Source organism: Lysobacter sp. Soil_N_51 (assembly GCF_057655755.1).
Genome location: NZ_JBDGLR010000005.1, coordinates 1 through 112,781 on the forward strand (window position 1 = coordinate 1; position 112,781 = coordinate 112,781).

The 112,781-nt window shown below is 66.6% G+C and carries 103 protein-coding genes and 2 pseudogenes (1 of these 105 running past the window's edge); 66 read left to right on the top strand and 39 right to left on the bottom strand.

Annotated features, from left to right (window positions below):
• Positions 1-557 precede the first annotated feature (557 nt).
• A complete protein-coding gene (locus AC3A4T_RS09650; protein ID WP_487675197.1) occupies positions 558-1,004 on the bottom strand; it encodes a carboxymuconolactone decarboxylase family protein in 447 nt (148 codons plus the stop codon).
• Positions 1,005-1,101: 97 nt separating this feature from the next.
• Between AC3A4T_RS09650 and AC3A4T_RS09655 the strand changes: the two genes are divergently transcribed.
• Positions 1,102-2,004, top strand: coding sequence for a LysR family transcriptional regulator (locus AC3A4T_RS09655; protein ID WP_487675198.1), 903 nt, complete (start codon positions 1,102-1,104; stop codon positions 2,002-2,004).
• A gap of 275 nt (positions 2,005-2,279) precedes the next feature.
• Positions 2,280-2,495, top strand: a complete 216-nt coding sequence (locus tag AC3A4T_RS09660) for a hypothetical protein (protein ID WP_056106550.1) — start codon at positions 2,280-2,282, stop codon at positions 2,493-2,495.
• A 527-nt stretch (positions 2,496-3,022) separates the two neighbouring features.
• On the opposite strand, the gene AC3A4T_RS09665 is transcribed toward AC3A4T_RS09660, so the two are convergent.
• Complete coding sequence (locus AC3A4T_RS09665) at positions 3,023-3,658, bottom strand: nucleotidyltransferase family protein (protein WP_487675199.1); 636 nt, start codon at positions 3,656-3,658, stop codon at positions 3,023-3,025.
• Positions 3,655-4,677 (bottom strand): XdhC family protein, encoded by a 1,023-nt coding sequence (locus AC3A4T_RS09670; protein WP_487675200.1) that lies wholly within the window; start codon positions 4,675-4,677, stop codon positions 3,655-3,657. Before AC3A4T_RS09670 ends, AC3A4T_RS09665 begins: the two co-directional genes overlap by 4 nt.
• A 342-nt stretch (positions 4,678-5,019) precedes the next feature.
• Between AC3A4T_RS09670 and AC3A4T_RS09675 the strand changes: the two genes are divergently transcribed.
• From AC3A4T_RS09675 to AC3A4T_RS09685, 3 genes are all read left to right on the top strand, one after another.
• Entirely contained in the window at positions 5,020-5,475 is a 456-nt protein-coding gene (locus tag AC3A4T_RS09675; RefSeq protein WP_036114861.1) for a (2Fe-2S)-binding protein, read from the top strand.
• Positions 5,476-5,687: 212 nt separating this feature from the next.
• Positions 5,688-7,874 (top strand): xanthine dehydrogenase family protein molybdopterin-binding subunit, encoded by a 2,187-nt coding sequence (locus tag AC3A4T_RS09680; protein ID WP_487675201.1) that lies wholly within the window; start codon positions 5,688-5,690, stop codon positions 7,872-7,874.
• 19 nt (positions 7,875-7,893) lie between these two features.
• Positions 7,894-8,466, top strand: coding sequence for a hypothetical protein (locus AC3A4T_RS09685; protein ID WP_487675202.1), 573 nt, complete (start codon positions 7,894-7,896; stop codon positions 8,464-8,466).
• 382 nt (positions 8,467-8,848) lie between these two features.
• Here AC3A4T_RS09685 and AC3A4T_RS09690 read toward each other — a convergent pair whose 3' ends face one another.
• From AC3A4T_RS09690 to AC3A4T_RS09710, 5 genes are all read right to left on the bottom strand, one after another.
• Complete coding sequence (locus AC3A4T_RS09690; RefSeq protein WP_487675203.1) at positions 8,849-9,745, bottom strand: cation diffusion facilitator family transporter; 897 nt, start codon at positions 9,743-9,745, stop codon at positions 8,849-8,851.
• Between the two features lie 125 nt (positions 9,746-9,870).
• Positions 9,871-13,095: an efflux RND transporter permease subunit gene (locus AC3A4T_RS09695; RefSeq protein ID WP_487675204.1), complete on the bottom strand. Its 3,225-nt coding sequence runs from the start codon at positions 13,093-13,095 to the stop codon at positions 9,871-9,873.
• Positions 13,096-13,147: 52 nt separating this feature from the next.
• Positions 13,148-14,161 (bottom strand): efflux RND transporter periplasmic adaptor subunit, encoded by a 1,014-nt coding sequence (locus AC3A4T_RS09700; protein WP_487675205.1) that lies wholly within the window; start codon positions 14,159-14,161, stop codon positions 13,148-13,150.
• On the bottom strand, positions 14,158-15,567 hold the full coding sequence (locus AC3A4T_RS09705) for a TolC family protein (protein ID WP_487675206.1): 1,410 nt from the start codon (positions 15,565-15,567) through the stop codon (positions 14,158-14,160). The genes AC3A4T_RS09700 and AC3A4T_RS09705 overlap by 4 nt, the downstream gene beginning before the upstream one ends.
• Before the next feature lie 48 nt (positions 15,568-15,615).
• A complete protein-coding gene (locus AC3A4T_RS09710; RefSeq protein WP_487675207.1) occupies positions 15,616-16,017 on the bottom strand; it encodes a hypothetical protein in 402 nt (133 codons plus the stop codon).
• A gap of 288 nt (positions 16,018-16,305) precedes the next feature.
• Between AC3A4T_RS09710 and AC3A4T_RS09715 the strand changes: the two genes are divergently transcribed.
• The 5 genes from AC3A4T_RS09715 (at position 16,306) to hemC (ending at position 21,323) form a co-directional block, all read left to right on the top strand.
• The gene (locus tag AC3A4T_RS09715) at positions 16,306-17,352 is read left to right on the top strand and encodes a TonB family protein (protein ID WP_487675208.1); all 1,047 of its coding nucleotides are present in this window, start codon (positions 16,306-16,308) and stop codon (positions 17,350-17,352) included.
• 248 nt (positions 17,353-17,600) lie between these two features.
• Positions 17,601-18,302, top strand: coding sequence for an alpha/beta hydrolase (locus tag AC3A4T_RS09720; RefSeq protein ID WP_487675209.1), 702 nt, complete (start codon positions 17,601-17,603; stop codon positions 18,300-18,302).
• A gap of 33 nt (positions 18,303-18,335) precedes the next feature.
• Positions 18,336-19,385 carry a sensor histidine kinase gene (locus AC3A4T_RS09725; RefSeq protein ID WP_411920898.1) on the top strand — a complete coding sequence of 350 codons (1,050 nt, stop codon included), beginning with the start codon at positions 18,336-18,338 and terminating at the stop codon, positions 19,383-19,385.
• A gap of 20 nt (positions 19,386-19,405) precedes the next feature.
• Entirely contained in the window at positions 19,406-20,140 is a 735-nt protein-coding gene (locus AC3A4T_RS09730) for a LytR/AlgR family response regulator transcription factor (RefSeq protein WP_056106522.1), read from the top strand.
• Between the two features lie 244 nt (positions 20,141-20,384).
• Positions 20,385-21,323 carry a hydroxymethylbilane synthase gene (gene hemC / locus AC3A4T_RS09735; RefSeq protein ID WP_487675210.1) on the top strand — a complete coding sequence of 313 codons (939 nt, stop codon included), beginning with the start codon at positions 20,385-20,387 and terminating at the stop codon, positions 21,321-21,323.
• Positions 21,324-21,523: 200 nt separating this feature from the next.
• Here hemC and AC3A4T_RS09740 read toward each other — a convergent pair whose 3' ends face one another.
• The 5 genes from AC3A4T_RS09740 to AC3A4T_RS09760 all read right to left on the bottom strand — a co-directional run bounded on the left by AC3A4T_RS09740 (position 21,524) and on the right by AC3A4T_RS09760 (position 27,601).
• Positions 21,524-22,198 carry a DUF481 domain-containing protein gene (locus tag AC3A4T_RS09740; RefSeq protein WP_487675211.1) on the bottom strand — a complete coding sequence of 225 codons (675 nt, stop codon included), beginning with the start codon at positions 22,196-22,198 and terminating at the stop codon, positions 21,524-21,526.
• Between the two features lie 189 nt (positions 22,199-22,387).
• A complete protein-coding gene (locus AC3A4T_RS09745; protein WP_487675212.1) occupies positions 22,388-23,335 on the bottom strand; it encodes a dimethyl sulfoxide reductase anchor subunit family protein in 948 nt (315 codons plus the stop codon).
• A 108-nt stretch (positions 23,336-23,443) separates the two neighbouring features.
• On the bottom strand, positions 23,444-24,256 hold the full coding sequence (locus AC3A4T_RS09750; protein WP_487675213.1) for a 4Fe-4S dicluster domain-containing protein: 813 nt from the start codon (positions 24,254-24,256) through the stop codon (positions 23,444-23,446).
• The gene (locus AC3A4T_RS09755; RefSeq protein ID WP_487675214.1) at positions 24,253-24,474 is read right to left on the bottom strand and encodes a hypothetical protein; all 222 of its coding nucleotides are present in this window, start codon (positions 24,472-24,474) and stop codon (positions 24,253-24,255) included. Before AC3A4T_RS09755 ends, AC3A4T_RS09750 begins: the two co-directional genes overlap by 4 nt.
• Positions 24,475-24,571: 97 nt before the next feature.
• Positions 24,572-27,601, bottom strand: a complete 3,030-nt coding sequence (locus AC3A4T_RS09760) for a molybdopterin oxidoreductase family protein (protein ID WP_487675215.1) — start codon at positions 27,599-27,601, stop codon at positions 24,572-24,574.
• Positions 27,602-27,718: 117 nt separating this feature from the next.
• On the opposite strand from AC3A4T_RS09760, the gene AC3A4T_RS09765 reads away from it, so the two are divergent.
• Positions 27,719-27,922, top strand: coding sequence for a hypothetical protein (locus tag AC3A4T_RS09765; protein ID WP_487675216.1), 204 nt, complete (start codon positions 27,719-27,721; stop codon positions 27,920-27,922).
• Between the two features lie 54 nt (positions 27,923-27,976).
• On the opposite strand, the gene AC3A4T_RS09770 is transcribed toward AC3A4T_RS09765, so the two are convergent.
• A complete protein-coding gene (locus AC3A4T_RS09770) occupies positions 27,977-28,561 on the bottom strand; it encodes a hypothetical protein (protein ID WP_487675217.1) in 585 nt (194 codons plus the stop codon).
• Positions 28,562-28,650: 89 nt separating this feature from the next.
• Between AC3A4T_RS09770 and AC3A4T_RS09775 the strand changes: the two genes are divergently transcribed.
• The 14 genes from AC3A4T_RS09775 (at position 28,651) to AC3A4T_RS09840 (ending at position 44,647) form a co-directional block, all read left to right on the top strand.
• Positions 28,651-29,619 carry a helix-turn-helix transcriptional regulator gene (locus AC3A4T_RS09775; RefSeq protein ID WP_036114817.1) on the top strand — a complete coding sequence of 323 codons (969 nt, stop codon included), beginning with the start codon at positions 28,651-28,653 and terminating at the stop codon, positions 29,617-29,619.
• Positions 29,619-30,557, top strand: a complete 939-nt coding sequence (locus AC3A4T_RS09780; RefSeq protein ID WP_487675218.1) for a patatin-like phospholipase family protein — start codon at positions 29,619-29,621, stop codon at positions 30,555-30,557. The genes AC3A4T_RS09775 and AC3A4T_RS09780 overlap by 1 nt, the downstream gene beginning before the upstream one ends.
• A 374-nt stretch (positions 30,558-30,931) precedes the next feature.
• Positions 30,932-31,285: a hypothetical protein gene (locus AC3A4T_RS09785; protein ID WP_487675219.1), complete on the top strand. Its 354-nt coding sequence runs from the start codon at positions 30,932-30,934 to the stop codon at positions 31,283-31,285.
• 349 nt (positions 31,286-31,634) lie between these two features.
• On the top strand, positions 31,635-33,758 hold the full coding sequence (locus AC3A4T_RS09790) for a prolyl oligopeptidase family serine peptidase (protein ID WP_487675220.1): 2,124 nt from the start codon (positions 31,635-31,637) through the stop codon (positions 33,756-33,758).
• 164 nt (positions 33,759-33,922) lie between these two features.
• Positions 33,923-36,073, top strand: a complete 2,151-nt coding sequence (locus tag AC3A4T_RS09795; RefSeq protein WP_487675221.1) for a S9 family peptidase — start codon at positions 33,923-33,925, stop codon at positions 36,071-36,073.
• 763 nt (positions 36,074-36,836) lie between these two features.
• Positions 36,837-37,334 (top strand): YbaN family protein, encoded by a 498-nt coding sequence (locus AC3A4T_RS09800; protein ID WP_487675222.1) that lies wholly within the window; start codon positions 36,837-36,839, stop codon positions 37,332-37,334.
• 202 nt (positions 37,335-37,536) lie between these two features.
• Positions 37,537-37,869 carry an LPS translocon maturation chaperone LptM gene (gene lptM, locus AC3A4T_RS09805; RefSeq protein WP_487675223.1) on the top strand — a complete coding sequence of 111 codons (333 nt, stop codon included), beginning with the start codon at positions 37,537-37,539 and terminating at the stop codon, positions 37,867-37,869.
• A gap of 4 nt (positions 37,870-37,873) precedes the next feature.
• Positions 37,874-38,776 (top strand): diaminopimelate epimerase, encoded by a 903-nt coding sequence (dapF, locus tag AC3A4T_RS09810; RefSeq protein ID WP_487675224.1) that lies wholly within the window; start codon positions 37,874-37,876, stop codon positions 38,774-38,776.
• Complete coding sequence (locus AC3A4T_RS09815) at positions 38,773-39,459, top strand: DUF484 family protein (protein ID WP_036101645.1); 687 nt, start codon at positions 38,773-38,775, stop codon at positions 39,457-39,459. Before dapF ends, AC3A4T_RS09815 begins: the two co-directional genes overlap by 4 nt.
• Before the next feature lie 73 nt (positions 39,460-39,532).
• Positions 39,533-40,417 carry a tyrosine recombinase XerC gene (gene xerC, locus AC3A4T_RS09820; RefSeq protein WP_487675225.1) on the top strand — a complete coding sequence of 295 codons (885 nt, stop codon included), beginning with the start codon at positions 39,533-39,535 and terminating at the stop codon, positions 40,415-40,417.
• A gap of 141 nt (positions 40,418-40,558) precedes the next feature.
• Entirely contained in the window at positions 40,559-41,110 is a 552-nt protein-coding gene (hslV, locus tag AC3A4T_RS09825) for an ATP-dependent protease subunit HslV (RefSeq protein ID WP_487675226.1), read from the top strand.
• Between the two features lie 111 nt (positions 41,111-41,221).
• Positions 41,222-42,595: an ATP-dependent protease ATPase subunit HslU gene (gene hslU / locus AC3A4T_RS09830; RefSeq protein ID WP_487675227.1), complete on the top strand. Its 1,374-nt coding sequence runs from the start codon at positions 41,222-41,224 to the stop codon at positions 42,593-42,595.
• A 266-nt stretch (positions 42,596-42,861) separates the two neighbouring features.
• On the top strand, positions 42,862-44,178 hold the full coding sequence (locus AC3A4T_RS09835; protein ID WP_487675228.1) for an SDR family oxidoreductase: 1,317 nt from the start codon (positions 42,862-42,864) through the stop codon (positions 44,176-44,178).
• A gap of 4 nt (positions 44,179-44,182) precedes the next feature.
• Positions 44,183-44,647 (top strand): DUF2269 family protein, encoded by a 465-nt coding sequence (locus AC3A4T_RS09840; RefSeq protein WP_487675229.1) that lies wholly within the window; start codon positions 44,183-44,185, stop codon positions 44,645-44,647.
• Between the two features lie 36 nt (positions 44,648-44,683).
• Here AC3A4T_RS09840 and AC3A4T_RS09845 read toward each other — a convergent pair whose 3' ends face one another.
• The 3 genes from AC3A4T_RS09845 to AC3A4T_RS09855 all read right to left on the bottom strand — a co-directional run bounded on the left by AC3A4T_RS09845 (position 44,684) and on the right by AC3A4T_RS09855 (position 46,604).
• Positions 44,684-45,151: an N-acetyltransferase family protein gene (locus AC3A4T_RS09845; protein WP_487675230.1), complete on the bottom strand. Its 468-nt coding sequence runs from the start codon at positions 45,149-45,151 to the stop codon at positions 44,684-44,686.
• Positions 45,152-45,254: 103 nt separating this feature from the next.
• Entirely contained in the window at positions 45,255-45,710 is a 456-nt protein-coding gene (locus AC3A4T_RS09850; RefSeq protein WP_036101637.1) for a nucleoside deaminase, read from the bottom strand.
• A 411-nt stretch (positions 45,711-46,121) separates the two neighbouring features.
• Positions 46,122-46,604 carry a GNAT family N-acetyltransferase gene (locus AC3A4T_RS09855; protein WP_487675231.1) on the bottom strand — a complete coding sequence of 161 codons (483 nt, stop codon included), beginning with the start codon at positions 46,602-46,604 and terminating at the stop codon, positions 46,122-46,124.
• A 226-nt stretch (positions 46,605-46,830) separates the two neighbouring features.
• Between AC3A4T_RS09855 and ubiE the strand changes: the two genes are divergently transcribed.
• Positions 46,831-47,592 (top strand): bifunctional demethylmenaquinone methyltransferase/2-methoxy-6-polyprenyl-1,4-benzoquinol methylase UbiE, encoded by a 762-nt coding sequence (gene ubiE / locus AC3A4T_RS09860; protein ID WP_046658025.1) that lies wholly within the window; start codon positions 46,831-46,833, stop codon positions 47,590-47,592.
• Between the two features lie 498 nt (positions 47,593-48,090).
• Here ubiE and AC3A4T_RS09865 read toward each other — a convergent pair whose 3' ends face one another.
• Positions 48,091-48,834: an SDR family NAD(P)-dependent oxidoreductase gene (locus AC3A4T_RS09865; RefSeq protein WP_487675232.1), complete on the bottom strand. Its 744-nt coding sequence runs from the start codon at positions 48,832-48,834 to the stop codon at positions 48,091-48,093.
• Positions 48,835-49,262: 428 nt separating this feature from the next.
• On the opposite strand from AC3A4T_RS09865, the gene AC3A4T_RS09870 reads away from it, so the two are divergent.
• From AC3A4T_RS09870 to AC3A4T_RS09895, 6 genes are all read left to right on the top strand, one after another.
• On the top strand, positions 49,263-51,230 hold the full coding sequence (locus AC3A4T_RS09870; protein WP_487675233.1) for a M1 family metallopeptidase: 1,968 nt from the start codon (positions 49,263-49,265) through the stop codon (positions 51,228-51,230).
• A 22-nt stretch (positions 51,231-51,252) separates the two neighbouring features.
• Positions 51,253-52,230 carry an alpha/beta fold hydrolase gene (locus AC3A4T_RS09875; RefSeq protein WP_487675234.1) on the top strand — a complete coding sequence of 326 codons (978 nt, stop codon included), beginning with the start codon at positions 51,253-51,255 and terminating at the stop codon, positions 52,228-52,230.
• A complete protein-coding gene (locus AC3A4T_RS09880; protein ID WP_487675235.1) occupies positions 52,227-52,958 on the top strand; it encodes a hypothetical protein in 732 nt (243 codons plus the stop codon). Before AC3A4T_RS09875 ends, AC3A4T_RS09880 begins: the two co-directional genes overlap by 4 nt.
• Positions 52,949-53,671: a hypothetical protein gene (locus tag AC3A4T_RS09885; RefSeq protein WP_487675236.1), complete on the top strand. Its 723-nt coding sequence runs from the start codon at positions 52,949-52,951 to the stop codon at positions 53,669-53,671. Before AC3A4T_RS09880 ends, AC3A4T_RS09885 begins: the two co-directional genes overlap by 10 nt.
• Positions 53,672-53,759: 88 nt before the next feature.
• Positions 53,760-54,518, top strand: a complete 759-nt coding sequence (locus tag AC3A4T_RS09890) for a GH25 family lysozyme (protein WP_487675237.1) — start codon at positions 53,760-53,762, stop codon at positions 54,516-54,518.
• A 100-nt stretch (positions 54,519-54,618) separates the two neighbouring features.
• Positions 54,619-55,098 (top strand): GNAT family N-acetyltransferase, encoded by a 480-nt coding sequence (locus AC3A4T_RS09895; RefSeq protein ID WP_487675238.1) that lies wholly within the window; start codon positions 54,619-54,621, stop codon positions 55,096-55,098.
• A 426-nt stretch (positions 55,099-55,524) separates the two neighbouring features.
• On the opposite strand, the gene AC3A4T_RS09900 is transcribed toward AC3A4T_RS09895, so the two are convergent.
• The gene (locus tag AC3A4T_RS09900) at positions 55,525-56,457 is read right to left on the bottom strand and encodes a carbohydrate kinase family protein (RefSeq protein WP_036101619.1); all 933 of its coding nucleotides are present in this window, start codon (positions 56,455-56,457) and stop codon (positions 55,525-55,527) included.
• A 363-nt stretch (positions 56,458-56,820) separates the two neighbouring features.
• Between AC3A4T_RS09900 and AC3A4T_RS09905 the strand changes: the two genes are divergently transcribed.
• From AC3A4T_RS09905 to AC3A4T_RS09940, 8 genes are all read left to right on the top strand, one after another.
• The gene (locus tag AC3A4T_RS09905; RefSeq protein ID WP_046658019.1) at positions 56,821-57,867 is read left to right on the top strand and encodes a rod shape-determining protein; all 1,047 of its coding nucleotides are present in this window, start codon (positions 56,821-56,823) and stop codon (positions 57,865-57,867) included.
• A 177-nt stretch (positions 57,868-58,044) separates the two neighbouring features.
• Entirely contained in the window at positions 58,045-59,325 is a 1,281-nt protein-coding gene (mreC, locus tag AC3A4T_RS09910; RefSeq protein WP_487675239.1) for a rod shape-determining protein MreC, read from the top strand.
• Positions 59,322-59,807, top strand: a complete 486-nt coding sequence (mreD, locus tag AC3A4T_RS09915; RefSeq protein WP_487675240.1) for a rod shape-determining protein MreD — start codon at positions 59,322-59,324, stop codon at positions 59,805-59,807. The genes mreC and mreD overlap by 4 nt, the downstream gene beginning before the upstream one ends.
• A 1-nt stretch (position 59,808) precedes the next feature.
• Positions 59,809-62,079 (top strand): penicillin-binding protein 2, encoded by a 2,271-nt coding sequence (gene mrdA, locus AC3A4T_RS09920; RefSeq protein WP_487675241.1) that lies wholly within the window; start codon positions 59,809-59,811, stop codon positions 62,077-62,079.
• Positions 62,076-63,191: a rod shape-determining protein RodA gene (rodA, locus tag AC3A4T_RS09925; protein WP_487675242.1), complete on the top strand. Its 1,116-nt coding sequence runs from the start codon at positions 62,076-62,078 to the stop codon at positions 63,189-63,191. The genes mrdA and rodA overlap by 4 nt, the downstream gene beginning before the upstream one ends.
• A gap of 134 nt (positions 63,192-63,325) precedes the next feature.
• Entirely contained in the window at positions 63,326-63,760 is a 435-nt protein-coding gene (locus AC3A4T_RS09930; protein WP_487675243.1) for a hypothetical protein, read from the top strand.
• Positions 63,761-63,882: 122 nt separating this feature from the next.
• A complete protein-coding gene (locus AC3A4T_RS09935; RefSeq protein WP_487675244.1) occupies positions 63,883-64,314 on the top strand; it encodes a hypothetical protein in 432 nt (143 codons plus the stop codon).
• 168 nt (positions 64,315-64,482) lie between these two features.
• Positions 64,483-64,905 (top strand): hypothetical protein, encoded by a 423-nt coding sequence (locus tag AC3A4T_RS09940; RefSeq protein ID WP_487675245.1) that lies wholly within the window; start codon positions 64,483-64,485, stop codon positions 64,903-64,905.
• A 59-nt stretch (positions 64,906-64,964) separates the two neighbouring features.
• Here the strand turns inward: AC3A4T_RS09940 and AC3A4T_RS09945 are convergent, their stop codons facing one another.
• Positions 64,965-65,393: a hypothetical protein gene (locus AC3A4T_RS09945; protein WP_487675246.1), complete on the bottom strand. Its 429-nt coding sequence runs from the start codon at positions 65,391-65,393 to the stop codon at positions 64,965-64,967.
• 110 nt (positions 65,394-65,503) lie between these two features.
• Here AC3A4T_RS09945 and AC3A4T_RS09950 point away from each other — a divergent pair, with 110 nt between their 5' ends.
• The 5 genes from AC3A4T_RS09950 to AC3A4T_RS09970 all read left to right on the top strand — a co-directional run bounded on the left by AC3A4T_RS09950 (position 65,504) and on the right by AC3A4T_RS09970 (position 70,489).
• On the top strand, positions 65,504-66,784 hold the full coding sequence (locus AC3A4T_RS09950) for a hypothetical protein (RefSeq protein WP_487675247.1): 1,281 nt from the start codon (positions 65,504-65,506) through the stop codon (positions 66,782-66,784).
• A gap of 183 nt (positions 66,785-66,967) precedes the next feature.
• Entirely contained in the window at positions 66,968-67,468 is a 501-nt protein-coding gene (locus AC3A4T_RS09955; protein ID WP_487675248.1) for a hypothetical protein, read from the top strand.
• The gene (locus AC3A4T_RS09960) at positions 67,465-67,869 is read left to right on the top strand and encodes a hypothetical protein (protein ID WP_487675249.1); all 405 of its coding nucleotides are present in this window, start codon (positions 67,465-67,467) and stop codon (positions 67,867-67,869) included. The genes AC3A4T_RS09955 and AC3A4T_RS09960 overlap by 4 nt, the downstream gene beginning before the upstream one ends.
• Before the next feature lie 588 nt (positions 67,870-68,457).
• Positions 68,458-68,985 (top strand): hypothetical protein, encoded by a 528-nt coding sequence (locus AC3A4T_RS09965; protein WP_487675250.1) that lies wholly within the window; start codon positions 68,458-68,460, stop codon positions 68,983-68,985.
• Between the two features lie 28 nt (positions 68,986-69,013).
• Positions 69,014-70,489, top strand: a complete 1,476-nt coding sequence (locus AC3A4T_RS09970) for an XVIPCD domain-containing protein (RefSeq protein WP_487675251.1) — start codon at positions 69,014-69,016, stop codon at positions 70,487-70,489.
• A gap of 393 nt (positions 70,490-70,882) precedes the next feature.
• Here the strand turns inward: AC3A4T_RS09970 and AC3A4T_RS09975 are convergent, their stop codons facing one another.
• Positions 70,883-72,679, bottom strand: a complete 1,797-nt coding sequence (locus AC3A4T_RS09975) for an Ig-like domain-containing protein (protein WP_487675252.1) — start codon at positions 72,677-72,679, stop codon at positions 70,883-70,885.
• Positions 72,680-73,106: 427 nt separating this feature from the next.
• Between AC3A4T_RS09975 and AC3A4T_RS09980 the strand changes: the two genes are divergently transcribed.
• The 5 genes from AC3A4T_RS09980 to AC3A4T_RS10000 all read left to right on the top strand — a co-directional run bounded on the left by AC3A4T_RS09980 (position 73,107) and on the right by AC3A4T_RS10000 (position 75,598).
• Positions 73,107-73,430, top strand: a complete 324-nt coding sequence (locus AC3A4T_RS09980; protein WP_487675253.1) for a hypothetical protein — start codon at positions 73,107-73,109, stop codon at positions 73,428-73,430.
• A gap of 321 nt (positions 73,431-73,751) precedes the next feature.
• Positions 73,752-74,060 carry a hypothetical protein gene (locus AC3A4T_RS09985; RefSeq protein ID WP_487675254.1) on the top strand — a complete coding sequence of 103 codons (309 nt, stop codon included), beginning with the start codon at positions 73,752-73,754 and terminating at the stop codon, positions 74,058-74,060.
• 25 nt (positions 74,061-74,085) lie between these two features.
• Positions 74,086-74,238, top strand: a complete 153-nt coding sequence (locus AC3A4T_RS09990; protein WP_487675255.1) for a VOC family protein — start codon at positions 74,086-74,088, stop codon at positions 74,236-74,238.
• A gap of 207 nt (positions 74,239-74,445) precedes the next feature.
• Complete coding sequence (locus AC3A4T_RS09995; RefSeq protein WP_487675256.1) at positions 74,446-74,817, top strand: VOC family protein; 372 nt, start codon at positions 74,446-74,448, stop codon at positions 74,815-74,817.
• Between the two features lie 85 nt (positions 74,818-74,902).
• Positions 74,903-75,598, top strand: a complete 696-nt coding sequence (locus AC3A4T_RS10000) for an ankyrin repeat domain-containing protein (RefSeq protein WP_487675257.1) — start codon at positions 74,903-74,905, stop codon at positions 75,596-75,598.
• 157 nt (positions 75,599-75,755) lie between these two features.
• Here the strand turns inward: AC3A4T_RS10000 and AC3A4T_RS10005 are convergent, their stop codons facing one another.
• Both AC3A4T_RS10005 and AC3A4T_RS10010 read right to left on the bottom strand, forming a co-directional pair.
• Positions 75,756-76,661, bottom strand: a complete 906-nt coding sequence (locus AC3A4T_RS10005) for a LysR family transcriptional regulator (RefSeq protein WP_487675258.1) — start codon at positions 76,659-76,661, stop codon at positions 75,756-75,758.
• Between the two features lie 61 nt (positions 76,662-76,722).
• Positions 76,723-77,427 carry a cysteine hydrolase family protein gene (locus tag AC3A4T_RS10010; protein ID WP_487675259.1) on the bottom strand — a complete coding sequence of 235 codons (705 nt, stop codon included), beginning with the start codon at positions 77,425-77,427 and terminating at the stop codon, positions 76,723-76,725.
• 284 nt (positions 77,428-77,711) lie between these two features.
• Here AC3A4T_RS10010 and AC3A4T_RS10015 point away from each other — a divergent pair, with 284 nt between their 5' ends.
• The 8 genes and pseudogenes from AC3A4T_RS10015 (at position 77,712) to AC3A4T_RS10050 (ending at position 84,551) form a co-directional block, all read left to right on the top strand.
• On the top strand, positions 77,712-77,972 hold the full coding sequence (locus AC3A4T_RS10015; protein WP_487675260.1) for a CPCC family cysteine-rich protein: 261 nt from the start codon (positions 77,712-77,714) through the stop codon (positions 77,970-77,972).
• 33 nt (positions 77,973-78,005) lie between these two features.
• A complete protein-coding gene (locus AC3A4T_RS10020; protein WP_487675261.1) occupies positions 78,006-78,650 on the top strand; it encodes a HEAT repeat domain-containing protein in 645 nt (214 codons plus the stop codon).
• Positions 78,651-78,822: 172 nt separating this feature from the next.
• Entirely contained in the window at positions 78,823-79,275 is a 453-nt protein-coding gene (locus AC3A4T_RS10025) for a hypothetical protein (RefSeq protein ID WP_487675262.1), read from the top strand.
• A 60-nt stretch (positions 79,276-79,335) separates the two neighbouring features.
• Positions 79,336-79,554: a DUF4287 domain-containing protein gene (locus AC3A4T_RS10030; protein WP_487675263.1), complete on the top strand. Its 219-nt coding sequence runs from the start codon at positions 79,336-79,338 to the stop codon at positions 79,552-79,554.
• Between the two features lie 88 nt (positions 79,555-79,642).
• Complete coding sequence (locus AC3A4T_RS10035; RefSeq protein ID WP_487675264.1) at positions 79,643-80,041, top strand: type II toxin-antitoxin system PemK/MazF family toxin; 399 nt, start codon at positions 79,643-79,645, stop codon at positions 80,039-80,041.
• A 226-nt stretch (positions 80,042-80,267) separates the two neighbouring features.
• A pseudogene (gene mltB, locus AC3A4T_RS10040) lies at positions 80,268-81,416 on the top strand (lytic murein transglycosylase B); the annotation flags it as partial.
• A gap of 68 nt (positions 81,417-81,484) precedes the next feature.
• Entirely contained in the window at positions 81,485-83,104 is a 1,620-nt protein-coding gene (locus AC3A4T_RS10045; RefSeq protein WP_487675265.1) for a septal ring lytic transglycosylase RlpA family protein, read from the top strand.
• Between the two features lie 187 nt (positions 83,105-83,291).
• A complete protein-coding gene (locus tag AC3A4T_RS10050) occupies positions 83,292-84,551 on the top strand; it encodes a D-alanyl-D-alanine carboxypeptidase family protein (protein WP_487675266.1) in 1,260 nt (419 codons plus the stop codon).
• A gap of 85 nt (positions 84,552-84,636) precedes the next feature.
• Here the strand turns inward: AC3A4T_RS10050 and AC3A4T_RS10055 are convergent, their stop codons facing one another.
• The 3 genes from AC3A4T_RS10055 to AC3A4T_RS10065 form a co-directional block, all read right to left on the bottom strand.
• The gene (locus tag AC3A4T_RS10055) at positions 84,637-85,095 is read right to left on the bottom strand and encodes a hypothetical protein (protein WP_487675267.1); all 459 of its coding nucleotides are present in this window, start codon (positions 85,093-85,095) and stop codon (positions 84,637-84,639) included.
• Between the two features lie 444 nt (positions 85,096-85,539).
• Entirely contained in the window at positions 85,540-86,469 is a 930-nt protein-coding gene (locus tag AC3A4T_RS10060) for a hypothetical protein (RefSeq protein WP_487675268.1), read from the bottom strand.
• A 233-nt stretch (positions 86,470-86,702) separates the two neighbouring features.
• Entirely contained in the window at positions 86,703-87,299 is a 597-nt protein-coding gene (locus AC3A4T_RS10065) for an NIF family HAD-type phosphatase (RefSeq protein WP_487675269.1), read from the bottom strand.
• Between the two features lie 310 nt (positions 87,300-87,609).
• On the opposite strand from AC3A4T_RS10065, the gene AC3A4T_RS10070 reads away from it, so the two are divergent.
• The 5 genes from AC3A4T_RS10070 (at position 87,610) to AC3A4T_RS10090 (ending at position 93,994) form a co-directional block, all read left to right on the top strand.
• Complete coding sequence (locus tag AC3A4T_RS10070) at positions 87,610-87,888, top strand: DUF493 family protein (protein ID WP_036106308.1); 279 nt, start codon at positions 87,610-87,612, stop codon at positions 87,886-87,888.
• Positions 87,888-88,568 carry a lipoyl(octanoyl) transferase LipB gene (lipB, locus tag AC3A4T_RS10075; protein WP_056107059.1) on the top strand — a complete coding sequence of 227 codons (681 nt, stop codon included), beginning with the start codon at positions 87,888-87,890 and terminating at the stop codon, positions 88,566-88,568. The genes AC3A4T_RS10070 and lipB overlap by 1 nt, the downstream gene beginning before the upstream one ends.
• Before the next feature lie 260 nt (positions 88,569-88,828).
• Positions 88,829-89,869 carry a lipoyl synthase gene (gene lipA / locus AC3A4T_RS10080; RefSeq protein WP_487675270.1) on the top strand — a complete coding sequence of 347 codons (1,041 nt, stop codon included), beginning with the start codon at positions 88,829-88,831 and terminating at the stop codon, positions 89,867-89,869.
• A gap of 529 nt (positions 89,870-90,398) precedes the next feature.
• The gene (locus tag AC3A4T_RS10085) at positions 90,399-92,600 is read left to right on the top strand and encodes a carboxy terminal-processing peptidase (RefSeq protein ID WP_487675271.1); all 2,202 of its coding nucleotides are present in this window, start codon (positions 90,399-90,401) and stop codon (positions 92,598-92,600) included.
• A 509-nt stretch (positions 92,601-93,109) separates the two neighbouring features.
• Entirely contained in the window at positions 93,110-93,994 is an 885-nt protein-coding gene (locus AC3A4T_RS10090; RefSeq protein ID WP_487675272.1) for a methylated-DNA--[protein]-cysteine S-methyltransferase, read from the top strand.
• 188 nt (positions 93,995-94,182) lie between these two features.
• Here AC3A4T_RS10090 and AC3A4T_RS10095 read toward each other — a convergent pair whose 3' ends face one another.
• Both AC3A4T_RS10095 and AC3A4T_RS10100 read right to left on the bottom strand, forming a co-directional pair.
• The gene (locus AC3A4T_RS10095; RefSeq protein WP_487675273.1) at positions 94,183-94,425 is read right to left on the bottom strand and encodes a hypothetical protein; all 243 of its coding nucleotides are present in this window, start codon (positions 94,423-94,425) and stop codon (positions 94,183-94,185) included.
• Between the two features lie 240 nt (positions 94,426-94,665).
• Positions 94,666-95,169, bottom strand: a complete 504-nt coding sequence (locus tag AC3A4T_RS10100) for an Lrp/AsnC family transcriptional regulator (RefSeq protein WP_487675274.1) — start codon at positions 95,167-95,169, stop codon at positions 94,666-94,668.
• Positions 95,170-95,320: 151 nt separating this feature from the next.
• Here AC3A4T_RS10100 and AC3A4T_RS10105 point away from each other — a divergent pair, with 151 nt between their 5' ends.
• The 3 genes and pseudogenes from AC3A4T_RS10105 (at position 95,321) to rarD (ending at position 98,158) form a co-directional block, all read left to right on the top strand.
• Positions 95,321-95,821 carry an N-acetyltransferase family protein gene (locus tag AC3A4T_RS10105; protein ID WP_487675275.1) on the top strand — a complete coding sequence of 167 codons (501 nt, stop codon included), beginning with the start codon at positions 95,321-95,323 and terminating at the stop codon, positions 95,819-95,821.
• A 415-nt stretch (positions 95,822-96,236) separates the two neighbouring features.
• Positions 96,237-97,127 (top strand): annotated as a pseudogene (yedA, locus tag AC3A4T_RS10110) (drug/metabolite exporter YedA); the annotation flags it as partial.
• 122 nt (positions 97,128-97,249) lie between these two features.
• Entirely contained in the window at positions 97,250-98,158 is a 909-nt protein-coding gene (gene rarD, locus AC3A4T_RS10115; protein ID WP_487675276.1) for an EamA family transporter RarD, read from the top strand.
• A gap of 3 nt (positions 98,159-98,161) precedes the next feature.
• Here rarD and AC3A4T_RS10120 read toward each other — a convergent pair whose 3' ends face one another.
• The 11 genes from AC3A4T_RS10120 to AC3A4T_RS10170 form a co-directional block, all read right to left on the bottom strand.
• Positions 98,162-99,208: a hypothetical protein gene (locus AC3A4T_RS10120; RefSeq protein WP_487675277.1), complete on the bottom strand. Its 1,047-nt coding sequence runs from the start codon at positions 99,206-99,208 to the stop codon at positions 98,162-98,164.
• 102 nt (positions 99,209-99,310) lie between these two features.
• Positions 99,311-100,636 (bottom strand): ABC transporter permease, encoded by a 1,326-nt coding sequence (locus AC3A4T_RS10125; protein WP_487675278.1) that lies wholly within the window; start codon positions 100,634-100,636, stop codon positions 99,311-99,313.
• A gap of 12 nt (positions 100,637-100,648) precedes the next feature.
• Positions 100,649-101,815 carry an ABC transporter permease gene (locus tag AC3A4T_RS10130; protein ID WP_487675279.1) on the bottom strand — a complete coding sequence of 389 codons (1,167 nt, stop codon included), beginning with the start codon at positions 101,813-101,815 and terminating at the stop codon, positions 100,649-100,651.
• Between the two features lie 16 nt (positions 101,816-101,831).
• The gene (locus AC3A4T_RS10135; protein ID WP_036106336.1) at positions 101,832-102,524 is read right to left on the bottom strand and encodes an ABC transporter ATP-binding protein; all 693 of its coding nucleotides are present in this window, start codon (positions 102,522-102,524) and stop codon (positions 101,832-101,834) included.
• A gap of 212 nt (positions 102,525-102,736) precedes the next feature.
• Positions 102,737-103,993 carry an efflux RND transporter periplasmic adaptor subunit gene (locus AC3A4T_RS10140; protein WP_487675280.1) on the bottom strand — a complete coding sequence of 419 codons (1,257 nt, stop codon included), beginning with the start codon at positions 103,991-103,993 and terminating at the stop codon, positions 102,737-102,739.
• A 309-nt stretch (positions 103,994-104,302) separates the two neighbouring features.
• Positions 104,303-106,345: a GEVED domain-containing protein gene (locus AC3A4T_RS10145; protein ID WP_487675281.1), complete on the bottom strand. Its 2,043-nt coding sequence runs from the start codon at positions 106,343-106,345 to the stop codon at positions 104,303-104,305.
• A gap of 336 nt (positions 106,346-106,681) precedes the next feature.
• Positions 106,682-108,802 carry a DUF7933 domain-containing protein gene (locus AC3A4T_RS10150; protein ID WP_487675282.1) on the bottom strand — a complete coding sequence of 707 codons (2,121 nt, stop codon included), beginning with the start codon at positions 108,800-108,802 and terminating at the stop codon, positions 106,682-106,684.
• 405 nt (positions 108,803-109,207) lie between these two features.
• On the bottom strand, positions 109,208-109,801 hold the full coding sequence (locus tag AC3A4T_RS10155) for a nucleoside 2-deoxyribosyltransferase domain-containing protein (RefSeq protein ID WP_487675283.1): 594 nt from the start codon (positions 109,799-109,801) through the stop codon (positions 109,208-109,210).
• A 133-nt stretch (positions 109,802-109,934) separates the two neighbouring features.
• Positions 109,935-111,317: a leucyl aminopeptidase family protein gene (locus AC3A4T_RS10160; protein ID WP_487675284.1), complete on the bottom strand. Its 1,383-nt coding sequence runs from the start codon at positions 111,315-111,317 to the stop codon at positions 109,935-109,937.
• On the bottom strand, positions 111,314-112,030 hold the full coding sequence (locus tag AC3A4T_RS10165; RefSeq protein WP_056106365.1) for an HAD family hydrolase: 717 nt from the start codon (positions 112,028-112,030) through the stop codon (positions 111,314-111,316). The genes AC3A4T_RS10160 and AC3A4T_RS10165 overlap by 4 nt, the downstream gene beginning before the upstream one ends.
• A gap of 331 nt (positions 112,031-112,361) precedes the next feature.
• On the bottom strand, positions 112,362-112,781 hold the end of the coding sequence (locus AC3A4T_RS10170; protein WP_487675590.1) for an AI-2E family transporter. Its footprint extends 630 nt past the window's final position; only the last 420 of its 1,050 coding nucleotides appear in the window; the start codon falls outside the window, past its right edge; the stop codon is at positions 112,362-112,364.

Consider the following 112,781-nt stretch of genomic DNA (forward strand, 5'->3'; position numbering starts at 1 on the left):
CGCTTTTGACAAAAGAAAGTAACTCGGCCGCTTGCGGACGAAAGCTGTTGCCTTTGCATCAAAGGCTTTAAAGCTTTCAAAGCTGAAGCAGGATCAAAAGCTTCCGCCACTAAAGCGGCGGGTCACTTTCTTTCGTCTAAAGCAACAAAAGTCCGTCTGGACTCCCTTCGGTCAAAAGGTAACCAAAGAAAAATGCTTTTCTTTGAGTCAAGGGCCCGCAAGTGCGCAGCAGACGCGGGCATGCGCCACACGAGACATCCTGTCTCGGTGGCGCACGGCGCACATCCATGTGCGCCGCCCTAAGGGTGTGCTTTTGCTAACGCGAGTCAGCGACTTCACAGCGCTGGATGAACTGCGCGGCTTCGAGCAAAAGCCTCGTTGCCGCCCTGTAGGAGCGGCGCAAGCCGCGACCGCGACATTGCGACTACGCCGCAAGCTTCGTCGTGACCGTAATTCCGCGGTCGCGGCTTGCGCCGCTCCTACAGGTAGCCCATGCGGCAGCGTCGGTTATTTGCATTCGCTACGAACAACGCGGAACGCCACCCCACTCACCCCACTCACCCCATCAACGCCGGATCCGGCTTGCGAAACGCTATCCCCAACCGATTCCACGCGTTTATCGCGATCGCCGCATGCGTCAACGCCACCAGATCCGCATCGCTGAACTGCGCCCGCGCCCGCGCATACACCTCGTCCGATACCGGCGCCTGACTGACCAGGGTGATCGCATCCGCCCACGCCAGCGCCGCGCGTTCGCGCTCGCTGAACGGACCCTCCGGCCACACCCGCAGCAGATGCAGACGGCGATGGCTTTCGCCGCGTTCCACCGCTTCCTCGGTGTGCAGGCGGATGCAGTAGGCGCAACCGTTGAGCTGCGACACACGCACGTTGACCAGATCGATCAACGAGGCTTCCAGCGAACTCTTGCCGACGTGATGGCTCAGGCCGGCCAGCACGCGGGTGCCTTGCGGGTCGATGGCGTTGTAATCGAGACGGGTGGACATCGGGACTTCCTCGGCAGGGCGTCGTGCGACGCGAGGCCGGCAGGCTAGGATGTTCATCGGTGAAATACATTCCGCCACGAATGCAAGGCGAGATTGCATGAATGAACAAGTGTTGACCTGGGACGATTACCGCTTCGTACTCGCGGTCGGCCGCGCCGGATCGCTCAACGGCGCGGCCAAGCTGCTGACCGTCAGCCATCCGACCGTGTTCCGCCGGATCAACGCGGTCGAACGCAGCCTCGGCGCGCGCTTGTTCGAGCGCGCGCGCGACGGTTACGCGCCGACCCCGACCGGCGAGGAGGTCATCGCGGTCGCGGCCGAGATCGAAACCCGGATCGCCGCGACCGAACGCCGCCTGGCCGGCCTGGACGCGCGGCCGAGCGGCAAGGTCCGGCTGACCACGGTCGAGCCGCTGCTGTACGGCGTGCTGCCGCCGTTGCTGGCCCGGTTCCGCGACACCCATCCGGGCATCGTGCTGGAACTGATCACCGATAACGCGGTGCGCGACCTGAGCCGGCGCGAGGCCGACCTGGCCCTGCGCCCGGGCGGCAAGCCGCCGGAGGGCCTGATCGGGCGCAAGGTCGCGCGCCTGGCCACCGGCGTCTACCGGCCGCGCTCGCTGCGCCTGCCGCGCGGCGCCCGGCCGGACGATCTGGCCGATTACGACTGGCTGGTGCCCGACGGCAATCTGGCCCATATCGGCATGGCCCAGTGGCTGCGGCACAAGCAGTACGACCGGCGCGCGGTGTTCAGTGCCAACAGCCTGATCGCGCTGCGCGACGCGGCCGCCTGCGGCATGGGGCTGGCGGTGCTGCCGTGCTATCTGGGCGACGCCGAGCGGCGTCTAGCGCGGGTGGGCGATCCGGTGGCCGGGCTGGCCTCCGACCTGTGGTTGCTCAGCCACCCCGACCTGCGTCGCACCGAACGTATGCGGGTCTTTGCCGACGCCCTGCGCGAGGGGCTGACGGCCTTGCAGCCGATGTTCGACGGCCGCGGCTAGCGTGGCGGTGTGTACTCACGGTGGAATATTTCATCCGTGAAGCAGGTCCATATGAACAAATGCCATGCCAAGTCCACTGGCGGTTTTTGAACTTGTGACGTCACGCACATCAGATTAGGAAAATTCCTACACGCTTACAGGCGTTCCGACGACGGTTTCCTGTTCACGCAACGCGCATCTTTTAGACGCTCCGACGGCACCACCGAGTCATAGACCCGCCACGAGGCGGGCATTCCCCCAGACCGGGCCGGCTGAACTTTTACAAGGATGGATCCATGTTTCGCGTCGAACTGAAGCAGCGTGACGGCAGCGACGACAATGCGCTGGCCGTGGCGATGGCCGAAATCCAGAAGGAATACCGCAGCGCCGAAGCGGCGTTGCGCGCTGTGCTTCCGCAGGCCCGCAAATACGCCATGCATGCGCCCAAGGGCCTGTGGCTGCGGATCTACGATGCGGAATCGCAGCCCGTGTTTGGCACGCTGGTTCCCTAGGGCTGGCGTGCGGTTTGCGTCGCCCGGCTGACAGGATGTCCGGCCGGGCGGCGCGGGCCTCCAAGCACGTATTGGCACACGGCGCGCGGCTGTGCCGGCCTGATCGATTTTTCGACTTTGGTTGCGATGCGCCGCGCGTGCGTCGGTGCTGTTGCACGCAGCCTCAGAGCCCCTCTCCCGCTTGCGGGAGAGGGGGTGGGTGAGGGTTTCGAGGCCAGGTTTCCCTGCAAGCACTGCGGTATCGACTGCTGATGCCACGGCATTCGCGCCTTCGGTGCTCATTCCCTCACCCTGGCCCTCTCCCGCAAGCGGGAGAGGGAAAAGGCGGCGCAGGAAGATGCGTCGAGGCCCCCTGTAGAAACCGCGCTAGCCGCGACCCCGATACCTGAATAACCACGTAGGCCCGGCCGCAAGCCCGCCAACATGCTTGCAACATCGTGGTCGCGTGATAGGCGAGGTATCGCGGTCGCGGCTTGCGCCGCTCCTACAGGGAGGTGGCGGACATTCGGGCGGGCGGTGCGATACGTCTATAGGTGCTGTGCCGCCGCCGGGTCCGGATCGATCCAGCCACGCTCGATCGCCACTGCCACATCGGCCGGGGTGTCCAGGTCCCATTCCAGTTCCGACGCCTGCAGCCGCCAAATCGCGCCGGGGACCTGTGCCGCCAAGGTCGCGCCGAAGCCGCGGTCGCCGTGCAGGCCGGTGCTCTGTCGCCATAACGCCGGTGGAATCAACGCCGGGATGCCCAGCGCGCCGCCATGCGCGGTCGCTGCGCAGGCGCCGGGCGACCACGACGCACCCGCGATCAGCGCGCTCAGGTGAGCGCCGTCGAGGGCCGGTTGGTCGCAGCCCAACACCAGCACCGAGCCATCGAAATCCTCCAGCGCGCGCGCGGCCGCCTGCAGGCTGCTCGACAGGCCTTGTTCCCAGTCGGGGTTGAACACGCACTCCACGTCCAGCCCGGCCAGCGCCGTCTGCATCGCCTCGCGGCGCGCGCCGAGCACGACCACGGTGCGCCGCGCGCCGCTGGTCGCGGCCAGTCGCGCCGCGCGATGCAGCAAGGTTTCGCCGTCGCGGGTCAGCAGTTGCTTGGGGCGGCCCAGGCGTCGGCTGGCGCCGGCGGCCAGCACCACGGCGGCGTGCGTCGGCGCGGGCCGGGTCATGTCGAAGCCTGCGCGTGGCGGTGGCTGTGCAATTGCGCGGCGATGCTCAGCGCGATCGCTTCCGGGCCTTCGCCGCCGAGCTTGAGGCCGATAGGTGAATGCAAACGCGGCAGTAGCGAGGCGCCCGCCGAGGCCGGCAACACGCGGAACAGGTCCTCGCGCCGACGTTGCGGACCGAGCAGGCCGACGAAACCGATCGCCTGGCCGCTGATGCTTTCGGCCAGATGCTCCAGCGCTTCGCGGTCGAGTTCGAAATGATGGTGCATGACCAGGGCCGCATCGTGCGGTCGCGCGGTCGCCAGCGCCTGCGCGGGACTGCGCGCGAGCGCGTGATCGGCCAGCGCGCCCAGGCCGGACCAGCGCGGGCGGCGTTCGACCAGGGTGGTGGTCCAGCCCAGCGTGCGCAGCAACGGCAGCAGCGCCGGGGTTTCCGGGCCGGCGCCGAACACCAGCACCGACGGCGGCGTGGCGATGTCCAAGGTCCAGTGAGCGCCGCCTTCGATCGCCCACGGCAGGGAGGTGACCGGCACGGTCCAGCGCGCGCGCTCGTCGCCGACCGCGGCGGTCACCGCGCCGTTGCTGCGAATGTCCAGGCGCAGATCGCCGTGGCCGCGTCGCCATTCGTCGATCAACGCCGGCCAGCCGTCGAGCGCGGTCAGCGGCAGCAACGCCAGGCGCAGACGGCCGCGACAACCGACCGCGGACCCGGCGAACAGGTCCTCGTCGCTGCGGGTGTCGATGTCCATCCACTCGATGCCCTGCGACGCGGCGGCTTCGGCCGCGCGCAGTTCGATATCGGGTTCGATGCAGCCGCCGCTGAGCCAGCCGACCTGGCCGTCGCGCGCGCCGAACAAGGCCAGCGCGCCGGGCCGCACATAGGTCGAGCCCTCGGTTTCCAGCACCACCGCCAGGGTGGCCGGGTCGCCGCGCGTCGCCGCGGCGGCGCTGGCTTCGACCACCGCGCGCGCCGCGCCGGGCGCGGTCCGCGTCGCGGTGGGAGGTTCGGGCGAATCGGCCATCGCGGTGCGCCTCGTGGGCGGTGGATGCTTCGAGTCTAGAGCGATCGCGAAGAAAAAACGCATGCGCCGGTCGCGGCCGGCGGCGCGGCGTGGCGGTTTGGGCAAGCGCGGGCGATCGCGCGCGCGTGCGCGATCGGTTTGGACGCATAGCGAATGCGCGTCGATGTCCGGTGCGTCCGCGCGTGGCGTCGCGGTGCTCAAGACGCTCGCAGGCCTGGAGGATCGTGCAATGGCGGCCCATTCGACAGCGGTCACGCAGTGCGAAAGTCGTAATGCCACTACCTAGCCGGCGCGGCACACCAGGAGTAGGCTCGAACCACCCCAGCCGCCGCGAGGGATCCAATGAAGCTCAACGTCAACGGCACCGAACACGAGGTCGCCGCTCCGCCGGACATGCCGCTGCTATGGGTCCTGCGCGACCTCATGCAGCTGACCGGCACCAAGTTCGGCTGCGGCATCGCCCAATGCGGCGCCTGCACGGTGCATGTCGACGGCTCGCCGCGGCGCGCCTGCGTTACTCCGGTCGCCAGCGTCGAAGGCAAGCAGATCACCACCATCGAAGGCCTGTCGAAGGACGGCAGCCACCCGGTGCAGCGCGCCTGGGCCGAGATCGACGTGGTCCAGTGCGGCTACTGCCAGTCCGGCCAGATCATGTCGGCGGCGGCGCTGCTGACCAAGATTCCCGCGCCGACCGACACCGATATCGACCAAGCCCTGTCCGGCAACATCTGCCGCTGCGGCACCTACCCGCGCATCCGCGCGGCGGTGAAGCGCGCGGCCGAGATCGGCAAGGCGTGAGCGGCGTGGGTTCGATCGCGATCGCGCATTCCCGCGGCGGCGACGCCGCGTGTGGCGATGGCGCGCTCTCGATCGACATCAGCCTGTCGGCCTGCACCCACGCGCGCCGCGCGAATCCGAGCGGCACCAACGCGCGCAGCGCGCGAACGCCGCGGCCATCGACTTGAACCGGCGCCGTTGACGCGCCGTCCTTTTTTGCAACGGAGGTTCCCGTGAACGCCGTGCCATCGAATTCCCGCCGGCAATTTCTCAAGACCGGCGCGCTGATCGGCTCAGGACTCGTGGTCGGGTTCGTGCTGCCCGCGGCCAGCCGCTTCGCCCAGGCCGATCCCGCCGTCGCCGCGGCGGCCGCCGCGCAACCGTTCGCGCCGAACGCGTTCCTGCGCGTGGGCAGCGACGACAGCGTCACCGTGCTGCTGTCGCATTCGGAAATGGGCCAGGGCATCTGGACGGGCCTTGCGATGTTGATCGCCGAGGAACTCGATGCCGACTGGTCGAAGATCAAGGTCGAGCACGCACCGGCGGCGCAGGCCTACGCGCACACCGCGTTCGGCATGCAGATGACCGGTGGTTCGACCAGCACCTGGTCGGAGTTCGATCGCTACCGCCAGGCCGGCGCGACCGCGCGCGCCTTGCTGGTCGCCGCCGCGGCGCAGCGTTTCGGCGTGCCGGTCGATCAGGTGACCACCGAGAACGGCGTGGCCATCGCCGGCGACAAGCGCGCGCGCTATGGCGAACTCGCGCTCGACGCGGCCAAGCTGCCGCCGCCGAAGGCGCCGCTGCCGCTCAAGGACGCCAAGGACTGGAAGATCATCGGCAAGTCGACCAAGCGTCTGGACGGACCGGAGAAGATCACCGGCCAGGCCAAGTTCGGCATGGACGTGCAGTTCGACGGTTTGCTGACCGCGGTGGTCGCGCGCTCGCCGGTGTTCGGCGGTTCGGTCAAATCCTTCGACGCGAGCAAGGCCAAGGCGGTGGCCGGCGTGCGCGACGTGGTCCAGGTGCCCAGCGGCGTGGCGGTGATCGCCGATCACTACTGGGCCGCCAAGCAGGGCCGCGATGCCTTGGTGGTCGATTGGGATCTCGGCCCGAACGCGGGCCTGGACACGGTCAAGCTGCGCGAACAGTTCCGCGCGCTCGCCGCGACCGAAGGCGCGGTCGCCGGCCAGGCCGGCGACGTCAAGGGCGCGCTGGCGAAAGCCGCCAAGACGATCGAGGCCGAATACAACGTGCCGTATCTCGCGCATTCGCCGATGGAGCCGTTGAACTGCACGGTCAAGATCGACGCCGACGGTTGCGATGTCTGGACCGGCACCCAGTTCCAGACCGTGGACCAGAAGGTCGCCGCGGAAATCACCGGGCTCAAGCCCGAGCAGGTGCGCATCCACACCATGTTCCTCGGCGGCGGTTTCGGCCGTCGCGCGACGCCGACCTCGGACTTCGTGACCGAAGCAGTGCACGTGGCCAAGGCCGCCGGCAAACCGGTCAAGACGGTGTGGTCGCGCGAGGACGACGTGCGCGGCGGCTATTACCGGCCGATGTACCTGCAGCGCGCGCGCATCGGCATCGATGCGCAGGGCATGCCGGTCGCGTGGGAGCATGTGCTGGTCGGACAGTCGATTACCGCGGGCACGCCGTTCGAACCGATGATGGTCAAGAACGGCATCGATGCGACCTCGGTCGAGGGCGTGGCCGATTCGCCGTACATCACCGGGCTCAAGGATTTCAGGGTCGACCTGCATTCGCCGCGGACCGGCATTCCGGTGCTGTGGTGGCGTTCGGTCGGTCACAGCTACAACGCGTTCGTGATGGAGAGCCTGATCGACGAACTGGCGTACGCGGCGGGGAAAGATCCGGTCGAGTACCGACGCACGTTGTTGAAGGCGCACCCGCGCCATCTGGCGGCGCTTGATCTCGTCGCCGACAAGTCGCGCTGGGGTTCCAAGCTCGAACCCGGCCGCGGCCGCGGCGTGGCGGTGCACGAATCCTTCGGCAGCTACATCGCCCAGGTGGCCGAGGTGTCGCTGGTCGATCAGCCCGGCGGCGGCAAGGGCATTCGCGTGCACAAGTTCTTCTGCGCGATCGATTGCGGAATCGCGGTCAATCCCGATGGCGTGCATGCGCAAATGGAATCGGGGATCAACTTCGGTCTGGGCGCGGCGCTGCACAGCGCGCTGAGTTTCAAGGACGGCCGCGTGCAGGAATCGAACTACCACGACTACCGTGTGCTGCGGCTGGACGAAGCGCCGCAGATCGAAGTGCATATCGTGCCGAGCACCGAGAAGATGGGCGGCGCCGGCGAGCCCGGCACCGCGCCGGTCGCGGCGGCGGTGGCCAATGCGGTGTATGCGCTCACCCAACAGCGGCTGCGCGAACTGCCGCTGCGGCTGCCGGCCTGAGGAGACGACGATGCGAGCGATGCCTATCGTTTTTACCGTGCTGGCCGCCCTGAGCTTGAGCGCGTGCGGCGGTTCCAAGGTCACGCCCGAGCAACGCGACAAGGGCATCGCCGCGTTCGCGACGGTGCAGAAAGTGTTCCAGCATCCGCGTTGCCAGAACTGCCATATTCCCGGCGATCAACCCTTGCAGTTCGATGCCGGCATTCCGCACGCGATGGGCGTGGTGCGCGGGCCCGACGGCAAGGGCGCGGCCGGTCTGCCGTGCTCGACCTGTCACGGTGAAGCCAATCTGCCCGCGAGTTATGGCGTCAACGCACCGCCGGGCGCGCCGCATTGGGCGCTGCCGCCGCCGGATCACAAGATGGCCTGGATCGGCCTGCCGGCGCCGAAGCTGTGCGAGATGATCAAGGACAAACGCAGCAACGGCGGCCGCGATTTCGCCGCGCTGATCAAGCACGTCAGCGAAGACAAGCTGGTGCTGTGGGGCTGGGAACCCGGCGGCGAACGCAAGCCGGTGTCGGTGCCGCATCCGGAATTCGTGGCGGCGTTCAAGACCTGGGCGCAGGCGGATGGGCCGTGTCCGGCGTCGTGATGCAAACCCACTTCGGTGATGCTTTAAGTCCCTATCCCGCTTGCGGGAGAGGGGTTTGGGGTGAGGGTTTTTTGGTGGGGCGTCGTCGCAAGAACTATTGCGTTGAATGCACGCGCAACAGCATTCGCGCCTTCGGCGCTTATTCCCTCACCCTAGCCCTCTCCCGCAAGCGGAAGAGGGAACAACGCTTGGGAAGATGTGCGTCGAAGCCCCTGTAGGAGCGGCGCGAGCCGCGACCGCGACACCTCGCTTACGACGTGACTGCGATGTTGCACCCATGTTGAACGGCTCGCGGCTTGGCTTGCGTCGTTATTAAGGTGTCGCGGTCGCGGCTCGCGCCGCTCCTACAGGGGGATGGCGAACATTCGCAGCCAGCGGATGTTCAATGCGCGACATCGCAAGCTTCGCCGCAGCCCGTGGTTTCGATCTGCAAGGTGCAATGCTCGATCTCGAACCGCTCGTCCAGCATCGCGCTCAGTTCGCGCCGCAGCGCCTCGCCGTCCACGCCATCGGCGATGACCAGATGCGCGGTCATCGCCGGCGTGCTCGATCCCAGCGACCACACGTGCAGGTCATGCACGTCGACCACGCCCGGGGTCGAGGTCAGCACGCTGCGCACCGCGTCCAGGTTGATGCCCTTGGGCACGCCTTCCATCAGCACGTTGCCGGCTTCGCGCAGCAGGGTCCAGGTGCGCGGCAGCACCCACAGGCCGATCAGCACGGCCAGGATCGGGTCGATCACGGTCCAGCCGGTGAAGCGGATCACGATCGCGCCGGCGATCACCGCGACCGAGCCGAGCATGTCGCTCCACACCTCCAGATACGCGCCCTTCATGTTCAGGCTCTCGCCGCTGCCGGCCTTGAGCAGGCGCATCGCGATCAGGTTGATCGCCAGGCCGAGCGAGGCGATCACCAGCATGCCGGTGGTCGCGACCTGCGGCGGCTGGCTGAAACGGCCGACCGCTTCCCACAGGATGTAGCCGGCGACCGCGAACAGCATCAGCCCGTTGACCATCGCGCCCATCGCTTCCATGCGCACGTAGCCATAGCTGCGCTTGGCGTCGGCGGGTTTGCGGCTCAGCCGCACCGCGGTCAGCGCGATCATCAGCGCGAGCGTGTCGGTGCCCATGTGCGCGGCGTCCGACAGCAGCGCCAGGCTGTTGGTGAGGAAGGCGCCGATCACTTCGGCGATCAGGAACCCGCCGGTCAGGCCCAGCGCCCACCACAGGGGTTTTTCGTGACGGATCGCGGTCGTGCCGTGGTCGTGTCCGCTGCCCATGTCGTTTCTCCGGTTGTGAGCGCCGCCGCGAAGGCTGGCGCTCATTGAATTCCTATTGAATCGGACCGCGCGTGAGCGGCGTGGCAGTGAAGCGGACCGCCGGATGGCGGTCCGCTGTGGGTGGATCAGTGCGCTGGCGACGGTTGCGCTGTGGAGTCAAGCGACGACGGCGATTCCAACTCGCGTTCCTGCGCATCGTTGCGATGCAGCCAGCGATACAGCACCGGCAGCACCAGCAAGGTCAGCAGAGTCGAGGAGACGATGCCGCCGATCACCACGGTCGCCAGTGGTCGCTGCACTTCCGAGCCGGCGCCGACGTTGAAGGCCATCGGGATGAAGCCCAGCGAGGCCACCAGCGCGGTCATCAGCACCGGCCGCAAACGGCCGAGCGCGCCGTCGACGATCGCGTTGTCGAGTGGGTCGCCCTGTTCGCGCAGCTTGCGGATGAAGGCGATCATCACCAGGCCATTGAGCACGGCCACGCCCGACAACGCGATGAAACCCACGCCGGCCGAGATCGATAGCGGTATCCCGCGCAGCGCCAACGCGATCACCCCGCCGGTCAATGCCAACGGCACGCCGCTGAACACGATCGCCGCATCCTTGACCGAGCCGAACGCCATGAACAGCAGGGCGAAGATCAGCACCAGGGTGACCGGCACCACCACCGCCAACCGCCGGCTGGCCGAGATCAATTGCTCGAAGGTGCCGCCGTAGCCGATCCAATACCCTTCCGGCAATTTCACCTGCGCGTCGATGCGCTGCTGCAACTCGCCGACGAAGCCGCCCAGATCGCGATCGCGTACGTTCGCGGTCACCACGATCCGGCGTTTGCCGTTCTCGCGGTTGATCTGGTTCGGACCGAGCACCGAGCGGATCGTGGCGACTTCGCGCAGCGGCACGGTGCGCGGCGCGCCGGTGGTCCAGGTGGCGTCGCGGCTGGACTCGTCGCGATCGGCGCCGGCGGCCGGCAACGGAATCGGCAGGTCCTCGAGCGCCGACGGGTCCTGGCGCAAGGCCTCGGGCAGGCGCACGACCAGGTCGAAACGGCGGTCGCCTTCGAACAACTGTCCGGCGACTTCGCCGCCGACCGCGGTCGCCACCGTGTCCTGCACCGCGGCCGGGTTGAGCCCGTACACCGACAGCGCGCGGTGATCGGGTTCGATGCTCAGCATCGGCAGGCCGGTGACCTGTTCGGTCTTGACGTCGGCCGCGCCGGGCACCTGCTTGGCCACCGCTTCGATCTGCTGCGCGACCTTGAGCAACTGCTGCAGATCGTCGCCGTAGACCTTGACCGCGACGTCGGCGCGCACGCCGGAGATCAACTCGTTGGTGCGCATCTGGATCGGCTGGGTGAACTCGAAGTTGCTGCCGGGCAGGGTGCCGGCGATGGATTCGATCTCCTCGGTCAACGCGTCCTTGGTCTTGTTCGGATTGGGCCACTGCTTGCGCGGCTTGAGCATGACGAAGGTGTCGGCGACCGACGGCGGCATCGGATCGCTGGCGACTTCGGAGGTGCCGATCTTGCTGAAGACGCGTTCGACCTCGGGCATCGCCAGGAACGCCTGCTCCATGGTCTTCTGCATCGTCACCGACTGGGTCAGGCTGGTGCCGGGGATGCGCATGGCCTGCACCGCGACATCGCCTTCGTCCAGGCTCGGGACGAACTCGGTGCCCATGCGCATCGCCAGCGCGCCGCTGAAGATCACCAGCGCGGCGGTGCCGGCGACGACGATCATGCGGCTGCGCAAGGCCCACGCCAACGTCGGCTCGTAGCGGCGCTTGATCCAGGCCATCGCGCGGTTTTCCTTCTCGGCGACCTTGCCGCCTAGAAAGATCGCGACCGCCGCCGGCACGAAGGTCAGCGACAGCAGCATGGCGCCGGTCAGCGCGAGCACCACGGTGATCGCCATCGGGTGGAACATTTTTCCTTCGATGCCGCTGAGCGCGAAGATCGGCAGATACACCGCGGCGATGATGCCCAGGCCGAACAGGCTGGGACGGATCACTTCGGCGGTGGCCGAGGCGGTCAGGTCATGGCGTTCGTCGTCGGTCATCTGCCGGCCGAGCAGATGCTGCTGTTCGCCGAAGCGGCGCAGGCAGTTCTCGATGATGATCACCGCGCCGTCGACGATCAGGCCGAAGTCGAGCGCGCCCAGGCTCATCAGATTGCCCGACACGCCGCCGCGGACCATGCCGGTGATGGTGAACAGCATCGCCAGCGGAATCACCGCCGCGGTGATCAGCGCCGCGCGGAAGTTTCCGAGCAAGAGAAACAGCACCACCACCACCAGCAACGCGCCTTCGACCAGATTCTTCGAGACCGTGGCGATGGTGCGATCGACCAATGAGGTACGGTCGTACACTGCATTGGCGGTCACGCCCTTGGGCAGACTCGAGTTGGCCGCTTCGAGCTTGGCCGCCGCCGCCTGCGACACCTCGCGGCTGTTGGAACCGACCAGCATGAACACCGTGCCGAGCACGACTTCGTGGCCGTTCTGGGTGGCCGCGCCGCTGCGAAGTTCCGGACCTCCGCCGACGCTGGCGACATCGCGCACCCGGATCGGCACGCCGTCGCGGCGGTCGAGCACGATCTCGCCGATCGCTTCGAGGTTGGCGATTTGTCCGGGCACACGCACGAGGAACTGCTCGCCGTTGCGTTCGATATAACCGGCGCCGACGTTCTGATTGTTGGCCGCGAGCGCGGCGACGAGATCGCGCTGGGTCAGATTCAGCGCGCGCAGCCGCGCCGGATCAGGCGTGATGTGGATCTGCCGCGCGTAGCCGCCGATGGTGTTGACCTCGGTGACGCCGGGCGTGTTGCGCAACTGCGGGCGGATCACCCAATCCTGCAAGGTGCGCAGGTCGGTCGCGGTGTAGGCCGAGCCGTCAGGCTTGCGCGCCTTCGGATCGGCGTCGACCGTGTACATGAAGATCTCGCCCAGGCCGGTCGCGGTCGGGCCGAGTTCGGGTTCCAGGCCGTCGGGAATCTGCGACTTCACCTGCTGCAATCGCTCGGCGACTTGTTGCCGGGCGAAGTACAGGTCGGTGCCGTCCTTGAACACCACGGTGACCTGCGACAGACCGTAGCGCGACAGCGAACGGGTGTAGTCGAGCTTGGGCAGGCCGGCCAGCGCGGTTTCGATAGGGAAGGTGACGCGCTGTTCGGACTCCAGCGGCGAGTAACCCGGCGCCTGGGTGTTGATCTGCACCTGCACGTTGGTGATGTCGGGGGTGGCGTCGATCGGCAGCTTGCCGAAGCTCCACACGCCCAGGCCGATCAGCGCCAGGGTCAAGGCGAGCATCAGCCAGCGCTGACGGATCGCGAAGCGCAGGATGCGTTCGAGCATGCCGAGCGGCTGAGGCGACGATGGCGTGGACGCGGGCGGAACGGGCCGGGACTCAGTGCTCATGCGAGGCCCCCGCTTTTTCGATGTCGGCCTTGATCAGGAAGCTCTGTTCGACCACCACCTGTTCGCCGGCCTTCAGGCCCGACAGCACCTGCACGCGCCGCGCGTCGCGGCGGCCGAGTTTCACCGGCCGCGCGCTGTAGCGTTCGCCCTCGCGCACGAACACCACATCGGCATCGTCCATGCGCTGCAACGCGGTCAGCGGCACCGCCAGGTCGACCGGCAGTTGTTCCACCGTGACCCGCGCGCGCACCGCCGAACCCGGACGCCACAGGCCGTCTGCGTTCTTGATCGACGCGCGCGCGACCGTGCTCTGGCTCGCGGTCGCGGTGCCGGGCAGGATCCGGTCGAGCGTGGTCTCCACGCCGCTGTCGTCGCCCATGCGCATCACCGTGACCGGCAGGCCCGGGCGCAGATGGGTGGCGTCTTCGCCGAACACGTGCAGGTCGACCCACAAGGTCGACAGGTCGGCGATTTCGAACAAGGCCATGCCTTCGACCGCGACTTCGCCGACCGAGGCGTTGCGCGCGAGCACCACGCCGGAGATCGGCGCGGCGATGCTGTAGGTGGTCAGGCTCAGATTGCTGTCGATGGTCGCCAGCGTCTGGCCGGCGCTGACGCGGTCGCCGACGTTGGCGCGCAGCGATCGCACCGGACCGGGGTAACGCGCGGTGATGCGCGCGACCCGGCCTTCCAGCGGCGTGAGCAGGCCTTGCACGTCGTGTTCGTCGGCGATGGTGCCGGCGCCGACCGCGGCCACGCCGATGCCGGAGCGGCGCGCGATCTCATTGCGGATCACCGTGCTTTCGACTTCGGCTTGTTCGCCGTGGCCGGCTTCACCTTCGCCATCGGCATGTTCGTGGCTGTCGGCGGCTTCGTCGGCGTGCTCGCCCTCAGCGTGTTTCGCTTCCACGGATTTCTGCGCGGGCGGTTGATCAGACCCGCCGCCGCACGCGCTCAGGCTCAGGGCCAGCAGGCCCGCGACGATCATCAGTTCGGGCTTCATGGGTTGGCTCCTGCGGGATTGGACGAGGCGAGGAAGGACTCGCCGGTGAGGCGTTGGATTTCGATCAGCGCCAGTTGCGCGTCGAGCGCGGCGTCCAGGCGCTGCTTGCGCACCGCGACGCTTTCGGCCTGCAACAGCGCCAGTTCCAGATAACTGATCGCGCCGGCGCGATAGGCGTACTCGGCGGCCTTCTCGGCGCGGACCAGGCGCGGCAGCACGTCGTCCTTGAGCCGCGCGACTTCGAGCGCGCCGACCCGATAGCGGCCGTGCGCTTCGACCAGGGTCGAATACAGCGACAGGCCCTTGGCTTCGCGTTCGATATCGAGCAAGGCCAGTTCGGCCTGGGCGCCGCGGATGCCGGGTTCGGCGCGCGCACGCGCGCCCAGCGGCATCGACACGCTGCCGATCAGTGCCATGTCGTTGCCGTCCTGCAGGCGGCGCAGGCCGACCTGCCAGTCCAGATCGGGCTTGGCCTGACTCTGCGCCAATCGCACCCGCGCCTCGCCGATCCGGCGCGCGTCGACGAAACGGCCCAGTTCGGGATTGCGGTCGAGCAGGCCGGCCAGCGCGGTGGCGTCCTCGATCTGCGGCAACGCATACGGATCGCCGGCGACGGTGGCGAAACCCGGATCGCGTTCGCCCCACAGCGCGGCCAGATGCTGGCGTGCGGCCAGCAGGCTGCGTTCGCCGCGCGCGCGATCGAGTTCGGCGCGCGCCTGCGCGGCCTGCGCGGTCAGCAGCCCCGATTCGGGCGAGGCGCCGGCCTGCAGGCGTACGCGCGCGGCGTCGACGCTGCGCTTGCGCTGTCCGATGTCGAACTGGGCCAATTCGATCTGGCGCTGCGCGGCGAGCACGGCGAGATAGCGGCGCGCGGTTTCCGCAAGCAGATCCAGGCGGCGGCTTTCGCGCTCGACCGCGAGCGCGTCGATGCGGCTCTGGGCGAAGGTGCGGCGGGCGTCGAGCTTGCCGCCGCGTTCGAACACCGAGGCCAGGCTGAGGGTGATTTCGGCGCCCTGGGCGCCGCTCAGCGCGCCGCTGCCGAAGATGTTTTCGACCGACACGCCGCCGACCAGCGCGGGCCGTTGCGCGGCGCCGTCGCGCTCGGCTTCGAGCACGCTGCGTTGGCCGCCGAACAGGCGCAGGTCCGGGTGGGCGTCGCCGATCCGGGCGAACGCGTCGTCGAGGGTGAACACCGAGCCGACGCGCTGCGGCGCGGCGGTTTCGGTCGCAATGGTGGGACTGGTAGGGGCGAGAGCCGGCCGCGCCTGTGCCGGAAAGCACAGCGCAGCCGTCAGGGCGGCCAAGGCCGCCGGACGTAACCGCATGGGGAATTCTCCTGAAACTCGAACGGCGCCGCGGCGGCGCGAAGCCGCACGGCGATGACCGCGGTCGATGGCGGCCGGCATGAAGCCGGCCGACCACGGCAGCGGGCCGGCGCTAGGCCGGGCTCGGGATCAGGCGAAGATGGGTGGGCGGAACGGGACCGCGGTCGGGCTGGGCACGAACGAGGTCGAGGCGGCCGGCTTGGGCGCGGCGGCGCTGCGCAGCGGCAGGCCGATGTGGAAACGCGGCATCAGCGCGGCCTGCATGGCGCAGCAGTGGCTCAGGTGCCAGCGGCTGTCGCCGCAGCCGTCGGGGTCGTGATCGGTGGCCGGGTCGGCCTGGGCAAGGTCGGTCGCGGCGTCGGACGTATCGGTCGTGCCCGCATTGCCGTGAGCGTGGGCCGCGGCGGCCGGGACGGCGAGTTCGCCGATCTCGGTCGCGAACGCCAGCACCGGCTTGATCAGCATCACCGCGATCAACACGCCGTAGGCGAGGTAGCGCAGAGCGATCGCGAGGGAGGACAGGCCGGGCATGGCGGCGATCATAGGAGCCGCGGCCGCCGCAATACAATTTCAGCGCGTCTGTCGCGTTCAGGCCGGTCTTGGCGCGGATCGGCTCGCGGCCAGGCCGCGCGGGCCGCCGGATTGCGCATCGCGCCGCCGCGGCCGCAGCGTCCATAATCCGCGCCGCGTGGCAGGAGGCTCGGCATCGGGAGACGGACACCGTCGAACAGGATGGGCAAACTGCTGAGCAGCACCGCCGTCACATGCCGTACCTAGTCTGCGCGCGCAGTTCGCAGTTTCCGGGTAAGGGGTTGTGCAGTGAAGGTTGTGAGCAAGTCGGCGCGCGTGGGCGCGGCCGATCGCTGGAAAACGATGGGTCCGATGGGCGCGCGGGCGCTGTCGAAGGCCGCTTCGGCGCGTTTGGCGGGTACCTGCCTGTGGCTGGCGCTGTGCCTGGGCCTGGCCGCCTGCGGCGCGGCCGCGCCGGCCGATTCGCCTCGGGCCGCGGCCGAACATGCCGACGCGGCGGCCTTGCCCGAGCCGCTGGTCGAACTCGACGGCGAAGGTTTGCGCGCCCGCGCCGCCCAGGCGCTGCGCGAGCAACGCATCCACACCCCGGCCGGCGACAGCGCGGTCGACTACTACCTCGCATTGCGCGACAAGGAGCCGGGCCAGATCGACGTGATCAGCGCGCTCGGCGAATTGCAGCCGTATGTGGTGATCGCCGGCGAACAGGCGCTGCTCGACGACGATCTGGGCGAATCGCAGCGGCTGCTCGGCTTGCTCGAACGCATGGACCCGCAGGCGCCGGCGCTACCGCGCCTGCGCGAGGGCCTGCGCAGCGCGACCGCCGCGCGCGAACGCAAGGCGCGCGAGGAAACCCAGCGCCTGCTGGGCGAACGCGCCGACGCCGCGCCCGCGGTGCCGGTGCCGCGTGCATTGCCGGGCGCGACCAGCGCCGCGATCAAGGCCGACGCGGCCGCCAGCGCGCTCGCCGCCGACGAGGCCGCGGCGCGGGCGGGCACGCCGGCCGCGCCGATCGCATCGGTGCCGACCCCGGCCGCGAGTACGCCGACCGCGCCCTCGGCCGCCAGTCCGCCGGCCCGCGCGATGCCGCGCCTGATCGCCGACGCCAGCCCGCGCTATCCCTTGCCGGCGCTCAATCGCAAGATCGAAGGCAGCGTCGAGGTCAGCTTCACCATCCTGCCCGACGGCCGCACCGGCGCGGCCCGGCTGGTGAGCTCCGAGCCGGCCGGGGTGTTCGACGATGCGGCGCTGGCGGCGGTCGCGCGGCTGCGCTTCGAACCCAGCGGCCAGTCGCATGCGGCCCGGCGCACCTTGAATTTCAAGCTGCCGTCGCGCTGAGGGCCGGCGGCGTCCGCTTTCATGCGAAGCGGCTTCAAGCTTATGTGGGAAGGCTTCGGGCTTGTATGGGAGGGGCTTGAGCCCCGACGCTTTTCTTTCAGATCGCAGCGCCTGAGCGGAAAGCCTCGGGGCTCAAGCCCCTCCCACAAAGTGCCCGCGGCAATGGCCCGGCTTGTCAGCTCAGATCAGCCCGCCCGCAAATAGCAGCAACTTGGCGCGACCCGCACCGAGCGGCCACAATGCGGCGCATGGAGACTTCCCCCGCCGCATCCCCCGAACTGCTCGACGCCGTCATCCGCGAAACCGGTCCGACCCCCGCCTGGAGCGTGCTGTGGCTGCACGGCCTGGGCGACAGCGGCGACGGCTTCGCGCCGATCGTGCCCGAACTGCTGCGCCCCCACTGGCCGGCGCTGCGCTTCGTGTTCCCGCATGCGCCGGTGCGCGCGGTCACGATCAACAACGGCATGCGCATGCGCGCCTGGTACGACATTCGCGATTTCAGCGACCTGGCCAACCGCGCCGACGAAACCGGAGTCGACGAATCGGTGCGCCAGGTCGAGGCGCTGATCGAGCGCGAAATCGAACGCGGCATCCCGGCCTCGCGCGTCCTGCTGGCGGGGTTCTCGCAGGGCGGGGCGATCACCCTGGCGACCGCGCTGCGACGCAAGCAGCCGCTCGGCGGGCTGATCGCGCTGTCCACCTACCTGCCGATGGCCGACCGCCTGATCCGCGAGGCGACCGCGGTCGCGCACATCCAGCCGATGTTCATGGCCCACGGCCAGCACGACCCGGTGGTGCCGTACCGCGGCGGCGAGATGGCCGCCGCGCGCCTGCGCACCCTGGGCTTCAAGATCGACTGGCACGACTATCCGATGGCGCATCAGGTCTGCGCCGAGGAAATCGACGCCTTGGGCGACTGGATGTCGCAGCGGTTCGCGGCCCAGCGCTGAGCCCCGCCGACCGTGGCCGCGCCGCCCACCGGTCTGCCCCTGGCCGAGCACGAGCCCTGGCTGCCGGACCTGTGCCGGCTGCCGCGGCTGGTGGTGATGCTGAGCATGGCCGAGCTGATCGTGATCGTGCTGGCGCTGGCGCCCGACGGCACCCGCTGGGACCTGGGCCGGTTCGTGTCCTCCAGCGCATTCGCGTTGTGGCTGGCGCTGGCGATCTCGGTGCTGCTGTGCGTGTCGCGCAAATGGCTGTCGCGGCTGCCGCCGGGCGTGGGCGGCTTCATCGCCACCGCGACCGCCGCGGCGATCGCCGCGGCCGTGGCCGGGGTCACCCACACCATCGACACGGTGACCAGCATCGGCCTGGTGCCGGCCGGGGTCTCGTTCCTGCGCTTCGTGCTGGGCACCGCGGCGATCGCGATCCTCGCTGTCGGCGTGGTCCTGCGCTACCTCTACATCAACGACAGCTGGAAGGCCCAGGTCCGCGCCAACGCGCGCGCCGAGGTCGAGGCGTTGCAGGCGCGGATCAAGCCGCACTTCCTTTTCAACAGCATGAACACCATCGCCGGGCTGGTGCGCAGCGACCCCGAAGTCGCCGAGCGCACCGTGCTGGACCTGTCGGACCTGTTCCGCGCCGCGCTGGGCGCGTCCAAGAGCGATTCCAGCCTGGCCGAGGAGGTCGAACTGGCCGAGCGCTACCTGGCGATCGAGCAATTGCGCCTGCGTGAGCGCCTGCGGGTGGTCTGGCGCAAGCGCGAACCGCTGCCGTGGAAGATGCCGCTGCCGCGGCTGATCCTGCAGCCGCTGGTCGAGAACGCCGTCCTGCATGGGATTTCGCCCTTGCCGGGCGGCGGCGAGATCGAAATCGAGCTGACCCAGCTCAGCGATCACCTGCTGCTGCGCATCCGCAACCCGTCCCCGGCGCCGGCCGAAGCCCGCGCCGGATCGCGCCACGCCCAGCACAGCATCGTCCAGCGTCTGCGTTATGCCTATGGACCTACGGCGCGAATGACCTCAGGCTGGGAGCGGGGATACTATCTGTGCGAACTGCACGTGCCGACCGGGGTGGAGGCGCAGAGTCGATGAAGGGTGCGACGAGGCTGGCCATGAGAGTGGTGATCGCTGACGACGAACCGTTGGCGCGCGAGCGACTGCGCGCGCTGCTGGCCCTGCGGCCGGACGTGGAGGTCGTCGCCGAAGCGGTCGACGGCCAGCACGCCCTGCATGCCTGCGCCGAACACCGGCCGGATCTGGTGCTGCTGGACATCGCCATGCCCGGCATCGACGGCCTGGAGGCCGCGCGCCATCTGGCCGCGTTCGATCCGCGCCCGGCGGTGGTGTTCTGCACCGCCTACGACGCGCATGCGCTGTCGGCGTTCGACGCCGAAGCGATCGATTACCTGGTCAAGCCGGTGCGGGCCGAACGCCTGGACGCCGCGCTCGAGCGCGTGCGCACCTTCGCCGCCGGCCGCGAACGCCACGACGGCGGCGAGACCGCGCCGGGCCAGATCCGCAGCCACCTGTGCGCGCGCCTGCGCGGCAGCCTGCGCCTGATCCCGATCGACGACGTGCATTACCTGCACGCCGAAGAGAAGTACGTGATCGTGCACCACGCCCGCGGCGAGGACCTGATCGAGGAATCGCTGAAATCGCTGGAGGACGAGTTCGGCGAACGTTTCGTGCGCATCCACCGCAACTGCCTGGTGGCGCGGCACGAGATCGTCGAACTCAAGCGCAACGCCGAAGGCCACGTGCAGGCGGTGCTGCGGCATGGCAAGCAGCCGCTGGAAGTCAGCCGGCGGTGTGTGGCGGCGTTGCGCGAGACGCTCAAGCATCTTTGAATTTCGGGATTCGGGATTCGGGATTCGGGAATCGGGAATCGGGAATCGGGAATCGGGAATCGGGAATCGGTTGCGGCGCAACCTTCCTGCCGTCATTCCCGCCTTCACGGGAATGACGAGCTATAAGCGGCAGCATCCGTCATTGCTCTGACAAACCAGCGTTGCGCCCCAATCTCGTTCCTCACTCCTCCCACTAGTTTCTCGGCCTTTGGCCCTCACCCCCAACAGCGGCGATAATGCCGCCATGAAGACCCTGCGCATCGCCACCCGTAAGAGCCCGCTCGCCCTGTGGCAGAGCGAGCATGTCGCCGACCGCCTGCGCGCCCTGCATCCCGGGCTGGTGGTGACCCTGGTGCCGATGAGCACCCGCGGCGACGAGGTGCTGGACCGCTCGCTGGCCGCGATCGGCGGCAAGGGCCTGTTTCTCAAGGAATTGGAACTGGCGATGTTGCGCGAGGAGGCCGACTGCGCGGTGCATTCGCTCAAGGACGTGCCGATGGAGCTCGAGCCCGGTTTCGCCATGCCGGCGATCCTGGAACGCGCCGACTACGCCGACGCCTTCGTCAGCAACGCCTTCGACGGCATCGACGCGTTGCCGACCGGCGCCCGCGTCGGCACCTCCTCGCTGCGCCGTCAGGCCCAGTTGCGCGCGCTGCGTCCGGACCTGGAACTGCGCGACTTGCGCGGCAACGTCAACACCCGCCTCGGACGCCTGGACGCCGGCGAGTACGACGCCATCATCCTGGCCTGCGCGGGCCTGCAGCGGCTCGGCCTGGACGCGCGCATCCGCGCGCGGCTGGAATCGCCGTACTGGCTGCCGGCGCCGGCGCAGGGTGCGATCGCGATCGAATGCCGCGAGGACGACCTGTCCACCCGCGAACTGTGCGCCGCGCTCGATCACGCCGCCACCCGCACCTGCGTTGAGGCCGAGCGCGGCATGAACCGCGCATTGCACGGCAGCTGCCACGTGCCGGTCGCCGCGTACGCGCGCCTGGACGGCGAACACCTGCGCCTGGACGGGCAGGTCGGTTCGGCCAGCGACGGCCGCGCGGTGCGCGCGCACGGCGAGGGCCGCGGCGACGCGCCGCAGTGCCTGGGGATCGAAGTCGCGCAGAAACTGCTGGAGCAGGGCGCGGGTGAGTTCATCGCCGATTCGCTGGGCGATGGGGGCGATCAGGATTAGCGGTTGCGTTGATCGCGGGCGCGAGCGGATCGCGGTCTGGCGGACGCATTGCGAAATCGCAGATGCGTCGAGTGTGAGGTCTCGCGGTCGCGGCTTGCGCCGCTCCTACAGGTAGGCCATGTAGGAGCGGCGCAAGCCGCGATCGCGACACTTCAAACATGGCGTAAACACGCTTGGCGCGACTCGCCAAGCCGAAGCCCTCAAAACCGCCGAATCAACTCGATCGAACTTTCCGCGCTCTCGCTGCCGCCGCCGCCGTTGTTGTCGTGGCGAATCGCGAAATCGGTCTCCAGCTTCCAGTTCTGCCACACCTCCACGTCCAGCCGCACCGACTGCTTGACGAAGGTGTCGCCGCGACCGCTTTCGACCTGCACGCTCTGGGTGAAACGCGCGCGGTCGCCGATGCGCTGGCCGAGGTTGAGTTCGCCGCGGAACACCGCGCCGGGACGGTTGATGCCGTCGTCGTACAACGGGGCCAGACGATAGCCGGCGCCGAACTGCAGACCGATCTGGGTCGGACCGTCGCGCACCGCCTGCACGCCGTAGCGGGTGCCGATGCGGTAATCGTTGGAATACAGCGAGCGGCTTTCGCGCGAGGTCGCCGGGGCGCTGACGCCACCGATCACGCGTTGCTGGCCGGGCAGTTCCACCTTGCGCAGCGGCGGCAAGTCGGCCGGGTCGATCTCGGGCGCGCGTTGCCGCCTCGCCATCGCCAGCTTCCATTCCTCGTCGCCGCAGCGGGTCGAAAAACAGTACAGGCGCATCTGCGCCGGATCGCTCGCAATCGCGATCAGGATCGGGTCGCCGCCGAAGGCGGGAGTCGGCAATGTGACCAGAGGCGCGCCCAGCAGGGCGAGCCCGATTGCACCGAGCATCGTCTGAGTCAGGCTGGAAGTACGGCCCAGGATAATGCCATGAAACCGATTACAGACCTGCGACGCCGGGCACGCCGGATAGGTTCGATTAATCCTTTGATGGCACGCAAGTGATTGATGCGAATGGCCGAAAGCCTTGCGGCGCGGGGCGATGGCCGGGTTCGCGGCTGCGATCGATGGGCCGGCGGCTCAGTAGTACAGCGTGACCAGATGTTTGGCCTGGGCGAAGAACAGCCATCGCTCGACCAGGGCGCCCAGAAACACCGACAGCGCGCTCAGCGCGGTCACGATCGCGGCGGTCTCGGGCGACCCGGTCACCTGCATCAGGCCGGCGCCGAACATGCCGGCCACCGGCAACAGCGCGAACAGCGCCAGCGCGATCAGGCGCAGCTTGCGTGCGTGCTTGCGCGCCAGCACGTAGCCCATCTCGCGGGTCAGATAGTTTTCTTCGGTGTGCGGACGTTCGAATACCGACAGCTCGCGGTCGGGCAGGCCGACCGCCTCGCCGCGGGTGACCGGCAACGGCGTGCGGTCGATCGCGCGCCAATACACCAGCTTGAGCACCGCGGTCAGCGGCGCGAGCAGCACCACCGCCGTCATCGCCGAGCGCCCGGCCGCGGGCGCGCCGGGCAGCGCGGCCAGCAAGGCTGCGCCGCTGAGCAGGGCGAAGGCCAGATAGCTCGGCACCACCAGCCAATGCCGCCACGCCGGGATCGGTTTGAGCGAGGCGTAGATCATCGCCGTGCAGGCCACGGTGATCAGCGCGCACACCACCACCGCCGCCGACAGCAGCATCGGCATCGCCGCGCCGCTTTTGCGCACCACGCCCAACAGCAAGCCCAGCGCGGGCAAGTACGCGACGACCGCCATCACGCCCTCACGCGACAGCCATGAGGTCCGCCATTGCGAGAACGCGCGCCAGGCGCGTAGCGGTTTGCCCAGGTGCAGGGTCGAGCTGAGCAGGCCGACGCTGACCAGGGCCAAGGCGGCGAACATCGCGAGCGCGAATAGGCGCATGGGCTCGACCGGCGATCCGCCGGCGTAGTGGTAAAAGGCGATCGCGCCGATCCACGCCATCAGCCCATAACCGGCGCCCGACAAGGTGGTGAAGAAAATGACCGAGAACGCCGGGTGCATATCAGCCTGCGCGAACGAAACGAAGAGAAATGAAATTCGCGCAGGCGCGTGTGCGCACGCACTCGCCACCCACGCTATCGCGCAGTCGCTGCATACCGCGCAGACGCATCATCGCGACAACACCCGATCCAGCCAGCGCAGCACCGTCGGCAAGGCCTGGGTGTCCAGCGGTTCCGCGGCCGGCGCCGGTTCCTCCGCACCGACGCGGCGCGCGCGCGGCGGCAGGTATTTGTTGGTCGGTTGATAACCCAGCGACGCCATCAGATCGACGCCGCCGCGTTCGGCGACCAGTTTCGACACCTTCGATTCCGGATCGGCGAGGTCGCCGAAATGGCGCGCGCGGGTCGGGCAGGCCTGCACGCAAGCCGGCTGGCGTTCGGATTCTTCAAGGTTCTCGTTGTAGATGCGGTCGATGCACAGCGTGCATTTCTTCATCACGCCCTCGACCGGGCTGTACTCGCGCGCGCCGTACGGGCAGGCCCAGGAGCACAGCTTGCAACCGATGCACTTGTCCTCGTCGACCAGCACGATGCCGTCTTCGGCGCGTTTGTAACTGGCGCCGGTCGGGCACACGGTCACGCAGGCCGGCTGTTCGCAATGCAGGCACGAACGCGGGAAGTGCAGGGTCATCGCCGGTTGCGGCGCGGTGTCGACGGCCGCCGCGGCGCTGCCGCAGCCGCGCACCGGGTCGGCGATCGGCAATGCGGCGACGGCGGTGGCTTCCACCTCGTAGCTGTGGACGCGGTTGAACCAGACCCCCGACGGATCCTTGCCGTAAGGCTGCTCGTCGGTCAGCGGAGCGGAAAAGCCGCCGGCGTTCCACTCCTTGCAGCTCACCGCGCAGGCATGGCAACCCACGCAGGTGTCGAGGTCGATGACCAGGCCCAGTTTCTTTTTCGACGGCGGCGGCAGACCGGTCATCGTTTTCTCCCGGTCGAAATCAACCAAACGCCCAGCGCGAACACGGCCAGGCCGATGCTCACGCTCGGCATCAACGCGATCAGCACCGGTGTCACCGAGCCGTTGGCGCTCGCGGCCGCGTCGCGGGTCGGATCGAACAGGCCCAGGCCCAGCAACAGCACCAGGCCGAAGCTCAGCGCGATGCACAGCAGGCCGGCGAAGAGGCGTACCGGTTTCATGCGCGCACTCTCACGATTCGGACTCGCGTGAACGCAGATACGGCGGGACGCCGACGCGACCGGCCGCGACGAAACCATGGACTGACGATGCATCCCTTCATCGGTTTTTCCTGAACTGCGCGCCATAGCGCAAGGGCCGGTCGTCGGCGGGTTCGAACGACAGCGCGGCGAACTGTGGCTGCGACATGGTCTGCGTATCGTCGGCCGCATTTAGCTTGCGGATCGACACGCGCAGATCGAACCAGGCCGCCTGACCGGTGACCGGATCGGCGTTGGCGTAGTCGCCCTTCGGGGTGATGTCGGAAATCAGGTGATTGAGCAGGAAGCCCTTGCGGCTTTCCGGCGCGTCCTTGTTCAAGCGCCAGGCGCCGCGGCGCTTGCCGATCGCGTTCCAGGTCCAGACCGTGTCGGGCTGCACGTTGGCGGCGAATTTCGCCTGCACCTGGATGCGGCCGTGATGCGATTGCACCGCGATCCAGTCTTCGTCGGCGATGCCGTGGCGCGCGCCGGTGTCGGGATGCAGGTACAGGAAATTGCGCGTGGTGATCTGCCGCAGCCAGGCGTTCTGCGAACCCCAGGCGTGGTACATGAACATCGGCCGCTGGGTCACCGCGCTGAGCGGGAAGCGCGTGGCGCCGTCGGCGATCTGCGCGCCTTCGAACGGTTCGTACCAGATCGGCAACGGATCGAAATAGGTCGCGACCCGTTCGCGATGCTCGGCCGGCGGTTGCTTGTCGCCGTGGCCCTGCGCGGCGAGGCGGAACTTCTGCATCGTCTCGGAATACAACTGCAGCACGATCGGATCGGCATGGCCGAGAAAGCCCATCTTCTGCGCCCAGTCGAGATAGCCGCGGTTGGCCATCTTGAAGTAGCGCGCGGACTCGGGCACATGGCTGCGCCAGAAGCCGCCGTGGTCGATGTAGCGTTGCAGTTGCTGCGGATTCGGCGGGCCCTTGGCTTCGAGTTCGCCGTGTTCGCCGCGCCAGCCGGCGAGCAGACCGACTCCGGGCGCGCGTTCATGGCGCACGATGTAGTCGGCGTAGTCGCGATAGCGCGGGCTGCCGTCGTCCGCCACCATGCCCGGAAGTCCGAGGCGCGCGCCGATATCGAGCAGTACCGACTGGAAGCCGCGCACGTCGCGCGCTTCGTCGCCGGCATGCAGGCGTTGGGTGGTCGAATCCACGATGGGATGCCGTATCGCGTCGCAGGCCGAATCGGCGTCCGAGATCGGCCGGTCGAGCAGGCTGATCGCGTCGAAGCGTTCCAGGTAGGTCGTGTCGGGCAGGACCAGATCGGCGTATGCGGTCATCTCCGAGGCGTAGGCATCGGCGTAGATGATGCGCGGGATGCGGTACTCGCCGTCCTCGCCGCGATCGGTCAGCCAGCGCATCGTCTCGCCGGTGTTCATCGCCGAGTTCCAGCTCATGTTGGCCATGAACATCATCAGCGTGTCGATCTTGTACGGATCGCCGGCCCAGGCGTTGCGGATCACGGTGTGCATCATGCCGTGCGCCGACAGCGGATAGGCCCACGAGAACGCGTGATCGATGCGACGCGGCTGGCCGTGCTCGTCGACGACGAGGTCTTCGGGGCCGTGCACGAAACCGAGCGGGGCGGCGTCCAGCGCACCGTTGGCTTGACGCTGTTTGCCGGGGCGGTTCGGTGGCGGAAGTGGCTTGGGGAACGGCGGTTGATAGCGGAACGAACCGGGCGTGTCGACCGCGCCGAGCAGCAGTTGCAGCAAGTGCAGCGCGCGACAGGTGTGGAAGCCGTTGCTGTGCGCGCTGATCCCGCGCATCGCGTGCATGCTGACCGGCCGGCCGACCATCTCACTGTGTTCGCGGCCGTGCGCGTCGGTCCACGCGATCGGCAGTCGGACCGGGTTATCGAACGCGGCCTGCGCGAGTTCGCGGGCGATGCGGCGGATGGTGTCGGCGGGAATGCCGCAGCGTTCGCTGACCGCGTCGGGCGCGTATTGCGGGTCGAGGTAGCGTTCGACCAGCAGATGGAACACCGGCACGACGCGGCGGCCATCGGTCAGGGTGTATTCGCCTACGACGGCGGGGGAGATGTCGATGCTGTCGGCCGGTTGCGCGCGGCCCTCACCCCGGCCCTCTCCCGCGTGCGGGAGAGGGGGTTCTTCGGCGGTGTTCGAAGCGACGTGATGTGGCGCATCTTCGGAGGCATGCACTGCATCCGATCGCTTCGCAACGGTTCCCTCTCCCGCGGGCGGGAGAGGGCCAGGGTGAGGGCCACTCACCCAACACAACGCACGCCCCAACTCATCGCGCGCAAACAACCCGTCGTCCGCGCCACCCGGATTACGGATCACCAACCAATGCGCATTCGCATAGCGCACCAGGTAATCCAGATCGATCCGGTCGGCCTTCAACAATTCGTGGATCAACGCGAACGCGAACAAGCCATCGGTGCCGGGCCGGATCCCGATCCACTCGTCGGCGATCGCGCCGTAACCGCTGCGTACCGGATTGACCGCGACGATCTTCGCCCCGCGCGCCTTCAACTTGCCCAGTCCGAGCTTGATCGGATTGGAGTCGTGATCCTCGGCCACGCCCCATAGCATCAGATAGCGCGAATGCTCCCAGTCGGGTTCGCCGAATTCCCAGAACGAGCCGCCCAGCGTGTACAACCCGCCCGCGGCCATGTTGACCGAGCAGAACCCGCCGTGCGCGGCGTAGTTGACCGTGCCGAACTGCTGCGCCCACCAGCCGGTCAACGCCTGCGACTGATCGCGGCCGGTGAAGAACGCCAGTTCGTCGGGATTGCGTTCGCGGATCGGCGCCAGCCAGCCGGCGGCGATGCCCAACGCCTCGTCCCATTCGATCTCGCGGAATTCGCCCTTGCCGCGCTCGCCCACGCGCAACAAAGGTTTGCTCAGCCGCGCCGGCGAATAGTGCTGCATGATCCCGGCCGATCCCTTGGCGCACAGCACGCCCTGGTTGACCGGGTGATCGGGATTGCCCTGGATGTAACGGATCTTGCCGTCGGCCAGCCACACCTTGATGCCGCATCGGCATGCGCACATGTAACAGGTCGTGGTCTTGACCTCATCGCCGGGCGAGGGCGACAGGTCGATGGCTGGCTCGGAGGGAGCGTGCTCTCGCATCGCGCCATTGTGCCTGCCGCGCCGGAATCCGGCGAGCGCGGCGGTGATTGTTGTCCTCGCCGCGACGGCCAGCCGATACTGGCCGGTCGCGGCACGACGCCCGAGGAGCAATCGCGCATGGGGTTCTTGTTCGGGTTCGTCTATTACGGCGGCTTGCTGTGGGTGGCGCTCGCGCTGGCCTGGGTCGGCTATGAACAGCGCAAGCGTCGGCCGGGATTCAACCGCTGGTATCTGGCCGCGTGCGTCTCGGCGGCGCTGGGCGCCGCCGCCTGGTATGTCCTGCAGCACATGGGCGCGGCGATGCGCAGCGCCGGTGGCTGACGCTGCGCGGTTCCACCGCAGTCGCAATCGATGCGACCGCGGTGGTGTCTAATGTCACTTCACCGCCGGGACCTGGATCTTGATACTGGGGTCGTTGAAACGCGAATACTTCAAGGTCGAGGTGTACTGCTTGCCGTTGACGTCGGCGATGTTGACCGATTGCACCGGATAACCGTCGGCGTTGACCCAGAAGGTCGAGGAGGACTTGGGTTGGGTGTTGTCGATCTTGTACTTCTTGGTCGCCACGCCGCCGAGGTTCTCGGTGCCGGCCGCGGTCACCTTGAGGGTCGCCAGATTGCCGAGGACTTTGTCGCGGGTGCGCAACTGGGCGACGCCGCCTCCGGGCGCGGCCTGTTTGCTGGTCTTGCCCTGCATGGTCAGGTACAAGGTGTTGCCGATCATGATCTGCTCGCCCATCGTGCCCATCTTCACGCGCATGCGATCGGGGGCGACGAAGTCGGTTTCGGTGCCCGGTCCCGGGCCCATGCTCATGACGGCGTGGTAGCTCTTGGCGGCGAGGAATTTATCGACTGCGGCAACGACCTCCTCTTTCGGTCCGGCCCAGGCCAGACTGGAGGCGCTCAGACCGAGCAGCAGCACCGGGGTGGTCAGCGTTGCGGATAATGAGGTCTTGATCACGTAGGATCCTTAGGTTCGATGGTGGCGGCCGGACAGAGGCCGATGCCATGCTAGTTGTGTCCCCACCGCCTCTACCAGACCCTGCCGACATGGAACGTATCGAACGCATCCACGCGCTGCACCGGATTCTCACTGCGGCCAGGTATCCGGTCACAGTTCAGCGCCTCCAGGAGGACCTGGAATGCTCGCGCGCGACCGTCTATCGGGATCTGGCCTACCTGCGCGATTACCTGATGGCACCGGTGGTCGGCAACGGCGAGGCCGGTTTCCGCTACGACACCAGCGAAGGCGACCGCTTTGAGCTGCCCGGCCTGTGGCTGAGCTCGGAGGAGCTGCATTCGCTGCTCGCCGCGCAACAGCTGCTGATGCGCAGCGGCGGCGGGGTGCTGTCGAACGCGCTCGCGCCGTTGCAGCAACGCATCGAAAAACTGCTCGACGAACACGCCGGCGGCCGGCGCCTGCCGGTCGAGCGCGTGCGGGTCATCCCGCACCGCACCCGCCGGCTCGACGAAACCGCGTTCCGCGCCGTCGCCACCGCGGTGCTCGATCGCAAGCCGCTGACGTTCGAATACCGCGCGCGCTCCACCGACGAACGCACCCGTCGCAGCGTGTCGCCGCAACGGCTCACCCATTACCGCGAAAACTGGTACCTCGACGCCTGGGATCACGAGCGCGACGCCTTGCGCAGCTTCTCGGTCGACCGGATCAGCGCGGCCAAGATCGGCGACGTGCCGGCGCGCGATGTCGCCGACGAGGAACTCGATCAGCATCTGGCCTCGAGCTACGGCATTTTCTCCGGCGCGCCCAAGGGTTGGGCGACCATCGTGTTCAGCGCCAAGGCCGCACGCTGGGTCGCCGACGAACACTGGCATTCGCAGCAGCAAGGCCGCTTCCTGGCCGACGGCCGTTACGAACTCAAGGTGCCGTACAGCGCCGGGCGCGAACTGCTGATGGACGTGATGCATTACGGCAGCGACGCCGAAATCGTCGAGCCGGTGGTGCTGCGCGAGCAGGCCAAGTCGATGCTGGAACTGGCGCTGAGCAACTACGGTCACTGATGCCCGGCGCCGATCCTCCGCGTATCGAAAAAGGCGAAGCGGTCGCGCTGGTGCTCGGCGCCGGCGGCGCGCGCGGGCTGGCCCAGATCGGCGTGATCGAAGCGCTGCAGGCGCGCGGGCTGCGCATCGTCACCGTCGCCGGTTCCTCCAGCGGCGCGCTGGTCGGCGGCTTGTTCGCGGCCGGCAAGATGGAGGTCTACCGCGACTGGCTGTTCGGCATGAGCCGCACCGCGATGCTGCGCTTGCTCGATCCGGTGTTCGGCCAATCCTCGCTGTTCCGCGGCGAGCGACTGATGGACAGCCTGCGCGAACTGGCCGGCGAGCCGCGCATCGAGGACCTGCCGATCGGCTTCACCGCGGTCGCGGTCGACCTGATGCGGCAGCGCGAAGTGTGGCTGCGCGAGGGCGACCTATGGGACGCGATCCGCGCATCGATCGCGATCCCGGGCGTGTTCACGCCCTACGAATTGCACGGCCGCGAACTGGTCGACGGCGGCTTGCTGGCGCCCTTGCCGATCACCGCGACGCGTCTGTCCGACGCGCACCGCCTGGTCGCGGTCGACATGCACGGCTGGCCCGCGCAACCGCCCGGCGCGTTGGCCCAGCACAATGGCGGCGGCGTGCTGACCACCCAGGGCGGTGGCGACGCCAAGCCGCCGTCGTTGTTCAACCACTGGTTCCGGCGCAAGGCCACTGAATCGCCCGACGAGGTCGAGGACGACGCGCCGCGCGAGATGGGCTTCACCGAATTGATGGCGCGCTCGCTGGATACGATGCAGGCGCAGATCGCGCGCGTGCAGCTGGCCCTGGACCCGCCCGAACTGGTGATCCGGATTCCGCGCGACGCTTGCCAGTTCTATGAGTTCTGGCGCGCCAAGGAACTGATCGAGATCGGCCGCGAGGAAGCGGAGAAGGCGCTGGATAAGGCCGGGTATTGACCTGATGGATCACCTCTCCCGCCCGCGGGAGAGGTCGGCGCGCAAAGCGCGCCGGGTGAGGGCACGCAGGCCGTCGCGCCCCCATCCCGGCCTTCCCCCGCAAGCGGGGGAAGGAGCAGAGCCGGCGTTACCCAGAGCCATTGGCTAACGCGAAGCGTTTGCCTCGAACAGCCGATCGTCAATATGCGCCGCATCACCTCTCCCGCTCACGGGAGAGGTCGGCGCGCAAAGCGCGCCGGGTGAGGGCGCCCCGGCGCAAATCCCTCGACCCGACTCCCATCCCGACCAGCGGTCGCACCCATCGCAGCCCCTGAGACGCGGCGGCACGAAGGTGGGCTCCAGCCCATCGACCTTGCCGCCATCGGAGTCAGTCCATGACCGCCACCGCGACTTCCACCGCATCCCCGTCGTCCTCCACCGCCGCCGCCGACCTTCGCGCCGACCTCGACACCGCCCTGCGCTACGCCCTGGCCATCGGCGCGCTGCTGGTGCTGATGCTGCCGGCCGCGCGCGGCGGCCAGAGCGCGATCGGCTGGTTGCCGATGTGGCTGGTGGCGATGCCGGCGATGGCGTGGTGGGCGCTGCATCGCTTCCGTCTGCCGTCGTGGCGTCGGGCGGCGCCGGCCGACGCCGGGCAGGCGCTGCGCCGCCGTCGTCGCGGCGCGGTCCAGGCGCGTCGCCGCGCGCGTCCGGCGGTGATCGCGCGGCCGCTGCCGCGTGCGGCCTGAACCGGTTCGCTTAATCGGCCTTCCGACTCGATCTGCCTACTCGGCCACCTGGGCTGCTGCACAAGCCGGTGTACCGATCTGATGTGTCGAACCGTTTTGCCGATCCGGTCCACATGGGTCCGGATCGGCCTGCAGGTCGCGCCGCTTGGCGCCGCGGCCGTCACGGTATCCAACGCCTGAATTCAGCCCCATCCGCGCCGAATTCACGGCATTCGCCGCGCATCGCCACGGCCCCGCGGCGGCGCCCTTCAACGCAGCCAACCCCGCACCTCCCTACATGACCATGGACAGGGCGGCCGCCCCGGCGCCCTGTGCTAGCGTGGCGGCCTTCCTTTGTTCCGGATCCGCCATGCCCGTTCTCCCGAAGACCTGTCAGTCCCTGTTGCTAGCGGCCGGTCTCGCGGCTGCATCGGCCTGCGGCGCCGTCATCGCCAAGGAGGCGACCGTGACCGACGATCCCTATGCGTGGCTCGAAGACGTCGACGGCAAGCGCGCACTCGACTGGGTTCATGCGCGCAACGCCAAGACCGAAGCCGAATACACCGGCAGCGCGCAGTTCAAGCAGCTCGAAGCGAGCATCCGCGCCAACCTGGATTCCGACGCCAAGATTCCCGGCGTGCAGAAGATCGGCGATCACTATTACAACTTCTGGCAGGACGCCCAGCACCAGCGCGGCCTGTGGCGCCGCACCACCCTGGCCGAGTACCGCAAGGACAAGCCGGCCTGGGAAACGGTGATCGACCTGGACGCGCTCAACGCCCAGGAGAACGAGCAGTGGGTCTGGCACGGCGCCGAATGCCTGCGGCCGGATTACCAGCGCTGCCTGATTTCGCTGTCGCGCGGCGGTTCCGACGCCGACGTCACCCGCGAATTCGATCTGGTCGCCAAGACCTGGATCAAGGACGGTTTCTACCGCCCCGAAGCCAAGGGCAGCCTGACCTGGATCGATCGCGATCATGTCTACGTCGCCACCGATTTCGGTAAGGGCAGCATGACCAGCTCGGGTTATGCGCGCACGGTCAGGCTGTGGACGCGCGGCACGCCGATGGCCCAGGCCACGCCGGTGTATGAGGGCAAGGACAGCGACATGATGGTCGCCGCCTGGCACGACCCGACCCCGGGCTTCGAGCGCGACTTCGTCGAGCGCACGATCGCGTTCTACAACAACGAACTGTTCCTGCGCGATGCCGACGGCAAGCTCAGCAAGCTCGACCTGCCCAACTCCGCCAACAAGGAAGTGCGCCGTGAGTGGCTGTTGCTGGAGCTGCGCGATCCTTACGAGGCCGGCGGCAAGAAGTACCCGGCCGGCAGCCTGATCGCCACGCGTCTCGACGAGTTCCAGGCCGGCAAGCGCGATTTCGCCAGCCTGTTCGCGCCCACCGATACCAGTTCGCTGGCCGGCACCACCTGGACCCGCCATCACCTCATCATCAACGTCCTCGACGACGTCAAGAACAAGCTCACCGTGCTGACTCCGCCGGGTGCGGGGCAGGGCGAGTGGACGCGCAGCGCGTTCGTCGGCGCGCCGACCTTCGGCACGGTCATGGTCGGCGCGGTCGACGGCATCGACAGCGACGCGGTGTGGCTCAGCGCCGCCGATTACCTGACCCCGACCACCCTGGCCTTGGCCGAGCCGGGCCAGAAGCCCGAAGTGCTCAAGACCATGCCGACCTTCTTCGACGCGTCCAAGGACACGATCGAACAGCACTTCGCCAAGAGCAAGGACGGCACCCGCGTGCCGTACTTCCTGGTGCGGCCGAAGGACCTCAAGTACGACGGCAAGGCGCCGACCCTGCTGTACGGCTACGGCGGATTCGAAGTGTCGATGACGCCGGTGTATTCCGGCGGCATCGGCAAGGGCTGGCTGGAGAAGGGCGGCGTGTACGCGGTCGCCAACATCCGCGGCGGCGGCGAGTACGGCCCGCGCTGGCATCAGGCCGCGCTCAAGGCCAACCGGCACAAGGCTTATGAGGACTTCGCCGCGGTCGGTCGCGACCTGATCGAGCGCAAGATCACCAGCACTCCGCACCTGGGCGTGCAGGGCGGCAGCAACGGCGGCCTGCTGACCGGCAACATGCTGACCCAGTACCCGGAACTGTTCGGCGCGGTCGTGGTGCAGGTACCGCTGCTCGACATGAAGCGCTACAGCCACCTGCTGGCCGGCGCCTCGTGGATGGCCGAGTACGGCAATCCCGACACCGACGACTGGTCCTTCATCAAGACCTTCTCGCCGTATCACCTGTTCGATCCCAAGCGCGAGTATCCGCCGGTGATCTTCATGACCTCGACCAAGGACGACCGCGTCCATCCGGGCCATGCGCGCAAGATGGCCGCGAAGATGCTCGACGCCGGCAAGAACGTGACCTACTACGAAAACATTGAGGGCGGCCACGGCGGCGCGGCCAACAACGCCCAGCAGGCGCATATGAGCGCGCTGGCCTTGACCTTCCTGTGGCAGCGGTTGTCCCCATGATCGGCCGCCCGCGCCGAACGATGGCCAGTGCCTGAAGAATAACGACCGAACGGGCGCCATGGCGCCCGTTCGGCCGATGGCTCGCCGCGGCGGCGGACTCATCTCGCGACCCAAGTCCCCAATCCGCGTCCTGCCCCGTTGCGCAACCCGTCCTCGGACCCTATATGAAACCGACCCTGTTAACGCTTGCGGCCACGCTACTGATGACCACCACCCTCAACGTCCCCGCCGCCGACCTGCCCGCGCCGCCCGATGCGGCCAAGAAGCCGTACACCGTCAAGGCGCCGCACGGCGCCCAGCGCGGCGACGAGTACTACTGGCTGCGCGACGACAAGCGCAAGAACCCCGAGATGCTGGCGTACCTCAACGCCGAGAACGCCTACGTCGACGCGGTGATGAAGCCGCTCAAGCCGCTGGAGGACAAGCTGTACGGCGAGATCGTCGGCCGCATCAAGCAGGACGACAGCTCGGTGCCGTACCGCGAGCGCGGTTACTGGTACTACACCCGCTTCGAAACCGGCCAGGACTATCCGATCCATGCGCGCCGCAAAGGCAGCATGGAGGATGCCGAGCAGGTCCTGCTCGACGTCAACGCGATGGCCAAGGGCAAGGATTACTTCAGCGTCGGCGCGATGGAAGTCACCCCCGACAACCAGATTCTGGCCTGGGCCGACGATGCGGTCGGCCGTCGCCAGTACAAGATCCGGTTCAAGAATCTGGCGACCGGCGAGATCTATCCGGACGTGATCGAAAATACGTCCACCGACCTGGTCTGGGCCGACGACAACAAGACCCTGTTCTACGTCGAGAACGATCCCAAGACCCTGCTGACCGTGCGGATCAAGAAGCACGTGCTCGGCACGCCCGCGTCCAAGGACGTGCTGGTCTACGAGGAAAAGGACGACAGCTTCTACATGGGCATCGAGCGCAGCCGCGACGACGCCTACATCTGCATCAACATCCACAGCACCGTGTCCAGCGAAATCCGCTGCGCGCCGGCCGCCGATCCGAAGGAGTTCTTCGTGCTCGCGCCGCGTCAGCGCGATGTCGAATACGACGCCGACCATCTCGCCGGCCGCTGGGTGATCCGCACCAACGCGCCCGGCGCCGACGGCAAGCCGGCGCCGAACTTCAAGCTGGTCACCGCCGACGACGGCGCGCGTTCGATCAAGGAGTGGAAGGACTGGATCGCGCACCGCGACGACGTGTTCGTCGAGGGCTTCGAACTGTTCGACGGTTTCACCGCCGTGGCCGAGCGCTCCAACGCGCTCGAGCGTCTGCGCCTGATCGGTAAGGACGGCAAGGAAGAGTTCGTCAAGGCCGACGAGCCGGCGTTTTCGATGGGCCTTTCGGTCAATTCCGAACACGACACGCCGTGGCTGCGCTATACCTACACCTCGCTGACCACGCCGGCGACCACCTACGAGCTCAACACCCAGACCGGTGAGCGCAAGCTGCTCAAGCGCCAGCCTGTGATCGGTTACGACAGCGAGAAGTACGTGACCGAGCGTTTCTGGGCGACCGCGCGCGACGGCGTCAAGGTGCCGGTGTCGCTGGTCTACAAGAAGGGCTTCGAGAAGAACGGCAAGGCCGCGTTGCTGCAGTACGCCTACGGCAGCTACGGCATGTCGATGGACCCGGGCTTCAACAGCACCGTCGTCAGCCTGCTCGATCGCGGCATGGTGTATGCGATCGCGCATATCCGCGGCGGCCAGGAAATGGGCCGCAAGTGGTACGACGACGGCAAGCTGTTCCACAAGCAGAACACGTTCAACGATTTCGTCGACGTCACCGCCGATCTGGTCAAGGCCGGCTACGCCGCGCCCGATCGCGTCGCCGCGTACGGCGGCAGCGCGGGCGGCCTGCTGATGGGCGCGATCGCGAACATGGCGCCGGACAAGTACCGCGTGGTGCTGTCGCAGGTGCCGTTCGTCGATGTGGTCACCACCATGCTCGACGCCAGCATTCCGTTGACCACCAACGAGTACGACGAGTGGGGCAATCCGGAGAAGAAGGACTACTACGACTACATGCTGTCGTACTCGCCTTACGACAACCTCAAGGCGCAGGCGTATCCGGCGATGTTCGTCGGCACCGGCCTGTGGGATTCGCAGGTGCAGTACTGGGAGCCGGCGAAGTACGTGGCGCGGTTGCGCGACCTCGACACCGGCAAGCAACCGGTGCTGTTCCGCACCAACATGGACGCCGGCCACGGCGGCAAGTCGGGCCGCTTCCGCCGCTTCCGCGAACAGGCGGAGATGTACTCGTTCATGATCGACCAGATGCAGGTCAGCGCGGACATCGTGGCGAAGTGAGTCGATGCACGCGCTCGCGCCGGTAGCGGCGCGGTGCGGTGATCGGACAGGCCCGGCGATGCCGGGCTTGTTCGTTTCTGGGGATTGCGCGAGGGGTTGTGCCCGGTACGACAGGCCGGTTCGTCTTGGGCTGAGCGGCAGATCTCGGGACTGAAACTTCTCCAGCACAAACCCCAGGCGTGTCATGGAAGCCGCAATGCCTACCTGTAGGAGCGGCGCAAGCCGCGACCGCGGGATCGCAATTACGGCGCCAGTTTCGGCGTAGCTGCGATCCCGCGGTCGCGGCTTACGCCGCTCCTACATGGGTAATCAAGAATCTTCGCGAACATTTATGAGCAGAAGGGGCCGAGGTTCGATCTATCGGAAAGCGAAGCGAACTCGTAAGTGCAAAGAAAGCCGACACGCATGCGTCTTTCCCGCCGCCACGCAGGCCGCGATGCCTACCTGTAGGAGCGGCGTAAGCCGCGACCGGGACAATTCAACTACGGCGTAAGTTGCGGCGTAATTGCGATCCTGCGATCGCGGCTCACGCCGCTCCTACAGGAGGCATCAGGAATACTCTTGATTCATCGGCCGACGGAAGAAGTCGGGGTTCGGTTTATCGCAAAGCGACGCGAACCCGCGAGGTCTGTGCGAAAGGGGCTCCAGCCCATACGTTCCACTCGAACCACGCCAGCCCAACACCAATCCACCCACGGCGCTTGAAACCGCGCCGACACCCGCCATGTGTTTCCCACCTACCGCACGGCTGCATACTTCCGGCATGTCCGTTCCACCTTCTCCCTCCGATCCAGGCGCCGATCAGGACGCCGGACCGCGAGCCGACCTCACCGCGTCCGAGCCGCCAGCGCCGATCGAGCCCGCCGCTTCACGTCCGCGCAGCCGCTTGCGCTGGGCCTGGTGGCTGCTGGCCTACGCCAGCCTGGGTCTGGGCATCGTCGGCATCGTCGTGCCCGGCCTGCCGACGGTGCCGTTCGTGCTGCTGTCGGCGTTCGCCGCCGCGCGCGGCTCCGAGCGCCTGCACGCGTGGCTGCTCGCGCACCGCCAGTTCGGCCCGATGATCCGCGACTGGCAGGCGCACGGCGCGGTCAGCCGGCGGGCCAAGTGGCTGGCGGTGTCGATGATGTCGGCCTGCGCGGTGATCATGTTTCTGACCTCGCCCAGGCTGTGGATGGCGATGACCGGCACCTCGATCATGGCCGTGGTGGCGATCTGGCTGTGGCGCCGGCCGGAGCCGCCTGCGGATCGCGGGTCGCGATGAAGGTTTCCCAGGCTCCGCGGCTTGCGCGACCGGCCGACGGCACGGCCTGAACGAGCCGCAGCTCGCGCCGCCGGTTCCGTGGCCCTCGACCCCCGTCGCAATCCACACCTGAGCCAGCAGCTGAACCCGTCCATGTGCGCGGGTCCGATCGGCCCCGGCCGTGGGTTCGTTTCCGCTGCCCCTGCGGGCTACACTTCGACCCATGAATGCACGCCATGCCACGCCCCTCGTTCTGACCGCGCTGACCCTCACCCTGACCGCTTGCGGCAACAAGGGCCCGTTGGTCCTGCCGACCCAGCCCGCGCCGCAGGAAGCGCCGGCGGCCAAGCCCGGCGAAGTGCCGGTGTCCATTTCCAAGGCCAACGACCCGCCGGTCGCGACCAAGCCGGCGACCAAATCACTGCCTGCACCGCCGCTGGACAGCGTGCTGACCCCGCCGACCACCCAGGACGGCAAGGACACGGACGGCGAGACCCAGGACGGCGACGGCTCCGATCAGACCAAGCCGGCCGAGCCGACGCCCGCCGGCGGCTGAGACCATGGCCGAATCCACCGCCGCGTCCGCATCGCCGGGTTCGGGCGCTACCGGCACCGGCAAGATGCGCTTCAGCAAGATGCACGGCGCCGGCAACGACTTCGTGGTGCTGGACCTGCGCGGCGGCCTCGCGCCGCCTGACGCCGACACCTGCCGCCGCCTCGCCGACCGTCATTTCGGGGTCGGCTGCGATCAACTGCTGACCATCGAAGATCCGCTCAGCGACGGCGCCGTTGCCTCGTATCGGATCTGGAACGCCGACGGTTCGACCTCGCAGCAATGTGGCAACGGCGCGCGCTGCATCGCCGCCTGGCTGGTGCGCGACGGCGCGGCTTCAAACGGCGCCGACGCCGACGGCGGCTTCTTCGTCGACAGCCCGGCCGGGCGCCACGCGGTGCAGCCCCTGGGCGGCGACGCCTACCGCATCGGCATGGGCCGGCCCGAATTCGAACCCGCGCGCATTCCGCTGCTCGGCTATGCCGCGCGCCAGGATCAGTACGTGCTCGACATCCACGACACCGTGTTCGGTTTCGGCGCGGTGTCGATGGGCAATCCGCATGCGGTGATCGAAGTCGACGACGTCGACGTCGCGCCGGTCGAAAGCATCGGTCCGCTGCTGCAATCGAGTTCGGCGTTTCCCGAATCGGCCAACGTCGGTTTCGCCCAGGTGATCGCGCCGGACCGGATCAAGCTGCGCGTGTACGAGCGCGGTTCCGGCGAAACCCTCGCCTGCGGCAGCGGCGCCTGCGCCGCCGCCGCGGTGCTGATGCAACGCGGCCGCATCGGCCGCGACGTGCGCGTGCAGTTGCCCGGCGGCGAACTGCGCATCGTCTGGCCCGACCCCGAGTCGGCGCTGTCGATGTCCGGCCCGACCGCATTCGTCTTCGAAGGAGAGTGGAACCGATGAGCGACAGATTCGGCGACAAGCCGGCCGACCAGCTTGGCGCGCACGAGATCGCCAACTGGCTGCGCCGCCATCCGCGTTTCCTGCAGCAATTCCCCGATTTGTCGCTGAGCCTGGTGGTGCCGCGCGAGGAAGGTTCGGCCGCGTCGCTGGCGAGCTACCAGCTCGAAGTGCTGCGCGACAAGAACCGCGAACTCTCGCGCCGCCTGCACGAACTGTTCGGCAACGCCCAGGACAACGAACGCCTGGCCGTGCGCACCCATCAATTGACCCTCGCGCTGATGCGCCAGGACAACGCAGCCGACACTCTGCGCGCGATGGCCGCGAGCCTGGCCGAGGATTTCAACGGCGACTTGGTCCGGCTGATCGTGTTCAAGCCCTATGACGGTTTGAGCGACAACGAGTGGCTGCAGATCATCGACGAATCCGATCCGCGCCTGCAGCCGTTCCGCGACGCGCTGAGCGACGGCGAACCGCTGTGCGGCCGCTTGCAGCCGGAAAAGCACGCGGTGCTGTACGGCGAGCGCGCCGCCGACGTGCAGTCCACCGCGCTGTTGCCGTTGCCGGGCAGCGGCCTGATCGCGGTCGGCAGTCGCGACCCGAACCGTTTCTTCCCCGGCATGGGCACGCTGTTCCTGCGCATGATGGGCGAATCGCTGGCGGTGGCGTTGCGTCGTTACGACTGAGACGCGCCATTCGGCGTTGCGGTGCGAAACGAACGCGATTGCCGCGACGCCGAAGCGAGTACGATCGCAGGGCATGAACGCCGTCGAAACATTTCTCGATCATCTGCGCGTGGAGCGGCGCATGTCCGCGCATACGCTCGATGCGTACCAGCGCGATCTGGCCGCGTTGTGGCTGTGGGCGGAAGAAAGCGGACGCGGCGAGGTGATGGCCTTGCAGACCGAGGACCTGCGCGCGTTCATCGCCGCCGAACGCCGGCGCGGACTGACGCCCAAGAGCCTGCAGCGGCGCTTGTCGGCGTGCCGCAGCTTTTATCTGTGGCAGGTCAAGCAAGGCCATCTGCCCGCCAGCCCGGCTGCGGCGATCCGCGCGCCGAAAGCGCCGCGCAAACTGCCGCAGGTGCTCGATCCGGACGAGGCCAAGGTGCTGGTCGAAGTGCCGACCGACGTGCCGCTGGGCCTGCGTGATCGCGCCGTGCTGGAACTGTTCTATTCCTCCGGCGTGCGCCTGAGCGAACTGTGCGCCTTGCGTTGGCGCGACCTGGACCTCGACGACGGCCTGGTCTCCGTGCTCGGCAAGGGCGGCAAACAGCGCATCGTGCCGCTGGGCTCGCATGCGCGCGCCGCCTTGCGCGAGTGGCGCGCATCGACCGGCGCAGGCAACGACGCGCAAGTGTTTCCCGGACGCGGCGGCGGCCCGATCACGCCGCGCGCGGTGCAACTGCGCATCCGCCAACTGGCCCAGCGCCAAGGCCTGTTCAAGCGCGTGCATCCGCATCTGCTGCGGCATTCCTTCGCCAGCCACATCCTGGAATCCTCCGGCGATCTGCGCGGCGTGCAGGAACTGCTCGGCCACGCCGACATCGCCACCACCCAGATATATACGCATCTGGATTTCCAGCATTTGGCCAAGGTCTATGACGCGGCGCATCCCCGGGCCAGGCGGAAGAAGCAGGAATGAGTAAAGAGGAGTGAGGAGTGAGTAAGAGCCGGGCCTTGCTGTCACTCACTCCTCACTCTTCTCCACTCATTTCTGCTCCCCGCTCCCCTTGACAAGCGGTCCGGCGACCCCATCCAGGGTTACAGCATCCTGGAGGTCGCAATGGACCCGAGTCAGAATCCCAACGTATTTCACGCCACCACGATCGTCTCGGTACGCCGCGACGGTCGCGTCGCCGTGGCCGGCGACGGTCAGGTGACGCTCGGTCACACCGTCATGAAGTCGAACGCGCGCAAGGTGCGCCGCCTGGGCCGCGACGGCCAGGTGTTGGCCGGTTTCGCCGGCGCCGCCGCCGACGCGTTCACCCTGTTCGAATTGTTCGAAGCCAAGCTGGAAAAACACGGCCAGCTGACCCGCGGCGCGGTTGAACTGGCCAAGGACTGGCGCACCGAACGCCGCCTCGGAAAACTCGAAGCGCTACTCGCGGTGGCCGACAAGGAAACCTCCTTGATCATCAGCGGCACGGGCGATGTGATCGAGCCCGAAGACGGCATCATCGCGATCGGTTCGGGCGGCATGTACGCGCTGTCCGCCGCGCGCGCGCTGATGGCCCACACCCAGCTCGACGCGCGCACCATCGCCACCGAGTCGATCGGCATCGCCGGCGACGTGTGCATCTATACGAATCGCAATGTGGTGGTGGAAGAGCTGTAAGGCCGAGATTCGGTATTCGGGATAAGGGATTCGCAAAGCGATCCGTCCCGCACCGACACCTTGCACCGGCTCTTGCCAATCCCGAATCCCCAATCCCGAATCCCGGCACTCATGAAACCCGACAACACCCACGCCACCATGACCCCGCGCGAAATCGTGCAGGAACTCGATCGCCACATCGTCGGTCAGCACGCGGCCAAGCGCGCGGTCGCGATCGCGCTGCGCAACCGCTGGCGGCGCATGCAGCTCGATGACGATCTGCGCAACGAGGTCATGCCCAAGAACATCCTGATGATCGGCCCGACCGGCGTCGGCAAGACCGAGATCGCGCGCCGTCTGGCGACGCTCGCCAACGCGCCGTTCGTCAAGGTCGAGGCCACACGCTTCACCGAGGTCGGCTACGTCGGTAAAGATGTGGAGCAGATCGTGCGCGATCTGGCCGACACCGCGGTCAAGCTGTATCGCGAGCAGGCCAAGACCCGCGTGCGCACCCAGGCCGAAGACCGCGCCGAGGACCGCATCCTCGACGCGCTGCTGCCCAAGCGCGTGCCCGGTGGTTTCGGCTTCGGCGCGGAAACCCCGGCCACCGATCACAGCGCGCCCGACAGCGACACCCGCGCCAAACTGCGCAAGCAATTGCGCAGCGGCGAGCTGGACGAGCGCGAGATCGAGATCGAAACCTCGCTCAACGTCGGCGTCGACATCATGGCGCCGCCCGGGATGGAGGAAATGGGCCAGCAGCTGCGACAGATGTTCTCGCAGGTGTCCGGCGGCAAGAGCCAGAAGAAGCACCTCACGATCAAGGCTGCGCGTCCGCAGCTGATCGAAGAGGAGGCCGGCAAGCTGGTCAACGAAGACGACATCCGTCAGGCCGCGATCGAGGCATGCGAGCAGCACGGCATCGTGTTCATCGACGAGATCGACAAGGTCGCCAAGCGCGGCGAGTCGGGCATGAGCGGCGGCGATGTCAGCCGCGAAGGCGTGCAGCGCGATCTGCTGCCGCTGGTCGAAGGCTCGACCGTGAGCACCAAGTACGGCGCGGTCAAGACCGACCACATCCTGTTCATCGCGTCGGGCGCGTTTCATCTGGCCAAGCCCAGCGACCTGATTCCCGAGTTGCAGGGCCGCTTCCCGATCCGGGTCGAGCTGACCGCGCTGACCAAGGACGATTTCGTCCGCATCCTGACCGAGCCGAAGGCCGCGCTGACCACGCAGTACGTCGAATTGCTCAAGACCGAGGGCGTGAATCTGCAGTTCACCGCCGATGCGGTGGATCGTCTGGCCGAGATCGCCGCGCAGGTCAACGAGCGCCAGGAGAACATCGGCGCGCGGCGTCTGCACACAGTGCTTGAGCGTCTGCTCGATACCTTGAGCTATGAGGCGCCCGATCGCGATGGGCAGGCGGTGACGATCGATCGCGCCTATGTCGACGAGCATCTGGGCGAGTTGGTGCAGGACCCGGATTTGAGTCGTTACATCCTCTAATTCGCACCGGTAATTCGCGGGCGCTTCCAAGCCCCTCTCCCGCTTGCGGGAGAGGGGTTGGGGTGAGGGGAGCAAGGTTGCGTCGCCTGAGCGACATCGATGCAGTCAAAGCTCCAAGCCCCTTGCCCTAGCCCTCTCAGCCCTGCACTCCCTTCGGTCGCCGCAAGCGGGAGAGGGAACACCGTCGCGACGATCGGTCAAATGACTACACGACCCATCGCGCAACCAGTCCGAAATCCGCACCCGCTCTGCTACCGTGTCGCCCCATGGACGACACCGCACCCGCGCGACGGACCGACACCGCGCGCACCGCCTTGGTCATCGGCGCCAACGGTTTTCTTGCCGGCTATCTGATCGCCGCCCTGCATCGCCACGGTTGGCGCGTGCTGCGTGGCGTGCGCGACAGCGGCCGCTCCTTGCGTGAGGACGAACGCGCAGCCGATCTGGCCCGCATGACCACGCCGGATGCCTGGCGCGACAGCCTGCGTGGCGTCGATGCGGTGGTCAACGTCGCCGGCATCCTGCGCGAGACCGGCGTGCAGACCTTCCAGACCATCCACGTCGACGGCCCGCTCGCATTGGCCCAGGCCTGCGTCGACTTCGGCGTTGCGCGCTTCGTGCAGATCTCCGCGCTCGGCCAGGCCGAGGACGGCGGTTTCCTCGCCTCCAAGCACCGTTTCGATGAGGCCTTGCTCGCGCTGCCGCTGAGCGCGGTGGTGCTGCGGCCGTCGATCGTCTACGCCGCTTCGGGCTCCTACGGCGGCACCTCGCTGTTGCGCGCGCTGGCCGCGTTTCCGGGCTGGCAGCTGCTGCCCGGCGACGGCCACTGGCCATTGCAGCCGGTCGCGGCCGAAGACCTCGGCGAGATCGCCGCGCGCGCCGCGGCGGGCACGCAACGCGGCATCTACGAAATCGGCGGCCCGCGCACGATGTCCTTGCGCGAGTACCAGACCCAGTGGCGGCGCTGGCTGCGCATCGACGGCACCCGTGCGATCGATTTCCCGCAGTCGCTGGTGTCGCTGCAGGTCGCGATCAGCGAACGCCTCGGCCGCGGGCCGGTCGGCGAAACCATGTGGCGCATGCTCCGGCGCGGCAACATCACTGCGGCCGATGCGCCGGCGCGCGTGCAGGCCGACTTCGGCCACGCCGCGCGCGATCTGCCGCAGGTGCTCGCGGCCACGCCGAGCCAGGTCCAGGACCGTTGGCAGGCGCAGTTGTATTTCCTCGCGCCGACCTTGCGGCTGGCGATCGTCGCGCTGTGGCTGATTTCGGCCGTGGCCGGCTGGCTCACGCCGGCGGCGACGATTGAGGCGATGACCGCCGGTTCGCCGATGCAGGCGCTGCAGCCGGTGTTGTTGGCGCGCGCGACCGCGACGCTCGATGTCGTGCTTGCCGCGGGGCTGTTGATCGGCTGGCGGCCGCGCTGGATGCTCGGCCTGATGGGCATCAGTGTGCTGGCCTACACCGTGGTGTTCGGCGCCTTGCTGCCGATGCAGTGGCTCGATCCGCTCGGCGGACTGGCCAAGAATCTGGTGGTGCTGCCGGCGCTCGCGGTGGCCTGGGTGTTGGCGGACAGGAGATAAACCGATGCTCTATCTGTGGGTGAAGTGGATACACATCCTGTCGTCGACCTTGCTGTTCGGCACCGGCCTGGGCATCGCGTTCTTCTTCTGGATCGCGCACAAGCGCGGCGACGCGAAGGTGATCGCCGAGACCGCGCGCACGGTGGTGATCGCCGACGCCTGCTTCACCGCGCCGGCGGTGATCGTGCAGTTCGCCACCGGCGTATGGCTGATGCTGCACCTGGGCATGCCGCCGTCGGTGTTCTGGCTCAAGACCGCGCTGGTGCTGTTCTTCGTGGTTGGCGCGTGCTGGCTGCCGGTGCTGTGGTTGCAGGCGCGCGCGAAGCGGCTGGCGAGCGAAGCCGCGGCCACGGGCGCACCGTTGTCGCCGGCGTACTACCGCACGATGCGCTGGTGGTTCTGGCTCGGCTGGCCGGCGTTCCTGAGTGTGATGGCGATCTTCTGGCTGATGGTGCTCAAGCCGATCTGACCACGCTGGTCCGGGCGTGCGTGTCTGAGCGTGACCTCAGCGCCAGCGCCGCAGGATCACCCCGACCGCCGGAAATTCGTCGCTGCCCGCGAGCCGGCCGTTGCGGCGTTCGATCTCGACGAAGCCTTCGGAGCGATACAAGCGCAGCGCTGGTTCGTTGCCGTCCAGCGCCTGGGTGCCGACCACCGGCCCGCAATCGGCCAGCGCATGCCGCAACAGGCTGCGTCCGACCCCGCGGCGGTACGCATCGGGGTGGACGTACAGCCAGTTCAGCGTATGCCGCTGATAGGCGACAAAGCCCTGCACGACGCCGTCGATCAGGCCGACATCAAGCCGGCCCTCGAACAAGCCCTCGCTGTGCGCGGTGCGCGCCAGGCTGCGGAACGCGGCGGGATTCGCGCTGAGTTTCAATTCGTCCAGGCGCGCGCGATCGTGGATTTCGCACAGGCGCGGCCAGTCGTCCAGCGCGTACGGCCGGATCAGCACCGCGGATTGGAAAGGCACCGAAGCCGAGTCGGACATCGCCAGCACGCTTGCGCACGAAAACCGGTGGAAACAGACTTTTCCCGAATCCCGAATCCCGAATCCCGAATCCCGAATCCCGACCTCAATCTTCGCCGATGTCCTCGTTCCAGACATCCGGGTTGGCGGCGATGTAACCGCCGAGCATCTCGATGCATTCCTGGTCGGCCAGATCGATCACCTTGACCCCGGCCTCGCGCAGCCAATCCACGCCACCGCTGAAGTTCACCGATTCGCCGACCACCACCGTGCCGATGTTGAACTGGCGCACCAGACCGCTGCAATACCAGCACGGCGCGAGCGTGGTGACCATGATCGTGTCGCGGTAACGGCGCTGACGGCCGGCCTTGCGGAACGCGTCGGTTTCGCCGTGAACGGACGGATCGTTCTCCTGGATGCGGCGATTGTGGCCGCAGCCGAGCAGGCGGCCATCGTCGTGGAACAGCGCCGCGCCGATCGGAATGCCGCCCTCAGCCAGGCCCTGGCGGGCTTCGGCGACGGCGGTGGCGAGCAGGGCGCGGTAGTCGGGGGTGGCGATCATGTGGGACTCCTGAGCGATGGCCGCCAGTCTGGCGCGAGCGCGGCGTTGGGTCGAGTGGGGGGGGCTCCGGTCTGCGATCTCGTGCCCCTGGAGCCGTTCTTCCAGCGACGGGGCTCTGCTTTACTAATGCACCCGCGTCCTTCAACGCTGTCATTCCCGAGAACGCGGGAATCCAGCGACTTTCGGATGGGAGCGACGCATAGACGGTGGGCGATTGGGCCATCCATTCGAGGTGCGCGAGGCCGCGTTCAAGTCGCTGGATTCCCGCGTTCGCGGGAATGACGGGCTGGGAGATTCGCGGGAAGACGGGCTTTGAGATTCGGGGAAAGACAGGCTTGCAAATTCGTGGGAAGGATGGGGCTCAAGACGGCTAGGAGTAGCGGACGGAAGCCGCGACGTCGCGCAGTTTCCTCAAACCAACCCCACACCCCGCCCACGCCGCAACAGATCGACGTGTGGAATCCCGTCTTCCTCGTACGGCTCTAACGACGGCTCGAACCCATACCGCCCGTAATACCCGAGCAGATGCGCCTGCGCGCCGATCTGGATATCCGCGCCCGGCCAGACGCGCTCGATCTCGCGCAGCGCCGCTTCCAGCATCGGCCCGCCGACACCGCGTCCGCGGTGGCTCGCGGCGGTCAGCACGCGGCCGAAACTGACCTGCGGAAAACTCAGCCCCGGCGGCAGGATCCGCAGGTAGGCGGCGAGGGTGCCGTCGGCATCGCGCCCGAACAGATGCAGGGCCTGCGGATGGCGGTCCTTGCCGTCGGGATCGAGGTATACGCAGTTCTGTTCGATCACGAACACTTCCGCGCGCAGGCGCAACAGGTCGTACAGCTCGTCCAGGCTCAGTTCGGCGTAGGGCTTGCTCTGCCAGGTCAGGTTCGCGGTCATCGCGAGATGATGCCAAAACTTCGCGGAAGCGACGCGGCCGCAGGCCTCGTGGAAGACGCTCGGCCCCACCGCCTCGCGCGTAGGTCGCCGCGCCGGACCGGAACGTTCCGGGGCTGAAGCCGCGCCCACAACGAAGCGGCGCGGACCAGGGCAGGGCCGCGATACCGCCCCGGCGCGGCAAACCGCCTCACCTGCCGCTTGCGCCGCCCCGTGCGATAATCGGCCCATGAGCGAATCCACCCCCAAGCCCGACACCACCCACTTCGGTTTCCGCGACGTTCCGCGCGAGCAAAAGCGCAAGCTGGTCGGCGAAGTGTTCTCCTCGGTCGCCAGCAACTACGACCTGATGAACGACCTGATGAGCCTGGGCATCCATCGGGTCTGGAAGCGCTATTTCACCGCCACCGCGCAGGTCCGCCGCGGCGACCGCGTGCTCGATCTGGCCGGCGGCACCGGCGACATCGCAGCGCTCCTGCGCGACCGGGTCGGCGACCGCGGCGTGATCGTGCTGGGCGACATCAACCAGGACATGCTGCGGGTCGGTCGCGACCGCATGACCGATCGCGGTCGCGTGTCGGGGTTCGAATACGTGCAGCTCAATGCCGAGTCGCTGCCGTTCCCGGATGCGAGCTTCGATCTGGTCACCATCGCCTTCGGCCTGCGCAACGTCACCGACAAGGACGCCGCGCTGCGCGAGATGCTGCGCGTGCTCAAGGTCGGCGGCCAAGCGCGCGTGCTCGAATTTTCCGAAGTGAAGGCCGAGTGGTTCAAGCCGATCTACGACTTCCACTCGTTCAACGTGTTGCCGCGTCTGGGCAAGCTGTTCGCCAACGACAGCGAGAGCTATCGCTATCTGTCCGAGAGCATCCGCAAGCACCCGCCGCAGGACGAGCTCAAGCAGATGATGGTCGACGCGGGTTTCGCGCGCGTGGATTACAAGAATCTGAGCGCGGGGATCTGCGCGATTCATACCGGGTACAAGGCCTGAGCCTTCGCGGGCGCGCAGGCCTCAGTCGAGCGACTGTCAAAGAGCCTCGATCCTGTTTACCGCGTATCTCGATTTATCGCGGATCCAAGGCCTGTCGCTCCCCGTTTAACCTGTGAACCCCAAGCCGTCATCCCCGCGAAGGCGGGGATCCAGGGCTTCACCGCGGCATGACTGTGAAGTCTCTGGATCCCCGCCTGCGCGGGGATGACGAGCAAAAGCAAATCGCGCGCAACGGCCGCCCTGGTCGCAACTCTCAATTCGTCATTCCCGCGAACGCGGGAATCCAGCGACTTTCGTGCAAGGGCGGGACGTTGATGGATGGCGAGTGAACCACTCTTTGATATTGGCGCGGCAACGCTCAAGTCACTGGATTCCCGCGTTCGCGGGAATGACGGCCTGGAAGGGGCGCAGGCACGGCTAGGAAGCACCAGCTCGCGGACCTCGCTGCATTGATCAACTAAGCACCGCAGTCCCAGCAACCAACCCGCGTCCGCTACCTCAAGCCGAAAACCCACCATCCACCGAAATCGCCGTACCCGTAATAAAATTCCCACCCGGCCCCGCCAGATGCGCCACCGTCGCGGCCACATCCTCGGCGCGGCCGAATTCGCCCAGCGGCAGGCCCGCGCGCTGGTGATCGGCGCCTTCGCCGTCGGCCGGGTTCATGTCGGTATCGACCGGGCCGGGCTGGACCACGTTGACGGTGATGCCGCGCTTGCCCAGGTCCTGCGCCAGACCCTTGCTCAGGCCGATCACCGCGGCCTTGCTCATCGAGTACAAGGTCATGCCCGGCGCGCCGACGCGCTCGCCCAGGCAGCTGCCGATGGTGATGATGCGGCCGCCGCGCGGCAGGTGCCTGGATGCGGCCTGCGCGGCCACGAACGGCGCGCGCACGTGGATCGCCATCACCCGCTCGTAGCTTTCGGCGCTTTCGTCCTCGAACGGGCCGTAGGGAAACACGCCGGCATTGTTGACCACGATGTCGATGCGGCCGAATTCGGCCACGGTGCGTTCGACCGCGGCGATCACCGCCTGCGGATCGGCGCTGTCGGCCGCCAGCGCGAGCGCGCGACGGCCGCCGGCCTGGATCTGACCGGCGACCGCGTTGGCCTGATCGGCCGCGCGCGCGTAGGTCAGCACCACGTCGGCGCCGTCGTCGGCCAGGCGCCTGGCGATCGCCGCGCCGATGCCGCGGCTGCCGCCGGTGACCAGGGCGACTTTTCCTGCGAGGGGAAGGCTCATGTCGAAGGGTTCCAGAAGGTGGGAGTAGGGTGCCCACGCTAGCCCGGTCGCGGAGGTTGCGCAGCGGGGGCGGTCAGGACGATGCGTATTGCTGTCGTGGTCGGAGCGAATTCGGTTCTGTGGGTTTCGTCGCGTTGTAGCGGAAAGCGTCGGGGTGAAGTCCCTCCCACAAAAAACTTCGCGGCTTGGTCGCGGACTGGATAGATCCAGCGTCTGGCGTCGCGTTTCATTCCTGCAACCGTATCGGCCAGGTGACCGCGGAATCTTTTTCGCGAGAGGGCTTCGGCCCGAACGCGGTACCGGCAAGATCGCCGCATCGCCCACGATTCGGCCCACCGCGACCCGTCCCCGCGACCTGCCAACATGCACAAGCCCGGTCCCGCGGCGAGGCGCTACACTCAGGCCCTCACCCGCTGCCGTGGTTTTCCATGCGTACCTCGATCCTGACCGTTTGCCTTGTCGCGGCCCTGACCGCCGCCGCCGGTTGCTCGCGCGATGCCGCGCCGGCCGCCGACGCTTCCAAGACCACCGCGACGCCGGAGGCCAAAGTGACCGACACCGCCGTAGCCGCGGCCGACCGCGACGAGCATTCCTACGCCCAGCCCGATCTGGTGCGCGTCGACGATCTGGCCCTGCTGCTCGCGGTCGATTTCGCCAGCAAGACCCTGACCGGCAGCGCGACCTACACCCTGGAATGGACCGATCCGAAGGCCAACCAGCTCGTGCTCGACACGCGCGACCTGAAGATCGAAAAGATCGTCGGCGAACGCGACGACGGCAAGTGGGTCGACCTGAAGTACAGCCTCGCCGACGCCGACAAGACCCTCGGCAGCAAGCTCACCATCGAAGCGCCGGACCGCAACAAGCGCATCCGCGTGAGCTACGCGACCTCGCCGAACGCGTCCGGCCTGCAGTGGCTCGAACCGTCGATGACCCAGGGCAAGAAGACGCCCTTCATGTTCAGCCAGTCGCAGCAGATCCACGCGCGTTCGTGGGTGCCGCTGCAGGATACGCCGAGCGTGCGCTTCACCTACACCGCGCACGTCACCGCGCCGAAGGACGCGATGGTGCTGATGAGCGCCGACAACGATCCCAAGGCCGCGCGCGACGGCGATTACGAATTCAAGATGCCGCAGAAGATCCCGTCGTATCTGCTCGCGATCGCGGCCGGCGACCTGGTGTTCCAGCCGATCTCCAATCGCAGCGGCGTGTGGGCCGAGCCGGGCATGGTCAAGAAGGCCGCGACCGAGTTCGTCGACACCGAAAAGATGATGGAGACGACCGAGAAGTTGTACGGCCCGTATCGCTGGGAGCGTTACGACATCCTGGTGCTGCCGCCGTCGTTCCCGTACGGCGGCATGGAGAACCCGCGCCTGACCTTCGCCACGCCGACCGTGATCGTCGGCGACAAGTCGCTGGTGTCGCTGGTCGCGCATGAACTCGCGCACAGCTGGTCGGGCAACCTGGTGACCTTCAGCAGCAGCAAGGACGCGTGGCTCAACGAAGGCTTCACCAGCTACGTCGAGAACCGCATCGTCGAGGCGCTGTACGGCAAGGAGCGCTCCGACATGGAGAGCGTGATCGGCCGCAACGAACTCGCCGCCGAGTTCAAGACCATCGATCCCAAGCTGCAGGCGCTGGCGCTCAAGCCCGGCGTGCTCAAGGACCCGGACGAAGCCAGCAGCGCGACCGTCTACACCAAGGGCGCGTGGTTCCTGCAGTTCCTCGAACAGCGCTACGGCCGCGAAGTGTTCGATCCGTTCCTGCGCGACTACTTCAATCACTTCGCGTTCCAGAGCATCCCGACCACCAAGTTCGTCGAATACGCCAAGGCCAACCTGCTCGCCAAGCATCCGGGCAAGGTCAGCGAAGCCGAACTGGAGGAATGGATCTACGGGCCGGGCATTCCGAAGTCGGCACCGGCCACGGTGTCGCCGCGTTTCGACGCGGTCGATGCCGCGCGCAAGACCTGGGTCGACGGCGGCGCGCTGCCGGACAAGGCGCTGACCGCGAAGTGGACCACCCAGGAATGGGTGCATTTCATCGAAGGCATGCCGGAAAAACTCAGCGTCGATCAGCTCGGCGCGCTCGATGCGGCGTACAAGTTCACCGGCACGCCGAACGGCGAGATCGCCCAGCGCTGGTATCCGCTGGCGGTGCGCAGCGGCTATCACCACGCCGACCAGGCCATCGCCGCGTTCCTCACCACGATCGGCCGGCGCAAGCTGATCATGCCGACCTACGGCGAACTGGTGAAAACGCCCGAAGGTTTGAAGCTGGCCGAGGACACCTTCGCCAAGGCCAAGCCGGGTTATCACCCGATCACCACCGGTTCGGTCGAGGCGGTGATCGCCAAGGCCAAGGAGCCGGCGCAGCCGTCGGCGGCCGGTCAGTAAGCCGGTCCGGCAGCGCAAGCGCATGAGCCTGCGACGCATCATCAAGACGGTCGCCCTGGGGGCGGCCGTTTTGTTGTGCGCCTTGTTCGTTTGGTTGTGGTGGGACCCGTACCGCGTCGTGCTGGTCGATTTCGCGCGCCAGCGCATCGCCGCCGGACTGACCCGCAACGCGGCCGAGATCGACGATCACCGCTGGGTTTACGCCTACAACGACGACGCGCCGGCGAACGCGCCGACCGTGGTCATGATCCATGGCTTCACCGGCGGCAAGGAAAACTGGTATCCGCTCGCGCAGCGGCTGCACGGCCGCTATCGCATCTTCATCCCGGATCTGCCGGGCTGGGGCGAGAGCGAGCGCAAGCAGGGCGGCGATTACGGCTTCGTCGCCCAGAACGATCGCGTCGCGCGTTTCATCGAACAGGTCGCGCGCAAGAACGGCAGCCCGATCGTATTGCTCGGCCATTCGATGGGCGGCGGCATCGTCGCGCTGACCACCGCGCGGCATCCGCAACTGGTCGATCGGTTTGGTCTGTTCGATGCGGCCGGCGTGCGCTTCAAGGACAACCGTTTCGGCATTGAGGTGCTGGACGGCAAGAACCCGTTCGCGGTCGACGACGCCGCGTCGCTGCAACGCTACATCGACACCGTGTTCTACGATCCGCGTACCAAGCCGTCGATCCCGTGGCCGGCCGACGGCATCTACATCGAGCGGCGCAAGCGCGATGCGGCCTTCGAGCAATCCGTGCTCGACAAGATCGGCCGTAGCGACGAGCGCTTTCTTCCTGGTATCGAGGCCGCGCGCATCATGCAGCCGGCGCTGCTGCTATGGTGCCGGCAGGACGCGGTGATCGATGCCAGCGCGCTGGAGTTGTACGCGGCGCAGCTGCCACAGGCGCAGCGCGTATTGCTCGACGGTTGCGGCCACATGTCGATCGTCGAACGTCCCGATGCGGCCGCGCAGGCCGTGACCCAACTGATAGACAAGGGCCAAGCACGATGAATACCCGTACCGCCACCTTGCTGCTCGCCGCCGCGATGATCCTGAGCGCCTGCGAAAAACCCGATCCCAAGATCGCCGAAGCGGCCAAGGCCGCGCAGCAGGAACAGGCCGCGGCGACCGCGGCCAAGGATTTCGACGGCGCCTACGGTCAGCAGAACTGGGAGATGGCCGCGGCCTACGGCGAGATTGTCACCTCCAAGTACCCGGGCACGCCGACCGCGGATCGGGTGCGGCCGCTGTATGAGGAAGCGCAGGGCAAGGCCAAGCTGGCGCGCGAGCAGCGCCGGGTCGAGTCGCTGTGGTCGTACATGAGCACGCCGGTCAAGACCGATAAGGGTAAGGACGGCATCCAGCTGTCGGCGTCGCTGTACGCGAAAGCCAACGTCGAAACCGACGGCCGCACGCCGCGCCCGGTGCAGCTGATCTTCCGCGATCATCCCGATTGGGGCCGCAGCAGCTACCTCGTGCTGCAGGTCGGCGATTTCAATTGCTACGGCGGCTGCAAGCTCAAGGTCGGCATCGACGGCAAGATCAAGACCATGGCCGGGCGCCGGCCGAAGACCGACGAAGCGATCGCGATGTTCATCGAAGACGAACGCGGCCTGTGGCGCATGCTCGACAAGGCCAAGGAGCTGACCATCGAGTTCCCGGTCAAGGCCGGAGGCACGCGCACGGCGACGTTCGAAGTCGGCGGCTTGAAGCAGGACAAGTTGCCGGGTTGGAAGTGATGATCGGCGTGCGCGGCGCTTGCGGTCTGGCGATGATCGGCCTGGTGCTTTCCGCGGTGTTTTTCGCCGGGCGCGCCGACGCCGCCGAGGGCAAGCGCGAGAAATTCAAAGTCAGCAAGCTCGTGGGCGAGCGCGGCATGGAGCAGCCCGACGTGCCGCAACCGCCGCAGCGCGATTCGCCGCGAGGCCGCGCGTTGGCCGCGTTGGCCGGGATCGAAGGGCCGCTGACCTTGTACTCGTTGCAGCCCTATGTTCCGCCGACATTGCCGCCCCCGGAAGGTATTAATGGCGGACCGAAACACATCGCTTCGGAAAAGCGCAACGAAGAGCTATGGGAGCGCAGCCAGCGCGAGTGGTGTGCGCGCGACGACTGTTTGGCCGGCAACAAGGTGCTGGGAAAGGTCGCGGTGAACAGCAAGAACGATCGTGCCCAGGTGATCAAGGCCTTGCGCGAATCGCTGGGAAAAATCCCTGGCTACGCCTCGATGTGTTTTCCCGAGTACCGGCATAGCGTCGCGTTCGTATCGGGTGGACACTACTACGACGTGCTGTTGTGCTACCAGTGCGGACAGGTTCGGGTCATCATCGACGGCGAGGACGAAGGCGGCAACGGCCAGACCTACTCGATGGGCAGTCAGGCCGCATTGAACGCGATCCTGCGCAAGGCGGGGATTCCACTGGCGAAAGCGTCGTGGGGACCGTCGAAAGAATGAGCCCGCTTTTCGATGACGCGACCGGGTCGGCGGCGATGCCGTTGCCGACCGCTGAAACGGAGCGTGTGATTCACGACGCAACGCAGCCATGAAGCAACGCATCGTACGAATCTCGATGTGGATCGCCGCGCTGATCCTGCTCGCGGCCGTGGGCGTGGCCGCGGCCTGGTGGCTGTTCCTGCGCTGGCAACCCGATCGCGAACGTTTTCCCTTGCGCGGCATCGACGTATCGCATCATCAGGCCGCGATCGATTGGCCCGCGGTCGCGCGCGACGACATCGCCTTCGCCTATCTCAAGTCCAGCGAAGGCGGCGACCACCGCGACCGGCGCTTCGCCGAGAACTGGCGCGCCGCGCGCGCGGCCGGCATCGCCACCGGTGCGTATCACTTCTTCACTTTCTGTCGTAGTGGCGCGGAGCAGGCGCGCAACTTCATCGACGCGGTGCCGGTCGCCGCCGATGCTTTGCCGCCGGCGGTGGACCTGGAGTTCGGCGGCAACTGCGGCAAGACCCCGGACGACGCGACCCTGCGCCGCGAGCTCGATGCCTACCTGCAAGCGGTCGAACAGGCCTACGCGAAGCCGGCGCTGCTGTACGTCACGCCGGAATTCCTCGCGGCGTATCGCCAGGCATTGCCGCCGCGCGCGCTGTGGCGGCGCGCGATCGTGCGCGCGCCCGACGCGAGCGCGCCGTGGGTGCTGTGGCAGTACCACAACCGCGCTCGCGTCGCGGGCATCGTCGGTCCGGTCGATCTGAACGTGTTCGATGGCGACGCGGCCGCGTTCGCGCGCTGGCGCGATGCTTCGACATCGCCGCGGCCGCCCGTGGGCGTTGCAGCCGACAAGTGAGCGAGCCGCGTGAGCGGATAGGTGACTGTGTCGGGCGAACCGTGATCGCCGCGCACACGGACTCGCGCGGTGTGATCGAGAGCTGGTTAAGATCGATCGCATGAGCCGTTCCCACCTGGTTCCGCGCATCGCCTTGCTCGCCGACCACGCGCGGGCCATGCCGGCGCTGCAGCGATTGTTCGAGGCCGAATGGCCCGATTACTACGGCGAACAAGGCCCCGGCGACGCGGCCGCGGATCTGTCGGCGTATGCGCTGCGCGATGGATTGCCGCTCGGTGTGGTCGCCTTGCTCGACGATGAAGTCGTCGGCATCGCCGCGCTCAAGGCCGCATCGATCGACGCCTACCCGCAGTTCACCCCGTGGGCCGCGGCCGGGCTGGTCGCGCCGCAATGGCGCGGGCGCGGGATCGGCGCGCATCTGATCGCGGCGTTGGAAGGCCATGCGATGCGCTTGGGTTACCGCGAGATCCATGCCGGCACCGCGACCGCCGGCAGTCTGATGCGGCGACTGGGTTGGGAGTATCTGGACACCACGCCGCAGCATGGAGTGCATGTCGCGGTGTTTCGCAAGCGGTTGTGAGCAGGGCGGGGCGGTGCGATATCCGCAGCGCCGGCTGTGGGGCAGTGTCGCTACCTGATCGAAAAGCGTCGGGGCTGAAGCCCCTCCCACAAAAGACCTCGTGGCCGCTGCCGCTTGCGTGCAGTCGAGAAAAACAGCTCGCAAGCAAGCGGGTGAGTGAGCAAGCGAGCCAGCAGGTGAGCAAGTGAGCGAGCAGGTAAGCCACCAAGCCACCAAGCGAGCGAACCTGTACGACCGAACTCACGAAGTCTTTTGTGGGAGGGGCTTCAGCCCCGACGCCTTTCGCTCAACCGCGACGGCCCCAACATCCCGAGCCCACAAACAAAAATCCCGGCCGAAGCCGGGATTGTCTGCACCACATCGCGATGTATACCGAAGCCAGAATCCGCTCTAACGATTCCCGACTCCCACTCCCGATTCCCGCTGTTAAAGCGCGTACCCAAACTGCTGACGGAACTGCTCGGCGAACTCCTCGTAATCGAAGCGCTGGTTCTGCGTGCCCGGATGCTCGACCTTCAACGCGCCCATCAGATTGGCCATGCGGCCGATCGTCAGCCAGTCGTAGCCCTTCTCGATGCCGAAGATCAGGCCGGCGCGGAACGCGTCGCCGCAGCCGGTCGGATCGGTCACGCGGCGCTCGTGCGCCGGCGGGATGTCGTAGCTCTTCTCGGCGGTGTGGATCTGCGAGCCGTGCGGGCCGCGCGTGGTGATGTAGGCCTTCACCCGCTTGACGATGTCGCTCTCGCTCCAGCCGGTGCGCTCTTGCAGCAGGTTGGATTCGTAATCGTTGACGGTGACGTAGTCGGCCTGCTCGATGAAATGACGCAGCTCTTCGCCGTTGAACAACGGCATCGCCTGGCCCGGATCGAAGATGAAGGGAATGCCCAATTCCGCGAATTCGGTGGCGTTCTGGATCATGCCTTCGCGGCCGTCGGGGCTGACGATGCCGAAGGTCACGCCCTTCACGTCGCGCACGTGGTTTTCGTACGAACGCATCATCGCGCCGGGATGGAACGCGGTGATCTGGTTGTTGTCGTGATCGGTGGTGATGAACGCCTGCGGCGTGAACAGCTCCGGGATTTCCTTGACGCACTCAAGGCGGATCTTCTGCTCTTCGAACCATTCGCGGTACGGACCGAAATCCTGGCCGACGGTGGCCATCGGAATCGGATCGCCGCCGAGCAGCTTGAGGTTGTACGCGATGTTGCCGGCGCAGCCGCCGAACTCGCGGCGCATGCGCGGCACCAGGAACGACACGTTCAAGATGTGAACCTTGTCCGGCAGGATGTGGTTCTTGAACTGGTCCGGGAACACCATGATGGTGTCGTAGGCCAGCGAGCCGCAAATCAGTGCAGACATGGTCACCCCAAATAAAAAGTCGCGAATGCGAAAGCGGGCGGTGAAAGACCGCCCGGCGGCGTAGGGTAGCGGGTGGGCGCGCGGGCGGCCAGTTTTTTGCGCTCGGCCCGGCGCCGGCGGGCACCGGGAGGGTCCCGCGGCGGCCCGGCCGGACGCTCCCGACCCGGCCCCGGGACCGGCCCGGAAACCGGTCGCGACAGGCCGGCGACCTAGGGTTATCCCCAGGGGTGCCGGGCCCGATCCGGAGCCACTTGCTGAATAGCGCAGGTCGAGCGAAACCGTTGATTTTCCTTGCTCGCAGGGGGGGCGGTTGCTAGGCTTATGCCCCCCGCTCGCCCCAACTTTTAACGGCCCAATCCCCCGATGTTCAAGAAGTTTCGCGGCATGTTCTCCAATGACCTGTCCATCGACCTGGGCACGGCCAACACCCTCATTTATGTGCGCGGGCAAGGGATTGTCCTGAACGAGCCGTCCGTGGTCGCAGTGCGCCAGGACCGGCTGATCGGCGGAAATCGGACCGTGGCGGCGGTCGGCGGCGAGGCCAAGCAGATGCTCGGCCGCACCCCCGGCCACATCACCACGATCCGGCCGATGAAGGACGGCGTCATCGCCGACTTCACCTACACCGAGGAAATGCTCAAGCATTTCATCCGCAAGGTGCACAAATCGCGCTTCCTGCGCCCGAGCCCGCGCGTGCTGGTGTGCGTGCCCTGCGGCTCGACCCAGGTCGAGCGCCGCGCGATCAAGGAATCGGCCGAAGAGGCCGGCGCGCGCGAGGTCTACCTGATCGAAGAACCGATGGCCGCGGCGATCGGTGCCGGCATGCCGGTGACCGAGGCGCGCGGCTCGATGGTCGTCGACGTCGGCGGCGGCACCACCGAGGTCGCGGTGATCGCGCTCAACGGCATCGTCTATTCGGCGTCGGTCCGCATCGGCGGCGACCGCTTCGACGAATCCATCATCAACTACGTGCGCCGCACCTACGGCACCCTGATCGGCGAAGCCACGGCCGAGCGGATCAAGCTCGAGATCGGCTGCGCCTACCCGCAGGAACGCGCGGCGACGATCGAGATCTCCGGCCGCAACCTCGCCGAGGGCGTGCCGAAGATGGTGCGGATCAACTCCAACGAAGTGCTCGAAGCGCTGCGCGAGCCGCTGGCCGGCATCGTCGCGGCGATCAAGCTGGCGCTGGAGCAGACCCCGCCGGAACTGTGCGCCGACGTCGCCGAGCGCGGCATCGTGCTCACCGGCGGCGGCGCGCTGCTGCGCGATCTGGATCGCCTGATCAGCGAGGAAACCGGCCTGCACGTGCAGGTCGCCGACGATCCGCTGACCTGCGTCGCCCGCGGCGGTGGCCGCGCGCTGGAGCTGGTCGACATGCACGGCAACGAGTTTTTCGCGCCGGAGTGAGTGGAGCCGGGAATCGGGAGTGGGGAATCGGGAATCGTAAAAGCCCGTTCGTCGCGTCTGGTTCCTTCGACGCTCAGGCGTTAGTGTCAGCAGTTACCTCGCAAGCGCGCGCAGCGATCCGTCGCTGCGTTCTCGCTTCTACGAATCCCGACTCCCGAACCCCGACTCCCGGCCCCAATGCCCCCCTACGCCGGTCCATCCACCGCAGCCCGTAGCGGCGAAGTCGCCGACACGTTGCGCCTGATGGCGTACCTGGCGTTGGCGCTGACCCTGATCGTGCTCGATCACCGCGGCGGCTGGCTCAATCAAGCGCGCAAGCAGACCGCGACCCTGGTCGCGCCGCTGTGGGCGGTCGCCGGCTGGCCAGGGCGGCTGATCGAGCGGGTCAGCGACGACGCCGGCACCATGAGCCAGCTGACCGAGGAAAACCGCAAGCTGCGCAACGAGGCGCTGGTCAACCAGGCGCGCATGGCGCGATTGCAGTCGATCGCCGCCGATAACCTGCGTTTGCGCGGTCTGCTGGAAGCGGCCGAGCGCGGCAATCTGGACGTGGTGCTCGCGCCGATCCTCGATATCGACCTCGATCCCACCCGCCAGCGCCTCGTGCTCGACGCCGGCAGCCGCGACAAGGTGCGCGTGGGCCAGAGCGTGATCGATGCCGGTGGCTTGCTCGGCCAGATCACCGGCATCACCCCGCTGCATGCCAGCGTGCTGCTGATAACCGACCCCTCGCATGCGGTGCCGGTGGTGGTCGCGCGCAACGGCGTGCGTCTGGTCGCGTACGGCGAAGGCCGCAGCGACAGCCTCAACCTGCGCAGCGTGCCGCTGTCCAGCGACGTGCGCGTCGGCGACATGCTGGTGACCTCGGGCCTGGGCGGGCGCTTTCCGCCGGGTTTCCCGGTCGGCACCATCGCCGCGCTCAAACCCGACGACAGCCGCGCGTTCCTGGTCGGCGAAGTGAAACCCGCCGCGCAGCTCGATCGCGGCCGCGAAGTGCTGGTGCTGCTGTCGATCCCGCCGCCGCCGGCCGACCTCACCCAGTTCGACACCCAGCCCGCGCTGCCCGAAGCCCAGGCGGCGTCGAGCCCGGCCGCGCAGGCCGCGGCGACCCGTGCCGCGGCCGAAGCCGCCGCAGCGGTCGCGGCCGCCGCGGCGAAGCACAGCGCGAGGAAATCCAAGCCGCCGGCCACGGCCACGGCTGCGGCCAATACGGCCGCAGGCGCCGCGCGTCCAGGCGCGAGCGCAACCAACGCACCTGCCGCAAGCAACACCACGAACGGCACGCGCGCCGCGGCCAATCAAACCGCCGCCAGCCGTAACCCGCGCCAGCCCGCCACCGGCACCGCCGCGAACGCACCCGCATCGCGTCGCGCGCAAACCGCACCGACCACCACCCGCCCGCCCGCCGCCGCGCCCACGCGCGACGCCGCGCCGCCGCCCGCCGAGAACCGCCCGTGACCCGCGCCCGCCACCATTGGGTGTTGCCGACCAGCCTGGTCGTCGCGCTGGCGCTGAGCCTGCTGCCGATGCCGCAGGCGCTGCTGCCGCTGCGGCCGTACTGGGTCGGGCTGGTGCTGGCGTACTGGGTGATCGAAGACCCCGACCGGGTCGGCCTGGGCTTCGCGTTTCTGGTCGGCCTGGCCGGCGACCTCGTCTCCGACGGCCTGCTTGGCGAACAAGCGCTGCGGCTGGTGGTGATGACCTTCATCCTGCAGCGCTTCCGCGCGCGGCTGCGGTTCTTCCCGCTGTCGCAGCAGGCGCTCGCGGTCGGCGGTCTGATGCTCAACGACCGCATCGTCACCGCCGCCATCCATATGGTCCTGCGCGAACCGGCGCTGCCGTCGGCGTTCTGGTTCTCGCCGCTGACCGGCATGCTGCTGTGGCCGTTGATCTTCCTGCTGCTGGACGCGCTGCGTCTGGGCAGCTGGCGGAGACGCTGAGATGGGCCCGCGCCGCCGCCTGCTCGGACGTCATCCGCTGAAAAAGCGGGTGCTGAAGAACACCGCGGCCGAGGCCGACCAGTTCCGCCTGCGCGCCGCCGTCGCCTTCGCCTGCGTGCTGGTCGCGGTGATCGGCCTGGGCTTCTGGTACTTCCGCCTGCAGGTGTGGCAACACGACGACTACGCCATGCGGTCGGAGGCCAACCGGGTCAAGCTGCGCCCGGTGGTGCCCGGCCGCGGCCTGATCTACGACCGCCAGGGCCGCATCCTGGCCGACAACGTGCCGGCGTTCCGGATTGAAGTCACCCCCAGCGAAGCCGGCGACAGCGAAGACTGGCTGCCGCAGCTGGCCAAGGTGGTCGCGCTGACACCCGAGGACATCGCGCGGTTCGAAGACGAACGCCGCGCCTCGCGCGGATTCAAGCCGATCGTCCTGAAGATGCGTGTCAGCGACGAGGAAGTCGCCGCGTTCGCGGTCGACCGTTGGCGTTTCCCCGGCGTCGAACTGGTCTCCTACCTCAATCGCCGCTATCCCTACGGCGAATTGTTCGCGCACGTGATCGGCTACGTCGGCCGCATCGACACCAAGGACCAGGAGGCGATGGGGCGCAGCGTGCTGACCCACACCGGCAAGACCGGCCTGGAACGCTCCTACGAAGAACAATTGCGCGGCCAGATCGGTTACGAGCAGATCGAGACCAACGTCGACGGCCGCCCGATCCGCCAGGTCGGCCACGTCCCGGCCAAGCCCGGCGCCGACCTGCGCCTGAGCATCGACCTGGATCTGCAGCGCGCGATGGTCACCGCGTTCGGCGACATGGACGGCTCGGCGGTCGCGGTCGACCCGCGCACCGGCGAAGTGCTCGGCATGGTCAGCCTGCCGAGCTACGACAGCAATCTGTTCGTCAACGGCATTTCCAGCGTCGACTACAAGACCCTCAACGACGACCCCTCGCGTCCGCAGTTCAACCGCAACGTGCTCGGCGGCGGCCCGCCGGGGTCCACCATGAAACCGTTCATGGCCCTGGCCGGCCTCGACAGCGGCTTCCGCCGCGCCGAAGACAAGACCTTGTCGACCGGCGAATTCCACATCGCCGGGCAGAAGCGCGGCTATCGCGATTCGCACGGCGGCGGCCATGGTTGGGTGGACTTGCGCGAATCGATCGCGCAGTCGGTCAACACCTACTACTACAAGCTCGCGCTGGAGATGGGCATCGATCGCGTCGATCAGTACATGACGCGCTATGGCTTCGGCCAGAAGACCGGCATCGACCTGGCCGGCGAAAACATCGGCATCCTGCCGTCGCCGGCGTGGAAGGCGAAAAACAACAAGAAGAAAGAAGGCTGGTACCCGGGCGAGACCGTGATCGCCGGCATCGGCCAGGGCTATTGGGTGGTGACCGCGCTGCAACTCGCGCGCGGCACCGCCGCGATCGCCGATGGCGGCAACCTGCGCCAGCTGCATCTGGTGCGCGAGATCCGCACCGGTTACGAATCGCCGTGGGTGCCCAAGGTGCTGCAACCCACCACCCGTATCACCGACAACCCCGCGCATCTGCAAGCCGTGCACGAAGGCATGGAAGCGACCATCCACGGCGGCCGCGGCACCGCGACGATGATGGCGCGCGGCGCGCCGTACCGCATGGCCGGCAAGACCGGCACCGCGCAGAAGGTCAGCCGCAAGGGCAACGTCAGCATGAATCCGCATTCGCTGCCGTTCCATCTGCGCCATCAAGCGCTGTTCGTCGGCTACGCGCCGGCCGACAACCCGACCATCGCGGTCGCGGTGGTGGTCGAACACGGCGGCTACGGCGGCAGCACCGCCGCGCCGATCGCGCGCAAGATTTTCGACGCCTGGCTGCTCGGCAAGATGCCCGAACCGATCGTGCCGAAGGACGCGCCCGCGCCGACCGTCGCGCCGCTGGCCGCCAACGGCGCCGCGCCCAAGCCCAGCGCCACCTCCAAACTCGGCGAAGCCGCCGCGCAGGCCGAACAGGACGCGCCCAAGGGCCGCGCCGTCGCGGTCAACGGCGCCTGGGCCGAATCGGTCGCGCAGATCAACGCGCGCGTCGCCAACCAACCCGGTCACACCCCGCAAGTGTTGCAAGGCCCCTCGATGCTGCGCCCGGCCTTGCCCGGCTACGTGCCGGAGCAGACGCCGAGCGACGCGCCGCGCAGCGACGACGCGCTGATCGAACCCGACCTCGACCCCGATGCGGCCGACGACGACGCGGCACCGGTGACGGCACCGACCACGGGGCCGCGCCAGTGAAAGTGATCCTGCGCTACCTGTGGGACATGACCCAGCGCTTCACCCGCACGCTGGACCTGATGATGCTCGCCGCCTTGATCGCGTTGATGGCGATCGGCCTGGCGGTGCTGTACAGCGCGGGCGAACACTCGATGCGCATGGTGCTGGCGCAGGGCTCGCGCTTCGTCATCGGCCTGGCCGCGATGTGGGGCCTGTCGCGCATGTCGATGCCGCAGCTGCGCAACTGGACCCCGGTGATCTACGCCGCGTCGATGATCCCGCTGCTGCTGGTGCTGGTGATCGGCACCGGCAAGCACGGCCGCCACTGGATCGACCTGAAAATTTTCTACTTCCAGCCGGCCGAACTGCTCAAGCTGAGCCTGCCGATGATGGTGGCGTGGTACCTCAACCGTCAGGCGCTGCCGCCGAAATTCTTCAATGTGATCGTCGCCGCCGTGCTGATCGGCGTGCCGACCGTGCTGATCCTGCTGCAACCCGACTTTGGCACCGCGATGCTGGTCGGCATCAGCGGCGCATTCGCCTTGTACCTCGCCGGCCTGTCGTGGTGGTGGTTCGCCGCCGCGTTCGGTGGCGTCTCCGCGATCGCGCCCGTCGCCTGGTTCTGGCTGCTGCGCCCGTACCAGAAAGACCGCATCCTGACCTTCCTCAACCCCGAGACCGACCCGCTGGGCACCGGCTGGAACATCATCCAGTCCAAGATCGCGATCGGCGCCGGCGGCATGACCGGCAAAGGCTGGCTGCAAGGCTCGCAATCGCACCTCAACTACCTGCCCGAACACACCACCGACTTCATCTTCGCCGTGCTCAGCGAAGAATTCGGCTGGGTCGGGGTGATCACCGTACTGGGCCTGTACCTGTTCGTCGTAGGCCGCTGCCTGTGGATCGCCGCCGACGCGCGCGACGGCTACTCGCGATTGATCGCCGGGGCATTAGGGTTGGCGTTCTTCGTCTACGTCATCGTCAACGGCGGCATGATTTCCGGCCTGCTGCCGGTGGTCGGCGTGCCGATGCCGTTGCTGAGCTACGGTGGCACCTCCGCCGTATCGCTGCTAGCAGGACTAGGCGTAGTCATGGCCGTACGCGCCCACAAACCCGTACACGGCGGCCGCTGACCACCCGTTCGCCGCGCAACCCCGAAGCACCCTGTAGGAGCGGCGCAAGCCGCGACCGCGAACCCGCAACAACGCCGTAACCTACGCCAGAGCGCAGCACCACCCAAACCTAAAGCTCCGAATAGGGATATCCGATGAGCACACCACCGCCCGCGCCCAACGACGCCCCACCGCCGCCGCCCGCCGGCTCACTCGCAACCCGATTCGCCGTCGCATTGGTGGCCTTCCTCTCCTTCGGCCCGCTCACCACCGCCCTGGGCCTGTTGCTCGGCGTCCTGCCGAAACAATTCCCCGCGATTCAAAACCTGTACGCCGCCGGCCCCATGGCGCAAGCGGTCTGGACCGGCGCGGGCGTGCTCGGAATCCTGGCGATCGTCGCCTTGCTGCGAGCGCCACGCCTCGCGATCGTGGTTTGCCTGGCATTCGCAACCGTGTACGGACTCGGCGCTTGGTGGGTATGGGGCCGATTCACGTTCGGCGCCTGGGCCGCCATGGCGGCGGTGTCATTGTCGGTAGCGGCCGCAGTCGCCAAATCGCGCAGAACAAGCCAGGCGTCAGACAACCCGTAGGGCCGAGCGATACCGCGCATACCTGCGCAACTCGCACTGCTCCCTGTAGGAGCGACGCAAGCCGCGACCGCGAACCAACACCAACGCCGCACCTCCAGGCAACCCACCGCAAGGACCCCACCATGGGCTGCGACATCCACGTCCACCTCGAACGCCGCGACGACCAAGGCCGCTACGTGGAAATCCCCCAACACCCCTACGACTACCCTTTGGGCACGCGCATCTACACCCGCTTCGCCTTCCTCGCCGGCGTCCGCAACTGGGCCAACATCATTCCGCTCAGCTCACCCCGCGGCCTGCCGTACGACGACAGCGCCACCGTGCGCCAGCAGTCCGACGACTGGGACGTCGACGGCCACTCCCATTTCTGGCTTACGGTCAACGAACTGCTGACCTTCGACTACGACCAGCCGCTGTACTTCGGCGAACACGGCCGCGACCCCCGCTGCACCGAGTCCACCTACCGCGAACTGCTCGACGACGACTTCCTGCAGGAACTGCGCGACATCCAAGCCCTGGGCGCCAAGCGCCTGGTCTTCTGGTTCGACAACTAAGCCGTCGCGTAGTCTCGTATCTCCCTACAGGGGCGGCGCCCTGCTGGATTTGCTTCGGTCGGAGCAAACAGGGGGCAGAGTAGTCTTTCTCTCTATTGCATGAGAAAGTCCACTCTGACCCCTATTTTCGACGACGAATCACCCAACGCCCGCCGCAAGGACCCACCCATGGGCTGCGACCTCTATCTCTACCCCGAACGCCGCGATAGCGAAGGCACCTTCCAGAAACTCCCCACACCGAAGGACCTGGACCAGCGCAACTACTGGCGCTACAGCTTCCTCGCTGGCGCGCGCAATTCGTTCAACATCGTGCCCGTCAGCGAACCGCGCGGCCTGCCTGCCGATGTCAGCGCCTACGTCGCATACAAGGCAGACCTTCAAGAAGGCGACGCGACGATGCATTCCTGGCTGAGCCTGGAAGAGCTGCTCGCCTTCGGCTACGACGCACCTTTGCGATTCCAGCAAGGCGGCCGCGGCCCGAACTGCGCCGAAGCCACCTACCGCGAATTCCTCGACGAACACTTTCTGCCCGACCTGATCAAACTGCAGTCATCCGGCGCGGAACGCATCGTCTTCTGGTTCGTGGGCTGAGCACCCCCCCTGTAGGAGCGGCGTGAGCCGCGACCACGAACCCCTACCACCCGCACCACTCACCCGGCCGAACGCTCCCGCCCGCGCGACCGCTTTCCGCCATCGCCCGCCGCATCCCCCCAACCCGCCGCCCGCGCATCCCCCGCCAACTGCTGCGCCAACTCAGGCCGCTGCAAGCAGAATCGTGCGTTCGCCGCTAACTCGCCCCAGCGCTGGGCGGATGCCAACTCGTCGTCCGCTCGTTCGATCAAACGGCGTTGGTGTTCTAAAGATAAGGAGAGCTCCAACGACTCCAGTGCGATGTCGAGCAAGTCGCGGGCCTCGTCGATCGCGCGGTGATGCAGGTCAGAAGCTTTTGCGTGGAGGTGATCGAGTGCTAGTGGATCGAGTTTCGCAAGATGCCCCGCTGACTTGTGCTGAGCGGGACTGGTTCGCAGCAACTGGAGCAACAGGTTGACTGGGATAGTCGTTGGATTTGAGTGAGGCATAACGGTGCTCCTTGCTTAGTTGGATTGGCAGGGAACACAACACTAATACGCAATTTCGGATATCTGAAAAGTAGATATCGAAGGCCGGATGGTATCTATACGGAGGGGCTATGGTTGATGTCTTTGAGGCGGCAGTAATAGTGCTGAGCGACAGAGAGTTAGTGCGTATTTTCACGACTCTAAGCGAAGAATACGGATGGAAAGCGACTTTTAGTACAAAAGGTGTTCCGATAGCTGGTCAAGTATTGGAGCAAATCTCGTCATATGACGGGAAAAGTTTAGACTCGGCGGTTCTGCAGGAGTCTGGTTCTGGATTGGCGTTGCATTACGTTCGGAAAACGCTAGAAACCGGCGATGTTGCTTCGTTGGCGGCAAGAGATAGCCATGCAAGGCACTCAAATGGGTTGGCCTCTGAGAAATTAGAATTGCTCACTTCGATTTTTCACCGATGCCAGGGCCTTATCGTCGATGGGCTAAATGGGGTTGTCGGTGCGCGTGACGATGTGATGCGTGAAAGGTTGGAAATAGTTCGTTCTTTAGAAACAATGCATAAGCGGCTTGTGGATAGCGCAATCGATAACCAGAGAAAGCTTGAATCGGATTTCGCTGAAAGAAACAAGACACTGCATTCTGATACGGACTCTCTTCGGCAGTCTGTCATGGAGGAGGGTGAGGCGAGACGTAAGAAGCTCGAAGATGAGTATGAATCCCGACGTTTAGGGCTGATTGAAGATGAGGCGCGCTTAGATGAATTGAAAAAAAGGCTAGACGACAGAGATAATACCCATGTTCGTCGCTCCATTAGAGAGAGTTTGCTATCTTTGACTCAAACGCGGCTCGATAATTTTGTTGTTTCTAAAGCGACGTCGGTTGAGTATTGGAAGGTTTTGATAATTTGTGCGGCATTGATAGTTCTGATTTTATCGCTTGCGGTGTTTTACGGTGCGAGCTCTGCAGGTTCTATAAATGGGGAAATCGCGTCGTATATAAAGTCTGGGCTTTTGACTGCGACGGCAATCGGCTTGGGTATTTGGTTCTTGAAATGGCAAAATCGCTGGTTTCAGAAGATTGCAGACGCAGAATTGAGATTGCAGCAGTTTCGGTTAGATATAGAAAGAGCCTCCTGGCTTGCTGAGACGGTTTTTGAGTGGCGTAAAGACGCTAGTGCGGGTGGTTATCCTGAGACCTTACTGGTAAAGCTATCCGCGGGATTATTCGAAGCTCATACAAGCCGGGCAGAAGATCCAATGATGCCTGCAACGCAACTTGCACAAGCGTTGCTGGGAGGGGCTGCTGCATTAAAATTGAAGATTGGAGATCAAGTCGTCGAGCTGGATCGAAAAGGGCTGGCTAAACTTGAGCGGCCCTTCAAGGATGAGTCGGAAAACTAGAAGGCTAATTTATCTAAAGGCAGAGAGCCCCTTCTCTTGGAGCCACTGCTGTCAGTTTTTTACCAAGGGCCGTGATGAACACATGTGTGACCTTATGTTTCGCTAGGCTTGATTTTTCCGGGGCCGTACAATGATGGACGGGCGCATGGATTCGAGCGGGATGTCCGCTCTGGGGAGGCTTAAGTGAGCGATATTCCAAACCCGATTGATAGCGGTGTCGACGGTTCGCAGAAATCAGGAGAGGTAATGCTCGCGACCATTGTCGCGCCTCCAATGAGTACGTCCTCTGTTGCGGATATGGTGAACGGGTTACTGCCTGAATATTCGCGAAGTCTCGGGGGAGATGTCGCCAGTCGAATGCTCCTTGCTCATCTAAGAGGTTTGGAGCACCGGTTGGAAGAGGCGAATAATAGGGCTGTGGATCTTTCAGATAAGCTTGAGCATGCAAATAGCGAGATAACAAGTTTAAAAATAGAAGATGCTAGATGCAAGGCTAGGCTGGATATGATGAGTCAAACTGGCAAATTTAAGCAGGCAGGCATCTTCTTTGGTACTGTGCTTCTAGGTATAGGAGTTGATCTAATTAAAAATAACCTGCAGGTTCCCGCTCTTCTAGTTGGCGGTGCGGGAGGCGCTCTACTGATATATGTGGTGTTGTGGCCGAAGCAGGGGAGGATGTCGTGAGTATTTTTGAGATCGCCGAGCTCAAGCTCTTTGGCGTCTATGACGGCGGTGTTCCAAATCTCGAAAGAATTGTTGTTCAAGTTTTGCAGAGTGTAAATCTGGCAAGTTATGGGCTAATGCTTGGTGTGCGAGGCAATGCGGGTTCAGCAGTGCCTTTGAGGGATAATATGTTGTGGTTCGGTACTGGGCAGGTGGAGGTGGGCGATTGGTTGTTTATATATACAGCGCCCGGAGAAACTCGTACTACTAATATTCCGAATTCATCACAACGAATATTTTCCTTGCATTGGGGGCGCCCATACACGGTATTTGGGGGGGCTGAATTCGTGCCAATTCTTTTCAGAATTGGCGGGGTTCAGTTTTTACCGGCGCCATTACTCCTTCCGGGGCCGCAAAAATAAGTATTGAAAGATGGAGGTATGGGGCCGATTGGTCTTTATGTCGGTACGCGCATGACGGTTTGCATGAGGATGCACGATTGGTCATTGGCGGATGGCCTTGCGATCCTTCCCGGAGCCGTGGTCGTGGCCGCTACCATTTTAATATTAGAAAAACAGGGGTCAGAGTAGATTTTCTAAATTTCACTCTGGCTCTGTTTCGAAGAATCGAGCTTTCAGTGCATCAGTCAAGGAGAGGCTATGGGGTTGGAGCATGTTCCTGTTGATGACCCCGGGAGAACTACTCCTTTTGGTCTTCTCCGGTACGCGGAAGAGTACCGGCGGGCGGCAGAGACCTGCACGATCCTCTTCTGATTCATCGCGTGGGTGAGGACGCGGCGAAGAACAGGATCGCCAAAGTCGGGCGGTTCTAGCGGACGGAAAAACAGGAGTCCAGAGATAGGGGACAGACTAGTCTTTCTCCCTATTGCATGAGAAATGCCACTCTACCCCCTCCAGCGCTCTCTGGTTCTCGTGTTTGATAAATCAGTGGAGTCGGTCAACTAAAATTGAGCCTTGTTTAGCTCGCCGTACTAAGGCAACTTCGCAAGCATGGAAGAGAAAGCCATGCCCTTTGCTGAATGTACATCCTCGAAAAATCCGCTTCGTTCTCCCCTAAAAGCAACGACACCTCCCAAGGCGATCGACATGCGAATTGGAAATATAGTGGGATGCATGCTCACGTTATTTTTATTGTTGCCCGCCTGCTCGCTAGCCAAAGGCCCCGAGGCGACACCGGGCGCCGTCAAGATAAGCGCCGCGCAGAAAAGTCTGGGATCGTCCTATCCCGCCGCACTCATCGGTCAATGGGAGCCAGGTCCCAATCCCTGCAAATTGCCGCTGACTTATGACAGCGACGCCGGTTTCACGATCGCCGCCCGCCTGCTGCAAGGCTACGAACACTCCGATACGCCGAAGAAGGTCCAGCAGATTTCTGCGGCGCCGAAGGCGTGGCGTATCGAGGCGATAGAGGAGCACGACGAAGATAAAGGCCCGGTCGTGGATATCTATGTCCTGAGCGGCGACTACCTGACCGTTACGGATGGCGAGCGATCCACGACCTACAACAGGTGCCGTTGAGGCGAGTAGTGAGGGGGAGGGATGCCCGATGAACGATACGACGCGCACGACTTACCGCGTCATCCAGAAAGGTTTGACGGTCAACGAGCCCGTAACCGACTTCGACAGTTTGGTGACCCATCATCCGAGCGACAATAGAAATGCCCGCATGGTCGATGGGGTAGTCGTTCGCGGAGAGGCTGGCAGACGGCACGCCTATGTCGGCGGCGAAATTCAGGAAATTGAATCGGCTAGACCGGGAAACAGCTACGGGTTGAAGTCGGATCAGGTGTTGCTCAAGAAGGATTTCATCATCGAGCACCCCGGTCACCCAACCATGAGCGACAACGCCAGGGACGTGCCTGTTCCATCCCCGTTCGCGGGTTATGTAGGGCGAGTGGACGCGGCGCAAGGGTTGGTCGATATCTACGATCGGAAGGATGGCGACGTCATCGCCCGCGTCCGCCATATGAGCGACATAGCGGTGTCCGCGGATCAGACGATCGAATACGGGCAATCATTGGGGACGCAGAGCAATGTCAAAACGGGCGCCAAGCATGTCCACCTGGAAGTGGACACTCGCTACTACCAACAATACGAGAACTACATCGGTGACCTGACCAGTGGACGACTTCCGTTGGAGGCGGCGCATAGGGTGGGCGTGCAGCCAGTGCCGGTGGTCGACGATGGCGTTATTCGCCTCGGTGAATCGGCAGAGCGGGTCAAAGACTTACAGCGGGTCATGGCTGATGAGGGATATAGAGCCGTTGGAGATCGGCCGCTGGATCGCGACGGTGTCTACAGGTTGAACATGCAGGGCGCACTGCTCGATTTTCAACGTGACCACGGCCTGCCTCAAACCGGTGATATCGATGACGCGACGCTGCGCATGGCGCCGATGCTGCCGGATCGAACCAGAGAGCTGGATCGCCCGGACTACAACGTTCCGGGGCGACCATTGCCTGCCGGCCAATCGACTCCTACGCCCACTGCCCCAGGCCATCCCGGCCATCCGGACCACCGCCCGGGATTGGTTGAGCCCTTGCCGCCAGCGCTGAATCAGTCCGGCGGGCGACGTGATGCCAGCCTGCTTGGGCCGGCCGATCAAGAAATGCTTGAGCAGATTCGCTCAGGCGTGCGGAAGATTGATGAGGGAATAGGCAAGCCTTACGACGATGCGAGCGAGAGGATCAGCCGTGGGTTGTTGGCCGCCTGTCGCGACAACCGCGATGCGTATCCCCAATCGGGTGGCTATTCGCTGTCCGACAATGCGCTGACGCGCGTGGATCACGTCGTTCTTGGAAAGTCCGGACAGGTGTTTGCGGTTCAAGGCGATTTGAACGATCCGGCGCACAAGCGGGCATTCGTTTCGGTGGATCAGGCTCTGAGTACGCCTGTTGAACAGTCGGACCAGAAGACGATATCCGCGAATCTGGCGATCGAAAAGGAGAGGGTGGGGGTTACTAGCTCGCAGGATCTTGCGCGAGACGAGACTTTGACTCAGGCCGCGAAGCGGTCGGTATAGGAAAAGCAGGGGTCAGAGTGGTCTTTCTCTCAAGGAATTGAGAAAGTCCATTCTGACTCCTGTTTTCTTGACCCCTGTTTTCTTGAGTTCCACGGGATGACTATCAACCCTTGTTAGGGTCAATGAGATTAATGGCGGAGCTGCGGGCTGATGCCAAGCATTGGTGCCTACCAGGAGGGCCCTGCTCCCTTTACCGTTTAAGGTGGCGGCTGATCTCCTTGCCAACCCTGAAAACAGGCCGAGTCTGGCTAAGGACTTGGCAACTATAAGCTGAAAGTCACGTGCCAGTAGAGAGTCAATTGCAGAAAAAATCGGCGCCCACCAAGGGCGCCGAATATGAAAGAGTCGAAGAGCAGGCAACGCATCGCCTGCCCCCAACGTTTTCACTGCCAATCAGGGCAAGCTATTCAACGTAGCCCGCACCGGCCGAGAGAAAATAAACCCATCACGCCGATCCCAATTGACCGACCACGTCATCACACCGCGGAAGGTGGGATAGGCCTGCTGCGGCCGGATCGTTCCGCAATTCTGCAACCGCGTCAGGCAGTTCAGGGCATTGGCGATGGTGGCCTGCGACGCCTGTCCGCTGTTGGCCGAGGACGGGCCCGAGGGCAGTCCCAACGCCACCTGATCCGGCCGCAGGCCGTTGAAGGCGACGCCGGTGCCGTTGTTGGTCCGGAACCCTTCGATCAGCATCAGGCTGGCGCCGACCAGCATGTCGACCGAGCCCTCGGCCAGGCCGTTCTGGCTGTACGGCGTGTACAGCGCGCCGTTGTTGTAGTACTGCACGTGGATCAGGTCCAGCTCCTGGCGCAGTCCGTCGATGATCGGCAGATAGGCGCCCCAGATCCCGCTGTACGCGGAAAAGCCGCCCTGCACATACGGGTGCTCGGGCGCCATCGACAGATAGAACGACGGGCCGATGCGCGTGTTGAGCTGCTTGACGGCGGTGACCAGATTGGTCTGCACGGCCGCGCCGTGGTAGACGCCCGCGCCGCTTTCCAGGTCGATGTCCACGCCATCGAAACCGTAGTAGCGGATCAGGTCTTCCATGCTGTTGACGAAGTTGGTCACCTGCGTCGCATTGTTGAGGGTCACCGTGCCGTTCTGGCCGCCCAGCGACAGCACGACCTTCTTGCCACGCGCGCGCGCCGCGGCCACGTCGGCGCGGAACTGCGCTTCGGTGCCGGCGCCCGGATCGACCGTGAAGCTGACGGCGCCGTTGCCCGCATCGTCGCCGAAGGCGACCACGATGACGTCGAAGTCGTTGGAGACTTGGCTGATCGGGATGGTGGGGCCGGACGGATTGGTGAAGTTGTGCCAGTAACCCACCAACGCATGGCGCGGCAAGGTGTTGTCACCGCCACCGGCGCTGGTGGTCGCGCTGATCTGCGTGCCTTGGGCCGAGGCGTTGCCGGCGTTGTCGCGGGCGCGCACGCGGAAGGTGTAGGCGGTGGACGCGGTCAGGCCGCTGTCGCTGAAGGACGTACCGGTGGGCGAGCCGACCAGCGCGCCGTTGCGGTAGACGTCGTAGCCGGCGACGCCGCTGCCGCCCGCGTTGTCGGTGGAGGCGTTCCAGCTCAGGTTGACGCTGGACGAGGTCACCGAGGTCGCGACCAGTCCGGTCGGCACGCTGGGTGCGGTGGTGTCGGGCGTCCCGGTATTGACGGTGATGTTGGCCGCCGCGGAGGTCGTGGTCGCGCCCGCGTTGTCGGTGGCGACCGCGGTGATCGCGTAGCTGCCCGCGGCCGCGTTGGTCCAGCTCGCGCTGTACGGGGAGGTGGTATCGACGCCCAGCGAGGTGCCGCCACGGAAGAACTGCACCTGGGTGACGGTGCCGTTGGCATCGGCCGCATTCGCCGTGACGGTGATGGTGGCGCCCGCGGCGAAGGTCGCGCCGTTCGCCGGGGCGGTCAACGTGACCGTCGGCGGCGTGTTGCCGCCGGCGCTGCAGACACCCAGATCCTGGTAGTAGCCGCAGCTGGGGCAATGCGTGGGCGGTGTATTCCAGATCGAGGTCGTCGCCTGGTACAGCCGCCCCTGATAGACGAGCTTGCTGCCCGCGTTATATATGGTGGCCGGGTTCCATTCGGCGATCCCCGCGCAGCTGACGTTCTGCGCATGCGCGGGCGACAGCCCGGCCGCCAGCAAAACGCCGGACAGCAAGATTCCTGTCAATCGGATACTCATGAGGTGTGTTCTCCGGATATCGGGTGGATAGGGAAGGAGGCGGGCGCGGACGCGCCAACCTTTTCCAGCCACGCGGCAGACGTGCTGCGGCGCGGCTGTTCCCCCCAGAGAACAATGACGACAGTGTTGCGGTCAGTTGCTGATCCGCGAAGTGCGCTGCATGCGTGTGCAGCGCTATCAGGCGCTGCCGACTGTGGTGTGCGGCGACCGGCCTGTCAAGTTATCCACTTTCGATTAATGCGGTGGTCGTCACGCTGCGGAATATGCTGTCACGCAGCGATGCGCGGACGTGTCTGCAATCGTGTCGCACATTGGATAAACAGGGGCGCAGCGGACTCTGCCTAAGTCCGATCTGATCCCTGATTCCGCCTATTACCGGCACCCTGTTTCGGAGCCAGCTTCGTATCAATCGGTTTGAGAGCTACTTATGAGCGTCGGCCACATCCTCGTCAACGCAACCCGTCGCGAACAGATCGCGTTCCGCCACCTGCCGGCATCGACCAAGCGCGAGATCGCCGGGCATCCGGCGGCGGCGGCCGTGGTGGCTTGGTACTTGCTGGAGCACCCCGGCGACGCCATTGCATTCGTCAATGCGTGGCCGTTCGCGAGCGGCGCGTTCGGTGACTTGAGCGACTACGCCGACCTGACGGACACGGTCGTCGCGGATCTGATCGCGGCCGGCATCCTGCGCGACGAGGGAATTGGCTATGTCGATGCTGGTACTCGCGAGCACGAAATTCGTCTTCCGTAAGACCGAAAACGGCTTACGCGAATAACGAATCGGTATTCCGAAGCAGCGTCGCGGTGTGCGTGAGCAGCGCAGTGGCCTTAGCGAGCACCCGGGTGGTGCGAGCGAAGGTTGGCTCGGCTCAGGCCAGAAGCCAGGACGCGCGTTCAAGCAGGTCGCGCCGTCTGCGTAGCCGTCTGAAACTAGAGGCGCTTAGTGGACTTTGAGGTCGCTGCACCACGAGGTGGGTCGACGAGCGCGACATGAAGACCCTGTCGGCGGGGAGTGTCCTGCGATAAAGTGCCTTTCATGTCCACGCGTTGAGCGCCAACAAGAGAGCGGCACATGATCAAGGCAGGGCGCTGGGCATTGATCCTGATGTTCTGGTTTACAGGCATAGCGTTCGCGCTGGCTGGCGAGGTGTCGTTGCCGGGTGCCTTGACCTTGCTGTCCGGCCTTACATTGCCCGCGGTCGCATCCAACTGGGCGTTCGCCCGCTCCCGAGCACGCCAGGGTAAGCCAGACGATTACACCGGCAGTCTGGCCGATTGGACTCACCTCAGCGGCGGGGATGTTGCCGTGTTGGCGCTGGCGATGCTTGTGGGTCTTGGTTTGTTCGTCAGCGCTTTCGTCGTATTCGGCGTAGGCGGCTGATCGTCACGCGCATGACCGACATGTCGTGCAGATCCAGAAGGTCGAGCACAAGAGCCGGGTTCATATCGATATCGAGACGGACGATATTCCAGCGGAGGTGGCGCGGCTGGAGGCCTTGGGCGCGCGCGTGGTCGATCGGCTGGAGCGAAGGGTGGTGATGCAGGGGCCGGCCGGGTAGCGGTTTTGCGTGGTGCGGGTTCAGCGCCCCGGATTTCCCAGGAACGCGACGGCCTGGGATTGATTGGGCGAATGCGGATCGGCACAGTGATGGCCGGAACGGTTCGCTCAAGCCGACGACAGTGCTGAAATCGACGTTCCAGGCGATCCATGCCGGCGGCGATGCCGATCAACCGACACACAGCCCTCCACGACTGAAAGGTGACTCATGGAACTCGGTGCATTTTCCGTCAGCCTGACCGTGAAGGATATCGAGGTGTCCCGGGCGTTCTACGAGAAGCTCGGCTTCTCGCCGATGGGCGGCGATCAGGCGCAAGGGTGGTTGATCCTGCGCAACGGGTCGACCGTGATCGGCCTGTTTCAGGGGATGTTCGACAAGAACATCCTGACCTTCAATCCGGGCTGGGATCAAAGCGCGAGCGCGTTGCCGTCGTTCACGGATGTGCGCGAGGTGCAGAAGTCGCTCGAGGCGCAGGGCGTGGAGATCGCGACCCGGGCCGATCCGGACAGCACGTGGCCGGCGCACATCATCCTGTCCGATCCCGACGGCAATGTGATCATGCTCGATCAGCACGTTTGACCGGCCGGTTTGGCCGATGCCAATGCGTCCGCGCGAATAAACGGGGTAAGTGATGAACACGATAGATGCTGGCAGCGCAATCGCGATGGCTGTCGTCGATGCGATTCAAAACGGCGATCTGGCGACCTTGCATCGGCTGCTGGCGGAACACCCCGACCTCGCCACCTGCCGGATCGCCGCCGGCGATCCCGGCGGGTCGGAACGTACGCTGCTTCACATCGTCGCGGATTGGCCGGGGCATTTTCCCAATGGCGCTGAGACGGTGAACGCCTTGGTGGCGGCCGGCGCGGATGTGAATGCCCGGTTCGTCGGCGCGCATCGGGAAACCCCATTGCATTGGGCGGCGAGCTGCGACGACGTGGCGGTGCTCGATGCCTTGCTCGATGCCGGCGCGGACATCGAGGCACCGGGCGCGGTGATCGGCGGCGGTACGCCGCTCGCCGACGCGACCGTGTTCAAGCAATGGCGCGTCGCGCATCGGCTGGTCGAACGCGGCGCGCAGGTCACGCTGTCGCAGGCCGCGACGCTCGGGTTGATGGATCGCATCGAGGCGCTGTTCGCCGTCGATCCCGCGTCCAGTCGTGAAGCGATCGATGGCGCTTTCTGGTGCGCCTGTCACGGCGGCCAGCGCGATGCGGCGGAGTATCTGCTCGAGCGCGGCGCCGACGTGAACTGGTTGGCGCCGTGGGAACCCATGACGCCGCTCGATGCGGCCGCGCGTGGCGAGTACGACGAACTGGTTGCGTGGCTCAAGGCGCGCGGAGCGAAGTCGGCGACTTAAGTCCACGTGACGAATCGGTCTTGTCGGTTCGCGAGGCTGCGCTGGCCGGTGATGATCGAACCCGCGAAGCGATCAGTCGACGTTGCATCCCGGTGTCCAGCGGTCGCCCGCTTCGTAACGGACCGTCATCGTCTGATTGAACATCGCCGATCTTCGCCTACGCCGCATTGCCTTGCCGCGCCGCCGCGTAATGCGCGCGCATGAACTCGGTGAAGGCGCGGACCTTGGGCGTGAGCTGGCGTGCGTGCGGGTAGACCGCGAAGTAATGGCGCTGGCCGGCGTGGTGCTGAGGCAGCAGGCGCAGCAGGCGGCCGGCGGCGAGATCCTGGTGGACGGTCAGGTAGGTCAATGCGGCGATGCCCTGTCCGGCCATCGCGGCCGCGTGCAGCGACAGGATCGAATCCAGCCGCAGCCGGTCGCCGGCCTTGACCGAGGCCACTTCGCCGCGGTGCGAGGTGAGTTGCAGGGTCGGGCCATCGCCGGCATAGGCCAGCAGTTGGTGGTTGTGAAAGTCGGCGGTGGTGCGCGGCAGTCCGTGATGCGCGATGTACTGCGGCGCGGCCACCAGCACCCGATCGGACACCGCGAGTTCGCGCGCGACCAGACTGCTGTCGGCCAGCGGCCCGGAGATGCGGATCGCCATGTCGAAGCTGCCCTTGACCAGATCGACGATCCGATCGTCGCAGGAAAGATCCAGGTGGATCTGCGGATGGCGCTGCAGAAATCCCGGCAGCCATTGCCCCAGTTCGAGCGCGCCGACCGCGTGCGGCAGGCTCAGGCGCAACACGCCCGACGGCAGCGCGGGATCCTCCTGCAAGCGCTGCTGCGCGGCATCCATGCGTTCGAGGATGTCGATGCAGTCGCGGTAGTAGTGCGCGCCGGCCTCGGTGGTGGTGAGGCCGCGGCTGTTGCGATTGAGCAGACGCACGCCGAGGTGCTTTTCCAACTGGCCCAGCAGGCGCGAGAGCGAGGTGTGGGTGGTGCCGAGACGTTCGGCGGCCTGGGTGAAACTGCCGGATTCGACGATGCTGCGGTAGGCGCGTATGGCTGACAATTGGTCCATCACTCGACTCCCGGCGGACGGCATCGGCGGGGCGCCGATGCCGTGTTCCGGGTCAAGGGTATCAGTGGACCGGCAGCGCGATGATCCGGTCGGTGCTCATGACGTCGCCGAAGGTGTCCTCGATTTCGGCCAGTGCCGACGCGTGCAGTTGCTTATGGTCGACCCGTGAGCCGTCGCGCAGCGTCAGGTCGCGGGTGGCGGTGGCGTCGGAGGCGACGATGACCTTGTAGCCCTTGGCGGCCGCGTCGCGCGCCGCGCCGGCCACGCAGGCGTGGGTCTGCAGCCCGGCGATGATCAAAGTGTCGGCGTCCGCATCCTTCAACGTCTGCTCGATCGCGCCGGCCGAAACGCCCGCGAACACGCTGACCGCGTCCTTCTGGATCACCGGTTCGCCGCGGCGCGTCTGCATCGCGGGGTGAAACTTCACCGTGTTTCCGCCATCGGCGAACAGCGGCGCGCCGGCCGGCAGTACGTGCTGGACGTGAACGACCGCGATGCGGTGGCGGTCGGCGAATTCCAGCAGGCGACGGGTTTGCCGCAGCGCGGCGTCGCCGTCGGGGATGGGCATGCGTCCGCCGGCGAAGTACTCGTTCTGGAAGTCGATCACGAGCAATGCGGTCTTGCTCGCCTGTAGGGTCGAGACCGGGGTGGCGCCGGCGATGGCGCGGATGGTGGGGTGCTGTTCCGCGGGCGTGGCGGTTGCGTCAACGGCGCCGATGCCGGCGATCGAGAGCGTGGCGATTCCGAGAAGGGCAGAAATTCGCATGCGATGGGCCTGTTGGGTTCGGGTGGCGGCCATGATGCGCAGCTTCGGTCGGATCGCTTAGTGGGTTGCGCGTACAGCAGCTGTGCGGTTTGCGCACAGGTCGCTGTGGAAGTCGGCGTGTCGCGGGACGGGCGATTCGCCGCGACGCCGTTGTCGTATTCCATTCTGGCTGTGCCGCGATACAGTGGACTCATGCCGATCCGCCTGCGCCCGTTCTCAAGTTCCTTCCGAACGATTGCCTGCGTCATGCAGGATCGATTTGGCGCTGATGAAAGACGGCCGACATGAGTCCCAACCCGCAAGATTCAGCGTTGCGCTGCCCGTGTTGCTGCTGCAAGACCATCGGCGAACGCGGCGGATACGAAATCTGCGCGGTCTGCGGTTGGGAGGACGACGGCCAGGACGATGACAATGCGGCCGACGTGCTTGGCGGCCCGAATGGCAGGCTAAGTTTGGCCCAGGCGCGGGTCAACTATCGCCAGTTCGGTGCCTCATGTCGCGAGCGCTTGACGCAGGTCCGGTCGCCACGCGCGGATGAGGTGTGATGGCTGTGGCTAAGCGTGCGACGCAAGACGGCGATGCCTGATCTGACGTCTGAAACGTTCCGCTTTCGCGACTGGGCCGCCGGTCTCGCAGTGCGCGACGGCCAGTGGGAATGCGCGTACGAGGCGTGGCCGGTCTGGTATGAGGCGGTGCTTGCATGGCTCGGCGAATATGCGGGGCAGGGTGGGCCGGATGAGAATGTCGGGCGGGTGCTGTATGCGATCGCTCGCGACAACGACGCTCAATACTTGGTTGGTGAAATCCGCAAGCGACATCCCGACGCACTGCTGTGGCTTACCGGCGCTGCGCTGGTTCAAGGCGAGGCGGAGGCGCGTTGGCAGTTGGCGGTCGAACTGGCGCAGTTGCCGCGTGGTCACGAGGCCGAGGGCCTGTTGCTGGCCTTGGCCGGCGATGAGGACGAGTACGTGCGTCGTCGCGCGATTCGCTCGCTGGCCTCGCTCGGCGTGCATGCGGCGGAAGCGTTGGCTTGGGGCGAGTGGCAGCGTGTCGACGAGAATCAGCAGTGGGCGCGGATGTCGGCGTTGGAGTGTCTGCGCCAATTGAAGTCGCCGCGCCTGGCGGCCTTGTTGGCGGATGCCTTGCAGGACGCGCGGCCGCAGCTTCGTCGATTCGCGCAGCAGCTGCGCGGGCACGATAGCGGGACGACCGGAGACGGGTAGCGCCCTGTCGTGCGCGCGCTTCGATTGGCTGCCGCACTGGTTCCGGCGTGATTGCGCCCGCGTGGGGGATCTTGCTAAAGAAAGCGTGTTCGTTGTGAGCCGGTTGCTCGCCGTGCTGCGGTTCATACAATCCTGTGTTGATATTCGCGCCACCCGTCAAGGACGACCTTGCATGCCGAGTCCCTCATTGCTGCGTTCCACTGGGGTATTTCGCTACAGCCCCGAGCTTGGCCCCGGCGCGGGCCACACGCGTCGCGACGGCGGCAGTACCTGGTGGTGGCTGATCATCGATTGCGATCCCGAGCTGGGGCGTTATCTGCGCCACCAATTCCTGCTCGGCCATCGCCGCACGCGCGCGCTGCAAAGTCCGCTGTGGGGCCCGCATATCTCGGTGATCCGCGGCGAGGTGCCAGCGAATGCCGCGGCATGGAAGCGGTTGGACGGCGCGACGGTCGAGTTCGACTACGACCCGGTGGTATGCGAAACCGAGGGGTTCGTGTGGTGTCCGGTGTCGTGCGCGCAGGCCCTGAGTGTGCGCGAGGAACTCGGACTGCCGCGCGAACCTGCTCCGGCATTGCATCTGACGATCGGCAACGCCCATCAAGCGGTCGGCGGAGCGGGATAACGCTGCGATCTTTGCGATAGATTAGCCGCCTTGATCTGTATCGATATGGACACGAACGCCATGAGCGACGACGCGAAAGTGAAAGGGCCGGCCTCGTATTTCCCTTCGATCGAAAAGAACTACGGTCAGCCCATCGCGCATTGGCTGGGCGTGCTCGAGGCATTGAACGGCAAGAAGCACATGGAGATGGTCGCCCATCTCAAGACCGCGCATCAGATGGGCCATGGGCATGCCAATGCGCTCGTCGCCTACCATCTGGCGCGGGCCGGGAAGTCCTGAGCGCGGTGGGCGACGACGCGCGCCTTCGTGCGCGTCGTTGCGTTGCCACCGTTTCTTCTTCAACCGTCCTTCTGCATTCGACCTAACCATGGACCGAGACGATCAAGCCAATCATCACGTGCTCGCGAGGGTCGTGAATCAGGGCGATGTGTTCTGGATCGAGCCGGACACCTCGCGCGGATCGATTCCCGGGGTCGCGCATCCGCATGTCGTGGTGCAGGACGACGTGTTCAATCATTCGCGCATCGGCACGGTGGTGGTCTGTGCGCTCAGTTCGAATCCGGCCCGCGCCAGCGAGCCGGGCAATGTCGCGCTGGAGGCGGGCGAGGGCGGCTTGGCCAAGCGCAGCGTGGTGGTGGTCTCGCAGGTGTCGTCGCTGTACAAGGCGCGCCTGGGCGAGCACATCGGCGTGCTGTCGCCGCAACGGGTCGCGCAGATCCTGGCGGGGATGCGGTTTTTGCAGGCGTCGTTCTTCAATCGGTGCTGAGGTCCGGGGCGTCGCCGAGGACGAGGGGCTGTCCACCGCTACATGTCGCCCAGCCCTCGCCATCACGCTCGGTCAGCCCCGCTATTCATGTTTCACCGTCGAGCCCAGGCATCCGCAAGCCACCTCGCAGCCGCTTTCAATTCGACAACCTGACGTGAACAAAATCGGTTAAGTCCCGCAAACCCAAGGTTTTTTTACCACGGGCCCGCGTGCTACCCTCGCGCCAATGACCCGACGCCATACCGCCCGTTGCGCCCTGTTCGGCGCACTCACGCTCGCGTTGGCCGCCTGCGCTACGCAGACGCCTTCCGTATCCCCTATCGCCACCGCCCAGGCCGCCGCCGCGACGCCCGCGTTGCCGCCGCCGGTCAAGCCCGCTACTCCAGTGGTCGGCACACCCGCGCTGCCGCCGCCGGTGGTGCAGATGCCGATCGAGCAGGCGCGCGCGCAGTTCGTGCGCGATACCGCCAGCCAATACGGCGTCGACCCGGCTTATATCGAGTCGGTGCTGGCCAAGGCGCAGATCCGCGACAGCATCGTCGCGGCGATGTCGCGGCCGGCCGAGGCCAAGCCGTGGCGCGATTACCGCCCGATCTTCATCACCCAGGCCCGCATCGACGGCGGCAAGGCATTCCTGGCCGAGCACCGCGCGCAGCTCGATCGCGTGCAGGCGCAGACCGGGGTGCCGGCCGAGATCATCGTCGCGATCGTCGGCGTGGAAACCAGCTTCGGCAAGAACACCGGCAAGTACAACGTGGTCGATGCGCTGTATACGCTGGCCTTCGCCTACCCGCGCACCGGCGATCCGGCCAAGCTCGATCGCGAGAACCGCCGCGAGGCGTTCTTCCGTGGCGAGCTTGCCCAGCTGTTCGCGCTGGGCAAGGAAGAAAAGATCGACATCACCACCCTGACCGGCAGCTACGCCGGCGCGATGGGCTGGGGCCAGTTCATGCCGTCGAGCTATCGCGAGTTCGCGGTGGACGGCGACGGCGACGGCAAGCGCGATCTGTTCACCGATCTGGACGACGTGTTCTTCTCGATCGCCAACTACTTCGTCAAAAAGGGCGGCTGGGTGCGCGGCGGCCCGGTGGTCGCGCGCGTCAATCGCGATGCGACCGCGGCCGACTTCGTGCCCGAGAACATGGACCCGGTGTATTCGCTCAGCGATCTGGCCGCGCGCGGCTATCGCCCGCTGACCCCGGTGGCGCCGACCGAGACCGCGACGCTGCTCAATCTCGATGGTGTGAACGGTCCCGAATACTGGCTCGGTTTCCGCAACTTCTACGCGATCACCCGCTACAACATCTCCAAGCATTACGGCATGGCGGTGTACCAGCTGGCCGAGGCGATCGCCGGACGGGAGAATCCCTTGGCCGCACCCGTGAACGTGTCCAGCCCGGCGGTCGCGCCGGCCCCGACGGTCGAACCCCAGGCACCGCGGGCATGAGCGGCGCCGGCCCGAAACGGCTGCCGATCGCACATGCGATTGGGCGGCTGATCGTCGCCGCGCTGCCGCTGACCCTCGCGGCTTGCGCCAGTGCTCCCAAGAAATCCGGCTCCGAGCCGCTCGCGCTGCCCGATCGCGGCCATGTCCACAGCGCCGGCCTGCCGTCGTCGTCGTCGCATGGCGGACGCAAGAAGTCGCCGTATGCGCCGGCGCAGGAAGACCTGAGCAAGCGCGGCAATTACAAGGCCGGCGGCCTGTACGCCCCGGGCGTCAGCGACACCACGCCCGATTACATCCCCGACGTCGATTCGATCCCCGAACCCGAAGTCGTCGCCGAGGCGCGCTCGCAGTTCGGCAACCGCTCGCCGTACGTGGTGCTGGGCAAGACCTACAAGGTGCTGGACTCGCACGACGATTACGTCGAGACCGGCACGGCCTCGTACTACGGCCAGAAATTCCACGGCCGCCGCACCTCCAACCTGGAGGTGTACGACATGTACGCCTTCACCGCCGCGCACAAATCGCTGCCGCTGCCGAGCTTCGCCCGGGTCACCAATATCGACAACGGCAAGTCGGTGACGGTGCGGGTCAACGACCGCGGCCCGTTTCACGACGGCCGGGTGATCGACCTGAGCTACGCCGCCGCGGTCAAGCTGGGCATCACCCAGCGCGGCACCGGCCGGGTCGAGGTGCGCGCGCTGCATCCGGGCGAGGCGGCGCCGCCGCTGTACGCCAGCGCGGCCAACAATCCGCCGCAGCCGGTCGCGGTAGCCGCCAAGCCGGCGTCGCCGTCGGCGATCGACCGGCTGGTTTCGGCGATGCCGATCGCCAGCGCGAACGCCGGCGAATTGCCGCCCGGCGTGCGCGTGGCGACCGGCAAACCCGCGCCGGTCGCTGCTTCGTCGGTCAAGACCACCGTCGCCACGGGCAAGCCGTTGCCGGTGGCCGCGATGCCGGCCGCCGAGGGCAAGACCACGGTCGCGACCGGCAAGCCGGCCACGACCGCAGCCAAGCCGGCCGCCACCGTCGCGTCGGCCTCGGGCGATTACCGCTTCGACATGATGCAGAACGGCAAGTCGATGAGCGCCGACGAGTTCGACGCGTGGATGAAGACCCGCCAGGTCCGCGTCGCGACCGGCAAGGGCGTGGCCCTGGCGCCGCCGAAGCCGCTGAGCCGGGCCGAGCAGCGCGCCATGGCCAAGCAGCAGAAAGAACAGGCGAAGGCCCTGGCCGCGGCCGAAAAAGCCGCGAAGAAAGCCGGCAAGGCATCGCCCGCGACCGCGGTGGCCACCACCACCGCACTGCCGGCGCCGCCGGCCGCGCCGCCGCCGCCGAGCCCGGCCAAGGCCGCCGCGGTGCTCGCCGCCGCCACGCCCAGCGTCGGCGACGTGGTCTTGCAGGTCGCCAGCTTCTCCGCGCGCAGCAACGCCGATCGCGCCCTGACCATGCTGCGCGGCGCCGGGATCGGCACCGCCAAGTTGCTCGACGGCAACGCCGCCAACGGTCAGAAAGTCTGGCGTTTGCGGGTCGGCCCCTTGCAGGCCGATGCCGCGCCGGAACTCGCCGCCCGTATCGTCGGTCTGGGATTCGGCCAGCCGCAACGCGTGCGCGACTGAACTGCAGCGGCCGTCCGGCGTGCCGGGCGGCTGCAAGCATCGTCCATCTCAGGCACGATGCACGACTTCGCGGACTGGGGATGGAACGCCCGGTCCGGCCAATACCCGCGGTGGACGCCAGGACGCCGACGCCGGAACCCCACACACCCTCGGCCGGCACGCTGCCGGTCTCCGGAGTAGTTCAACGATGACCCTTCGCTCCACCTCGCGCGCCGCCGCCTTCGCCGCGTTGACCTCGGCATTTCTGGTAACGGTTGGGGCCGGTTTCGCCTCGGCGCAAACCCCGGCCGCCAAGCCCGCCGCTGCACCGGCCGCCGCCACGCCCGCCGCGGCACTGCCGCCGGCCAGCGATTCGCTGCCGGTTCCGCCGCCGCCGCAGATCCAGGGCACCGCCTGGGTGCTGATCGACGCGGTCAGCGGCAACATCCTGGCCAGCCACAACCCGGACCTGCGGGTCGAGCCGGCCAGCATCACCAAGGTCATGACCAGCTACGTGATCGCCGCCGAGCTCAAGGGCGGCAAGGTCAAGGACACCGACCAGGTGATGATGACCGAGAACGCCTGGCGCAAGGGCGGCGCGGCCACCGACGGCAGCTACTCGGGCTTCGCGGTCAACCAGACCGCGCCGCTGGTGGAGATGGAAAAAGGCATGGTGGTGCAGTCCGGCAACGACGCCGCGATCGCCCTGGCCGAGCACGTCGCCGGCAGCGAAGACGCCTTCGCCGCGCTGATGAACCAGTACGCCGCGCGCATCGGCCTGAAGAACTCGCACTTCGTGAATCCGCACGGCCTGTCGCAGGAGAATCACTATTCCACCGCGCACGACCTGGCCCTGCTGGGTCGCGCGCTGATCCACGATTTCCCGGTCGCTTACTCGTACAACAAGATCAAGGAATTGAAAGTCGGGCCGATCACCCAGCCCAACCGCAACCTGCTGCTGTGGCGCGACAACACCGTCGACGGCATCAAGACCGGCCACCACTCCAAGGCCGGTTACTGCCTGATGGCCTCGGCCTTGCGCGGCGACCAGCGCCTGATCTCGGTGGTGATGGGTTCGACCTCCGAAGCCCAGCGCGCCACCGACAGCCAAGCGTTGCTCAACTGGGGCTTCCGCTTTTACGAAACCCACAAGCTGTACGACACCAGCAAGGTGATCGCCCAGCAGAAGGTGTGGAAGGGCCAGACCGCGCAAGTCCAGCTCGGCGTCGCCGAGCCGCTGCTGGTGACCGTGCCGCGCGGCAAGTACCCGCTGCTCAAGCCGAGCATGGACGTGCCCAAGAGCCTGGTCGCGCCGATCAAGAAGGGTCAGGCGATCGGCACGGTCAAGGTCATGCTCGACGGCAAGGTGATCGCGCAGCGTCCGCTGGTGGCGATGGCGGCGGTCGAAGAGGGCGGCTTCTTCAAGCGCCTGTGGGACGAGTTCTGGATGTGGTGGGAGTCGGAGTAAGTCCGCTTTGGCGCTCATCGCAGTATGAAAAAGGCCGGCGTTTGCCGGCCTTTTTCGTTTTCGGCGGTTGGGCTTGGGTCCGCGTTCAGTCGTTGGCGCGTTGTGTCCACAGATAGCCGAAGTCGAAATGATAGCGGGTCAGCGCCAGCAGCAATGGCAGCATCAACACCGGTCCGGTCAGTGCAAGCAGGGCCACGAGCTGTTCGGAGCTCGATCCGGACGCTAGTAGATTGCCCAGTAGCATCAGGATGACCACGCTCAGTTGTGCCGAGGTCAATATCAGGCAGATCAGCCATTGCCAACGCGGCCCGATCGGCCGCGCGGTGATGAAGCCGACCAGCCCAAGCATGCCCCACAGGTTCAACAAGGTGGGCAGCAGCGTGGTCAGCGACAGCATGCCGATGCGCCATTGCATCCACATTCCGGCCAGCAACAATGCGCACAGAATCGCGAAGTACAGCCACCACCAGTGGCTGGGCCGCGGTCGCTGCGGATGCGCCGGCGTGATCTGGCTTTTGGGTGCGGCGTAGGGATCGATGCTCATGCGCGATATTTCTGGGGTGGCCTGCTACAGCCTATCAATGCTGCCGGAGCCAGGTTTGGTCGGGGCAATTGGCTCGGCAGGGGATCGTGCTGGCGTTCCACAATAGGCATTGCGGTTTTTTTGCTTATGTTCGAAGGCGCGCAGTCCATCCAGCGCCGCGAAGCCTGTAACTTGCGCTAGCAAAAGCCCATTCATAGGGTGGCGACATGGATGTGCGTCGTGCGCCACTGCGGGAGAATGTTCAGTGTGGGGCGTGCCTGCCCGCGTAGGCACCGAACTTGCAATGACCATGATTCACAACCCCGCGCGATGGTGCATGAGTGGATCGCAGTCCTCATGGCCTCCCTGTAGGAGCGGCGCAAGCCGCGACCGCGGGAATGCAACCACGGCGCAGGTTGCGACGTTGTCGTAATGGAGCGCTCGGAAGTTCAGATCCGACCAAACCTAGCGCTTCGCCGCCGGCAGCTTGCCGATGATCGCCGCGCGGAACTTGCTCGCCAACGCGTGAAAACCCGCTTCGGTTGGATGCATTTCATCGAACCATTGGCTTTGCGACGTCAGCGTGCCGCGCAGGTCGACATAGTCGAAACGGCCGGCGAAGCGCGGGTCGTGCTTGAGCTCGCGCAGCACGTTCTTTTCGAAACCGTCGATCAACAAGCGCACGAAACGGCGGCGTTCGTCCGCGGTCTTGGCCGGGTCGGCGTTGACGATCGCGTCGATGTGAGGGCCGATCCATGGGCCCACGCTTTTCTTTAGCAAGGAAGCGACGCCGATATTGCCCGGGGTCAACGCGCCCGGCCGGCCGATCAGCTGAGGATGGTCGTAGGTGTGGGCGAGGATGGGTATGTTCGGCTTGGCCGCGAGCGCGGCCTGCAGGAACAGCGCATACGCCTGCTTGACCTGTTCGTACTTGCCGGTGTCGAGCACGCGCTGGAAGCCGGCGTCGGCGGACAGGTTGTGCTGGCCGGCGAAGGTCTTCTTGAGGAAATTGTCGACGAAGTCGTTGCCGCCGGCGCTGAGCAGGATCAGGTCGAAGTCGAACTTGCCGCACCAGCCGATGATGTCGTCGATGTTGTCGCGCACGAACATCGAGCGCTTGGGGTCGGCGGGATTGCGCGAGGCGTGATCGCCGCTGTGTTCGGCGCGAAAGAACAGGCCGCCGTGGCCCAGCAAGGGCACGCCGCGCGCTTCGTCCTCGGGCGCCGGGGAGACGATCCAGTCGAGCAGGTTCATCGCCAGCGGCGTGGAAAACCACGAATCGCCTTCGCAGAAAATCACCGGCGTGTGTTCGAGCAGATGGGCGCGCTTGAGCTGGGTGTACAGGCTGCGGAACTGGCCGCGCAGGGGCAGGGCAACGGATTGGCTGGGAGGCATCGGGGGATCTCCGGGGAGCGTGCCGCAGGCGCGCGGCAGGGCCAGGTTCTAGCGGCTGCGTGTTGCCGCTATTAGATCGCACCGGCCACTCACTGGTTGAGAACGATTGCGCGCACCGGAGCAGGCCATGGGCAGCGATGGATGTTGTATCGCGATCCGTCGCGCGCAGCGCATTGGCTAGACCGGTCGCCGCGCTCTGTTATCAGGGCCGGCGGCGGTCTACACGATCCGTCTCAATCCGCGCCATCGGCGCGCTGGCCGGGCATCGGCTCGTCGCGCGCCGCAGCCGCCAGCACCTTCTCGCGCCAGCGTCGCTTCTCGATCGTGCGCATGTTCGGCTCGGCCGCCAGCAAATCCAGGTACGGCATCAGCCGCAGCAGTTCATCGTCATGCTCGTCTTCGCCCAGGTACTCGCGCACGCACACCAGGTTGCCGTAGTTGTAGGCGTGCTTGGACGGCGTGTCGTCGATCGCCAGCACGCGTTCCAGGCGGTAACCGCGCCGTTTGAGCTTGTGCAGGCGCTTGCGGTTCATGTACTCGCCGGTGGTCCAGTCGCGGCTGATCGAGCAGCGTTCTTCGGTCCACACGAAGCGCAGCGAGTCCGGCGGGAACAGCGCTTCGACCACCGCCGCGGCATAGAGCTTTCCCGACGAGGTCCACACCCCGACTTCGAAATTCGCCAGCGCATGATCGATGAAACGCTGCAGATGCGGGCGGCGGTAGACGTGATAGCGCAAAGCGCGAAAATCGGCGGGACGATCGAGCTCGATCTCGCTGGCGTGGATCAGGGTTTCGTCGAGGTCGAGGACCAATAGCAGGCGCTCGCTCATCTTTGCGTTCTCATGCGGTCGAGTGGGGCTGTTCGATGATGCACGAGCCTGTATGGGCGGCGAAAGCGCACGGCGGCCGGCGCGTCGACGCGGTTCGCGACGAATGCGCGTCGGTGTTCGTACACAGCCCGCTCGCGCGGCCGCATCTGCATCGGCTGCGCGATCGTCCCAGTCCGAGCCATGCCGGATCTGGCGGTTGCCAGCCAGTCGCGGCGCAAGTCCGCCAGATGCGGCGCCGTTCCACCTCCAGCACACCGCCGTCCCACCGCTGCGCTTGGGTTGCCCCGGCCCCGGACCCATAATGGCCGCCATGGACATTCATTCCGACAACCCCGACCACGGCTTCCAGTTTCCCGGCACGTTCGAGCTCAGCGCGATGGGCGCGGCCGACGCGGGCCTGGAGCACGAATTGCCGCGCCTGCTGCTGGGTGCCGGGATCAACGTGGAAACCGAAACCATCCAGTGGAAGCACTCATCGACCGGCAAGTTCGTCTCGGTCAAGTTGAGCTTCCGCGCCGAGAATCGCGCCCAGTACGACCTCGCCCATCAGGTCCTACGCGAGCACCCGGAAGTGAAGTGGACACTGTGATCGACGCGGTCGCCGCCGTGTTCGGTGGCGAAAGCGCGCCGCCGCGCGCGCAGTTGCGCGATCTGGGCCGTCAGCCCTACGAGCCGGTATGGCGCGCGATGCAGGCCTTCACCGACGCGCGTGGCGCGGACACGCCCGATGAGCTGTGGCTGGTCGAGCACGATCCGGTGTTCACCCTGGGCCAGGCCGGCAAGGACGAACACGTGCTGATGCCGGGCGATATCCCGGTGATCCACGTCGATCGCGGCGGCCAGGTCACCTACCACGGCCCCGGCCAGATCGTGCTGTACCCGCTGCTGGACCTGCGCCGGCTCAAGGTCGGGGTGCGCGAGTACGTCGACCGGATCGAACAGGCGGTGATCGACACCCTGGCCGAGTGGAACATCGAGGGTGCCCGCAAGGACGGCGCCCCGGGCGTGTACGTGGCCGGGGCCAAGGTCATGGCGCTGGGCATCAGGGTCCGCCGCGGCTGCACCTTCCACGGCCTGGCCTTCAATATCGCCATGGACCTGTCGCCGTACCAGCGCATCAATCCCTGCGGTTATCAGGGGCTGCAGGTGACCTCGGTGCTAGACTTGGGCGGCCCGTCGGGCATGGAGCAGGTCAAGCCGGTGCTGGTCGCGCAACTCGCGCGGCAGTTCGGTCTGACGGTCGAGGACGCGGAGCCGTTGAGCTTTTGATTTTTCTTTCTCCCGAATGCGGGGGGAGTGCTTGATTTTCCTTCTCCCGCAAGCGGGAGGAGTGCTTGATGTTCCTTCTCCCGCAAGCGGGAGGATATTTGATGTTCCTTCTCCCGCAAGCGGGAGAAGGTGCCCGAAGGGCGGATGAGGGCGCGCCGATCCGCCAGCCGCCGCGATGACGCAGGCAGCTACCGGCCCTCACCCCAGCCCTCTCCCGCATTGCGGGAGAGGGAGCTAAACGACAAGAGCTAAGCAACGCCATGACCACCCCCGCCTCCAAATCCATCCCGCTCACGATCGTCAGCGGCGGCGCGCCCGAAGTGCTCGCGCCGGCGGTGCTGGAATCGACCACGATGACGCCCGGCGCCAAGCAGCTCGGCGGCGACAAGATCAGCCGCTCGCCGGTGCAGTTCGCCGACGTGCCGGTGCTGCGCAAGCCGTCGTGGATCCGGGTGCGTATTCCGTCGGGCAACTCGGTCGCCGTGCTCAAGGCCAAGCTGCGCGAGAACCGCCTGGTCACGGTCTGCGAAGAAGCCAGCTGCCCGAACATCCACGAGTGCTTCAGCCACGGCACCGCGACCTTCATGATCCTCGGCGAGGTCTGCACCCGCCGCTGCTCGTTCTGCGACGTCGCCCACGGCCGGCCCAAGCCGCCGGACGCGAGCGAACCGGCCAACCTGGCCCGCACCGTCGCCGACATGGGCCTGAAGTACGTGGTCATCACCAGCGTCGACCGCGACGACCTGCGCGACGGCGGCGCCCAGCATTTCGTCGACTGCATCGCGGCGGTGCGCGAGCAGAGCCCGCGCACCAAGATCGAAGTGCTGACCCCCGACTTCCGCGGCAAGGGCCGCATGGAACGCGCGCTGGAGATCCTCAACACCAACCCGCCGGACGTGTTCAATCACAACGTCGAGACCGTGCCGGACCTGTATGCCAACGTCCGCCCCGGCGCCGACTACCAGTGGTCGCTGACCCTGCTGCGGAAGTTCAAGGCCCAGCATCCGCAGGTCGCGACCAAGTCAGGGATCATGCTCGGCCTGGGCGAGACCATGGAGCAGGTGCAGGCCACGCTGCGCGACCTGCGCGCCCACGACGTCGACATGATCACCATCGGCCAGTACCTGCAGCCGACCCCGCACCACCACCCGGTGCTGCGCTACTGGACGCCGGAAGAGTTCAAGGAACTCGAGGTCTACGGCATGTCGCTGGGCTTCACCCACGTCGCCTCGGGCCCGCTGGTGCGTTCGTCGTATCACGCCGACCGGCAGGCGATCGACGCGGGGTTCGCGGTCGCCTGAGCCAGGTGCAAGCCGGCCCTCGGCGATCGCGGCCTTCACGGATTTTCGATCGTCGCCCGCGCGCCGGACGGGTCCGGCTGAGGCGGGGCTCATCAGCGATGCAGTTCGGAACACCTGGAAGACCGGAACTGCCTCAGCGCCCGCAGCCGGCCCGATCGACCGCGCCGCTGTTCTTGAACCCAGCCGCTCGCCGCGTCCAACCGGCGCAACGGCCCACTTTGTCAAACGTCGACATCGAATGGGCCGGAGCCGTCACAGGCGGCCTGGCCGGCGCAGGCCGCCGACTCGCGCGACCCATCGCGCAAACGACAACCGAGCGATTGCGCGGCCAATCCGTGCCCGATCCCGCCGTTCTAACGTCCGGCTAACGTCCTCGGCCGTCAACCTGAACCAGATTCATGCCCGCAACAGGTAATTTCGCAGGGTGGCGTGACAGCACAGGCAACTTTCGGCACTGTGGACTGGTCAAAAGCCGCTACATCCTTTAGCCGCTGCACAGATCCGGCACCCTCGCCGGGAAGACTCCGCGATGACCCTCAAGAACACGCGTACCCTGACCCTGCTTGCAGGCCTCCTGCTGACCGCGCCGCTGGCGTTGTTGGCGCGACCCGACGCCGCCGGCACGGGCGGTTTGCCCAATGCGCCCACCGCCGACCAGTCGACGGCCGCGCAGATGGTCTACGGCCTGCTGTCCGACAGCCGCTACGCCTACCGGCCGCGCGCGCTCGACGACGCGCTGTCGGCCGATATGTACAAGCGCTATCTCGAATCGCTCGACGCCGGCAAGCAGTTCTTCACCGCCGCCGACATCGCCAAGTTCGACGTCTACAAGACCAAGCTCGACGACGCGATCAAGAGCGGCGACCTGTCGCCCGCGTACACGATCTTCGCCGCCTACAAGCAGCGCGTCGACGAACGCGTCGCCTATGCGCGCGGCCTGCTCAAGCAGCCGGCCAACTTCGATTTCACCGGCAAGGACCGCTACGACTACGACCGCAAGGACGCGCCCTGGGTCGCCGACACGGCGGCGCTGGACGCGTTGTGGAAGCAGTCGGTGCGCAACGACTGGTTGCGCCTGAAGCTGGCCGGCAAGAAGAACGACGACATCGCCAAGACCCTGGACAAGCGCTACGCCAACCTCGCCAAGGGCATCGGCGAGATCAAGGGCGAGGACCTGTTCCAGACCTTCGTCAACAGCTACGCCAACGCGATCGATCCGCACACCGACTACCTGACGCCGAAGTCCGCTGAAAATTTCAACATGACCATGTCGTTGTCGCTCGACGGCATCGGCGCGCTGTTGCAGAAGCAGGACGACGTGGTCGCGATCCGCGAAGTGATCCCCGGCGGTCCGGCCGCGCGCAGCAGCCTGCTCAAGCCCGGCGATCGCATCGTCGGCGTGGGCCAGGGCGAAAGCGGCGCGATGGACGACGTGATCGGCTGGCGCATCGACGACGTGGTCGCCAAGATCCGCGGCGCCAAGGGCACCAAGGTGCGCCTGGACATGATCCCGGCCGAAGCCGGCCTGGACAGCAAGCCCAACCGGATCGTGCTGGTGCGCGACAAGGTGCGACTGGAAGATCAGGCCGCCAAGTCCGAGATCATCAACGTGCCGCCGGCCGACGGCGCGCCGGCCAAGCGCATCGGCGTGATCAAGCTGCCGGGCTTCTATCAGGACTTCGAAGGCCGCCGCAAGAACGCCAACGATTACGCCTCGGCCACCCGCGACGTCGCCAAGCTGCTGACCAAGCTGCGCGCCGACAAGGTCGACGGCGTGGTGCTGGACCTGCGCAACAACGGCGGCGGTTCGCTCAACGAAGCGGTCGAGTTGACCGGTTTGTTCATCGATCGCGGCCCGGTGGTGCAGGTGCGCGAAGCCGGCGGCCGGGTCCAGGTCGACAGCGACACCGATTCGGGCATCGCCTGGGAAGGTCCGCTGGCGGTGTTGATCAACCGCGGTTCGGCGTCGGCCTCCGAGATTTTCGCCGGTGCCATCCAGGATTACGGGCGTGGGTTGGTGATCGGCGAAACCACCTTCGGCAAGGGCACGGTGCAGAATCTCGCCGACCTCGACCGCTGGCCGGCCAACGAAGGCCCGCGCTTCGGCCAGGTCAAGTTGACCATCGCCCAGTTCTTCCGCGTCAGCGGCGGCTCGACCCAGCACAAGGGCGTGGTGCCCGACATCGCCTTCCCGGTGTCGGTCGACGCGACCGAGTACGGCGAGAGCACCTACGACAACGCGCTGCCGTGGACCAAGATCGCGGCCGTCCCGCACACCAGCTACGGCAATTTCGCGCCGCTGCTGCCGAAGCTGGAAACCCTGCACAGCAGCCGCATCGTCGGCGACAAGGAATTCCAGTGGTGGTCGCAGGACGTGGCCGAGTTCCGTGCCGAGCGCGCCAAGAAGTGGATTTCGCTCAACGAAGTCGAGCGCCGCGCCGAACGCGATCGCGAAGACGGCAAGCGCAAGCAGCGTCAGGCCGAGCGCAAGCAACTGGGCCTGGACCTGGATCCGCTGGGCGACGACTCCAACGACGACGGCTTGGCCGCGTCGGAGCGCGACATCGCCAAGGACGCGGCGCGCGAGAAGCTCGCCGAGAAGCGTCCGGACCCGTTGCTGCGCGAATCGGCGGCGATCCTGGCCGATGCGGTGCGCCTGCTCAACGCCGACCGCAAGCTGTCGGCGCAGGTGCTGCCGACCGCGACCGCGCCGGGGCATTGGGCCGACTGAGGCGGGTTTCGCAGATGTTCGACTGAAAGCGCGCCTTGAGGGCGCGCTTTCTTTTTGTGCGGGCGCGAGTCGCTTTGCGGGGAAGGGCAGCATCGCTCCAGGCCAAGCCTGGGTGCCTTGCAAGCATGGCCGCAGTCAACGCGCAGCTGCGGCGCCACCAGATGCGAATGCCGTCAAGGTCTTTACGAAATTAGCGAAGTCTTTGGTGGGAGGGGCTTCAGCCCCGACGCTTTTCGACCAAGTCCGGTAGTTCATCGCGGCGGAGCGAAAGGCGTCGGGGCTGAAGCCCGCCCACAAAAGACTTGGGGAACCACTAAGGCAAGGGGCCGCAATGCTAAAGAGAAGGCCGCGATCCACAGACTCCGAGCCTTCTTCGTCTGCCTGGACCATCGCCAATTTCCGGACCACGCAACCGCGCATAATCCGACCCGAACCAACCCTCAAAATCCGACCCCGGCGCAGGCAAGATGCGGATAGCGAGACCCGGGCATGAAGCCTAGTCTTGCCTCATGAACGCCAAGACTCACAGCCGCAAGCCCGACACCGGTCCTGTCACCGATAAGCCGGTTACGCCCACACCCGCCCCGGACAAGCTCGAACAGGCCCGCGTCTTGCTCGAGGCCGGCGAGCCGTCGTTGACCGAACTGGCCGAAGCGGTCGGCCTGAGCCCCTCGCACCTGCAGCGCCGCTTCAGCGCGCGCTTCGGTCTGAGCCCGGCCGAATACCTCGCCCAGCGCAAGCTCGGCAGCCTGCGTTCGGCGCTGCGCGAAGGCAGCGACGTCAGCGCGGCGCTGTACGACGCCGGCTACGGCTCGCCCTCGCGGGTGTACGAAAGCGGCGCGGCGCGTCTGGGCATGACCCCGGCGCGCTATCGCGCCGGCGGCGCCGGCGAGCAGATCCGCTGGAGCCTGACCCAGACCGAACTCGGTACCGCATTGGTCGCGACCACCGCGCGCGGCATCTGCATGGTCGAGCTTGGCGACGACGCTGAAGTCTTGCAGGCGAAGTTGCAAAGCGAATTCCCACAGGCCACGCTCGAGCGCGTCGACGCCGGCCGCGACGAGTTCCTGGCGCCGCGCGTGCGCGCGGTCGCGCAGACCCTCGGCGGCAAGCGCGAAACCGTGGCGGTGGACCTGATCGGCACCGCCTTCCAGAAAAAAGTCTGGGACGCTTTGATGAAGATTCCGCCCGGGCAGACCCGCAGCTACGAGCAGATCGCGCAGCAGGTCGGTTCGCCGCGCGGCGCGCGCGCGGTGGCGCAGGCTTGCGCGAACAACCGCGTGGCGGTGGTGGTGCCGTGTCATCGCGTCGTGCGCGGCGATGGTTCGCTGGGCGGCTATCGCTGGGGTTTGCCGCTCAAGGAAAAGCTGTTGCAGCGCGAGCAGGCGGCTTGAAGCGCGCCAAGGTCGCCTGCGACGAACCTTGCGGGGCGACCGGGTGATCGCAGGTCATCGCTGCCGGTGCATGTCGAGAGGCCGCTGGGCTCGAACGTCGCGGCGGCGTCAGGCGAACGCCACGCCGCCTCGCTTCGGCTGCGAAGCGGCGCGAACAAGTTGGTGAGCAAATGACGATCTTGAGACAGCTAAGGCAGCAAGCGGCCGATGCAGATGCCGATGACGATCCCGATGCTCAATCCGGCGAGAAACTTCCGTTTCAGCGGGTCGGATACGCCCCAGACGCTTTTTTTCTCCGCGTCCTTCTTGAACATGCTCGGCTCGCTTTTTCTATCCACGCTCTTCTTGAATATCCTCGACTCGCTTTTTCCATCCACGCTCTTCTTGAATATGCGCGACTCGCTTTTTTCATCCGCGCCCTTCCTGAACATGCCCGACTCCTTCCGATCGTGAGTGCAAAGCGGCCCGCGTGCTTCGGCCCGCGGTGTGGCGCCGTCAATCCTGGGCCCGGCCACGCTCGGGGTAAAGCGGCGAGCGCCCGGGGTTCGCGCGCCTGCGGCGACGCATTCACGCGATCATCGTCCGTCATCCCGCCGGGCAAGCAGCCGGCGGAGTGAATGCCGACCGAGCCGATACCAGCCCCTCAACCAGGATGGCCCGACTGCCGCGTCTCACCCACGCCGCTTGCGCGTCGCCCGCGGCGCATCCCGGGTCGGCAGTTCCAGGCCGTGCTTGACCACGTCGAACACCAGATGGGTGTCGTAGCGCTTGACGTTGCCTTCGTCGAGGAACAATCGGTCGACGACTTGCCGGCAATGGGCGACGCCGGTGGTGGCGAGGATCACCAGGTAGTCCCACTCGCCGGCCAGGGTGTAGCACTGCTGGACCTCGGGCGCGGCGCGCACGCGGGCATGGAAGCTGGCGTTGCCCTCGGCCGACTCGCGTTCCATCGTCACCCACACCGCGGCCAGGGTGCTGCCCAGCGTCACCGGGTCGAGCACGGCCACCTGCCGCATCAGGCCGTCCTGGCGGTAGCGGGTCATCCGGCGCTGCACCGCGCTGGGCGACAGGCCCACGGCCTCGCCCAGTTCGCTCAGCGTCACCGAGGCGTCTTGCTGCAATAGTTCGAGCAACTTGTGGTCGAACTCGTCCAAAACCAGGGGGCTACCATTCATGCAAGATTTTTGCGTCTGTACGGGCAATAATTCAACCGTAATTTGAATGACATCGATACGCTATTCTCGATCCCACCGCGCGAAGAATTTTTATGTGTGGGTTCGCTCCCCCAACCTCTTACCTACGGACGGCCCCGGGATGTCCCGGTACGTGACGCAAGCCGCCGTGCCCGAACAGATCGGCGAGATTCTCGCGCTGATCCGCGAACACGGCCCAAATCCCTGGAATTTCCTGCCCGAGGTCGAGCTGGCCGCGCACTTGTCGGCGATCCGGCTCGGCCGCACGCAGGCCATCGTCGCGCTGCACGAAGGCGAAATTGTGGCGGTCGTCACATTCGAGCCGAGCGACGCGTTCCATCGCTATCAACCCGACGGTCGCGAGATCGAATGGCAGGGCCATGTCGGCGAGGTCGTGGTGCATCGCGCGCATCGCGGCCAGGGGCTGGGCACCCGGCTGCTCAAGGCGGCGGTGGGGCGGCTGCTGCAGATGGGATTGATCGAGATCTATGTCGAGCGCCACGAGGAGAACGAGGGCTCGGCCGGGATGATGCGTAAGGCCGGGTTCGTGGTGATCGATGTGTTCGACGATCCGCGCCGTCGCGATGTCGGCAGCCGTCGCACGTCGGTGTCGCGCTACGGGCCGCATGCCTGACGCGGGCGGCGCCGCGTCGCCGCGTGCGCCCGGGAGTGGGGAAGGGGATCGTGGCATGGGTAACGCGGGCGGGTCGGGTTCTGTCGATTGATTGATCGCTTGGGTTGTTCGGCTCGTCGCGGCCCGTGCCGCGGCGGCGCGGGTCCAGGCCTAGCGAACGATCCATTCCATCCGCCGCCGGATTCGCATCGTCCGGCCGCGCGGTTTGCTTGCGCAAGAGCTCGCATGGATCGCGGCGAACGACTTCGCGGGCGGCGTGGCGATCGCCCGACCCCGCGAATCGTTAAAGGCTGACTCAAGTTTTTCTCGCTGCTGTTTTTCCCGCGTTCGCGCCAAGCTGTTCGTTTTCTTTCCCCAAGTCTTTCTCCGCGTTCTCTGCCTCCCCCCACGTTCTCTCCCCCCGAGTACCCGCGTCATGAGCGCCGCTCCCTCGTCTTCCGAATCCCGCGCGCCCAGCGCGCTTGCCGTCGCGCTCGCCCTGGCCTCGGTGTATGTGCTGTGGGGCTCGACTTATCTCGGCATCCGCTTCGCGCTGCACAGCTATCCGCCGTTCCTGCTCGGCGCGGCGCGCATGTTCCTGGCCGGCGCGATCATGTACGCGGTGCTGCGCTGGCGCGGCGTGCCGGCGCCGACGCGCAAGCAATGGCGAACCTTGTGGGTGTTGTCGATCTGGATGGTGCTGCTGTCCAACGGTCTGGTGAACCTGGCCGAGACCCAGGTCGATTCGGGACTCGCCGCGATCGCGGTCGCCTCGATGCCGCTGTTCGCGGGCGTGTTCGCGATGCTGCGCGGACGGCATCCGTCGAAGGTGGAATGGATCGGTCTGGCGATCGGTTTCCTCGGGGTCATCTGGCTCAACGCCGGCGGCAAGCTGTCGGCGTCCACGCTCGGCCTGGTGTGCCTGATCGTTGCGCCGATCGCCTGGGCCTGGGGCTCGATCTGGAGCCGCGATCAGGACCTGCCGTCGCCGTTCATGGCCGCCAGCGCGCAGATGCTGACCGGCAGCGTGTGGATGCTCGGCGCGGCCGCGGTCACCGGCGAACGCATCACCACGATGCCGACCTTCGGCGCCACGGCGGCGTTGCTGTACCTGGTCGTGGCCGGTTCGATCTTCGGCTTCACCGCCTACATCTGGCTGCTGCATCACGTGCGCCCGGCGTTGGCGACCAGCTATGCCTACGTCAATCCGCCGATCGCGGTGCTGTTCGGCGCATTGCTCGCCGGCGAGCGGTTCACCTCGCACGACCTGGGCGCGATGGCGGTGATCCTGGTCGGCGTGGGCATCATCACCTTGGCCAAGGCGCGCGCGGGCAAGGCCGTGCCGGCCGCGGCGCCGGCGATCGGCCCGGTGGCCGTGGCCGAACCGCGCGAACCCGCGCTAAGTAAAGCCGCCTTGACCGACGCGGCAACCGATCTGGAGAAACGCGCATGAGCGCCCCGACCGACCGCCGCGGGCTGTGGATCGCGGTCGCGTCCTTCGTGCTGTGGGGGCTGATGCCGCTGTACTGGCATCTGCTCAACGAAGTGCCGTCGCTGCAGATCGTCGCCCACCGCATCGTCTGGAGCACCTTGCTGGTCACCGCGTGGCTGTGCTGGAAATTCGGCCGCCACTGGTTGCGCGACATCCTGCGCGAACCGCGCAAGGCGGCGATGCTCGCGCTCAGCGGCGTGCTGATCGCGTTCAACTGGGGCCTGTACATCTGGGCGGTCAACGCCGGCCATGTGATCGAGACCAGTCTGGGGTATTTCATCGGGCCGCTGGTCAGCGTGATGTTCGGCGTGCTGTTCCTCGGCGAGCGCTTGCGCGCGGTGCAGTGGGTGGCGATCGCGCTGGCCTTCGCCGGCGTGCTGTGGTTGACCTTCCAGTACGGCCGACCGCCGCTGATCGCGCTCGGCCTGGCGGTGTCGTTCGCGGTGTACGGCCTGGTGCGCAAACTGGTCGCGGTCGAAGCGGTGACCGGCCTGGGCGTGGAAAACGTTTATTTGTTCGCACCGGCGCTGGCGCTGATGCTGTGGGGCGAGACCCACGGCCAGGGCGGTTTCATCGGCAGCTGGGGCTTGGGCACCGATGTGTTGCTGGTGATCGCCGGCGCGCTCACCGCGTTGCCGCTGATCGGCTTCGCCTATGCGGTGCGGCGGGTGTCGCTGACCGCGATCGGGTTGTTGCAGTACGTCGCGCCGACCTTGCAGTTCCTGATCGGCGTGCTGATCCTGCGCGAACCGTTCAATGCCGAACGCGCGATTGGTTTCGTGATCATCTGGATCGGCCTGGCGGTGTTCGCCAGCGAGGGCTTGCTGCGGTCGCGGCGGATGGCGGCGGCTGCGCAGGCGGCTTGAGCGTCAGTCGAACAAGCCGTCGAGCCAGCCCATGACCAGCACGTAGGCTACAACTCCCAACGCACCGAGGATGCCACGACGCCAGGCGCCTTCGTGCCAGCGCCGTTTGCGCGCGCGACTGCGGATCTGTTGACGGGTCTGGGACGTGGCCAACGTCGTGCCGGCATTCTGCTGCGCCTGCAGCCGCTGAGGAAAGGTCGCGCCCGCCGCGGCGGCCGGTAAGGCGCGCGCCGCCGCGGCGACCGGCGCGTGCGCGGCCAGATAGCCATCGATTTCCGTATCGCTCATCGCCGGCTCCCAGTCCTCGACGAACGCGGCCGCGATCCGCCGGCGCAGCGCCAGCGCGCTGACGTAAGCGCTGTCGGCGGCAATGCCGTAGCCGCTCAACATGACCACCAGTGGCGCGTAACGTCGGGTCGTGGTGGCGTTTTGACCGCTGACCCGTTGCATCCAGACAGGCAGTCGACCGAAATAGCGGGCCGGATCGCGCACGCACACCTGCAGTGCTTCGATCTCGCCGCCGAACTGACGGATGTAATAAGGCCGGAAGCCGACGACGTCGCGCCAGTCGATCAGGCCGAAGTCGGGCGAGTGGATGCCGGCCGCGTCGATGCGCAATTCGCGTGGCTGCAAGCGATTGCGCAGCAACCAGATCCAGCCACTGCCGAGCGCGACGGCGCTGGCGGCCATGAACAGCGCGACCGGGTAGTTGGTGGCGCGCCAGTAGCTGTAGGCGATGGATGAGATATACAGCGCCATGAGCGGCGTGATCACGGCCACTGCGAGCGACAGCGATGAGGTGCCGCGTAGTTCGTTGTGTGCCAACGCCGCGCGCAGCGCCTTGCGCGGATCGTCGGCGCGATCGTGATCGATGCGATGGATCGCGCGCAAACACAGCGCGAGGCCGCCGATGAAGAGCAACAACAATGCCAATTTCAGATAGGGACTGTGGCTTTCCAACGTATCGCTATCGAGCGCCACCATCATCGCGAGCACGCCCGATGCGTAAGCTGCGCCGATCCACAGGCGCCTGCGAATTGCGTTCTTCATCGAGCTCTGCGCGTTGCTGTGAATTCAGCGCACTCTAGAGCGAATGCCCAGGCAATTGAAGCATCGGGCACGCCTTCTCGGGCGTGCCCGATGCGGTACTCATCACAAAGCCCGCAGCGCCGAAGTCACCGGCAAGGTCGCCGCGCGCAGCGCCGGGAACAAGCCACCGACGAAGCCGATCGCCAATGCCCACTTCAAGCCGTTCCACAGCAACTCGCCGGTGACGCGGAAATCGAAGGTCAACTGACCCACGCCGCCGGCGATGGTCGAGGCGGTGTAGCCGTTGAAGATCAGCCACGCGAGCGCGCCGCCGATCAAGCCGCCGAGCAAGGCCAGCAGCATCGTTTCCAGCATCACCGCGACCACGACGGGCAAGCCGCGGAAGCCGATCGCGCGCAGGGTTGCGATCTCGCGCGCGCGGGTGGCGACGGTCGCGAACATGGTGTTGAGCGCGCCGAACACCGCGCCGATCGCCATGATCGAACCGACCACGATGCCGATGATGCGGATCACCTTGGTCATCGCCTCGGATTGCTTGGCGAAATAGTCCGCGGTGGTGGTGGTGTCGACCTGCAGTCGCGGGTCGCCGGCCAGCGAGGCCTTGAACGCCTTGAACTGCCTGGCGTCGCTGAGCTTGGCGATGACCGCGTTGCGCGAGGCGCCGCGACGGTAGGTGGACGCGACCATGTCGGCGTCGGCCCACACTTCCGAATCCATGGCGTCGCCGGATTTGAAGATGCCGACCACGGCCCACGTCTCGCTGCCCAGGCGGATCTGCTTGCCGACCTCCATGCCGGCGAACTGACGTTGCGCGCCGATGCCGACCACCACTTCGCGCTTGCCGGTCTCGAACTTGCGGCCCTGCACGATCTTGATCTGCGGCCGCACCTGCCAGGCGCGATCGCCGACGCCGCGCAACTGCACGCTGCCGTCTTCGTCGGGCTTGCCGCCCTTGATCGGCAGGTTCGCCGCGACCACCGTTTCCGGCGAGGCCAGCGGCCGGCCGTCGGCGGCGCGGGCGATGCCGGGCGCCTGTTCGATGACGTTGATGCTGGCCAGGTCGAGGGTCGACATCACCTCGGCCGCGGACGCGCCGCGCAGCACCATCGCGGTGTCGTCGCTGCCGGTGCGCGCGAGCGTTTGCTTGTAGCCCTCGGCCATCGACAGCATCGCCACCAGCACCGCGACCACGCCGGCGATGCCGATCACCACCACCGACGACGACCCAGCGCGCTGGCGCAGCGTACTGATGCCGACGCCGGCCACCGACGCGGCCTGTTGGCCGCCGCGGGTCAGCAGCATCCACAAGACGAACGCGACGGCGAGGCCCAGCAACACCGGCCATGGCGCGAGCGCCCACAGCACCAGCCCGGCGACCAGGGCCAGCAGGGTCAGCAGGCCGCGTAAGAACGATAGAAACTTTTTCATGTGCGCTCTCCGTTAGCGTCCGGCCAATGCATCGACGATGTTCAGGCGCATGGCGCGGATCGCCGGCAACAGGCCGACCAACAGGCCGATGCCGACCATCAGCATCAACGCCACCGACCAACTGCGCCAGCCGATCGGCGGCACGCTGATCGCGCCGTTGCTGCCGGCGCTGACGATCGGGCCGAGCCCGCCGGCGATGGCCACGCCGATCACGCCGCCCAACAGCAGCAGCAACACCGACTCGGCCAGCACCAGCAGCAACACGCTGCGGTCGGGAAAGCCGATCGTCTTGAGCACGGCCAGTTCGGAGGTGCGTTCGCGCACCGCCTGGGCCATGGTGTTGCCGGTCAGCAGCACCAGGGTGAAGAACACCGCGCCCATGATCGAGCCGACGATCAGACCGATATCGGCCATCTGCTTCATCCAACTCGCGGTCGCCGCCGCTTCGGTCTGGGTCTTGGTCTCGTGATCGGAATTGGCCGAGATCGCGTCGATGGCCTTGGCCACGCGGTCGCTCTGGTTGGCGTCCTTGACCTCGGTGACGTACCAGCCGACCTGGCCGCGGTTGTAGGGCGTGGAATCGTCGAAGTACTTCCAATGCAGCAGGATCATCTGGTCGAACCAGCCTCCGGATTTCTTGTCGCTGGCCGCGAGCGTGCCGACGATGTCGAAGCTCCAGTTCTTGCTGCCGTCGCTGCTGGTGAAGATGGTCGACTGCAGCGGCAGTTTCTGCCCGACTTTCCAGCCGAAGCGCGTCATCAGGCCTTCGCCGACCAGCACCCCGGTGCGGGTGGCGGCGAACGCCTTGCGGTGCGCGGCGGACACCGCCATTTCCGGATACAGGTCCAGATAGTTGTCGGCCACGCCGAAGCTGAAAATCTGGTTGTGCGGGTCCTGATAGGCGCCGCCGAACCAGTTCGCATAGGTGACTTGCTTGACCCCCGGCACCTGCGCGATGCGCTCGTTGAGCGACATCGGCAACGGTTGGATGAAGGACAGGCGCGAGCCGGTCTGCAGGCGCTTGACGCCGTTGGCGCTGTTGCCGGCCTGTTCGAAGCTTTCGCGCACGCCGTCGAGCAGGCCGAACAGCAGGAACGCGGCGATGATCGACAGCAAGGTCAGCGCCGTGCGCGTCTTGCGCCGCATCAGCTCGGCCCAGATCAGATGGAAATATTTCATGATGGCCGCTCCCGACTCATGCCGCGTGCGACTGCTGCTCGACCAGGGTGCCCTTGTCGAGGTGCAGGGTGTGGGTGGCGTACTCGGCGGCCTTGGGATCGTGGGTCACCATGACGATGGTCTTGCCGTGTTCGCGGTTGAGCAGCTGCAGCAGGTTGAGAATTTCCTCGGCCGCGTGCCGGTCCAGATCGCCGGTGGGTTCGTCGCAGATCAGCAGGGTCGGGTCGGACACGATCGCGCGCGCGATCGCCACGCGCTGTTGCTGACCGCCGGACAATTCGTTCGGACGGTGGCTGCGGCGATCGGCGAGGCCGACCAGGGTCAGGGCGATTTCGGCGTTGCGCTTGCGCTGCGCGCCGTTCAACGGCGACAGCAGCAGCGGCAGTTCGACATTGCGTTGCGCGGTCAGCGCCGGCATCAGGTTGTAGAACTGGAACACGAAGCCGACATGGCGGCTGCGCCACTGCGACAACTGGCCGGCGCTCAAGCGATCGATGCGCTCGCCTTCGATGGTGATCTCGCCGCCGGTGGGGTTGTCCAGGCCGCCGATCAGATTGAGCAGCGTGCTCTTGCCCGAGCCCGAAGGGCCCATCAGCGCGACGAAGTCGCCCTTGGCGATGTCCAGGTTGATGCCGTGCAGCACTTCGACCTTTTCCGGGCCGCGCTGGTAAGTCTTGGTGAGGTTTTTGATCGAAACCAGGGTGTCCATCTTCGACGTCCTCAAGCGTAGGGAGTGCGGTGAAAGAAACCGACACGCGCCGCGCGCGGGTCGCAGATCGGTACAGCGGCCGCGCGCGGCGGCCGGTTCGATGGTCCGGCACGGCCGCTTGCATCGCGGCCGTGGTGATGTGGCGATGCGCGCGCCGGGCGCGGTCATCGCCCGGTTGCGTTACTTCGACGCCGCCTTATTTCGACGATGTCTTACTTAGACGAACCGGCGTCGCCGGTTTCGACACGCACGCGCGATCCGTCTTTCAGCGAATCGGGCGGATCGAGCACGACGGTCTCGCCGCCGCTCAGGCCGGCGGTCACTTCGCGATCCTCGCCGAGCTTGCGGCCCAGGCTGACTTCGGTCTGCGCGACCTTGTCGTCGTTGACCACGAAGGCCACGTCCTTGCCGTCGCGCTGGGCCAGCGCGTTGGCGGGGATCATCGCGCTGGGTTTGGTCTGCTTGGGCTGGTCGGGCTTGGCCGCTTCCAGGAAGCTCACCCGCACGCCCATGTCCGGGACGATGCGCGCGTCGCGGGTCTTGATCGCGATGCGCACCTTGACCGTGGCCTTGCCGCGGTCGGCGGTGGGGATGATCGCGATCACTTCGGCCGGGATCTTCCAGTCCGGGTAGGCGTTGAGCACCGCCTCGACCGGCATCTTCGGCTGCACCCGGCCGATGAAGGATTCGCCGACGTCGACTTCGATCTCGAGCGAGTCCATGTCGACGATGGTGCCGATGCCGGTGCGGGTGAAGCCGCCGCCGGCCGACAGCGGCGAGACGATTTCGCCCGGCTGCGCGGCCTTGGCGGTGACCACGCCGGAGAACGGCGCGCGCACGATAGTGTTGTCCACGCCGAGGTCGGAGATGCGCAGGCTGTCCTGCGCGACCTTGACGTTGCGCTGCGCGGTCAGCAATTGCGCGCGCAGCGAATCGCGGCTGGCGACGGCCTGGTCGTACTGCGACTTCGACACCAGTTGCTGTTTGACCAGCGACGACAACCGGGTGGCGTTGACCTCGGCTTCCTTGAGCTGCGCCTGCACGCGCTGGGTGTCGCTCTGCGCGGCGCCGAGCTGGGCGGCGGTGAGTTCGCGCTGGGCGTTGGCGTCGATCGGGTCGAGCGTGGCCATGACCTGGCCTTCCTCGACGCGCTGGCCTTCCTCGATCATGACTTCGCGCACCTTGCCGGTGATCTTGGCCGAGACCGTGGCCATGCGCCGCGCGACCACATAACCGGTGGCGTCGAGCACCGACGCGCCGGCGCCGTTGCCGCCGCCGATCGCGGTGACCGTGGCGGTCTGGACCTTGGCGCCGGCGTTGCGGCCGAACAGCATCCAGCCCATGACGATCAGCGGCACCAGGAACAGCAGCACCAGGCCGATCACCAGCAGGCGGCGGCGACCCGAAGGCTCCGGCGCGCGGTTGCGGTCGATGCGCAGTTCCTTCAACAGGTCAGCCGATGCACTCATGGTCTCAACCGATACGCCAGATGACGTCTAGTGTGACCGCCGCGAAGGGCACACGCCAACCTGCTGAAAGTCAGTTTCTGTCAGCCCTGGAGTCGACGGTTTTGCATGACAAGTGTCATTCGTGGTGTGCGGATGCGTGCCGACATTGAGCAGCGCTGCCTCGAAGCCAGAGGGGAGGAGCTGCGTAAGCTGCGACCGCGAAACCGCAAGCGCCGTCGCAAGCGCGATGTCGCGGTCGCAGCTTACGCAGCTCCTACCCCCGGACTTCATCGGATCCGCAGGCCGACGGCGGGCGCTGAGGCCCGCCGATCAGTAATCGGCGGGGTTGGCGCTGAAGTTCACCGGCACGGTGATGTTGACGCAGCCGCCGGCCGGCAGGGTCGTCGCGGTCAGGGTCACGGTGTTGCCGCCGGCCGCGCCGCCGCTGGCGGCCGAGCAGGTGCCGCCGCCGGTGCCGGCGCAGGTCCACGGACCGCTCAAGGTCACGCCCGGGGGCAGGGTGTCGGTGATGGTCGCGCCCGCGGCCGGGTCGGCGCCGGCGGCGTTGCAGGCCTGGATCGTGTAGGTGCTGCTGCCGCCAGGCGTGTAGGTGGCCGGCACGTCGGCCTTGGTGATCGACAGCGCGCTGGTGCCCAGGCGGTTGGTGAAGGTGCAGGTGATCGCCTGCGCCTGACCGTTCGCGGCCGCGCCGATCAGCGACACCGGCAGGGTGATGTTGACGCTGGTGCCGGTGCCGGTGGCGACGGTGGCGCCGGCGCCGTTCACGCAGGCGTAGGTGCTGACGTACAGCGCGGTGGTCGCGGCGGTCGGCACCTCGACCACGGTGGTGGTGATCGGCGTGGTGGCGATGTTCTGGGCGACGGTGAGGTCGGGCGCCCCCGACGCGCTGTTGTGGTACAGCGTGCGGAAGTTGGTGGTGCCGTTGTGGCCGGCGGCGATGGCGAAGGCGGTGCCGCCGATGCCCAGGTCGAAGCGGCCGGTGGCGCCGGTCGGATTGAGCTGCTTGATCACCCGCACCACCGGCTTGATCTCGATCATGTAGTCCTCGACCTCGCCGCTGTCGACGCGGCCGGTCGGGGTGGCGGTGCTGAGCTGGCTGCCCTGGGTCGCGCGCAGGCGCACGTAGCTGCGGCCGGCGGTGGTCGCGACCGGCACGGTCCAGTTGAGCGTGGTCGTGGTGGCGCCGCTGGCCACCGCGTTGCATACGCCTTCGCCGCCGTCGAACACGCCGTTGCGGTTGAAGTCGATCCAGCCGCACACGGTGCCGGCGGCGGTGCTGCCGCTCAGGCTCGGGGTGAGCGCGTAGGCCTGCCCGATCAGGCCGGTGTGCAGGGTCGCCAGCGGCGTGGTCAGGCCGTCTTCGTCGGCGCCGTCGCCGGCCGCGCCGTTGTTGTCGGCGCCGGCCGCGACCGCGTTCGGGCTCGGGGTGACCGCGGGCGTGTTGTTGAACACGTTGGGGTTGTCGACGTCGACGCTGGCGCCCAGGCGGATGCCGTCGACGATGTGGCTCGCCGCCACGCCCGCGTCGTAGCTGGCCGGGGCGTCGCCGAAGTCTTCGTCGACGCTGGTGGTGACCATGTAGCCGTCGTCGCCCAGCGCGTTGCCGAGGGTGGCGTTGAAGACGTTACGGGTGCCGGACATGCCGACGTTGAGGGTCACAGAGGTCACCGTGCCGTTGACGCGCAGGCTGCCGCAGCCGGCGAGTTGGGTGGCCGGGGCGGTGACGGCGGTGCAACTGATGCCGTTGTAGTTCGGGTTGACCAGGTCGAACGAACTGCCGCCGCCCAGGGTCTGCAGATTGACCGCACCGCCGAGCAGGGTGAAGGTCGCGCCGGCCGGCACCGAGCTGGCGATGGCGTGGGTGGCGCGGGCGGCGGTGATGGTGACCGTGTCGCCGGTGATGCTGCGCACGCTGCCCAGGCCGACGAAGTGGATGGTCGGATTGGTGACCGGCCGGCTGAAGCTGATCGTCAAGGTGCCGAGGTTCGGGCAGGCGACCGTGGCCGCGGCGTTGTTGGCGAAATTGCAGGCCGCGCCCAGGGTCTGCATCTGGATGCCGGTGGTCGTGGTCGGCACGTTCGGGGTGAACATCGCCGCGGTGGCGCCGCCCAGGGTGGTCAGCGGCACGTTGTTGGCGACGATCTGGACGTTCGGGCCGGTGACCGTATAGGTCGTGGTCAGCGTCGACGGATACGGCTTGGTCGAGGCGCTGTTGAAGCCGATGGTGCCGGTGGCAGTGGCGTTGTGGACCTGCGCCGCATTGGCCCCGGCGCTCCACGCGGCCAGGCCGGCGCACAGGGCCAGCAATGCGATATGGCGTCCAGACCGCTGAAAACCCGCTTCGATTCCCATAGTCCTATCCCCGAGTGACGCAGTGCAGACCTCGCTTCCAGCGAGGGCCCCTGTGGAATGCAGTGCCGTTTCACTCTACGTGGGACACACCCAATACGGATTCATGCCCTTTAGTCGCTTACGTAATCTGTGCCGATGTACGGACAAATTAGTGATGGATAGCGCTATCGCTGGAAACCGCCCGCAAAGCTAGCCGCATAAAAGACTCTTTCCGGGTGTTTATGTCTACGTGCATAAGTGGCTATTGGCACACAGATACGACAAAAAACCCGCCCGGCTTGCGCCGGACGGGTCGTTTTGGGGGGAGCGCTTGGACGCTGGTGCGGGGCGGGTCGGTCAGTAAGCGCCCGGGTTCGGGCTGAAATTCACCGGCACCTGCACGTTGACGCAGGCGCCGACCGGCAGGACCACCCCGGTCAGCTGCACGCTGTTGCCGCCGGCCGCGCCGCCGCTGGCCGCGCAGGTGCCACCGCCGGTGCCGGCGCAGGTCCACGGGCCGCTCAGGGTCACGCCGTTGGGCAGCGGGTCGTTGACCGTGGCGCCGTTGGCCACGGCCGGGCCGGTGAGGTTGCAGGCGCGCAGGGTGTAGGTGGTGGCGCCGCCCGGGGTGTATGTGGTGGCGTTGCCGACTTCGCCCTTGACCAGGCTCAGGGCGATGTTGACCGCGATCGGCGCGGGCACCTGCGCGCACTGCGGATTGCCCGCGGCGGGGCAGGTCGGCAGCGGATCGGGGTCGCCGCCGCCGGCCACCGCGACGGTGTTGGTCGGCGTGCCGGTGGCGGTCGCGGCGATCGCCACGTTCAAGCGCACGCTGGCGCTGGCGCCGACCGCGATCGGCGCGCTCGGGGTGAAGGTGCAGGTCACCGTGCCGGTCGCCGGCAGGGTGCCGCAGGCCACCGTGCCTTGCGCGCTGCTGGCCGACACCAGGCTGAAACCGGCCGGCAGGGTGTCGACGAGGGTGATCGCGCCGTTGGTCGGGCCGCTGCCGGTGTTCTGCAGGCCGATCGCGAAGTAGCCGTCGGCGGCCGCGCCGGCCTGGCCCGCGGCGAGCGTGCCGCTGACCGTCTTGCTCGCGGTCAACTGCGGCTGGACCACGGTCAGCACTTCGTCGGCGACCAGGTTCACCAGGTTGTTGGTGCCGCTGATGCTGGCGTTGGTGTTGTGGTACACGCCGACCGTGTTGGAGGTGACGTCGACCGTGACCTGGCAGGCGAGCTGGCTGCCGACCGCGCCGGCGCCGTTGACCCGGCCGCCGTTGACCGCGATCGAACCGCTGCCGGCGACCGCGGTGACGGTCATGCCGGGCGGGAACGTCGTGCCGAGGGCGCCGCCGGCCGCGCAGTTGGTGCGGATGTTCGGGGTCGGCGCGACCACCACGTTGGCCGGCAGGGTGTCGACGAAGTTGATGCTCGAGGTGGCGTTGACGCTCTTGTTGGCCAGGTTGAAGGTCAGGGTGGACACGCCGCCGGTGTTGATAGTGGTCGGCGCGAACGACTTGGTCAGGTCGACCGAGCTGATGGCGAAGGTGATGCGGTATTCGACATCGAACGTCGCCGCGCCGGCCGGCACGTTCCACTGCGCGGCCATGCCGTTGTCGGTGGCGTTGTTGGTGTCGATGTTGTTGTTGAGGTTGCCGCGGTTGGCGTTGCCGGGGCCGGTGGCGGTGATGCAGGGGGTGGTGGTGGTCACGGTGCCGTTGCAGATCAGCGACTGCGCCTGGCTGTAGGTTGCGCTGAAGTAGCGGTCCCAGTTCGGCGTGCCCGAGGACGGCTCCCACCACAGCGCTTCGAACTGGTCGTTCTTGATCACGCCGACCAGGTCCGGACGGCCAGTGGTGTTGCCCGGACTGGTGCGCATGAAGCCCGGCCCGTTGTCGCCGCCTTGCAGGTAGGTGTCGACGTTCTGATAGAACTTGATCGTCGCGCCGCTGGCGGGCATGCCGCTCAGCCTGACCCGGCGGGTGAACCATGCTTGCGGGGTGATGTAGCGATCGACGATCGTCACCCGCATCGCACTGTCGGCCGCGTTCGACGGCTGCAGAACCGTGGTCACCTCGTAGGGCGATGCGGCGGTGCCGGCGCCGCTGAGCGCGGACTGCGGAAGCTGCGTGAATTGCAGGAACGGAGCACCCGCGGCGTTGTCGGCGTTGGTGTAGACGCGTGTGCTGTTGTTGGTGCCGCGGTCCACGCGCAGGTACACGCTGTTGTAGAGAATGTTGGTCGTCGGCGTGGCCCCGGAATTGTAGACTTGGTCTGCGTTGCTGAGCCGGACCTGGAACTGGCTGTTGCTGCCCCAGGTCACGCGCAGGCCGTCGGAACCGTTGGCGAGCACGCCGCCGGTCGGGTTGGCGACTTGCTGGCTGGTGGCATTGGCGGCATACGCGCCACCGCTCAGGGCGAGCGCGCAGGCACACAGCGCCAGACCGGCCTGGCGGCCGAAACGGATCAAGCGATTCATGAAATCCCCTGTTGAACGAGCCTTACTACGAAGGTTTGGGCGCGCTGTCGCTGCCTGGCCGCCCCGGCCCCGATCGACCCGGGCACCGTTAGTGACTTACATAGCACTTGTTATGTGCCACAAATCACATTTTGAGGCAAGGCGGCCGCAGATGCCAGCCCCGAGTCGGCGATCACCGAGTCGAACGGGTTGAACGGGGGCAGGGGGCGGCGCAGGACACGGGGAGCGTGCCTGAATGCACACAGGTGGCTTTGGGACGTCACGCCTGGGCGTAGCTCCGGTTTCAGACGGTAGGCGCTGCGTAAGCTGCGACCGCGACATCGCGCCTGCGACGCAAGCCGCGGCAACGCGGTCGCAGATCGCCGGACCGGCAGACGCCGCGGCGGCGCCGATCAGTCCCCCGCCTCAGCGCGGACCCGAGCCGGCGCGCGCGCGACGCAGCCGTTCCACCCGCTCGCGCACCGCCGCGACCAGGGCCGGCAGCGATTCGAAGCGCGGCACGTGGTAGCGGTCGGCGGTGATGTCGACATTGCCCTTGCGCCAGAACCCGTCCGGACAGGCCAGCAGCAACTTGCCCGAGCCGGCGTGCAGGCCCAGTTCCAGCAAGGTCACCGGGCTTTGCGAGCCGGGCACGAAGTACATCGCGATCACGTCCGCGCGCTGCAGCGCGGTCAGTTCCCATTCGACCTGACGGCGGAATTCGGGTTCGTCGGCGCTGGGCTTCCAGGCCGGGTTCCAGTCGTCGCGGCGCGGATTGAGCAGGACCACGCCCTCGTCGGCCAGTTCGCGCGCGACCTGCGCCTGCCAGTCGACCGAGCCGCCCATGTCGATGCTGCCGGCCAGGAACACGCTGATGCGGCCGTCGTCGGGCAGCGGGTGCGGCGACTGGACCGTGACCGAACGCGGCGGGTTCGCCGCCGCGGTGTCGGCGGCCACCGTGCCGCCGGCCATGGAGCTACTCGATAAGGCCATCGCGGAAAACATCAGCAGCGCTTTCATGTCGGGTCCTTGCTGCGCGGGCAGCCGTGGTGCATTCGTAAGCGTGAGCAATCAGCGCGGCGGATCGGCCGGCGGCCGGATCACGGACGGATCACGGCCGCTGGGGGCGACGGGGTTCGATGCGCGCGATCGATCACTCGCTCGCGTGCGCCTTGAGCATGGCATAGGCCGCGCGCAGGCCCTGCGCTTCGCCGCCGGCCGGGCGGCCCGGGCGGTCGGCGTCGTTCCAGCTGTACACGTCCAGATGCGCCCACGGCAGATCGGCGGGGACGAAGCGCTCCAGGTACAGCGCCGCGGTCACCGAGCCGGCCATCTTCGACGGCCCGGCGTTGGCGAGGTCGGCGATGTTGCTGGTCAGGTAACGCAGGTACGGACGCCACAGCGGCATGCGCCACAGCGGGTCGCGCTGGCGCTGGCCGGCTTCGAGCCACTGCACCGCGATCGCGTCCTGGTTGGTGAACAGCGCCGGCAGGTCCGGGCCCAGCGCGATTCGCGCCGCGCCGGTCAAGGTGGCGAAGTCCAGCAGCCAGACCGGCTTTTGTTCGCCAGCGTAGGTCAGCGCGTCGCACAGGATCACCCGGCCCTCGGCGTCGGTGTTGTCGATCTCCACGCTGATGCCCTGGCGGGTGGCGATGACTTCGCCGGGCCGGAACGCGTCCGGGCCGACCGAGTTTTCCACCGCCGGCACCAGCAGGGTGATCCGCAGCGGCAGCTTGCGTGCCATGATCAGTTCGGCCAGCGCGATCGCGTGCGCGGCGCCGCCCATGTCCTTCTTCATCCAGCGCATGCCGTCGGCCGGCTTGAGGTCGAGGCCGCCGGTGTCGAAGCACACGCCCTTGCCCACCAGCGCGATGTGCGGATGCGCCGGGTCGCCCCAGCGCAGCGCGATCAGCCGCGGCGCGCGGTGCGAGGCGCGGCCGACCGCGTGGATTGCGGGAAAGTTCTGCTCGATCAGCGCATCGCCGGTGATCACCTCGATCTCGGCATCGAAACGCTGCGCGATCTCGCGCGCGACCGCTTCGAGTTCGGCCGGGCCCATGTGCTCGGTCGGGGTGTTGATCAGATCGCGCACGCGCACGCAGGCGGCGATCAGGTCGAAGCTCTCATCGCCCGCGAGCGCGGCGTCGACCACCAGTCGCGCCGGCGCGCGCATCGGCGCCTTGTAGCGGCTGAAGCGGTAGCTGCCCAGGCCCCAGCCGATGCGCAGCGCGCTCACGCTGGCCTCGTCGTCTTCGCCGCTTACCTGCCAGTCGCGCTGCGGCAGCGCGAACGGGGCGTGGCCGTAGGAGAACGGATCGCGCGGGTCGCCGATGCCGAGCGCCGCCGAGGCGATGCGGCCGTTAGTGTCGGGCAAGGTCAGCACGGTACCCGGCGAGGCGTCGAAGCCCTGCGCGTCGACCCAGGCCGCGGCCGACTCGCTCAGCGTCGCGCGCCAGCTGTCGAACGAGGCGCGGCGAACCAGGGCCAGCGGCAGCGCGTCGCCGGCATCGGAGGTGAAACCCAGGGGCAGAGTCATGCGGTGGCGGTGTCCGTGCGGTGCGCCGCGTCCAGCCAGTCGGCCAGTTCGGCAAGGGTGGTGAATTCCAGGTCCGGACGCGCGTGTTCCTGCGGCCAGCTTCTATGTTCCCGATTGATCCAGCAGGTGCGCAGGCCGGCCTGGGCGCCGCCGATCACGTCCATCTCGATGTCGTCGCCGACGTGCAGCACCTGCGCCGGTTCCACGTCCAGGCGCGCGCAGGCGGCGTGGAAGATGCTGGGATCGGGCTTGGCGCGGCCGTGTTCGCGCGCGCCGAGCTGGAAGCGGAACAGCGGCATCAGCCCGATCCGGTGCAGGTCGGCGTTGCCGTTGGTCAACGCCGCCAGCGGCAGCCGCGCGGCCAGGCGCGCGAGCGCGTGCTCGCTGTCGGCGTAATGCTCGACCTCGCAGCGCGCGGCGAAGAACACGTCGAACGCGGCCGCGGCCAGCGCGGTGTCGTCGCCGGAGTCGCGCAGCATGTGCTCCAGGGTCAGCCGGCGCTGTTCGGTGAAATCGTGGGCCAGGTCCGGCCGCTGCACGGCGATGCGGTCGCGCAGCTCGCGCATGGCCTGCGCCGGATAGCGTTCGGCGGTGCGCGGCGCATGCTCGCGCAGCCAGTCGACGAGCACGTTCTCGGCCCGGATCATGACCGGAGCGATGGGCCAGATGGTGTCGTCGAGATCGAGGGTGATGGCGCGGATGGGTAAGCTCATGCGCGCATTTTAGCGCGCGGCGCCCGGCTGAATGGGTGACGCGCGGCGACCGGCCCGAGCCGGCACCGAGTTGTGCCGGGTTGTGGAAGGGGCGTGGCGCGGCGTGGATGCGCGGACCGCGTCGATTACCCGGCCTGCCGATATCCGTTCGGGGCAGGGCATTCGGAGCGGGTAGCGCTGGGAACGCCTGTTTCCGATCGCCGCCTAGCCTGGGTCGATCGGGCCCGCGTTCGCGGCGAGCAGCGAACGCGCGATTACGAGGCGACCCGAGCAAACGTCATCCGGGTTGAAGCCGCTCCCGCGCAGACCTCGAAAGGCGCGCGGCGCGCCTTCATTCCAGCAACTTCGACCACCCCTCAAGACCTTCGATCCGCGCCAGCACCAGCTTCACGCACACCAGCATCGGCACTGCCAGCAGCAGGCCGATGATGCCCCACAGCCAGCCGAAGAACATCAGCGCCAGGATCAGCACCAGCGGCGACAAGCGCATGCGCCGGCCCAGCACGATCGGCGTCACCGCCTGCGATTCGATCGTGTGCAGCAGCAGGTACAGCCCGACCGGCAGCAGCGACGGCCACAGTTCGTCGAACGCGACCAGGCCCATCAGCAGCATCACCGCCATGCCGATCAGCGGGCCCACGAACGGCGCGAAATTCAGGATCGCCGCCATCGTGCCCCACAGCAGCGCCTCCTGCACCGGCACGCCGAGCGCATACAGCGCGCCCGCCAAGGCCAGGCCGAAACCGGTGTT

Excerpts from the sequence above, each read along its gene's own strand:
- AC3A4T_RS10100 (WP_487675274.1), bottom strand. The coding sequence starts at position 95,169 with ATGAATGGTAGCCCCCTGGTTTTGGACGAGTTCGACCACAAGTTGCTC.
- AC3A4T_RS09720 (WP_487675209.1), top strand. The coding sequence starts at position 17,601 with ATGGAGACTTCCCCCGCCGCATCCCCCGAACTGCTCGACGCCGTCATC.
- AC3A4T_RS10090 (WP_487675272.1), top strand. The coding sequence starts at position 93,110 with ATGAACGCCAAGACTCACAGCCGCAAGCCCGACACCGGTCCTGTCACC.
- AC3A4T_RS09970 (WP_487675251.1), top strand. The coding sequence starts at position 69,014 with ATGAACGATACGACGCGCACGACTTACCGCGTCATCCAGAAAGGTTTG.
- AC3A4T_RS09795 (WP_487675221.1), top strand. The coding sequence starts at position 33,923 with ATGAAACCGACCCTGTTAACGCTTGCGGCCACGCTACTGATGACCACC.
- AC3A4T_RS09780 (WP_487675218.1), top strand. The coding sequence starts at position 29,619 with ATGCCCGGCGCCGATCCTCCGCGTATCGAAAAAGGCGAAGCGGTCGCG.
- AC3A4T_RS09905 (WP_046658019.1), top strand. The coding sequence starts at position 56,821 with ATGTTCAAGAAGTTTCGCGGCATGTTCTCCAATGACCTGTCCATCGAC.
- xerC (WP_487675225.1), top strand. The coding sequence starts at position 39,533 with ATGAACGCCGTCGAAACATTTCTCGATCATCTGCGCGTGGAGCGGCGC.
- AC3A4T_RS09935 (WP_487675244.1), top strand. The coding sequence starts at position 63,883 with ATGGGCTGCGACATCCACGTCCACCTCGAACGCCGCGACGACCAAGGC.
- AC3A4T_RS09995 (WP_487675256.1), top strand. The coding sequence starts at position 74,446 with ATGGAACTCGGTGCATTTTCCGTCAGCCTGACCGTGAAGGATATCGAG.
- AC3A4T_RS09660 (WP_056106550.1), top strand. The coding sequence starts at position 2,280 with ATGTTTCGCGTCGAACTGAAGCAGCGTGACGGCAGCGACGACAATGCG.
- AC3A4T_RS10120 (WP_487675277.1), bottom strand. The coding sequence starts at position 99,208 with ATGAAGAACGCAATTCGCAGGCGCCTGTGGATCGGCGCAGCTTACGCA.
- AC3A4T_RS09850 (WP_036101637.1), bottom strand. The coding sequence starts at position 45,710 with ATGATCGCCACCCCCGACTACCGCGCCCTGCTCGCCACCGCCGTCGCC.
- AC3A4T_RS10095 (WP_487675273.1), bottom strand. The coding sequence starts at position 94,425 with ATGTTCAGGAAGGGCGCGGATGAAAAAAGCGAGTCGCGCATATTCAAG.
- AC3A4T_RS10000 (WP_487675257.1), top strand. The coding sequence starts at position 74,903 with ATGGCTGTCGTCGATGCGATTCAAAACGGCGATCTGGCGACCTTGCAT.
- AC3A4T_RS10150 (WP_487675282.1), bottom strand. The coding sequence starts at position 108,802 with ATGAATCGCTTGATCCGTTTCGGCCGCCAGGCCGGTCTGGCGCTGTGT.
- AC3A4T_RS10160 (WP_487675284.1), bottom strand. The coding sequence starts at position 111,317 with ATGACTCTGCCCCTGGGTTTCACCTCCGATGCCGGCGACGCGCTGCCG.
- AC3A4T_RS10010 (WP_487675259.1), bottom strand. The coding sequence starts at position 77,427 with ATGCGAATTTCTGCCCTTCTCGGAATCGCCACGCTCTCGATCGCCGGC.
- hslV (WP_487675226.1), top strand. The coding sequence starts at position 40,559 with ATGGACCCGAGTCAGAATCCCAACGTATTTCACGCCACCACGATCGTC.
- AC3A4T_RS09730 (WP_056106522.1), top strand. The coding sequence starts at position 19,406 with ATGAGAGTGGTGATCGCTGACGACGAACCGTTGGCGCGCGAGCGACTG.
- AC3A4T_RS09675 (WP_036114861.1), top strand. The coding sequence starts at position 5,020 with ATGAAGCTCAACGTCAACGGCACCGAACACGAGGTCGCCGCTCCGCCG.
- AC3A4T_RS09975 (WP_487675252.1), bottom strand. The coding sequence starts at position 72,679 with ATGAGTATCCGATTGACAGGAATCTTGCTGTCCGGCGTTTTGCTGGCG.
- AC3A4T_RS09700 (WP_487675205.1), bottom strand. The coding sequence starts at position 14,161 with ATGAAGCCCGAACTGATGATCGTCGCGGGCCTGCTGGCCCTGAGCCTG.
- AC3A4T_RS09665 (WP_487675199.1), bottom strand. The coding sequence starts at position 3,658 with ATGACCCGGCCCGCGCCGACGCACGCCGCCGTGGTGCTGGCCGCCGGC.
- AC3A4T_RS09840 (WP_487675229.1), top strand. The coding sequence starts at position 44,183 with ATGCTCTATCTGTGGGTGAAGTGGATACACATCCTGTCGTCGACCTTG.
- AC3A4T_RS10065 (WP_487675269.1), bottom strand. The coding sequence starts at position 87,299 with ATGAGCGAGCGCCTGCTATTGGTCCTCGACCTCGACGAAACCCTGATC.
- AC3A4T_RS09750 (WP_487675213.1), bottom strand. The coding sequence starts at position 24,256 with ATGACCGGTCTGCCGCCGCCGTCGAAAAAGAAACTGGGCCTGGTCATC.
- mrdA (WP_487675241.1), top strand. The coding sequence starts at position 59,809 with ATGGGCCCGCGCCGCCGCCTGCTCGGACGTCATCCGCTGAAAAAGCGG.
- AC3A4T_RS09695 (WP_487675204.1), bottom strand. The coding sequence starts at position 13,095 with ATGCTCGAACGCATCCTGCGCTTCGCGATCCGTCAGCGCTGGCTGATG.
- AC3A4T_RS09740 (WP_487675211.1), bottom strand. The coding sequence starts at position 22,198 with ATGCTCGGTGCAATCGGGCTCGCCCTGCTGGGCGCGCCTCTGGTCACA.
- AC3A4T_RS09945 (WP_487675246.1), bottom strand. The coding sequence starts at position 65,393 with ATGCCTCACTCAAATCCAACGACTATCCCAGTCAACCTGTTGCTCCAG.
- mreC (WP_487675239.1), top strand. The coding sequence starts at position 58,045 with ATGCCCCCCTACGCCGGTCCATCCACCGCAGCCCGTAGCGGCGAAGTC.
- AC3A4T_RS09875 (WP_487675234.1), top strand. The coding sequence starts at position 51,253 with ATGAGCCTGCGACGCATCATCAAGACGGTCGCCCTGGGGGCGGCCGTT.
- dapF (WP_487675224.1), top strand. The coding sequence starts at position 37,874 with ATGGCCGAATCCACCGCCGCGTCCGCATCGCCGGGTTCGGGCGCTACC.
- AC3A4T_RS09710 (WP_487675207.1), bottom strand. The coding sequence starts at position 16,017 with ATGCCCGGCCTGTCCTCCCTCGCGATCGCTCTGCGCTACCTCGCCTAC.
- AC3A4T_RS09895 (WP_487675238.1), top strand. The coding sequence starts at position 54,619 with ATGAGCCGTTCCCACCTGGTTCCGCGCATCGCCTTGCTCGCCGACCAC.
- hemC (WP_487675210.1), top strand. The coding sequence starts at position 20,385 with ATGAAGACCCTGCGCATCGCCACCCGTAAGAGCCCGCTCGCCCTGTGG.
- AC3A4T_RS10050 (WP_487675266.1), top strand. The coding sequence starts at position 83,292 with ATGACCCTTCGCTCCACCTCGCGCGCCGCCGCCTTCGCCGCGTTGACC.
- lptM (WP_487675223.1), top strand. The coding sequence starts at position 37,537 with ATGAATGCACGCCATGCCACGCCCCTCGTTCTGACCGCGCTGACCCTC.
- AC3A4T_RS10155 (WP_487675283.1), bottom strand. The coding sequence starts at position 109,801 with ATGAAAGCGCTGCTGATGTTTTCCGCGATGGCCTTATCGAGTAGCTCC.
- AC3A4T_RS09800 (WP_487675222.1), top strand. The coding sequence starts at position 36,837 with ATGTCCGTTCCACCTTCTCCCTCCGATCCAGGCGCCGATCAGGACGCC.
- AC3A4T_RS10035 (WP_487675264.1), top strand. The coding sequence starts at position 79,643 with ATGGACCGAGACGATCAAGCCAATCATCACGTGCTCGCGAGGGTCGTG.
- AC3A4T_RS09900 (WP_036101619.1), bottom strand. The coding sequence starts at position 56,457 with ATGTCTGCACTGATTTGCGGCTCGCTGGCCTACGACACCATCATGGTG.
- AC3A4T_RS10005 (WP_487675258.1), bottom strand. The coding sequence starts at position 76,661 with ATGGACCAATTGTCAGCCATACGCGCCTACCGCAGCATCGTCGAATCC.
- AC3A4T_RS09950 (WP_487675247.1), top strand. The coding sequence starts at position 65,504 with ATGGTTGATGTCTTTGAGGCGGCAGTAATAGTGCTGAGCGACAGAGAG.
- AC3A4T_RS10135 (WP_036106336.1), bottom strand. The coding sequence starts at position 102,524 with ATGGACACCCTGGTTTCGATCAAAAACCTCACCAAGACTTACCAGCGC.
- AC3A4T_RS09865 (WP_487675232.1), bottom strand. The coding sequence starts at position 48,834 with ATGAGCCTTCCCCTCGCAGGAAAAGTCGCCCTGGTCACCGGCGGCAGC.
- AC3A4T_RS10025 (WP_487675262.1), top strand. The coding sequence starts at position 78,823 with ATGCCGAGTCCCTCATTGCTGCGTTCCACTGGGGTATTTCGCTACAGC.
- AC3A4T_RS10015 (WP_487675260.1), top strand. The coding sequence starts at position 77,712 with ATGAGTCCCAACCCGCAAGATTCAGCGTTGCGCTGCCCGTGTTGCTGC.
- AC3A4T_RS09690 (WP_487675203.1), bottom strand. The coding sequence starts at position 9,745 with ATGGGCAGCGGACACGACCACGGCACGACCGCGATCCGTCACGAAAAA.
- AC3A4T_RS09870 (WP_487675233.1), top strand. The coding sequence starts at position 49,263 with ATGCGTACCTCGATCCTGACCGTTTGCCTTGTCGCGGCCCTGACCGCC.
- AC3A4T_RS09880 (WP_487675235.1), top strand. The coding sequence starts at position 52,227 with ATGAATACCCGTACCGCCACCTTGCTGCTCGCCGCCGCGATGATCCTG.
- rarD (WP_487675276.1), top strand. The coding sequence starts at position 97,250 with ATGAGCGCCCCGACCGACCGCCGCGGGCTGTGGATCGCGGTCGCGTCC.
- AC3A4T_RS09685 (WP_487675202.1), top strand. The coding sequence starts at position 7,894 with ATGCCTATCGTTTTTACCGTGCTGGCCGCCCTGAGCTTGAGCGCGTGC.
- AC3A4T_RS10130 (WP_487675279.1), bottom strand. The coding sequence starts at position 101,815 with ATGAAATATTTCCATCTGATCTGGGCCGAGCTGATGCGGCGCAAGACG.
- AC3A4T_RS10020 (WP_487675261.1), top strand. The coding sequence starts at position 78,006 with ATGCCTGATCTGACGTCTGAAACGTTCCGCTTTCGCGACTGGGCCGCC.
- AC3A4T_RS09755 (WP_487675214.1), bottom strand. The coding sequence starts at position 24,474 with ATGAAACCGGTACGCCTCTTCGCCGGCCTGCTGTGCATCGCGCTGAGC.
- AC3A4T_RS09785 (WP_487675219.1), top strand. The coding sequence starts at position 30,932 with ATGACCGCCACCGCGACTTCCACCGCATCCCCGTCGTCCTCCACCGCC.
- AC3A4T_RS09790 (WP_487675220.1), top strand. The coding sequence starts at position 31,635 with ATGCCCGTTCTCCCGAAGACCTGTCAGTCCCTGTTGCTAGCGGCCGGT.
- AC3A4T_RS10085 (WP_487675271.1), top strand. The coding sequence starts at position 90,399 with ATGACCCTCAAGAACACGCGTACCCTGACCCTGCTTGCAGGCCTCCTG.
- AC3A4T_RS10165 (WP_056106365.1), bottom strand. The coding sequence starts at position 112,030 with ATGAGCTTACCCATCCGCGCCATCACCCTCGATCTCGACGACACCATC.
- AC3A4T_RS09655 (WP_487675198.1), top strand. The coding sequence starts at position 1,102 with ATGAATGAACAAGTGTTGACCTGGGACGATTACCGCTTCGTACTCGCG.
- ubiE (WP_046658025.1), top strand. The coding sequence starts at position 46,831 with ATGAGCGAATCCACCCCCAAGCCCGACACCACCCACTTCGGTTTCCGC.
- lipA (WP_487675270.1), top strand. The coding sequence starts at position 88,829 with ATGACCACCCCCGCCTCCAAATCCATCCCGCTCACGATCGTCAGCGGC.
- AC3A4T_RS09985 (WP_487675254.1), top strand. The coding sequence starts at position 73,752 with ATGATCAAGGCAGGGCGCTGGGCATTGATCCTGATGTTCTGGTTTACA.
- AC3A4T_RS09835 (WP_487675228.1), top strand. The coding sequence starts at position 42,862 with ATGGACGACACCGCACCCGCGCGACGGACCGACACCGCGCGCACCGCC.
- AC3A4T_RS10145 (WP_487675281.1), bottom strand. The coding sequence starts at position 106,345 with ATGGGAATCGAAGCGGGTTTTCAGCGGTCTGGACGCCATATCGCATTG.
- AC3A4T_RS09815 (WP_036101645.1), top strand. The coding sequence starts at position 38,773 with ATGAGCGACAGATTCGGCGACAAGCCGGCCGACCAGCTTGGCGCGCAC.
- AC3A4T_RS09980 (WP_487675253.1), top strand. The coding sequence starts at position 73,107 with ATGAGCGTCGGCCACATCCTCGTCAACGCAACCCGTCGCGAACAGATC.
- AC3A4T_RS09775 (WP_036114817.1), top strand. The coding sequence starts at position 28,651 with ATGGAACGTATCGAACGCATCCACGCGCTGCACCGGATTCTCACTGCG.
- AC3A4T_RS09745 (WP_487675212.1), bottom strand. The coding sequence starts at position 23,335 with ATGCACCCGGCGTTCTCGGTCATTTTCTTCACCACCTTGTCGGGCGCC.
- AC3A4T_RS09765 (WP_487675216.1), top strand. The coding sequence starts at position 27,719 with ATGGGGTTCTTGTTCGGGTTCGTCTATTACGGCGGCTTGCTGTGGGTG.
- AC3A4T_RS10125 (WP_487675278.1), bottom strand. The coding sequence starts at position 100,636 with ATGAAAAAGTTTCTATCGTTCTTACGCGGCCTGCTGACCCTGCTGGCC.
- AC3A4T_RS10070 (WP_036106308.1), top strand. The coding sequence starts at position 87,610 with ATGGACATTCATTCCGACAACCCCGACCACGGCTTCCAGTTTCCCGGC.
- AC3A4T_RS09650 (WP_487675197.1), bottom strand. The coding sequence starts at position 1,004 with ATGTCCACCCGTCTCGATTACAACGCCATCGACCCGCAAGGCACCCGC.
- AC3A4T_RS09930 (WP_487675243.1), top strand. The coding sequence starts at position 63,326 with ATGAGCACACCACCGCCCGCGCCCAACGACGCCCCACCGCCGCCGCCC.
- AC3A4T_RS10055 (WP_487675267.1), bottom strand. The coding sequence starts at position 85,095 with ATGAGCATCGATCCCTACGCCGCACCCAAAAGCCAGATCACGCCGGCG.
- AC3A4T_RS10030 (WP_487675263.1), top strand. The coding sequence starts at position 79,336 with ATGAGCGACGACGCGAAAGTGAAAGGGCCGGCCTCGTATTTCCCTTCG.
- AC3A4T_RS09855 (WP_487675231.1), bottom strand. The coding sequence starts at position 46,604 with ATGACCGCGAACCTGACCTGGCAGAGCAAGCCCTACGCCGAACTGAGC.
- AC3A4T_RS10060 (WP_487675268.1), bottom strand. The coding sequence starts at position 86,469 with ATGCCTCCCAGCCAATCCGTTGCCCTGCCCCTGCGCGGCCAGTTCCGC.
- AC3A4T_RS09890 (WP_487675237.1), top strand. The coding sequence starts at position 53,760 with ATGAAGCAACGCATCGTACGAATCTCGATGTGGATCGCCGCGCTGATC.
- AC3A4T_RS09670 (WP_487675200.1), bottom strand. The coding sequence starts at position 4,677 with ATGGCCGATTCGCCCGAACCTCCCACCGCGACGCGGACCGCGCCCGGC.
- AC3A4T_RS09965 (WP_487675250.1), top strand. The coding sequence starts at position 68,458 with ATGGAAGAGAAAGCCATGCCCTTTGCTGAATGTACATCCTCGAAAAAT.
- AC3A4T_RS09705 (WP_487675206.1), bottom strand. The coding sequence starts at position 15,567 with ATGCCGGCCGCCATCGACCGCGGTCATCGCCGTGCGGCTTCGCGCCGC.
- AC3A4T_RS10045 (WP_487675265.1), top strand. The coding sequence starts at position 81,485 with ATGAGCGGCGCCGGCCCGAAACGGCTGCCGATCGCACATGCGATTGGG.
- AC3A4T_RS10140 (WP_487675280.1), bottom strand. The coding sequence starts at position 103,993 with ATGAGTGCATCGGCTGACCTGTTGAAGGAACTGCGCATCGACCGCAAC.
- AC3A4T_RS09940 (WP_487675245.1), top strand. The coding sequence starts at position 64,483 with ATGGGCTGCGACCTCTATCTCTACCCCGAACGCCGCGATAGCGAAGGC.
- hslU (WP_487675227.1), top strand. The coding sequence starts at position 41,222 with ATGAAACCCGACAACACCCACGCCACCATGACCCCGCGCGAAATCGTG.
- AC3A4T_RS09760 (WP_487675215.1), bottom strand. The coding sequence starts at position 27,601 with ATGCGAGAGCACGCTCCCTCCGAGCCAGCCATCGACCTGTCGCCCTCG.